The 84536-nt window shown below is 35.3% G+C and carries 74 protein-coding genes, 1 tRNA gene and 1 pseudogene; 41 read left to right on the top strand and 35 right to left on the bottom strand.

Going from position 1 to position 84536, the window contains the following annotated elements; genetic code table 11:
- The first annotated feature begins 143 nt into the window (after positions 1 to 143).
- The 12 genes and pseudogenes from HMPREF2660_RS10915 to HMPREF2660_RS09420 all read left to right on the top strand — a co-directional run bounded on the left by HMPREF2660_RS10915 (position 144) and on the right by HMPREF2660_RS09420 (position 10824).
- Positions 144 to 869 (top strand): annotated as a pseudogene (locus HMPREF2660_RS10915) (CbrC family protein).
- 84 nt (positions 870 to 953) lie between these two features.
- Positions 954 to 1556 carry a hypothetical protein gene (locus tag HMPREF2660_RS09465; RefSeq protein WP_070486917.1) on the top strand — a complete coding sequence of 201 codons (603 nt, stop codon included), beginning with the start codon at positions 954 to 956 and terminating at the stop codon, positions 1554 to 1556.
- A 5-nt stretch (positions 1557 to 1561) separates the two neighbouring features.
- The gene (locus HMPREF2660_RS09460) at positions 1562 to 1789 is read left to right on the top strand and encodes a hypothetical protein (protein WP_013597437.1); all 228 of its coding nucleotides are present in this window, start codon (positions 1562 to 1564) and stop codon (positions 1787 to 1789) included.
- A 29-nt stretch (positions 1790 to 1818) separates the two neighbouring features.
- Complete coding sequence (locus HMPREF2660_RS09455) at positions 1819 to 2289, top strand: T9SS type A sorting domain-containing protein (RefSeq protein ID WP_013597436.1); 471 nt, start codon at positions 1819 to 1821, stop codon at positions 2287 to 2289.
- Between the two features lie 371 nt (positions 2290 to 2660).
- Positions 2661 to 4148, top strand: a complete 1488-nt coding sequence (locus HMPREF2660_RS09450; protein WP_070486915.1) for an ankyrin repeat domain-containing protein — start codon at positions 2661 to 2663, stop codon at positions 4146 to 4148.
- A gap of 3 nt (positions 4149 to 4151) precedes the next feature.
- Positions 4152 to 4643 (top strand): DUF2271 domain-containing protein, encoded by a 492-nt coding sequence (locus HMPREF2660_RS09445; RefSeq protein WP_070486913.1) that lies wholly within the window; start codon positions 4152 to 4154, stop codon positions 4641 to 4643.
- 6 nt (positions 4644 to 4649) lie between these two features.
- Complete coding sequence (locus tag HMPREF2660_RS09440) at positions 4650 to 6848, top strand: PepSY domain-containing protein (protein ID WP_070486911.1); 2199 nt, start codon at positions 4650 to 4652, stop codon at positions 6846 to 6848.
- Positions 6839 to 7837: an FAD:protein FMN transferase gene (locus tag HMPREF2660_RS09435; RefSeq protein WP_083299116.1), complete on the top strand. Its 999-nt coding sequence runs from the start codon at positions 6839 to 6841 to the stop codon at positions 7835 to 7837. Before HMPREF2660_RS09440 ends, HMPREF2660_RS09435 begins: the two co-directional genes overlap by 10 nt.
- A 217-nt stretch (positions 7838 to 8054) precedes the next feature.
- On the top strand, positions 8055 to 8225 hold the full coding sequence (locus tag HMPREF2660_RS10810; RefSeq protein WP_255356447.1) for a DUF1648 domain-containing protein: 171 nt from the start codon (positions 8055 to 8057) through the stop codon (positions 8223 to 8225).
- 439 nt (positions 8226 to 8664) lie between these two features.
- The gene (locus HMPREF2660_RS09430) at positions 8665 to 8982 is read left to right on the top strand and encodes a DUF3817 domain-containing protein (RefSeq protein WP_013597429.1); all 318 of its coding nucleotides are present in this window, start codon (positions 8665 to 8667) and stop codon (positions 8980 to 8982) included.
- A 112-nt stretch (positions 8983 to 9094) separates the two neighbouring features.
- On the top strand, positions 9095 to 9814 hold the full coding sequence (locus tag HMPREF2660_RS09425) for a hypothetical protein (protein ID WP_070486907.1): 720 nt from the start codon (positions 9095 to 9097) through the stop codon (positions 9812 to 9814).
- 95 nt (positions 9815 to 9909) lie between these two features.
- On the top strand, positions 9910 to 10824 hold the full coding sequence (locus tag HMPREF2660_RS09420) for a helix-turn-helix transcriptional regulator (protein ID WP_070486905.1): 915 nt from the start codon (positions 9910 to 9912) through the stop codon (positions 10822 to 10824).
- A gap of 34 nt (positions 10825 to 10858) precedes the next feature.
- Here HMPREF2660_RS09420 and HMPREF2660_RS09415 read toward each other — a convergent pair whose 3' ends face one another.
- On the bottom strand, positions 10859 to 12949 hold the full coding sequence (locus tag HMPREF2660_RS09415; RefSeq protein WP_070486903.1) for a type IA DNA topoisomerase: 2091 nt from the start codon (positions 12947 to 12949) through the stop codon (positions 10859 to 10861).
- Between the two features lie 321 nt (positions 12950 to 13270).
- Between HMPREF2660_RS09415 and HMPREF2660_RS09410 the strand changes: the two genes are divergently transcribed.
- From HMPREF2660_RS09410 to HMPREF2660_RS11005, 4 genes are all read left to right on the top strand, one after another.
- A complete protein-coding gene (locus tag HMPREF2660_RS09410; RefSeq protein ID WP_013597425.1) occupies positions 13271 to 14089 on the top strand; it encodes a MotA/TolQ/ExbB proton channel family protein in 819 nt (272 codons plus the stop codon).
- A gap of 90 nt (positions 14090 to 14179) precedes the next feature.
- Positions 14180 to 14779 carry an ExbD/TolR family protein gene (locus HMPREF2660_RS09405; RefSeq protein WP_013597424.1) on the top strand — a complete coding sequence of 200 codons (600 nt, stop codon included), beginning with the start codon at positions 14180 to 14182 and terminating at the stop codon, positions 14777 to 14779.
- 18 nt (positions 14780 to 14797) lie between these two features.
- Positions 14798 to 15337, top strand: a complete 540-nt coding sequence (locus tag HMPREF2660_RS09400) for an ExbD/TolR family protein (protein ID WP_013597423.1) — start codon at positions 14798 to 14800, stop codon at positions 15335 to 15337.
- A gap of 35 nt (positions 15338 to 15372) precedes the next feature.
- Positions 15373 to 16332 (top strand): hypothetical protein, encoded by a 960-nt coding sequence (locus HMPREF2660_RS11005; RefSeq protein ID WP_013597422.1) that lies wholly within the window; start codon positions 15373 to 15375, stop codon positions 16330 to 16332.
- 85 nt (positions 16333 to 16417) lie between these two features.
- On the opposite strand, the gene HMPREF2660_RS09390 is transcribed toward HMPREF2660_RS11005, so the two are convergent.
- Positions 16418 to 17491 carry a M20 family metallo-hydrolase gene (locus tag HMPREF2660_RS09390; protein ID WP_070486901.1) on the bottom strand — a complete coding sequence of 358 codons (1074 nt, stop codon included), beginning with the start codon at positions 17489 to 17491 and terminating at the stop codon, positions 16418 to 16420.
- Positions 17485 to 18252: an acetylglutamate kinase gene (argB, locus tag HMPREF2660_RS09385; RefSeq protein ID WP_070486900.1), complete on the bottom strand. Its 768-nt coding sequence runs from the start codon at positions 18250 to 18252 to the stop codon at positions 17485 to 17487. The genes HMPREF2660_RS09390 and argB overlap by 7 nt, the downstream gene beginning before the upstream one ends.
- A 232-nt stretch (positions 18253 to 18484) precedes the next feature.
- Between argB and HMPREF2660_RS09380 the strand changes: the two genes are divergently transcribed.
- The 7 genes from HMPREF2660_RS09380 (at position 18485) to carB (ending at position 27361) form a co-directional block, all read left to right on the top strand.
- A complete protein-coding gene (locus HMPREF2660_RS09380) occupies positions 18485 to 19069 on the top strand; it encodes a GNAT family N-acetyltransferase (protein WP_013597419.1) in 585 nt (194 codons plus the stop codon).
- Between the two features lie 70 nt (positions 19070 to 19139).
- Positions 19140 to 19601 (top strand): arginine repressor, encoded by a 462-nt coding sequence (locus tag HMPREF2660_RS09375; protein ID WP_013597418.1) that lies wholly within the window; start codon positions 19140 to 19142, stop codon positions 19599 to 19601.
- A complete protein-coding gene (argG, locus tag HMPREF2660_RS09370) occupies positions 19598 to 20779 on the top strand; it encodes an argininosuccinate synthase (protein WP_013597417.1) in 1182 nt (393 codons plus the stop codon). The genes HMPREF2660_RS09375 and argG overlap by 4 nt, the downstream gene beginning before the upstream one ends.
- 84 nt (positions 20780 to 20863) lie before the next feature.
- Positions 20864 to 21850 carry an N-acetyl-gamma-glutamyl-phosphate reductase gene (gene argC, locus HMPREF2660_RS09365; RefSeq protein ID WP_070486898.1) on the top strand — a complete coding sequence of 329 codons (987 nt, stop codon included), beginning with the start codon at positions 20864 to 20866 and terminating at the stop codon, positions 21848 to 21850.
- A gap of 60 nt (positions 21851 to 21910) precedes the next feature.
- Complete coding sequence (locus HMPREF2660_RS09360) at positions 21911 to 23047, top strand: aspartate aminotransferase family protein (RefSeq protein WP_013597415.1); 1137 nt, start codon at positions 21911 to 21913, stop codon at positions 23045 to 23047.
- Entirely contained in the window at positions 23040 to 24131 is a 1092-nt protein-coding gene (gene carA, locus HMPREF2660_RS09355; protein WP_070486896.1) for a glutamine-hydrolyzing carbamoyl-phosphate synthase small subunit, read from the top strand. Before HMPREF2660_RS09360 ends, carA begins: the two co-directional genes overlap by 8 nt.
- A 2-nt stretch (positions 24132 to 24133) precedes the next feature.
- Positions 24134 to 27361 carry a carbamoyl-phosphate synthase (glutamine-hydrolyzing) large subunit gene (carB, locus tag HMPREF2660_RS09350; protein ID WP_070486894.1) on the top strand — a complete coding sequence of 1076 codons (3228 nt, stop codon included), beginning with the start codon at positions 24134 to 24136 and terminating at the stop codon, positions 27359 to 27361.
- Between the two features lie 80 nt (positions 27362 to 27441).
- On the opposite strand, the gene HMPREF2660_RS09345 is transcribed toward carB, so the two are convergent.
- The gene (locus HMPREF2660_RS09345) at positions 27442 to 28119 is read right to left on the bottom strand and encodes an ankyrin repeat domain-containing protein (protein ID WP_070486949.1); all 678 of its coding nucleotides are present in this window, start codon (positions 28117 to 28119) and stop codon (positions 27442 to 27444) included.
- 295 nt (positions 28120 to 28414) lie between these two features.
- On the opposite strand from HMPREF2660_RS09345, the gene HMPREF2660_RS09340 reads away from it, so the two are divergent.
- Positions 28415 to 28738, top strand: coding sequence for a hypothetical protein (locus HMPREF2660_RS09340; protein WP_070486892.1), 324 nt, complete (start codon positions 28415 to 28417; stop codon positions 28736 to 28738).
- A gap of 132 nt (positions 28739 to 28870) precedes the next feature.
- Here the strand turns inward: HMPREF2660_RS09340 and HMPREF2660_RS09335 are convergent, their stop codons facing one another.
- The 4 genes from HMPREF2660_RS09335 to HMPREF2660_RS09320 form a co-directional block, all read right to left on the bottom strand.
- Positions 28871 to 29596: a hypothetical protein gene (locus tag HMPREF2660_RS09335; protein WP_013597410.1), complete on the bottom strand. Its 726-nt coding sequence runs from the start codon at positions 29594 to 29596 to the stop codon at positions 28871 to 28873.
- A gap of 23 nt (positions 29597 to 29619) precedes the next feature.
- Complete coding sequence (locus tag HMPREF2660_RS09330; protein ID WP_013597409.1) at positions 29620 to 30342, bottom strand: tRNA threonylcarbamoyladenosine dehydratase; 723 nt, start codon at positions 30340 to 30342, stop codon at positions 29620 to 29622.
- Between the two features lie 4 nt (positions 30343 to 30346).
- Positions 30347 to 31003 (bottom strand): TatD family hydrolase, encoded by a 657-nt coding sequence (locus HMPREF2660_RS09325; protein WP_070486891.1) that lies wholly within the window; start codon positions 31001 to 31003, stop codon positions 30347 to 30349.
- Positions 31004 to 31344: 341 nt separating this feature from the next.
- Positions 31345 to 32388 carry an asparaginase gene (locus tag HMPREF2660_RS09320; RefSeq protein WP_070486889.1) on the bottom strand — a complete coding sequence of 348 codons (1044 nt, stop codon included), beginning with the start codon at positions 32386 to 32388 and terminating at the stop codon, positions 31345 to 31347.
- 127 nt (positions 32389 to 32515) lie between these two features.
- Between HMPREF2660_RS09320 and HMPREF2660_RS09315 the strand changes: the two genes are divergently transcribed.
- From HMPREF2660_RS09315 to HMPREF2660_RS09305, 3 genes are all read left to right on the top strand, one after another.
- On the top strand, positions 32516 to 33349 hold the full coding sequence (locus HMPREF2660_RS09315; RefSeq protein WP_013597406.1) for a hypothetical protein: 834 nt from the start codon (positions 32516 to 32518) through the stop codon (positions 33347 to 33349).
- A gap of 58 nt (positions 33350 to 33407) precedes the next feature.
- Positions 33408 to 33863, top strand: a complete 456-nt coding sequence (gene lysM / locus HMPREF2660_RS09310) for a peptidoglycan-binding protein LysM (RefSeq protein WP_013597405.1) — start codon at positions 33408 to 33410, stop codon at positions 33861 to 33863.
- A 148-nt stretch (positions 33864 to 34011) separates the two neighbouring features.
- A complete protein-coding gene (locus HMPREF2660_RS09305; protein WP_070486888.1) occupies positions 34012 to 34866 on the top strand; it encodes an OmpA/MotB family protein in 855 nt (284 codons plus the stop codon).
- A gap of 350 nt (positions 34867 to 35216) precedes the next feature.
- Here the strand turns inward: HMPREF2660_RS09305 and HMPREF2660_RS09300 are convergent, their stop codons facing one another.
- Both HMPREF2660_RS09300 and HMPREF2660_RS09295 read right to left on the bottom strand, forming a co-directional pair.
- Positions 35217 to 35564, bottom strand: a complete 348-nt coding sequence (locus HMPREF2660_RS09300) for a phage holin family protein (RefSeq protein WP_013597403.1) — start codon at positions 35562 to 35564, stop codon at positions 35217 to 35219.
- 96 nt (positions 35565 to 35660) lie between these two features.
- Positions 35661 to 37196, bottom strand: coding sequence for a glycine--tRNA ligase (locus tag HMPREF2660_RS09295; RefSeq protein WP_070486886.1), 1536 nt, complete (start codon positions 37194 to 37196; stop codon positions 35661 to 35663).
- Positions 37197 to 37581: 385 nt separating this feature from the next.
- On the opposite strand from HMPREF2660_RS09295, the gene HMPREF2660_RS09290 reads away from it, so the two are divergent.
- A complete protein-coding gene (locus HMPREF2660_RS09290) occupies positions 37582 to 38463 on the top strand; it encodes a hypothetical protein (protein WP_255356446.1) in 882 nt (293 codons plus the stop codon).
- A 201-nt stretch (positions 38464 to 38664) separates the two neighbouring features.
- Here HMPREF2660_RS09290 and HMPREF2660_RS09285 read toward each other — a convergent pair whose 3' ends face one another.
- The 6 genes from HMPREF2660_RS09285 to HMPREF2660_RS09260 form a co-directional block, all read right to left on the bottom strand.
- The gene (locus tag HMPREF2660_RS09285; protein WP_141743587.1) at positions 38665 to 39450 is read right to left on the bottom strand and encodes a TraB/GumN family protein; all 786 of its coding nucleotides are present in this window, start codon (positions 39448 to 39450) and stop codon (positions 38665 to 38667) included.
- 652 nt (positions 39451 to 40102) lie between these two features.
- A tRNA-Ser gene (locus HMPREF2660_RS09280) sits at positions 40103 to 40187 on the bottom strand.
- Positions 40188 to 40379: 192 nt separating this feature from the next.
- Entirely contained in the window at positions 40380 to 41786 is a 1407-nt protein-coding gene (locus tag HMPREF2660_RS09275; protein WP_013597341.1) for an efflux transporter outer membrane subunit, read from the bottom strand.
- Between the two features lie 10 nt (positions 41787 to 41796).
- Complete coding sequence (locus HMPREF2660_RS09270) at positions 41797 to 44964, bottom strand: efflux RND transporter permease subunit (RefSeq protein WP_013597340.1); 3168 nt, start codon at positions 44962 to 44964, stop codon at positions 41797 to 41799.
- Positions 44965 to 44975: 11 nt separating this feature from the next.
- Entirely contained in the window at positions 44976 to 46214 is a 1239-nt protein-coding gene (locus HMPREF2660_RS09265; protein WP_013597339.1) for an efflux RND transporter periplasmic adaptor subunit, read from the bottom strand.
- Positions 46215 to 46226: 12 nt separating this feature from the next.
- Positions 46227 to 46700: a hypothetical protein gene (locus HMPREF2660_RS09260; protein ID WP_070486881.1), complete on the bottom strand. Its 474-nt coding sequence runs from the start codon at positions 46698 to 46700 to the stop codon at positions 46227 to 46229.
- A 175-nt stretch (positions 46701 to 46875) separates the two neighbouring features.
- On the opposite strand from HMPREF2660_RS09260, the gene HMPREF2660_RS09255 reads away from it, so the two are divergent.
- Both HMPREF2660_RS09255 and HMPREF2660_RS09250 read left to right on the top strand, forming a co-directional pair.
- Entirely contained in the window at positions 46876 to 47457 is a 582-nt protein-coding gene (locus HMPREF2660_RS09255) for a YceI family protein (protein ID WP_070486880.1), read from the top strand.
- A gap of 12 nt (positions 47458 to 47469) precedes the next feature.
- On the top strand, positions 47470 to 47988 hold the full coding sequence (locus HMPREF2660_RS09250) for a YceI family protein (RefSeq protein WP_013597336.1): 519 nt from the start codon (positions 47470 to 47472) through the stop codon (positions 47986 to 47988).
- A gap of 49 nt (positions 47989 to 48037) precedes the next feature.
- Here the strand turns inward: HMPREF2660_RS09250 and HMPREF2660_RS09245 are convergent, their stop codons facing one another.
- From HMPREF2660_RS09245 to HMPREF2660_RS09235, 3 genes are all read right to left on the bottom strand, one after another.
- Positions 48038 to 49036: an acyl-ACP desaturase gene (locus tag HMPREF2660_RS09245; protein WP_013597335.1), complete on the bottom strand. Its 999-nt coding sequence runs from the start codon at positions 49034 to 49036 to the stop codon at positions 48038 to 48040.
- A gap of 6 nt (positions 49037 to 49042) precedes the next feature.
- Positions 49043 to 49783 (bottom strand): lysophospholipid acyltransferase family protein, encoded by a 741-nt coding sequence (locus HMPREF2660_RS09240; protein ID WP_013597334.1) that lies wholly within the window; start codon positions 49781 to 49783, stop codon positions 49043 to 49045.
- A gap of 90 nt (positions 49784 to 49873) precedes the next feature.
- A complete protein-coding gene (locus HMPREF2660_RS09235) occupies positions 49874 to 50323 on the bottom strand; it encodes an META domain-containing protein (protein WP_070486878.1) in 450 nt (149 codons plus the stop codon).
- A gap of 124 nt (positions 50324 to 50447) precedes the next feature.
- On the opposite strand from HMPREF2660_RS09235, the gene HMPREF2660_RS09230 reads away from it, so the two are divergent.
- Entirely contained in the window at positions 50448 to 51311 is an 864-nt protein-coding gene (locus tag HMPREF2660_RS09230; RefSeq protein WP_013597332.1) for a cupin-like domain-containing protein, read from the top strand.
- Positions 51312 to 51442: 131 nt separating this feature from the next.
- Here HMPREF2660_RS09230 and HMPREF2660_RS09225 read toward each other — a convergent pair whose 3' ends face one another.
- The 4 genes from HMPREF2660_RS09225 to porU all read right to left on the bottom strand — a co-directional run bounded on the left by HMPREF2660_RS09225 (position 51443) and on the right by porU (position 57817).
- Positions 51443 to 52042: a TlpA family protein disulfide reductase gene (locus tag HMPREF2660_RS09225; protein WP_168160807.1), complete on the bottom strand. Its 600-nt coding sequence runs from the start codon at positions 52040 to 52042 to the stop codon at positions 51443 to 51445.
- A 222-nt stretch (positions 52043 to 52264) separates the two neighbouring features.
- Entirely contained in the window at positions 52265 to 52618 is a 354-nt protein-coding gene (locus HMPREF2660_RS09220) for a hypothetical protein (RefSeq protein ID WP_013597330.1), read from the bottom strand.
- 154 nt (positions 52619 to 52772) lie between these two features.
- Positions 52773 to 53939: a type IX secretion system outer membrane channel protein PorV gene (gene porV, locus HMPREF2660_RS09215; protein ID WP_013597329.1), complete on the bottom strand. Its 1167-nt coding sequence runs from the start codon at positions 53937 to 53939 to the stop codon at positions 52773 to 52775.
- A gap of 26 nt (positions 53940 to 53965) precedes the next feature.
- Complete coding sequence (gene porU / locus HMPREF2660_RS09210; protein WP_070486874.1) at positions 53966 to 57817, bottom strand: type IX secretion system sortase PorU; 3852 nt, start codon at positions 57815 to 57817, stop codon at positions 53966 to 53968.
- A gap of 159 nt (positions 57818 to 57976) precedes the next feature.
- On the opposite strand from porU, the gene gldJ reads away from it, so the two are divergent.
- The 7 genes from gldJ to HMPREF2660_RS09175 all read left to right on the top strand — a co-directional run bounded on the left by gldJ (position 57977) and on the right by HMPREF2660_RS09175 (position 66357).
- Positions 57977 to 59611, top strand: coding sequence for a gliding motility lipoprotein GldJ (gene gldJ, locus HMPREF2660_RS09205; protein ID WP_041942205.1), 1635 nt, complete (start codon positions 57977 to 57979; stop codon positions 59609 to 59611).
- Between the two features lie 60 nt (positions 59612 to 59671).
- On the top strand, positions 59672 to 60961 hold the full coding sequence (gene murF / locus HMPREF2660_RS09200; RefSeq protein ID WP_070486873.1) for a UDP-N-acetylmuramoyl-tripeptide--D-alanyl-D-alanine ligase: 1290 nt from the start codon (positions 59672 to 59674) through the stop codon (positions 60959 to 60961).
- Entirely contained in the window at positions 60951 to 61481 is a 531-nt protein-coding gene (locus HMPREF2660_RS09195; protein ID WP_013597325.1) for a hypothetical protein, read from the top strand. The genes murF and HMPREF2660_RS09195 overlap by 11 nt, the downstream gene beginning before the upstream one ends.
- A gap of 343 nt (positions 61482 to 61824) precedes the next feature.
- Positions 61825 to 62982, top strand: a complete 1158-nt coding sequence (locus tag HMPREF2660_RS09190) for a homogentisate 1,2-dioxygenase (protein ID WP_013597324.1) — start codon at positions 61825 to 61827, stop codon at positions 62980 to 62982.
- Positions 62983 to 63045: 63 nt separating this feature from the next.
- A complete protein-coding gene (gene hppD / locus HMPREF2660_RS09185; RefSeq protein ID WP_070486871.1) occupies positions 63046 to 64176 on the top strand; it encodes a 4-hydroxyphenylpyruvate dioxygenase in 1131 nt (376 codons plus the stop codon).
- Positions 64177 to 64282: 106 nt separating this feature from the next.
- Positions 64283 to 65530 carry a fumarylacetoacetase gene (gene fahA / locus HMPREF2660_RS09180; RefSeq protein ID WP_070486869.1) on the top strand — a complete coding sequence of 416 codons (1248 nt, stop codon included), beginning with the start codon at positions 64283 to 64285 and terminating at the stop codon, positions 65528 to 65530.
- A gap of 5 nt (positions 65531 to 65535) precedes the next feature.
- Entirely contained in the window at positions 65536 to 66357 is an 822-nt protein-coding gene (locus HMPREF2660_RS09175; RefSeq protein WP_070486868.1) for a flavin reductase family protein, read from the top strand.
- A gap of 33 nt (positions 66358 to 66390) precedes the next feature.
- Here the strand turns inward: HMPREF2660_RS09175 and HMPREF2660_RS09170 are convergent, their stop codons facing one another.
- The 10 genes from HMPREF2660_RS09170 to HMPREF2660_RS09125 form a co-directional block, all read right to left on the bottom strand.
- Complete coding sequence (locus HMPREF2660_RS09170) at positions 66391 to 67452, bottom strand: acyltransferase family protein (protein WP_070486866.1); 1062 nt, start codon at positions 67450 to 67452, stop codon at positions 66391 to 66393.
- Positions 67445 to 68065, bottom strand: a complete 621-nt coding sequence (locus tag HMPREF2660_RS09165; RefSeq protein WP_013597319.1) for an IMPACT family protein — start codon at positions 68063 to 68065, stop codon at positions 67445 to 67447. The genes HMPREF2660_RS09170 and HMPREF2660_RS09165 overlap by 8 nt, the downstream gene beginning before the upstream one ends.
- Positions 68058 to 69095, bottom strand: coding sequence for a bifunctional diaminohydroxyphosphoribosylaminopyrimidine deaminase/5-amino-6-(5-phosphoribosylamino)uracil reductase RibD (gene ribD / locus HMPREF2660_RS09160; RefSeq protein ID WP_070486865.1), 1038 nt, complete (start codon positions 69093 to 69095; stop codon positions 68058 to 68060). The genes HMPREF2660_RS09165 and ribD overlap by 8 nt, the downstream gene beginning before the upstream one ends.
- A complete protein-coding gene (locus HMPREF2660_RS09155; protein ID WP_070486863.1) occupies positions 69092 to 70975 on the bottom strand; it encodes a DUF349 domain-containing protein in 1884 nt (627 codons plus the stop codon). Before HMPREF2660_RS09155 ends, ribD begins: the two co-directional genes overlap by 4 nt.
- Positions 70976 to 71042: 67 nt before the next feature.
- A complete protein-coding gene (locus HMPREF2660_RS09150; protein WP_070486861.1) occupies positions 71043 to 71771 on the bottom strand; it encodes a shikimate dehydrogenase family protein in 729 nt (242 codons plus the stop codon).
- A 3-nt stretch (positions 71772 to 71774) separates the two neighbouring features.
- Complete coding sequence (locus HMPREF2660_RS09145) at positions 71775 to 72446, bottom strand: VTT domain-containing protein (protein ID WP_013597315.1); 672 nt, start codon at positions 72444 to 72446, stop codon at positions 71775 to 71777.
- Positions 72447 to 72459: 13 nt separating this feature from the next.
- A complete protein-coding gene (gene murA, locus HMPREF2660_RS09140) occupies positions 72460 to 73773 on the bottom strand; it encodes a UDP-N-acetylglucosamine 1-carboxyvinyltransferase (protein WP_070486859.1) in 1314 nt (437 codons plus the stop codon).
- Positions 73774 to 73782: 9 nt separating this feature from the next.
- The gene (locus HMPREF2660_RS09135) at positions 73783 to 74445 is read right to left on the bottom strand and encodes a DUF4290 domain-containing protein (RefSeq protein WP_013597313.1); all 663 of its coding nucleotides are present in this window, start codon (positions 74443 to 74445) and stop codon (positions 73783 to 73785) included.
- Between the two features lie 100 nt (positions 74446 to 74545).
- Positions 74546 to 76222, bottom strand: coding sequence for a PNGase F N-terminal domain-containing protein (locus HMPREF2660_RS09130; protein ID WP_013597312.1), 1677 nt, complete (start codon positions 76220 to 76222; stop codon positions 74546 to 74548).
- A gap of 8 nt (positions 76223 to 76230) precedes the next feature.
- Positions 76231 to 77394: an acyl-CoA dehydrogenase family protein gene (locus HMPREF2660_RS09125; RefSeq protein WP_070486858.1), complete on the bottom strand. Its 1164-nt coding sequence runs from the start codon at positions 77392 to 77394 to the stop codon at positions 76231 to 76233.
- A 139-nt stretch (positions 77395 to 77533) separates the two neighbouring features.
- Between HMPREF2660_RS09125 and HMPREF2660_RS09120 the strand changes: the two genes are divergently transcribed.
- Positions 77534 to 79069, top strand: a complete 1536-nt coding sequence (locus HMPREF2660_RS09120) for an L-piperidine-6-carboxylate dehydrogenase (RefSeq protein ID WP_070486948.1) — start codon at positions 77534 to 77536, stop codon at positions 79067 to 79069.
- A 34-nt stretch (positions 79070 to 79103) separates the two neighbouring features.
- On the top strand, positions 79104 to 80405 hold the full coding sequence (gene lat / locus HMPREF2660_RS09115) for an L-lysine 6-transaminase (RefSeq protein ID WP_070486857.1): 1302 nt from the start codon (positions 79104 to 79106) through the stop codon (positions 80403 to 80405).
- Positions 80406 to 80479: 74 nt separating this feature from the next.
- Here lat and HMPREF2660_RS09110 read toward each other — a convergent pair whose 3' ends face one another.
- Together HMPREF2660_RS09110 and HMPREF2660_RS11175 are read right to left on the bottom strand one after the other, a co-directional pair.
- The gene (locus HMPREF2660_RS09110) at positions 80480 to 82645 is read right to left on the bottom strand and encodes a S46 family peptidase (RefSeq protein WP_013597308.1); all 2166 of its coding nucleotides are present in this window, start codon (positions 82643 to 82645) and stop codon (positions 80480 to 80482) included.
- 304 nt (positions 82646 to 82949) lie between these two features.
- Positions 82950 to 83762 carry a LuxR C-terminal-related transcriptional regulator gene (locus HMPREF2660_RS11175; protein WP_070486856.1) on the bottom strand — a complete coding sequence of 271 codons (813 nt, stop codon included), beginning with the start codon at positions 83760 to 83762 and terminating at the stop codon, positions 82950 to 82952.
- A gap of 48 nt (positions 83763 to 83810) precedes the next feature.
- Between HMPREF2660_RS11175 and HMPREF2660_RS09100 the strand changes: the two genes are divergently transcribed.
- Positions 83811 to 84254, top strand: a complete 444-nt coding sequence (locus HMPREF2660_RS09100; protein ID WP_070486854.1) for a hypothetical protein — start codon at positions 83811 to 83813, stop codon at positions 84252 to 84254.
- Positions 84255 to 84536: the final 282 nt, after the last annotated feature.

The raw sequence follows: 84536 nt of genomic DNA, 5'->3' as shown, positions 1-84536 counted from the left end.
TTTAAAATGTAATTTAGCAAATAGAAATTGCTTTTGCTACGTGTCGTCTAAATGGAAACTTTCCGCTTCGATTTTCCGCCACTTCGCAAAGCCCCGAAACGTTGGTGGCAATATTAACCGAACGAACCGTAAAAACAGAAAAAATGGAATTACCGAAATTTAAGTACAGTCCAAACGCATACGAACTTGACATTTTCGAAAATGTAGAAGGAGTTTGTTCTGTATGTAACGAGAATAGACAAGTTAAATAAACATGCTCATTTTATAGCGTTGAAAAACCCGAATATATTTGTCCTTGGTGCATCGCAGACGGACAAGCATCTGAAAAATATGAAGGGGAATTTAATGATTATGAAGGAATTGAAAATTCAGAGAATATTGAAAAAGAACTTTTATTACAAGCAAGTGAAAGAACGCCAAGCTACACAAGTTGGCAACAAGAAGTTTGGTTGACACATTGTAATGAACCTTGTGCATTTATTGGCTATGCGGACACAAAGACGATTGAACCATTAATGGAAGAATTAAATGACGACATAGAAAATAATGGTTATGACCCTTTGACTTCTCCACATACCACCAATCCAAATCATATGGTCAGAATCAACAATAATTTAGCTTGGAGAAATATTGCCGTTATAGACATTTCTAATAAGAAAGACATTGGTGCAGCAGTTGCCGTATCCAACCCTTACAATTATACAAAAAAATTTTTTTTAGAGCTTGTTAAAGAAGATATAGAAACTGGAAAAGCCATTTATGAAGAAGCAGAAGTAGCAGTAAAAATGGACAATATTATTTATGCCGCTTGGGAAAGAGGAGGGAAAACAGCCTCCCAATTAGAAGACACAAAGGATGAAAAGAAATAAATAGTAAAGGATAATAATGTTATAATAGACAATCTACAGCTAAATGCAAATGAGCTTGGTACTATTTATTTATCTTTTAACTTCTTGATAAAAAAAGCAACAGAGAAAAATAAATATAGATACCATGTAATCCAAAGAGATGCATCTACTGGTGAAATCATGGGAGGAGAAACTTTCGAGATTAAAAAAAAACCGAGAAATCTTTTTAATGCAAATGCAGGAAATGACAGAGAAATTGGTAAAAATGAAGAAGTAACATTGACTGCCCACGACATATTTGAGGCGGCTGAATACAATTGGTACGATGAAAATAGCAATCTAATCTACACCGGAAAAGATTTCACCATTACTCCTGAAATTACCAAAAAATACAAATTGGAAGTAATTACTGAAGATGGTTTCAAAGATTATGGCGAAGTTGAAGTCAAAATTAATCCTTACAAATTAATAAGTTTATCGCCGAACCCTGCAAATTCACAATTACAGATAGATTACGATATTGAAAACAGCACTTCTGCATTTATCATGGTTACAGGGGTTACCAATGGCGTTTCAAATAATTACGTGTTGAACACTAACAGTACGCAAACAATCATTGGTTTAGCTAATTACCAATCTGGACATTATATCGTTACATTGGTTTGCGATGGACAAATCGTAGATTCTAAAAACCTTATTAAAAATTAATAGTTATGAAAAAATTAATATTAATAACTTTTCTAATAGCTGGGCTTTCTACTAAAGCCCAACAAAATGAACTAATCGAAAATACATGGTATCTAGAAAAATTAGTTGTAAATGAAGAGGAGCTTCTTGCACCAAACAATGATGAAGTATCAGAAACTAAGTTTTTATGCCAAGAATGCGAGTCTGAAAACAATGTTGTTTTTTTACTTCTGTTTGTACTGAAGTTCTCTTAAATGGTTCTATCAATGACAATATACTCACCTTGCAATCAGGTTTCGTTGATGGAGAATGTAGTCTTGCTGAAAATATTTATTTTGAAGGATATTATCTTGATAACTTTTTCAAAGTTGGAATTTTGGATGAATTTTATGACTACGAGTATGAAATTAACCCAATAGATAATGGATTACAACTAATTTTAACTAATGTAGATGGTAATAAAGCATATTATAAAAATTATCATTTATCCACACAGGATTTAGATGATCTAAATGATAAATTTTTGACAACAATTCAAGATAATTGGCTATATGTGAAAATTATCAACTCTACATTTAATCCAAAGACAATTTCTATATATGATTTAAAAGGTAGATTAATTCTACGCTCAGAAATCATTAATGAAAAAGTTTTTATTGGTCAAATTCCGAAATCTATTTACATCGTACAAATTGAAGATATAAATGGTAATTTTCACACTAAAAAAAGTAATAAAAAAGTAATAAAAAAGTAATAAAAATACGTCATATAACATTTATTAAAGACGGGCTAATGGCTCGTCTTTTTTCGTTTGGCTAAAACGACATTTTGTATACTAATTTTGATGGTAAGTATAGAGGGTATAAGAAAAAGGTTAATTGTATTAATATAAATATTGAAGAAAAATACGCTGCAGATAATAACGGTAAGAAGCTGAATTATCAATATAAAAATCCCAGTCCAGTTGGACATACCATAAAAACTATACAGAACACGAGGTAATAAAAACATCCTTAAAAGAATAGAAATAAATATCCTAAGTTTTGCTCAATTGACTTTAATTTGTATTTTTGCTTTTATTTAGATTAAGTTAAAATAAAGCGATTCAAAAATATATTCATTCTCATGAGAAAAACATTCTTTACTGTAATATTCCTTTCTGCAATATTTTTTGTTAAAGCGCAAAACAATACTTTACTACAAGCTGATTTTTGGAAGGCAAAACCTACTCTCGAAACTGTAAAGTCAGAAATTTCTAAGGGTAATAGTCCTTCGGAGCAAAACGGTGGTTTTCATGATCCTGTTACGATGGCAATAAACAACAGGATTTCTAATGACGTTATTAAATTTTTAATAGAGCAAGAGGGTAATGATGTTCATAAAAAAACTCATCATTCTCGTTCTTATTTACAATGGGCCGCTGCTGCAGGCAACTTAGAAATAGTGAAACTTTTGATAGATAAAGGATCGGATGTACATTATAAAGATAGTTATGGAACGCCCGTTATTGCTTATGCAGCATCAGCTGGTAATACAAATAGCGCTGTTTATGATTTATTATTTGATCAAGGCGTAAAACCAACAATTTTATCAGAAGAAGGTACCAATCTTATTATGTATGCAATTGCCTACGATAAGGATTTGAAACTAACGGATTACTTTATTTCAAAAGGAGTTTCGTTAACGCATAAAGACAACTATGGAAGAACAGTAGCTGATTATGCGGCTAGATTAGGTAATTTAGAAATTATTGATCAATTGATGAAGCGCGGTATCAAGCTTACTGATCAAGCGTTATTTTTTGCTACTCAAGGATCTAGAAGAGTACAAAATGGTTTGGAGGTTTATCAAGCTTTAGTTGAAAATTATCATTTAAACCCAAAAGCTTTAGACCCAAAAGGGCAAACTATATTACACGCATTGGTGCGTCGACCAAATATGGATATTATTCATTATTTTTTGAATCAAGGCGTAAAACCAACCATTGCAGATAAAGAGAATAATACAGTATTGATGAATGCAGCAGCTGGTGGAAACCTAGAAGTTGTTCAAGTGTTGCTCAATCACAATGTAGATGTTAACCTAAAAAACAACAACAACGAAAGTGCATTAACAAAAGCTGTTGCTTCGGGAAGTTCGGAAGTAGTAGAGCTATTGCTAAAACATGGTGCTGATGTTCATATTTTAGATAAACAAGGCAATAATTTAGCCGCTTATTGGGTACAATCATATAGACCTTCAAGAAATGAATCATCAATCTTAGCATCAGATTTTTATAAAAAACTACAAGTTTTAAAAGCTGCAGGATTAGACTTTTCAAAAACTCAAGCAAACGGACAAACGATACTTCATTTAGCGACTGATAAAAACAATGTTGAATTAATTAAACTTATGGCATCACTTGGAGTTGATATTAATGCTCAAGATTTAGATGGAAATACAGCATTGCACCAAGCGGCGTTAACTGCTAAAGATGATGAGGTTTTAAAAGCTTTGGTTGAATTAGGAATCGACAAAAACCTAACAACTGTATTTGAAGAAACAGCTTACGATTTAGCGTCGCAAAATGAATTTTTATCAAACAATACAATTTCTATTGACTTTTTAAAATAAACTATGAAAAAATCAATTCAACTTTTAGCCTATTCTTTTTTTATGTTGCTTTTTGCTCAACTTACATTTGGGCAAACTACTAAGTATAAAACCATGATACAAATGCAACATTATACTGGTAAAGAAGCTTATATCATTATATCATTAATAGACCCAAAGGGCAATTATGAAAAAACTTTAGGCGTACTTGGTCCTGATAAAGAGTGGTATAACACATTGGTAGAATGGGAAAAGTTTCGTGTAAAGAAAAAAGAAAATCTAAATGCCATTACGGGTGCATCAGTAGCTGGTGGAGCTAGAGCAACTCGTGTAATAGAATTCGATACTGCAAAACTAGACAAAGGATATACATTGCGATTTGAATCAGCAGTAGAGACACAAAAATATCACGTTAAAGATGCTGAAGTTCCTTTAACTACCGCTGCTTTATCAAACAAAGCTGGTGTTAATGGCAAAGGTTATATCAAACAGGTTCGTTTCATTAAAGTTCAATAACATCAAATGACGTTGTCTATTTGGAGGTATGCCCATTTAGCATTAGCTTATCTTTCTGCTGCCTTTTTGCTTATCCTTTCTATTACTGGTGTTATTTTGGCATTCGATGCTGTTCAAGAAAAAACACCTGCGTACCGAGTAGAAAACTTCGATTCTATTACTTTAGCCGAGGTAATACCTACATTAAGAGATAAATACTTCGAAGTATTAACTGTTGAAGTTAATCACAACGATTTTGTGACAATCCAAGCGATGGATGAGCAAGGGCAAACTATTGAAGGATATATTGATCCTACAACAGGTGACTTATTAGGTGAAATAAAACCCAAAAGTGCTTTCATACAATGGGTTACAGCTTTACATCGTTCGCTCTTTTTAAAAGAAACAGGTCGAGCAATTGTAGGTGTTGTATCGTTTTTACTTTTTTTGATCACTATTAGTGGTTTTGTATTGATTTTGAAAAGACAAAAGGGTCTTCGTAACTTTTTTGCTAAAATCAATAAAGATTTCTTTTCGCAATACTTCCACGTAGTTACTGGTCGATGGATGTTAATTCCTGTAATGATTATTGCGCTTACGGGTACATTTATCTTCATGGTTCGGTTAGATTTTATGCAACAACCACCTGAAGAAAAAACGTATGATAATATTGTCGATGAAATTAATTTTAAAGACATTGCAGAGATAGCTTATTTCCAAGAGACTCGTTTAGCCAACGTAGAAAAGATAGAATTTCCATTTATACCAGATGACCCAGAAGAGCCATTTATTATCAATTTAAAAGACAGAGTTGTATCTGTTAATCAAGTAAATGGTGAGATTATGCACGAATCGGTTCTTCCTTATTCTGCAGTCTTCGAGAAGATAAATATCGATTTACATACAGGACGTACCAACAGTATTTGGGCAATCATTTTAGGATTAGCTTCTTTAAACATCCTGTTTTTTATGTATACAGGTTTTGTAATCACATACAAACGTACGCGTGCAACAATTAAAAATAAATGGAAAGTAAAAGATGCAGAAATTGTACTATTAGTAGGCTCTGAAAATGGTTCTACTCTTGGTTTTGCAAGTCAAATACATCAGCAATTATTAGCAGAAGGAAAAAAAACGTATTTAGCTGAAATGAACGCTTATACAGTTTTTCCAGATGCCAAACATTTAGTAGTATTTACTTCTACTTACGGAGTTGGTGATGCTCCTACAAATGCTACAAAGTTTATAGAATTAGTTCAAAAAATTAATCAACCCTCACCTATACAATTCTCGGTTGTAGGTTTCGGATCTAAAGCATACGAAAAATACTGTGCATTTGCAGAAGAAGTTTTTTCGGCATTAGCTCAACAAACATGGGCTACTCCAATTACCCAATTATATACAGTAAATGACCGAATGGCTAATGAATTTGTTTTATGGGCTCATGATTGGTCTAATAAAACCACATTCAATATCTCTACTACTCCTGCCGTTTATAACAATAAAATGCCTAAACTTAAACAATTTAAGGTATTAGAAAAAACAGCTGTTTCAAACTCGAATAGCACATTCAAAATCATATTAAAACCCCTTAAAAGAAGTAAATTCGAATCAGGAGATTTGTTGGCTATTTATCCACAAAATAATCATATAGAAAGGTTATATTCTATCGGGAAAACTGAAAAAAACATTCAGTTACTTGTCAAGTTATATTCTGATGGCTTAGGTTCTAATTATTTTTATAATTTTTCTTCAGGCTCTATTCTGAATGCCCGAATTTTAAAAAACACTTCATTCCATTTTCCGAAATCAGCCACAAAAGTTGTTATGATAGCCAATGGTACTGGTATTGCTCCTTTTCTGGGTATGATAGAAAATAATACTAAACGCATCCCAATACATTTATACGCTGGTTTTAGATTTAATAATGAATTAATCACTAATTATCAAAGTTTTGCAAAACGTCAAATTAGCAAAGAGCAACTTGGAACCATGCAATTTGCTTTTTCTCGCGAAGAGAATAAACAATATGTAATGGATTTAGTAGAAAAAGACAAAGAGTTTTTTGCTGATTTACTTGAAAACAATGGTTTTGTAATGATTTGCGGGTCGTTGCAAATGCAGAAAGATGTAGAGAAAAAACTTGATGAGATAGTAAAATTTTATAATCAACAATCGATCGATTATTATCGATCACAACAACAAATACTTACCGATTGCTACTAAAAAAATCACATATCACACTTCAATACGGTTCGATAATAGTTGGACTATTTTTTATGTTTTTAGCTAATTTTTCTTATAGTCAAGATAAAAAATTGATAGAAAAGTCAGCATTAATCATGGGTTCAACCTTTCATATATCTGTAGTTTCTAAAGATTCTATTCAGGCAAATATTGCCATTGATGAAGCTTTTGAAGAAATGAAACGTATCGAATATCTTATATCTGAATGGATGCCCGAAACACAAATTTCTCATGTTAATCAACAAGCAGGAATTCGTCCTGTAAAAGTTGATGTTGAAGTATTTGAATTAACTCAACGTGCCCTTCAATATTCAAAACTTTCCAATGGTGCTTTTGACATTAGCATTGCAGCTATGGATCGTATTTGGGATTTTTCAGGATTTATGGATAGTTTGCCATCACCTATAGAAATAAAACAATCGGTAAGAAATGTAGATTATCAAAAGATTCTACTAAATCCTCAAGATACTACCATTTTTCTTAAAGACATTGGTATGAAAATAGGATTTGGCTCTATAGGAAAAAGTTATGCTGCGGACAAAGCTAAAGAGGTTTTACAAGCAAAAGGAATAGAAGCAGGAATTGTAAACGCTTCTGGCGATATGGCTATTTGGGGAAAACCAATTGATGAAAAAGAATGGAAAATTGGCATTAAAAACCCATTTAAAAGACATGGTATTGCGAAGGTTTTACGCATAAACAATTCATCTATTGCAACCTCAGGTTCGTATGAAAAATTTGTCGAAATCAATGATACTCGATATGGACATATCATTAATCCTAAAACAGGCATGCCTTCAACAGGATTAACAAGCGTAACGGTTTATGGTCCATCGACTGAATTTGCAAATGCACTGAGTACTTCAATTATGGTAATGGGGAAAAAGAAAGGAAAGAAATTGTTGAAAAAATTCCCACAATACAGAGGTGTTTTTATTACAGATTCTGGTAAAATAATCAAGATATAAATAGAAAGCCATTGAATGTTCCAATGGTTTTTTGTTTTTTTTACTTATATTGCATCAAACCAGACTATCACAAAGCCTTGAAACGTTGTAACCAATACTAAAAAAAACCTAGCCAACAACAATAGAAATAATCAGTGAAAGACTAAATTAAAAACTAGAACTTACAACATTTGACCAGCCGCTTGAAATTCTTGGTCAGACATCAATTCTTTCAATATTGGTTTTGATAATCACGATCTACACAAACTTACCTGATACAATTCCAAAGCATTATAACAGTGCTGGACAAGCAGACGGATTTGGAGTTTGGTTTTTACCCATGACGTTAGGCCTAATTTTTTTTCCGTTGATTTATTTCGTAGTAAAATCATTTAAGGCGACAAAATAATAACAAAGAAAGCGCTAGCTATAACGTCGTATTAGTGTAAAAACAAGTTGAACGGCAAAGTCGGATAAAGTTTATTTATCCTAACAAAAATTTTTTTGTTTTATAATATATTTATTATGGTTTAATTATATAAAAAAAATCATAAAATAAAAATAGAAAAAAGTCTGAGTAAATTCTCGGGCTTTTATGTTTCCTTCACCTCACAATGTTTGTCTAGGCTTCCCTTATAATCTACAGGGTTCAGAAGAGAAGCAAAGTTACGACAAGAAACACTGTCTTGCCATTGTCAATAATAATATACTTGTATTATAAATATATCTGCAAAAAGAATTAGAAGCTAAATCGACAGAAAAATAAGTATTTCTTATAACGTTTACTAATCATTATCATGAATAATTTTGAAAGAAATTGGTATTTTTGACCAACTTTGAAGTTTGTTATGGAATTATTCAATCAGCCCGAAAAACTAAAAAAATGGTTCAAGATTACATGCGTTTGGGAAGCAGTAAGCTGTGCCGTTTTATTTTTAATTGCAATGCCGCTGAAATACCAATACGGAATTATATGGCCAATGCCGTTTGCCGGTACTTTTCATGGATTTTGGTTCTCTGTGTACATTGCCCTGGCATTCGTAGTACGAAAAATTTATAAATGGGATGACGAAAAATTTATTTTCTACCTATTATTTGCTTTCATACCGTTCGCCACTTTTTTAGTTCATAAAGATTTAGCTGAAAAAGAAAGCGAAGAACAATAATCTTTTTTTTAAGGATATTATAACATTCTTTAGCATTCTTTATCAATTTATGGCTTAATCTCTGCAAGAGTGTATAGTGAAAAGTGATTTATTAATAGAAAAAACTAGACGTATGAAAAATGTAGTAAAAATTTTAATGCTCGTAACATTTTCTGTAGTATTCTTTGCTTTTATACCAATCAAAGCAGATGAGCCTAAAGTTGTTATCATCGATATTGTAAATAACTTAGATACCGAAAAGGAAACTTCGGTAGTGGACAAACTCATGGATAAGATTGCAGAGCTCGATAAAAATAATGTGAAAGTTCTGATGTGGAAAGAATTAACCCAAGACAAAACCCAAGATCCTGTTGCTATATTATCGCAAGTTAACCCAGATTATGTGCTCACAGTAAGTTTTAAGAATGCTTCTGCGACGAAGGACAACATAACGGCAGTAGTATCGAAAACCAATTTACAAAAAAAACAATCGATTCTTTTGGCAACAGATATCGCAAAAAGTTTAGAGTCTGAAAATATAGAAAACAAAGGGGTTTTCGAAACCGAATCGAAATATCCACAAGACAATAATGTCCCAGCAGTATTTCTCAGTGTAGAAGTGAAAAATGAACCTTCAGTAGACGATGAGCTAGCCTCTAAATTGATAAACGTTATAGAGACAGTAAATGTAAAAGATTTAGAAGCTATAGAACCCTCTGAAGAAGCAGAAGAAGCACAAGACACGATTGAAAAACCAGAATCAGGTATAGAAGTATCACAAAAAGCACAAGAAATAAAAAATAAAGTTCAGCAAAAACAAACGAGCTTCAAGCAACAAGCAAGCGGAATTTAATTTTAGTTGAATTAGAATTGTTTTAGTTTACCTGCAAATGGGTTGAGGATACCTCAATCCATTTGCTTTTTTTATCTTTGTTAGAAATCAATCCAATGGCAAAACAAGATTACATTGCTCGATATTTTAACATCATCACAAAATTATCTCGTACTCCTTATTGTTCATACGAAGATTTGTACCAACACTTAGAAAAACAATTCGAGATTTATAACCTAAGAAATGAAGATGTCTTGTTCAGTTTTTCTAAAAGAACATTGCAGCGAGATATCCAAGAAATCAGAACAATTTTGGGAATTGATATTTTATATAGTCGAAAAGAAAAAGGCTATTATATTGAGCAGTATGAATTTGCGAGTGATTTATTTCTGCAGACAATCGAACAAATAAACTCTTTTAATGCATTGAACATGACGCACTCTTTGCAAGAGATCGTCCATTTAGAAAAAATGCCACCTCAAAACACCGATTTTCTTTTGCCAATTATTCAAGCTATTCAAAAAAAAAGAAAACTGAAATTTTCTTACCAAAAATTTGGCGAAGAAGTGATAACACAACGCGAAGTTTCTCCTTTGGCCATTAAACAAAGCAGAAATCGTTGGTATTTGATTGCGCAGGAAAAAGATTTACAAAAGGTTTTTGGGTTAGAAAGAATGCTTTCTATCGACCTGTCCGCGCACAGAATCGAAAAGGAAATCGTGTTTAATTATGAAGAAAAATTCAGGCATTGTTTTGGTGTGATTTCTCCGAATACAGAATTACCAAGCCGTGTTATATTACAATTTACCAAACGGCAGGCTGGTTATATAAAGACTTTGCCGCTACATTCATCACAGAAAATAGTGCAAGAAGATGATGAATTTACCACTGTAGAATTAACGATTTATCTTACTCAAGATTTTGTTACAGAAATTATTTCTTATGGGAAACAAGTGAAGGTTTTAGAACCACAAGAACTAATTGAACAAATAAAAAACAAACTGAAAGAAACTTTAGAATTGTACCAGTAATTTTTTTAGCACTTCGTGGCAAGACATATATGGTTTAACTTTGTTTCAGTTGGATGGCAAGATTCTCGTCTAAAAATAGATTGCCATCAACCTTCACATTATCAATAATAAAACCTTTTATCTTGGCAGTTTTGTGTTTAGTAATCAAATCTACTGTCTGTTTGTTGGTTAATTTTTTAGCACACCACTCGAAAGGAAGCACAAATCCGCAGTCCGAAAAATTACGACAACCGTAGGCCGTTTTTCCTTTTACCAAAGTATGTTGCTGGCACTTAGGGCATAGAAGCTCTTCTATTTTTTGCGTTTCTTTTTTTTCTCTTTTCGGTTTTGTTTTTTCTTCTGGTTCTACTCTTATTGGTTTTTTAATGCTAAATTTTACACCATTGGTTACTTCTTTTACCATCTCGATCAGTTCTTCCTTGAACACCTCTAGACTATATTCACCCTTCTCTATTAGACGCAATTTCAATTCCCATTGGCCAGTGAGTTCAGGACTTTTTAGCAAATCATTTTCAATCAAATCAATCAACTGAATGCCGGTTAGGGTAGCAAAAATATTTTTGCGTTTCTTCTCAATATATTTTCTTTTGAAAAGCGTTTCGATAATATTTGCTCGGGTAGATGGACGGCCAATACCGTTTTCTTTCAGTAAGTCGCGCATTTCTTCATCGTCTACTTGTTTGCCCGCCGTTTCCATAGCGCGCAACAAAGTAGCTTCTGTGTACGGTTTGGGCGGTGTGGTTTTACCTTGATGAATAAAAGGCTCGTGAGGTCCTTTTTCACCAACCACGAAATTTGGTATAGTTTTTTCTTCTTCTTTTTCTTCTTGGTTTTTTTTATCCTTCGGATACAAAACACGCCAACCAAAATCGAGAATTTGCTTTCCTGTTGTTCTAAAATTTATATCGCCAATTTTTGCCTCAACCAAAGTATTCGATACAAGGCAATCAGGATAAAACACGCTAATAAATCGACGACAAATCATATCATAAATTTTCTTTTCATCGATTGTGAGATCAGAAGAGAAATTTCCGGTAGGGATAATTGCATGGTGATCGGTAACTTTCGAATTGTCGAAAATATTTTTTGATTTCGCAATTGGTTTTTCTAACAGAGAAGCTGTATAAGTTGCGTACGGTGTTAGCTTTTGTAAAATTCCCTCTATTTTAGGGTGTAAATCCTCTGATAAATAAGTGGTGTCGACGCGTGGATAAGTCACCATTTTTTTTTCATAGAGACTTTGTACATATTTCAAGGTATTTTCGGCAGAATAAGCTAATTTTTTATTGGCTTCTACTTGCAAGGAAGTCAAATCGAATAAACGAGGAGGTTTCTCTTTTCCTTCTTTTGTTTCGAATGCGATGATTTCTAACGGGAATTGCTTCAAATATTCCAAGCCTTTCTCTGCTTTTTCTTTTGTTTTTAGCCGATCGATTGTCGCAATAAACTCTGTTTCTTTATAGAGTGTTTTTAGTTCCCAATACTCTTCAATCACAAACGAATCTATCTCTTTTTGTCTCTCTACAATCATTGCCAAGGTAGGTGTCTGCACTCGTCCTATAGATAGAACTGTCCCAAAAGGAGCATATTTTTTGGTAAAAGCTCGTGTTGCGTTGATGCCTAATAGCCAATCACCAATTGCTCGTGCACTACCTGCAGCATAGAGATTATTATATAGATTGCCATCTTTTAGATTTTCAAAACCTTCTTGTATGGCTTCTTCAGTTAGGGAAGAAATCCATAAACGTTTAAGTGGAGCATTATTTTTGGCTTTTTGCAAAACCCAACGTTGAATCAATTCTCCTTCTTGGCCAGCATCACCACAGTTAATGACTTCGGTAGATTGTTGGACAAGTCGTTCGATGATTCTAAACTGCTTCTCTACACCTTTATTATGGATGAGTTTTATACCGAAAGATGGCGGAATAATCGGGAGATGATTCAGATCCCAACTACGCCAAGTTGGGGTATAATCGTGCGGCTCTTTGAGCGTACATAGATGTCCAAAAGTCCAAGTTACTTGATAGCCATTACCTTCATAGTAGCCGTCTTTGCGTTGATTGGCACCCAAAACTTGGGCAATGTCCTTGGCAACGCTTGGCTTTTCTGCGATGCAAACTTTCATAGGATTGATTGAGGTGTCAAAGGTCGGAAAAAGTTAAATGCTATAAAAATCATTATTTGTAAAAAATAAATAGGATTATCTAAAACTTATTTATATTTGTTAAACGGAAAGTAATAGAAGTGAAGTTTTTTTCATTTGAATTGAATAGATTTAGGTTGCTCTAGTTTTTTGTTTCAGAAAAATGACTATAAAACCTCTTTTTTTAATCGAAATATTAAATTTACATGAACAACCAAAAATTTATATGGTTGATTTGAAAAATTTTCACTTAATTTACACCCACGTTAATAAAAAACATAAATTATTTAAAAGAATTAGTAAATGGAAAAGAATGTAACTGTACCAGCTAAGCAAACAGGAAAAAAGGCAGGTATTAATCCAGTAATCACAATTGTAATTTTGTATGCTATAGCAGCATGTATTTTCTACCTTTGGTTTGGTAATGAAGGAAATTTTGAGGGCGGAGATGTTGAGTATGGGCACCCATTAAATTTCTTAGGAATTATTCGTAAAGGAGGTCACATCATCCCATTCTTGATGACATTCTTCTTTATGGTAATTGTTTTCTCAATCGACCGTGCAATTGTTTTAGGTAAAGCAAATGGTAGTGGAAGTGTAGACAAATTTGTAAACGACATCCGTGCTTTATTAAACAAAAACGAAATCAACAAGGCTATCGAACTTTGTGACAAACAAAAAGGATCTGTAGGAAATGTAGTGAAAGAAGGTTTGACAACTTATAAAGCATTACAGAATGACAATACCATGAACAAAGAACAAAAATTAGTACAATTAAATAAAACTTTAGAAGAGGCTACTGTTTTAGAAATGCCAACATTAGAGAAAAACATGACGGTACTTTCTACGGTTGCATCTATTGGTACATTAATCGCGTTAATGGGAACAGTAATCGGGATGATTAAGGCGTTCTTCGCATTAGGTGAAGGAGGAGGGTCTCCAGATGCTGCACAATTATCTGTTGGTATTGCCGAGGCGTTAATTAATACCGGTATGGGTATTGGAGCTTCAGCTTTCGCAATTATCGCTTATGCTTACTTTACTTCTAAAATTGACGATTTAACATTCAAAATCGACGAAGTAGGAATGAGCATTCAACAATCTTTCTCTGCACACAATTAATCTAGAATAATCCGAAGAGAAACTTAAGAAGTTTATCTCGGTATAAGAATTGAATGATAATACAAAGATTAATTAAACAAACAGAGAAAAATGGCAAGAGTTAAACCGAAAAGACAAAGTCCGAATATGGACTTAACAGCTATGAGTGACATGGCTTGGCTTTTGTTAACTTTCTTTATCTTGACATCCAACTTTCGCGAACCAGAAGTGGTTGAGGTGGTAACACCAAGTTCAGTTTCAACGCTGAAAATGGCCGACGACAATATGATGCGAATCTCTATTACCAAGGAAGGTAAATATCTATTCTCATTAGAAGAAAAAGATAGAATACCAACCTTAGAGAAAATGGGAGAGAAATATGGGGTAAGATTTACAGACGGTGAAAAGAAAGCCTTTAGAGAAACAGCCGAGTTTGGTGCGCCAATGCAAGGGATGCGTCAGTTCTTGAATTTAACTTCAGGAGATCGCGAGAAATATTTGCAAAGCAGCCAAGCCGGAATACCTTTAGATACGATAAACCCTAACAAAGAAATGGTTGATTGGGTTTTCGCTGCTAAGGAAGTGAATGATAAAGTGAACCTTGCAATAAAAGGTGACCAAGAAGCGACTTATCCACAGTTTAAGTTACTCTTGAACGAATTGCAAGAAAAGAATATGAACAAATTCCAGTTGATTACAACTGCAGAATAATAAAGAAATTTAAAGAAAATGGCACAAATACAAGAGTCCTCAGGAAATGAGGGAGGTAAAGTACGCTCGAAGAAACAGTCGACAAAAGTCGATATGGCGCCCTTGGTAGATTTAGGTTTCTTATTGATTACATTCTTTATGTTCGCGACAACGTTTAGTAAACCAAACGTCATGAATTTGAATATGCCACCTAAATTAGATAAACCTTTTGAACAGCAAAATCAAGACGAGATAAAGCTGTCAAACTCATTATCTATCATCATTGGTGGAGATAACAAATTGTATTGGCATCAATCAGAAGTTAAAGATCTTAGTCCAGAAACACTGAATGAAACAGATTATTCGGTAGAAGGAATACGTAAAGTAATCCAGACAGCTACTGCAAGAGCAGAGAATAAGGATATGTTTACCGTGATCATTAAACCGACTGATGATGCAAATTACAAAAACGTTGTAGACGTTTTGGATGAAATGGAAATTACCAAATCTACCAAGTACGGTATGAAAGATGCCGATGCAAAAGAAGTAGAAGTTTACAAGCAAAAAGCTGGTAAATAAAGGTAAGTCGTAGAATGTTTTAAAAAAGAGAGAAAATGTCTAACAATAAAAAATACGAATCATTAAACGAAATTGTTTTCGAGAATAGAAATAAAGAGTATGGTGCATACCAACTCAGAAAAAACGAAGACAATGCCCTACTAAGAGCTTTGCTTCGAGGTAGTGTGGTGATTTTGATTTTGGCAGGAGTTGTATGGTTTGCAAACTCAGATTTACTTTCGAATCAACGAGAAGAAAATGTAGTTGAAGTAAACCTAGAAGATGTAACTATGCCAGAAGTTCCGGAAGAAGAGGAAGAGGTAGTAGAACCAGAACCAGAACCAGAACCAGAACCAGAAATACAGCAAAATCACTACCAAGAAGAAACTGCTCAGGTGAAAATGATTATACCAGAACCAAAAAAAGAAGCCAAGGTAGAAGCAACGATTCCAGACGTTAAAGCGATCGAAAATAAAGATATTTCATACTTTGATCGTGAAGGGAAAGAATCTAAATCACAAACTGGTGGAGGTGAAGTTAATCTAGATCCAGACGCAGGGAAGAATACAAAACAAGTACCTAAAAATGATTCTAAAACTGATGGAGGTGGTGCACCGACAACCGTAACTGCTCGTACAGCAGCAATTATGGCAATTTACCCAGGCTGTGAAAGAGAAGCACGAAAAGGTAAAGAAGCAGCGCAAGCATGTCTCAACAGACGTCTTGCAGCTGATATCGGGGATGAACTACAAGATTTTACATCTATAGCAGAATCAAAAGGAATTAATGTAGCCAATGCTAAATTAAACTTCCAGATTGATACACAAGGTAGAATTGTGAAAATTGAACCAGCAGCTGGTAGTGAAGCAAATTTAGGTCCTGAAGCTAAAAAAGCATTGCAAAGAATTACCGATCGTCAACAACGTAGAGGTAAAACCATCGTTCCGGCGAAAACAGAAGATGGAAGACCAGCAATCCTTAACTTTAGTATTCCGGTAAGATTCCAATTACAATAATATTTTTCATAGAAAATATTAATACAAAAAAACCCGTTTCTTTTGAATCGGGTTTTTTTAATATTTCTGATAGACCAGCTACCAACTAAAAATTAAAATCTTCGAGTAATGCAATGTATCGATCAATTCCATGTTCAATTTCCGAAAGATAAATAAATTCATCCGGTGTATGTGATCGAGCAGAATCTCCTGGTCCAATTTTTACAGTGGTAAAATCCATCATCGACTGATCAGAAAGGGTAGGAGAACCATATGTAGCGCAACCCAAAGATATCCCTTTTTGTACAATAGGGTGTGTAGGGTCTATCTTAGAAGAGTTTAATCGCAGAGATCGTGGAATACATGAAATCGAATCCGAAGAAAATTCTTTTTGTAAACGAGCATTTACTTCCTCATTGCTATACAGTTCGTTCACACGTACATCCATTACAAGTTTGCAAGAATCTGGTACCACATTGTGTTGTTTACCGGCTTCTATTTGGGTAACGGTTAACTTCACGGGTCCCATAAATTCCGATACTTTATCGAAACAAAAGTTTTGTAATCGATTCAAAAGGTCATTGGCTAAATAAATAGCATTAATCCCTTCGTTGCGCGCAGCATGACCTGTCTTACCTTTCACTTCAATATCATAGACAATTAACCCTCTTTCTGCGATTGCCATATCCATTTTGGTTGGCTCTCCAACAATACCCAAATCTATTTTGGGGAGAGAAGGTAACAAACTGCCAACATTCAAATTTCCTGAATTTTCTTCTTCTGCCGTTATTGCCACTATAAGGTTGAACGGAATTTCTTTGTCTAGAAAATAGATAAAAGTAGCCAAAAGACTAACTGCCGAAGCACCAGCATCGTTACTACCCAAGCCCGTTAAACGATCACCTTCTATCTTTGCTTCGAAAGGATTGTAGGTCCAAGATTGACCAGGTTTCACCGTGTCGTGATGCGAGTTCAGTAGAATTGTTTTTTTGGTAGGGTCATAAGGAGAGTGAAAACTATACACATTGTTGTTTATCCGTTCTGCTTTTGCTCCAGACTGTTCTAAAAACTCAACAATTCGATCAGCTGTCTTGTTTTCTTCTCCTGAAAAAGATTCATTTTCGATTAAATCCTTCAAGAGTTCGATTGCTTTATTTTTAAGCTCTTTTCTGTTTAACATAATACAGTTTTTGTTTCGGTATGTATATTAAGTGCATGTACCAGATTAACTTGTTTCACGCCCGCTGCAATTACCTCGAAAGCGTTGTCTAATTTCGGAATCATCCCTTCGAAAATTATTTTATCAGCTTTCAATTGCTGATATTCTTTATTATTAATACTCGAAATGAGCGAGGAATCGTCATTAATGTCTCTTAAAACTCCAACTTTATCAAAACAAAAATTTAGCTCAACCTGATAAAATTTACTTAGCGCAATTGCAACTTGCGATGCAATGGTATCTGCATTGGTATTGTAAAGATTTCCTTTTTTATCGTGTGTTATTGCACAAAGAACAGGCGTAAGGTTTGACTCTATAAAAGATTGCAATCTAGCGGCATCGACACTTTTTTCGTCTAAATCACCAACAAAACCGTAATCGATAGTGTGTACAGGACGTTTTGTGGCGGTAATACAATTGGCATCTGCACCCGAAAGTCCAAGTGCATTGATGTTGAATTTTTGTAATTGCGCAACAATCGATTTGTTGATGTTTCCGGCGTATAAACCTGTAACAACATTTAGAGTTTCTTGATCAGTGATACGTCTACCATCGACCATTTTAGGCTCGATCCCTAATTGTTGTAAAAGTTTAGATGCACCTTTTCCTCCGCCATGTACTAAAATTTTCGGTGATTTTTCTTGTGAAAAAAGATGGAGAAAGTCGGATAATTCTACCTCATTATCGATGATGCCACCACCTATTTTATATATTTTCAGCATGTTGATAAAATTATTGTGTTTTTTTTAAGTTTTATTACGTTTTACAAAAATAAAGTTTTTAAATTTGTACTTCAGTATAACAACTGAATTCTTATCATAAAATGGAAAAATTATTTCCGCTTGCAAAAAGAAGCAAGTTAAATAATCAACAATTTTTTAGGCTCTACAGCCAAGTGTTTTTCCTTTTTCATCGTTTTTTTCAATCTCAATTTCAATCAAAACAATTACAGCAATGGTCGTGAGAATAGCAAATAAAGACGATGTAAAGTACGCAGATGAATTGGTGCTTTGGTATGAAGAGTCGGCCAGACAAAGAAAAACTGGAATTGCCAAGCGAAATCCGGTTTATTTACAGCGTAAAATGGTCAATGGTAATGCCATTATTGCATTTGATGACGATGGATCTTTGGCTGGATTTAGCTATATCGAAACGTATGAAGAAGAGAAGTTTGTTGTTAACTCTGGGTTGATTGTTCGTACCGATCTACGCACATCTGGAATTGGAAAAGAAATAAAAAAGGCAATTTTCGCATTATCCAGAACCAAGTTCCCGAACTCGAAAATTTTTAGCATAACAACATCTTTGGCGGTAATGCGCATGAATACAAAGCTGGGATATAAACCGGTAACGTACTCTGAGTTAACACAATCCGAAGAGTTCTGGAATGGCTGTAAAAGTTGTAAGAATTACCATATATTATTAGAAAACGAAAGAAAAATGTGTATTTGCACCGGTTTAGTGTATGATAATCTCGATGATGAATTTGCTAAGAAACAAAAAGAAGAAAGTCTAAAGAATGATATTGATATTGAATAAATATTCAGTAATCAAAAAAAATTTATCTAAGTTTTGTGAATTTATGATTATGGTTGAATAATTATACAAAATGAGTAATAAAAAATACAGATTTCAATTAATAGAGAAGTTAATCTCTACTGAAGAAATTGCAAGTCAAGAGGAATTGTTAAAAAAACTAATTTCTCAAGACGTACAAGTTACTCAAGCTACATTGTCGAGAGATTTAAAAGAATTAAAAATAATCAAAGTTCCTACCGAAAAAGGTGATTATCGTTATCAATTGCCAGAAGAAGGAGTAACAATGCACAATACGATTTTGCAAAGTGAGGTAAGCTTAGAATTTACTGCAAACCTGGGAGTTCTAAAAACCAAGCCAGGCTATGCTTTAGGCTTGGCATTCGAAATAGACAATCACCAACTTCCATCTTTGTTAGGCACAATTGCAGGTAATGATACAATTTTACTTATTTTGAGAGAAAATATAAGTCGAAAAAAATTTATAGAAGAAATACAAACAATTTTACCAAACATAAAAAACAACATTTCATGAGCAAAAAAGCAGTTTTGGCCTATAGTGGTGGCTTAGATACTTCGTACTGTTTAGTAAATCTTACACAAGAACAAGGAATGGAAATGCATACAGTGATTGTAAACACGGGAGGATTTTCTAAAGAAGAACTAAAAGAAATAGAAAAGCGCGCCTACGAATTGGGTTCTGCAAAACATGTCACTATCGATATTACCGAGAAATATTTTACAGACTGTATTCGGTTTTTAATCTACGGAAATGTCTTGAAAAATAATACATACCCACTTTCTGTGAGTGCAGAAAGAATGTTCCAATCTATTGCTATTGCAGAGTATGCCAAAGAAATAGATGCTGAATATATAGTGCATGGTTCTACCGGAGCTGGGAACGATCAAATTCGGTTCGATCTTGCTTTCGCAGTTATATCCCCACAGTCGAAAATAATTACTCCAATCCGAGACGAGAAGTTATCTCGCCAACAAGAGGTAGATTATTTACAATCAAAAGGAGTTCATTACAGTTGGGAAAAAGCCAAATACTCTATCAATAAAGGTATTTGGGGAACCTCGGTAGGAGGCGTAGAAACCCTTACGTCAGATCAGCCATTACCAGAAGAAGCCTATCCGACTCAATTATCCAAAACAGAACCATCCGTTATAGAGATAGAGTTTGAGAAAGGAATCCCAACGGCTCTCAATGGTGAAAAATTAACAGCAGTAGAATTAATTCAAAAACTCAATGAAATTGGTGGAGAATACGCTATCGGGAGAGACATACATGTTGGTGATACCATATTAGGAATCAAAGGACGAGTTGGTTTCGAAGCACCTGCAGCTCATCTACTCATCAAAGCTCATCATTTACTAGAAAAACACACCCTTACTAGATGGCAATTATTGCACAAAGATACTTTGGCAAACTGGTACGGGACTTTGTTACATGAAGCTCAATATTTGGATCCTGTCATGAGAGATATCGAAGCATTCTTAGAGTCATCGCAAAATCATGTCACTGGTAAGGTAAAAGTACAACTGAATCCGTATCATTTCTCTATGATCGGAATCGAATCACCGTATGACATGATGCAATCAAAAGTAGCAACATACGGAGAAGAAAATGAAGCATGGGATTCGAGAGATGCAAGAGGATTTATTAAAATATTCGGGAATCAATTAAAAATAGTTCATAGCTTCGATTAATTGATTGGTTAAAGTGAGTTCATTCAATTGAACTCACTTTCTTGTAAATAGCTTATCCAACAAAAACACAATAATAAACAACACATGAAAAACAAAATAACCGTAAGCATTGTAGGTGGAGCAGGATACACAGCAGGAGAACTTTTGCGCATCTTATTGCATCACCCGATGGTAGAAATCACTTCGGTATACAGTACGTCGAACGCCGGAAACCCAATCGTCAAAGTGCATGATGATTTGTTGGGCGAAACAGAAATCTATTTTTCAGACACGATAGATCACAATGCCGATGTGGTATTTTTGTGTTTAGGACATGGGAAATCTGCCGAGTTCCTTTCAAAAAATACCTACTCAGATCAAACGGTTATTATCGATCTAAGCAATGATTTCCGACTAGAAAAAGACCATATTTATAAAAACAGAAAGTTTGTATACGGATTACCAGAATACAATAAAACAGATATTCAACAAGCCAAAAATATAGCCAATCCTGGGTGTTTTGCGACGGCGATTCAGTTAGCCTTATTGCCTTTAGCTGCAGAAAAAGAAATAAAGTCCGCTATTCATGTCAATGCGATTACCGGTTCAACCGGTGCAGGACAAAGTCTTTTGCCTTCTACACATTTTAGTTGGCGAAACAACAATGTATCTTTTTATAAAGAATTTTCGCATCAGCACGAGGGGGAAATTTATCAAACTTTAGAACTATTGAATACAAATTTCGAACATAAATTGTATTTCTTACCAATGCGTGGCGATTTTACACGCGGCATTCTAGCAGGTGTTTATCTCGAAACTGATTTGTCCGAAACTGAAGCAGTTGAGCTATATCAAAACTACTATCAAAACCATCCATTTACAATTGTATCTGATGCAGACATCGCTCTGAAACAAGTCGTCAATACCAATAAATGTTTATTAAATATCAAAAAAGAAGGAAAGGTTTTGCTCATCACTTCGGTTATAGATAACTTAACAAAAGGCGCAGCAGGGCAAGCAGTGCAAAATATGAATTTAATTTTTGGGTGGGATGAAACACTTGGTTTACAACTAAAACCAGTAGCTTTCTAGATCATCCTCGATTAATAAAAATAATAAAATATTACGCAACAATAAAATATCAACAAAATAATGAAACTATTCGACGTATACCCCATCATGAATGTTACCCCTGTAAAAGCAAAAGATTGCATTCTTTGGGACGAAAACGGTGAAGAATACTTAGACTTATATGGCGGGCATGCTGTGATTTCTATCGGGCATTCTCATCCATATTACGTAGAAAAATTAACCGAGCAGATCAACAAAATAGGGTTTTATTCTAACTCTGTAAGAATTCCTATTCAGCAAGAATTAGCAGAGAAATTAGGGCGTCTTTCGGGTTACGAAGATTATACGTTATTCTTGGTAAACTCAGGTGCAGAAGCCAATGAAAATGCTGTGAAATTAGCCTCTTTCCATACAGGGAAAGATCGTGTAATTGCTTTTCGTGGGGCTTTTCATGGACGAACTTCTGGTACGGTTGCCCTAACCGATAATCCCAAAATTGTAGCTCCCTATAATGCACATCACAAGGTTTCTTTTGTAGATTATGACCTGAATGAAATACAAAAAATTATCGACGGAGGAGATGTAGCTGCAGTAATATACGAACCTATCCAAGGAGTTGGTGGAATTATTTTACCTACCGACGAGTTTGTGCAAGGTTTACGAAAACTATGTACCGATAATGGAGTAATTCTCATTGCCGATGAAATCCAATGTGGATATGCACGTTCTGGTAAATTTTTCGCTCATCAACATTCAAATATCAAAGCTGATCTCATTACAATGGCCAAAGGAATGGGAAATGGCTTCCCGATAGGAGGAGTTTTGATTTCGCCGGATTTCGAAGCTTCCTATGGTTTGTTAGGAACTACTTTTGGAGGTAATCATCTCGCTTGTGCAGCAGCTGTAGCAGTTTTAGATATTATCGAAAAAGAGAAACTAATAGAGAATGCCAAAGAAATAGGTGAATATATTGGTTTGGAGTTGAACAAATTCCCGAAGATTAAAGAAGTACGTGGCCGAGGATCTATGGTAGGAATCGAGTTCGATTTTCCAATCAACGAGCTCAAAAACAATTTATTGACCAAGCATCATATTTTCGTAGGGTATGCTGGTAACAATGTCATTCGATTATTGCCACCACTGACCATTACCAAAGCGTATGTCGATAAATTTATCAATGCATTACAAACAGAAATAAACATCATCATCAATGGATAAAAAAGTGAAAATTGTTTTCCAAGACGGTTTGGAAATAGAAGGTCAATCATTCGGAGCCTATACGTCTACTGCGGGTGAAATAGTATTCAATACAGCAATGGTAGGATACAATGAGAGTTTAACAGATCCTTCGTACAAGGGGCAAATCATGGTGATGACTTTTCCGATAGTTGGCAACTATGGCGTCCCGGATGATAAAGAAATGATCGATGAAATCGAAGCATGGTTAGAATCCAATACTATTCAGGTTTCGGGATTAGTTGTTTCTTATTATTCGGACGATTATTCGCATTGGAATGCGATTCAAAAATTAGGAGATTGGTTAAAAGCACACAACATTCCAGGGGTGTATGGTGTAGATACGCGTGCAATTACCAAAAAATTAAGAGAAGAAGGCTCTACATTAGCCAAAATTGTAGCCGATACAGAAATCGATTTTTACGATCCCAATACCGATAATTTAGTAGATCAGGTATCGATTAAAGAAGTCAAACGATACAATGAAGGAGCAGAATACAAAGTTGTTTTGGTTGATTGTGGAGTGAAAAATAATATCATTCGCAGCCTGGTTCATCGTGGAGTAGAAGTCATTCGCGTACCTTGGGATTACGATTACACTATTTTAGAGTATGATGGATTATTTATTTCGAACGGTCCAGGAGATCCAAAAATGTGTACACCAACGATAGAAAACATCAAAAAATCTTTGCAAGAAGAACAGCCAATTTTTGGGATTTGTTTAGGAAATCAATTGGTTAGTTTAGCTGCTGGAGCTTCAACATACAAGTTGAAATATGGGCACCGCTCACACAATCAGCCAGTACAGTTAGTGGGAACAACAAAATGTTTTATTACTTCTCAGAATCATGGTTTTGCAGTAGATGACACTCAATTGCCAACAGGTTTCAAAACTTTCTTTACCAACCTAAACGATGGAACATGCGAAGGAATCCGACACGAATCAAAACCAATATTCACAGTACAGTTTCATCCAGAAGCTATGGGCGGACCTGTAGATACAGAATATCTATTTGATGAATTTATTGAGGAAATAAAAAAGTATAAAAACGCAAAATCAGAATAATAATGATCAACGATATAAAAAAAGTTTTAGTTTTAGGATCAGGAGCCTTGAAAATTGGCGAAGCAGGCGAGTTCGATTATTCAGGTTCACAAGCCCTTAAAGCCCTCAAAGAAGAAGGAATCAAAACCATCCTAATCAACCCAAATATAGCCACTGTTCAAACTTCAGAAGGAATTGCAGATGAGATTTATTTTCTTCCTATAACTCCTTACTTTGTAGAAAAAGTAATAGCAAAAGAGAGACCAGACGGAATTTTAGTCGCTTTCGGAGGACAAACTGCACTCAACTGTGCTGTTGAGCTCAATAAAAATAAAATATTCGATCGGTACAATGTTCGCGTCTTAGGAACTCCAATTTCTGTAATCGAATCGACAGAAGATCGAGATATTTTTATCGAAAAATTAGACCAAATCGGTGTGCTTACTGCACGGTCAGAAGCTGTAGAAACAGTAGAAGATGCAATGGCTGCTGGAAAAAAAATAGGTTTCCCGCTAATTATTCGTGCCGCATATGCATTGGGAGGTTTAGGTTCTGGCTTTGCTAATAACGAAGAAGAATTATACGAATTGGTAGAAAAAGCCTTTACATATTCTAACCAAGTTTTGGTCGAAGAATCGCTCAAAGGTTGGAAGGAAATAGAATATGAAGTCGTTCGTGATGCTGCCGATAATTGTATTACGGTATGTAATATGGAGAATTTCGATCCGATTGGTGTACATACCGGTGAATCTATTGTTGTGGCTCCTTCGCAGACTTTGACCAGTTCAGAGTATCACAAATTAAGAGAAATCGCTATACGGACTATTCGTCATTTGGGAGTTGTGGGAGAATGTAACATACAATATGCATTTGATCCAGTTTCAGAAGAATATCGTGTAATCGAAGTAAATGCTCGTTTATCAAGATCTTCTGCATTGGCTTCAAAAGCCACGGGTTACCCTTTGGCCTTTGTCGCTGCAAAGTTAGCTTTAGGTTATACCCTAGACGAACTGAAAAACAGTGTAACCAAAACAACTTCTGCAATGTTCGAGCCTGCTTTGGATTATTGCGTGGTGAAATTACCTCGTTGGGATTTGTCGAAATTCTACGGCGTAAGAAGAAACATAGGTTCTGCCATGAAGTCGGTTGGAGAGGTGATGGCAATCGGGCGATCTTTTGAAGAAGCAATTCAAAAAGGAATACGAATGCTCGATATCGGGCATCGCGGATTTGTAGCAAATTCGTTCTCAATTCCAGAAGGTGAATCATTGGATACTTGGCTTGCCGAGCCAAACGATGAACGATTATATGCAATAACAGAAGCTTTCAAGGCGGGTTATTCAATAGAAAAAATCCACGATTTAACGAAAATCGATCTGTGGTTTTTACAACGATTAGAGAGAATCTTTAGAACAGCGGAAAAAATTGAAGCCCTAGAGCGATTCGAACAATTAGATAAAGAACTTTTACACACTGCCAAAAAGCAAGGATTTTCTGATCAGCAAATAGGTGTATTGATCAAAGGAGATCGTATGGCTCATAGGAATGAGCTGACTGTTCGCGAACTGAGAAAAAATTACGGAATCCTACCTGTTGTAAAACAAATCGATACCTTGGCTGCCGAATTCCCTGCACAAACCAATTATTTATATATCACCTACCACGGTACAGAAAATGATTTAAATCCAGAAACCGAAAAATCTGTTTGTATTTTAGGTTCGGGTGTTTACAGAATAGGCTCTTCGGTAGAGTTTGATTGGTGTGGAGTAAACGCAGCACAAACAGCATCAAAAAACGGATATAAAACAGTCATTATCAACTACAACCCAGAAACGGTTTCTACCGATTATGACACGTCTGATCGCTTGTACTTTGAAGAATTAACCTTCGAGCGTGTGATGGATATACTAGAATTCGAGAATCCATTTGGCACAATCATTTCTACAGGAGGGCAAATTCCGAATAATCTAGCAATGAAATTGTACGACCAAAATAAAAATATTCTAGGTACCTCGCCTTTGCGTATAGATGATGCGGAAAACCGACACAAATTCTCGGAAATTCTAGACGAATTAGGAATTGATCAACCACGATGGAAAGAGTTATCCTCACTAGAAGCGGTTCATTCTTTTGTAGACGAAGTTGGTTTCCCGGTACTAATTCGCCCATCATACGTACTTTCGGGTGCTGCGATGAATATAGTTTCTAACTCGCACGAACTAGATGCTTTCCTAAAACTAGCCAAAGAAGTATCACCCGATTATCCAGTTGTAGTATCGGAATTTGTGCAAGGAGCAAAAGAAATCGAATTGGATGCCGTTTGCCAAAACGGAGAAATTGTAGATTATGCCGTATCAGAACACGTAGAGTTTGCAGGTGTGCACTCTGGTGATGCCACAATGTATTATCCGCCACAAAAAGTCTACATCGAGACTATTCGCCAGATGAGAAAAGTCGCAGCAAAAATTGCAAAACGTTTCGAAATTTCTGGACCGATGAATATTCAATTTCTATCGCAGAACAACACTGTTCGTGTAATCGAAACCAATATTCGTGCATCGCGCTCATTTCCGTTCGTATCAAAAGTTTCTGGACATAATTTGATCGAGAAAGCAACCAAAATCTTGTTAGGAATAGAAGTAGAAAAGGGTAAATCAGAAGTTGTTTACGATTTGGATTATGTAGGAGTTAAAGCCTCGCAATTTTCATTTACTCGTCTACAAGGTGCAGATCCTGTTTTGTCGGTTGATATGTCGTCTACCGGAGAAGTTGGTTGTATTGGCGATTCAGCAGAAGAAGCCTTACTAAAATCGATGTTATCGGTAGGATACAAAATACCAGAAAAAACAGTATTGATTTCTGGAGGTCCGATCGAATCGAAGGTAGCATTATTAGGGCCAGCAAAAGAATTAATTGCCAATGGATATAAAATCTATGCAACCGAAGGAACACACAAATTTTTCACAGATAACGATGTTTATTCGACAATGGTGTATTGGCCTTCGGATGAAAAAGAGCCTAATGTAATAACGTATATGCACGATCATAAATTCGATATGGTAATCAATATTCCAAAAAACTTAACCAAAGCAGAGTTGGATAACGATTATCAGATACGGAGAACAGCCGTAGATTTTAACATTCCGTTGATTACCAATGCACGATTAGCATCGGCTTTTATACATGCTTTCACTACTTTGTCGATCGATGATCTGAAAATCAAGACATGGAGAGAATACCAGAATAAATAAGCTCGAAAAAGGATATTTATTATCATCAAAAAAATCCACTCAAATAGAGTGGATTTTTTTGGATTGTAAAGACTTTACAATTATTTTAATAAATTGACAATCGCTTTGAAGTTTCTTTGTTCTGCGTGCTCAAGCGCAGTGGTTCCGTCCTTGTCTGGTATATTTTTATCGGCTCCAGCTTTTAGTAAAATTTTAATAATTTCTTGATAATTTTTACTTCCGTCTGATAAGATAACCGTTTCCATAAGCGCTGTCCATCCTAAACGGTTTATATGATTGATGGGGAAGTTTGGTGTGTTAGCTAAAAGGCGAACAGTAGCAACATGACCTTTTTCGCAAGCCGGTATAAGTGCAGTTCCGTTATAACGATTATAGACAGAGAAATCTGCACCATGTGATAGATATAGTTTCACGAATTCGGTCATGCCTTCCGCACCCGCAAAAAGAAAAGGAGAATCTGCATTGTTATTTTGCGTATTGACATTGGCACCGGCTTCTACCAATAGCTTTGCAATCACTAGGTTTTGGTTATACGTTGCATAATGTAGTGGCGTATTGCCATCCGTGTCTTGTTTGTTTACATTTCTTTTGTTCTCTATCCAAGAGGTAACTTGCTCAACATTGTTACTTTTTGTTGCTTCTAGAATATCCATTTGGGCGATGCTTTTGGGGTTAAGGTTGTTTGGGTTTTGTGGATCAGAAAAACATCCCATAACCATAAAAAAGATAAGAAATTTTATTGATACAGCTGTTTTCATAAATTTTTGCATCATTTGTTTTCAGAAAAAAACAATATAATCATAATATCTAGTATTGTAATGTGTTTTAACGTAGGTTTATGATTAATTTGAATTTTTTCTGATTTCTAAGGATTGATACCGTAACTGAGCTTCAGCTATAAGATAGAAAGAATCTGTGTGGCAAGAATAAACATTCGATGATATAACACTCAATCGACGATTTTTATTATTATTGATAATATCAATATAATTTATGCAATTACCTTAGAAAATTGTTTTATCTTGATCGAGTCAAATTATAAAATATAATGCTATGAAATTGGTATCCCTACTCATTATAACATTCATCTTTTCAGGTTTTATTTCTTGTAATAAAAAAATCCAAAAGAACGAAGAGAATAAAAATTTATTTATAAATAGTTGTATTACCACTGCAAAAAAAGAAACCGGAGGAATGTTTAAAGAAGAAGATATCAATGCGTATTGTGATTGTGCTGCAAATAAAGCATTAGGGGAATTTACAGTAGAAGAGATGTTACAGCTAAATAACGCAGAAGAAGGGGTAGATGTACAAAAACGTTTGATGGAAGTAATTCAACCCTGTGTAGAAGAATTGTCGAAAAAAGCACAGCATTAAAAAAAACTTTTTAGGTATAAAAAAACTAGTAAATGTTTATTTCTATACTAGTGGAACTAGCGAAAAAGTGTAGCAATTGGTAAGAGTATAGAAATTGAAATGACCTAAAAAAGCTCGATGTTTCGAGCTTTTTTAGTTAGTTTTCTCTAAAATTTCTTCTATATAAATTCTAACTTCTTCTTGTCCGTTCGAATCAAGTTTCGATTTGAAATCTTCTAACTGTTCTAATACTTTCTGACGATCTAATTTCTGTAGTAATGCATGACTGCTTGCCAAAAAGATACTAATACTATCTAATCCACGCTCTCGGAGATATTTTTCGTTGGATGTTTTTATTTGTTCATATATTTGACAAAGAAGATTGAATTTTTCGAAGGCTGCTTCATTTTGGTCTTTTGCTTCTAATGCTAATAAATAGTGGAAAATTAATTGTACCGAAGGTATATTTCTTTCCGTACCATATTGTGTATATTTTTCTAGCGCTTTTGCAAAAAGCATTTCACTTTTTTCGTATTGCTCATTAAGCGTTGCTGCAATCACAGCATTGAACCAATCGTCCGAATTATTACTGTTTTCTGCTAATTGACTAAACGCTTCGTCGGCTTCTGCCCACTTGCTTTGGGCATAATGACATAGCGCAATTAGTTTTTTTGCATCATATACATCTTTCTCTGTGGTGGCAGTTTTTTCTAATTCTTCTGCAATTTTCCGACTCAACACATATTGTTGATTATCGAATAAATCAATTGCTGTGTTTAGTATACTATTGGTCGCTCTTTTTTCAAAAGCCTTGTTATACGCTTCGAAATGTTCTCTTAGTCGATCTTCGTATGTTTTGTAGTTGTAGTTAATTTTCATGTTTGCAAAATAAACAAAATTTGTTAATCTTTTTGATCTAATAAATAGCGAATGACAGTTTCGGCTGCATACAAACCAAAAAGTGCTGGCATCCAGCTGTTTGTACCATAGTAAGATTTCTTGAAATTTGTTCCGTCGGTTAAAGCTACACTATTTTCGTCCGGAACTTCTGTAGAAAAAACAGCTTTTACTCCTTTAGAAACACCCATCTTCTTTAGGCGTCGACGTATTGTTTTGGCTAATGGACAAACATCTGTTTTACTTATGTCTTTTACAACTACTTTGCTTGCCAACATTTTCCCGCCGGCTCCCATATTGCTAATAACTTTTACTTTTTTGCTTTTAGCAGATTTGATGAGATTCAACTTTGGGGTAATACTATCGATGCAGTCCATAACATAATCAAACTCGGTTGTGACTATTTCTGTTGCTCGTTCTGGTGTAAGGAATTCTTGGTGTTTGGTAAGTTTCAGTTCGGGATTGATGTCGAGAAGACGTTGTGCTAGAACCTCTATCTTGGGTTGGTTTATCGTAGAGTGTAATGCAGGTAATTGACGGTTAATGTTGGTAATATCTATAACATCACCATCTACTATTGTGAGATTTCCTACTCCTGCACGTGTTATGAATTCTGCTGCAAAGGATCCTACACCACCCAAACCAACAATCAAAACATGAGCGTTTTTCAGTCGCTCTATTCCTTCGGTTTTAAATAATAATTCTGCTCTTTCTTGCCAAATAGCCATTTTGTTAATGAAATTTATGCCCAAAAAATCGTTCTACATTGCGTTCGACTGCGATCTTTAATTCGTCTAAACTACAGGCTTTTAATTCTGCAGCTTTCTGATATATCTCTTCGATCGAGAACCATGTATCATCCGTTTCGAGAAAAATTCTTTCCATCGAAAGGTTTGCAAAGATAGTTTGTAGGTTTGGGTTTTTCATTAGATTGACACCAAAACTTACTTCGTGCCCTTCTGTATGAATTTGTTTTAATAATAAAGCGTTTTTTCTAAATCCATGAAAAAGAAATTGTTGCTCTATCTTTTCTTGTTTATGAATATTGAGTATCTCTTGATAAGCCTTTACACAATGTATTATGATGGGTTTTTGATGAGAGGTATTAAGATGTAATTGCTCGATAAAAACTTTCTTTTGCAACTCAAAATCTACCTCAGAATATTTATCTAATCCACACTCGCCTAAAGCCAAACAGTTTTCTTTACTCAGCTTATAATCTAGCAGTTTTAGTTCAGTTTTATACGTTTCTTCTTTGATATGCCAAGGATGCAAGCCGCACGTGAAAAAGGGTGTACTGATGTTATCAGAAGGGTAGGTGTTGAGAATTTCTATAACCTGGTTTGTGGAGTGATAATGATGGGTGTGGATATTGAAGAATCTAGACATTGTAAGCAAGTTTTTTGGCCAATAGGGTTTGATGTTGTTGTTTTCTGAATCGAAGAATGGCTAGTAATTTACATCTTTATTTTAATAGAAATAGAACAGATAAACTCTTCAGAAAGAAATAGTTCAATTGAATATTGCCCCACAAAAAGTAGCGGCCTTAATGATGTATAATACGGTTTCACTTACCTTATTATTTATCTAGAAAAAATCTGTCTGTAGATGAGGTTTCTATCCTTACCGATGCGATGAACAATTTAGCTATATGGATAAGTACGATTTTTATTATAACAGTTTTTTAGTGATAAAAATATGATAAATTACAAAACTAGATGAGTGACAAATTAATGTAAAAGATGACGATTATTAGTAAGTTCTCCCTTTAAGTTTTTTTCATACTCTATCTTGAAATCTTGATAGGATAAATTCTGTCCTAGTAAATAAATTACTTTCGTGATTGCGGCTTCCATCGTCAGATCATAGCTACTGATAACACCCATTTTTCTTAGCGGTAAACTGGTTGCATACCTTCCTATTTCGACCATCCCACCCGCACATTGTGTATTGATAATGAGGTGGACTTTTTCTTCTACTTTTTCCTTCAATATATCGATAAACCACTCTTCGGTAAAAATATTTCCGGTTCCATATCCTTCTATAATAAAAGCTTTAACATTAGGAGTTTGAAAAATATTTTTTACAAAATCTTTAGTTATTCCTGGGAATATTTTCAAAACTCCGACCGATGGATTCAATTGTTTATTCACCATAAAAGGACCATTAATTGGATAGTGAAATAAAAGATTTTTCTTTACATCAAGGTGCACTCCGCTGATTCCTAATGAAGGGAAATTGGGCGAATCAAACGCATCGAAGTTTTCTGCATTTACTTTGGTTGCCCGGTTTGCTCTGAAAAGTTTATACTCGAAGTAGATGCAAACCTCCTGTATAATTGGCTCATTATCTTGCATCAAACTCGCTAATAGTACAGTAGTAATTAAGTTTTCTTTGGCATCCGTTCTTAGCTCTCCAATGGGTAATTGAGAGCCTGTGAAAATAATTGGCTTATCTAGATTTTCGATCATGAAGCTTAGCGCAGATGCCGTATACGCCATTGTATCTGTTCCGTGTAGAATAACAAAACCATCGTATAAATCGTATTTTTCTTCTAAAATTTCACCTATCCTAATCCAAATTTCGGGTTTCATATCGGCCGAATCTATTGGATTTTCAAAACTATAATAATTTATATCACAATCAATTAAAGAAAGTTCTGGGAGTTTTTTGATTAGATTGTCAAAGTCAAATGGGATAAGCGATTGCGAATCGTAATCCATTGCCATACCAATTGTCCCACCTGTATAAATGATTAGAATTTTAGGAATCATATCGTTAGAAAATGTTATATCAATGCCCAAAATTATTGATTTTTTCTTAATTTAAAACCTCAAAACCCGAAAGATAATTCGTTGTAATAGAGAGAATCGTTTATCTTCGTATAAAAATCTTTTAGCAATGAAACTTAATATCTTTTATATACTTTTTTGTATTTCTCTTTCACCGCTTTTTGCTCAGGAAGGTAAATTGTTTGATGTAGAATACGATGTGAAAGGACAAACCGTAAATACACTTGCTTTTACAATGGCAAAATGCAGTCAGATATCGATCCATAATGCATGGGTAAATTGGGTGAAAGCGAGGAATGGAAAATTGACATTGCTAAATAAAAACGAAGCAAATGAAGTACGTTTTAAAAACTCGCCAGAAAACTATAAAACAACACTAAATTTGGTTGATGAAGGTACTGATTCACTCACCATAATCACAACCTTAGTCGATGAGAAAGGTATGTTTGTGAATGCTTCGTCGGTGGATTATCCAGAAATCTATGAGCGCCTAAAAGATCTATCATTCGAGATGCGAAAGGGGTGTTATCGGCATGAGTTGACACAAGCCAATGAGTACATGATTCGGTTGAGTAATCAGAATCTAGATTTGCATAAGCAAAAAGGAAAGGTAATGAAAAGTTTACTAAAAAATCAGAACGAATTACTGAAACTAGAAACGCAAAAAAATAGTGTTACAGAAAAGTTGTCGACCATAGAAAGCGATTTGATGCAAGCATCCGATGATAAAAAAATTGATAAATTGATGCGACAAAAACAAAAAGTAGAAAGTAACTTCTATGGTTTGGATAGTAAAATAGGAAGGCTGAATGAATCGATTAAAGAAGGAAATATACAGCTAGAGCAAATTGAACAAACTCTGTCGGGTGTAACAGAAGTTTACCAATCACAAAGTAATTTAATTGAAAATTTACGTAGGAAATTAAATGAAATATATCGATAATGGCAAAATATTTGTTATATTAGTTGTAGTATTAATAACCTAATTAATTAAATAAACTATGGGATTATTTTCATTTATTAAAAATGCCGGTGATAAATTATTCGGAGGCAACGAAACACCTGAACAAAAAGCACAGAAGATAAAAGAACATGTAAACAAATATGGCTTTGATTTGAGTGGAGTTACTTTTACAGTGGAAGGCGAAAAAGTAGTAGTTTCGGGAGAAGCAAAAAATCTAGATGAAAAACAGAAGATTTTGGCTACTGCAGGCAATGTGGAAGGAGTAGAGGGAGTTGAGGATCATTTAACTTTGCGAGAAGCGTTGAAAATCGAAATTCCAGATTTGTCTAAAACCTTATACACTGTAAAAAAAGGCGACACTTTATCTAAGATTGCAAAAGAGGTTTATGGCGATATGATGAAATACCCTAAAATTTTCGAAGCAAATAAGCCAATGCTAAAAGATCCAGACAAGATTTATCCTGGTCAAGTATTGTACATTCCACAAGATTAGTAGAAACTAGGATATTAAGAACTTTCAATTCATGTTTTTGGATTGAAAGTTTTTTTAGAATTATGAATTATAAAAGAAAATAGATACTAAAAAACACTTATTTTCGTTAAAAAATATAATAGAAACAGTATATCATAAAAATAGAAATATGAAATTATCAATTTTTCCTGTAGCTGCTTTAGCATTTACGATGTTGGTAGGTTGTGTTAGTCAGAAACAATATGATGAACTACAAGCTAGATACAACACTGCATATGCAGAAGGACAAGCTGCACAAAATGAGTTGTCTGCTGCAAGAGCTAGAATCGAAGGATTAGAAAGTATGATTGAGGCAGAAAGACGAAATTTAAAATCATTAGAAACTGCTTTCCAAACATGTCAATCATCACTAAACAATTGTTTAGATGGTAAAAAAGGTGATGCGGTGAATATTTCTAAACTTTTGGATGAAATTGCAGCATCAAATAAATATATACAGCATTTAGTGAATACAAAATCAAAATCAGATTCATTAAATATGGTGCTAACCAACAACTTAACACGTTCTTTATCTCGTGAAGAAATGCGTGATATCGATGTTCAAGTATTGAAAGGTGTAGTGTATATATCGTTAGCTGATAATATGTTATATAAATCAGGAAGCTACGAAATTTCTCCAGCAGCAGGAGAAACCCTGAGTAAAATTGCAAAAATCATCAAAGATTACCGTGATTATGATGTGTTAATTGAGGGGAATACAGATAATGTACCGATTAATCGTCCGAATATTCGCAATAACTGGGATCTTTCTGCCCTTCGTGCATCTTCTGTTGTGCAAGCATTACAAAATCAGTACGGAGTTGATCCTAAACGTTTAACCGCTGGTGGGCGTGGAGAGTATAATCCTGTAACTACTAATGCTACCGAAGAAGGTAGATCTAAAAACCGCCGTACACAGATTATCATTACTCCAAAATTAGATGAGTTTATGAATTTAATCGGGCAAGCACCAGGTAAGAAATAAATAAAAATTTCAGATATAAAAAGGCTGCAGAATGCAGCCTTTTTTGTAAAATAAACTTTGCTCGATTTATAGAGTTTTACTACTCATTTTCATCATTAGTAATTCTTGCATTGTTATTGATAAAATTATTTATAGAATTGATGAAAATTACTAAATGAAATTCCCAATGCCTATATTTTAGTAAATATCTCGATCATTGTTCCTGGGAAAGTTCTTGTTAAATGAAAGAAAACAACAAAAAGAATCTAAGCGAGAAGATCTGAGATAATTCAAAAAAAAAGGAGAATTGTATTATGATTCTCCTTTTTTTGTTATTGTTTGGTAAATAAATAAAATTTCCTCTACTATTATTAATTATCGTTACCCAATAATCCGCCAAATACAGATTGTACTATTCCTAAAACAACTCCGTACAAAAGAGCATACCAGAAACCATCTACCGTAAAATAATCACCCATCATTTTCTCTGCTAACAAAATGATTAGTGCAGTTATAACGAATGAAAACAACCCGAGGGTGAGGATGGTGATTGGAAAACTGATAATGCGTAAAACAGGTTTGATAAACGCGTTTAAAAAACCTAAAACTAGAGCTAATAAAATAGCTGCTCCGAAATTTTTAATATGCACCCCTGGTAAAATGTTGGCAAGAACAAATACAACTAAGGCAGAAATAAAAAAGTTAATAATAAAACCCATAATTTTTTTTATTAATACTATATGCAAATACTTTACCAAAAAAGAAAAAAACCGATTTATGTAAATCGGTTTTTTCAGATAGGACTATATTGGTGTTTATTGCTTATCAAAAAGATTTTTGATGTTTACTTCCGCATCAATAATAGCTGGTAAATCACTAATTGCTACTCTTTTTTGCTCCATCGTATCGCGGTGACGTAAAGTAACTGTATTGTCTTTTAAAGAGTCATGATCTACCGTTATACAGAATGGTGTTCCGATTGCATCCATTCGGCGATAACGCTTACCAATAGAGTCTTTCTCTTCATACATCACGTTAAAATCATAACGCAATTTACGAACAATTTCTTCTGCTAATTCTGGTAAACCATCTTTTTTAACCAATGGTAAAATTGCTGCTTTTATCGGTGCAATAGCTGCAGGTAATGCTAAAACAACTCGTTGTGTTCCGTCTGCTAATTCTTCTTCTCTCAAAGAATTAGAGAAAACTGCTAAAAATAATCGATCTAAACCTACTGAGGTCTCAACAACATAAGGTACGTATGACTCGTTGGTTTCGTTATCGAAATATTGTAGTTTTTTACCAGAAAACTTCTCGTGTGCTTTCAGATCAAAATCGGTACGCGAGTGAATTCCTTCTAGTTCTTTGAAACCGAATGGGAAACGGAATTCTATATCGGTTGCTGCATTTGCATAATGCGCTAATTTTTCATGGTCATGAAAACGATAATTATCATCACCTAAACCTAAAGATTTATGCCACTTCAAGCGGGTTTCTTTCCATTTTTCGTACCAGTCTAATTCTGTTCCAGGTTTCACGAAAAACTGCATTTCCATTTGCTCAAATTCTCTTTGTCTAAAAATAAATTGTCTTGCAACAATCTCATTTCTAAAGGCTTTCCCAATCTGAGCGATACCGAAAGGTAATTTCATTCTACCTGTTTTTTGTACATTGAGATAATTAAGGAAAATACCTTGAGCGGTTTCTGGGCGTAGGTATAAGTCCATTGCTTGCTCAGCTGTTGCGCCTAATTTTGTACCAAACATCAGGTTGAATTGTCGCACTTCTGTCCAGTTTTTAGAGCCTGTTACTGGGTCTGAAATTTCCAATTCTTCGATCAATGCTTTTACGTCTTCCAAGTCGTTTTTATCTAACGATTTACCCATTCTCTCAAGAATGGTGTTGATTTGTTTTTGATACTCTACTACACGCGGATTGGTAGCTAAGAATTGTTCTTTATCGAAAGCATCACCAAAACGTTTTTCTGCTTTTGCGATTTCTTTTTCTATTTTAGTTTCGATTTTCGCACAGTGTTCTTCGATCAAAACGTCTGCACGGTATCGCTTTTTAGAGTCTTTATTATCGATTAATGGATCGTTGAATGCATCAACGTGTCCGGAAGCTTTCCAAGTTGTGGGGTGCATAAAAATGGCAGAATCTATCCCGACAATGTTTTCATGTAATTGCACCATTGATTTCCACCAATATTGTTTCAAATTATTTTTTAATTCTACCCCATTTTGTGCATAATCATACACGGCAGACAAACCATCATAAATTTCGCTCGATTGAAAAATAAAACCGTATTCTTTCGCATGCGAAATTACTTTCTTGAAAATATCTTCTGACATAGTATTTTACATTCTAAGTTTTAAAGTGCAATTTTAATGAATTTTACGGAGTTTTTATAGTTTTTTGAAGTGCTTTTATAGAATATGGTTGTTTTTTGATGAAAAGTAGAATGAATTGCGGTAAAATTCTGTTAGTATAAAAAACAGAATTGGATTTAATTTTTTTTAAAAATATTCTGAGAGACGATGTTTGTGAAAGCTGGACATATTAATAAAATTATATTTTTGTGTGGATATTTTCTATATTTTTACCCAAAATTTATCGATGATTCTTATGTGTTTTCGATGAGTTGTGATCTACTATTGTATGAAGAAATTTTTTTATTTATCGTTTTTATTTTTGCTGTTTTTTTCTTGTGTCTCGCAGAGGCAACAAAAACAAGCGGTGCAGGAGAATATTCTTACCTTGCGAGATAGTTATTGCAAGGCACCGCATCATTATAATTTTGCACAAGAAGTTCCCTCGTATAATTCAGACTCTATTCTACAAACAAGGCAGCATCTACGGGAGAATTTTACTGATCAAAGTATTTTGATACTGAATGCACTCGGTACGTTGGATGAGGTGGAGAAAATCATTGAACTGAAAAAAAATCCTACCACAGATTCTAAAATAGAAATGTTGCGGTTGAAAAATATTATCAATAGTAAAATTACGATTTCTTTGACCGAAATAGATGCCGTTGCTGCTGAATTTGATTGCGAAGGTGAACGCGTGGCACAAATGGCTAATTTTGTTGATAATCTCAATGAAAATAAAAACAATAGATTGGTTATTTATTCTATAGTTGCAGGTGCAGCTGCATCGATTGCTAGTAGTATTATTAGCGACGATAGTTGGAGTAATGCTGTGGATATTTCGGGTGGGGTTTTAGGTGCAGGACTTGGTTTTGCGACCCTTAATCCGAAAGGAAAGAAAGTAGAGTTTATTCATGCAAGAAATTTATTGCGTGATGTGTGGCAAGAAAAATTACAGTCGAAAAATTTTCCACCATTTGTTTGGTATATGTTTACAGAAAAAAGTTTCTCTAATAGTGCAGAAGGTTTGTCGATTATCCAAAACATAAAAAAAAGATGGTTGCAATTTAATTTTCAGAATGATATAGAAAAGGCAAATCATTCGGTGATTTTTAACGATGGAGGAATTTACCGTGCCGATGATTTGCACAATCGTACATCGATGCTCAATCAGATGCAATCGGCGACAAGAACAATTAATCAAAGCATTAATTATCTTTTGTTGGATTTGGATCGATTTATATTATAATAGATGACTCTAATTTAGGTTTTTATGATTACAGAAAGTTAGTGAAAAAGAAGAAATCTGGGTTGCTTTATATTGTGCTTATAAAGAAATTACGATAAACAAATCTCTGCTTTTTGTGCGGGAGTAGGTTTTGTAGCAGTAACTTTCTATATTTCCTTCAACCTTGTTATTTTACCAAACGTTTTTGGTAGCAGTTTCGTTTCATTCTTTGTAATAGTTTTTTACTTTGATATTTTTTTCTTCCAATAAATCAAGTAAAGCATATTTATGGTCATTGCCAACTAGAACTATAATTTGTTTTCCTTTAAATTCGTTTGAGTATTTGGCAATATTTTCAGCCATTATTTTATTTCTTCTGTCCCAAAATTCTTTGCGAAGTTCAGCAAACTCTAACCATTCTTTCAATTCGTCTGTTCTTTTTATTATTGAAATCATCAATTCGAAGTTTATCTTGTTTTTAAGAGAAAGAAATTTTGTTGCAAGGTTGGAATTGCTCTCTTGTAAAGAATTAAATTTTAACTCTGAGTAGGTTTTCAAGGTTTGTAACAATATTTCAAAGTCAATTCTGCAACTTTCAGAAAATTTAACTTCTTTGTAAATGTTCAGCATTTCGCTAAACATTTTGTTCTCTTTTTCGTGATATTTTTCTTTTCTATAAAACTCGTTTCTTCCGTTTACATCAAAAGAACGAATTAGAGTTCCATTGAGTTGTTGGTAGTGATAGCTTGCGATATTTTCATTTGTTGTTAGAAAATCTTCTATCGGATATTTTTCAGTGTTGAAATTAAAGTCTTTTGTAAAATGTTTTTTTTCAAGTTCAATCAAAATCAAGTCTGGCTTTATTTTGTTGAAAATAATGGTTAAGCTGTCAGGGGTCATATAATGATTTTCTTCGTGAAAAGTCCCAATTAACCAAATTTCATTTTTAGCATAAGATATTGTAGAAATAAGTAAAATGAGAATTAAAAATAAGTTTTTATTTATCAATTATCATTTATCAATTATCATTTATCATTTATCATTTATCATTTATCATTTCTTTTATTAAAATCTGAAACATCATAATAATATAGAGAAATCACCACAATGCCTAAGGCAATATAACTAATCGTAGCTTTATTTGGATAATCTATAACACATAAATATTGAAAAAAGCTGATTTCTTCAACAAAAAACTAGATGTTTTAAGTAAACAAATGAAAGAAGCTTATCCATTTATTGATATTAAAAAAATTAATTCGATAAACATTATAACAGCCATTTCTACCAAGAAATAAACAAATTTAATCGAGGTTTATTAAAATCATTCGATAGTAAAATGGATTTACAAAAAATGGTACGAAGCATTGACAAGACAAATAAATTCTGGATTAGATGAAATTCCAGACAAATACAAAGGGTTTGTTTTTAGAGGAACATCATTAGAAAAAAATAGAAATATATATTAATGCTTTTAAAAATAGAAAAATGAATATATAGTGTTTAGTTTATAATGGTAATCAAAAGGGGGACCTTACACAACCTTTTGATTTTTCTGAACTTGGATACATTATGCAAAGAAAAACTCGGACTAAAATTAGGAAAAAGTCCCTAATTTAGTCCGAGTATTTTTTTATTCACTGACATTCAGTGTAGATTGCGGAGAGAGAGGGATTCGAACCCCCGGAGGTGTGACCCTCAACGGTTTTCAAGACCGCCGCATTCGACCGCTCTGCCATCTCTCCAATGTCCATTCCTTTACAGGATTGGAGTGCAAATATAGAATGAATTTTATAAAAAACAAACTTTTGTTTTCGTATTTCGTGAATTAAATAAAATTACTTTTTAACACCTCTCATAATCAGTGTCTTACAATAAAAAAATCCACTTTCTACAAGAGAAAGTGGATTGATAACTAGAAAGTCTAATACTATCCTTTATTGTACGCCGCCTCCTAGAGCTCGGTATAATTCTACCAACGACTGCAGTTTCGCTAATTTGATATTCACCAAGCCAAGGTCGGCATTGAGTGCAGAGTCTCGTGCGGTAATTACCTCTAAGTAATTGGCCATCCCGTAATTTAATAACTCTTCTGAGTTGCTTACGGCAGATTTTAGCACAGTAGACTCTTGTTGTTTCAAGTCGATTTTTTTAGACGCAGCATCGTACTGATACATCGCATCGGAAACTTCTTTGCTCGCTAATAAAATGGCTTGTTTATATTTCAATAATGCTTGTTCTTGCTGTACAAGGGCAACTTCTTTCTGTGTCTTTATCTGGCGACGATTGAGGATTGGTTGCGTTAATCCTGCTAAGACATTCGCAAAAAGAGACTGATGGTCGAATAGTTTATCCAGCTCAATGCCTTGTACTCCGCCCGAAGCATCAATCGTTAGGCGAGGGTAGAAGTTGGCCTCTGCTGCATTCACCAAATGAAAAGCATTGGCTAAACCAAATTCAGCCGCTTTCACATCGGGTCTGTTTTCTAATATCTGAGCCGGAACACCGATTGCTAATGTTGTGTTGATTACTTGGCTATCTAAGGAAGAACGATTGATTTCTGTAGACGACTCTCCTAAAATGTAGCTGATGTAATTTTCTTGTAATCTGATTTGACGGTTGATGTCGAGCAAAAGGGATTCTGCACTCAATAATTGAGCTTCGGTCTGATTGACTGCAACTTCTGTAACTTGTCCAGCATCTTTCAATGCTTTGGTTGTTTCTAAACTTTGTGTCCTATTGACAATGGCTTCTTGGGCAATTTTCTTTTGCTCATCCAAAGCAAGCAATTGATAATAAGCGTTAGCAATCATTGATATAATACTTGTTTTCACTGCCTGATGAGCGGCCAAGGTTTGTAGAAACGTAGCTTCTGTCGCCCGCTGATTGCTTTTTATCCTTCCCCAAATATCCAATTCCCACGACATTGCACCCGAAAGTTCGTATTGTCTTTGGGTTTGTTTTCCGGTAAATCTTCCCATGGAACTGTTGGCAGAAGATTCGGTAAGCGTAAACTTCGGCCCGACCGAAAAAGTAGGGAAATACTGTGCTCGACCTTGTTTCATATATGCTTCGGCAATACGGATGTTTTGCATTGCATTGCGTATATCGAGATTGTTGCTCAATCCTTTATCGATTAAACTTTGCAATGATGCATCTGTGAAAACCTCTTTCCAAGAAACTTTGGCTATTGTTGTACTATCTTTTACCAATTCATCGGTACGGTAATAGGCTTCGGTAGTAATTTCTTGTGGTCGATTGTATTCTTTGGCCACAAAACAAGATTGTAGCGAAAAGATTCCTACCAAAACAAAGCCAACTGTTAGTATTCTATATTTTTTCATTGTATTCGTTTTAGAGTTTGGTATGAAGGTTTTGAGTATCGTTAGTGCTATTTTGATCAAATTTGATCGGAACTATTTTTTCTTGGATAGATTGGAAAATCACAAACAATACTGGAATAACAAATACTCCTAAAATCGTTCCGATCAATAAGCCAAAGGCTGCTCCTGTCCCGATTGATCGGTTACCAATAGCTCCTACGCCAGAAGAAATTACTAGAGGAGTTAAACCTAAAATAAATGCAAACGATGTCATCAAAATCGGACGTAGACGAGATTTTGCTCCCTCCATTGCGGCTTGCCAAATACTCATCCCATATCTTCTACGTTGAGCGGCAAATTCTACAATGAGAATCGCGTTTTTCGCCAATAGACCGACAAGCATAACTAAGGCAATCTGGAAGTAGATATTGTTTTCTAATCCAGCTAAAAACTGGCTTAAATAAGCACCCATCACACCTACCGGTAAAGATAACAATACGGCGAATGGTAGGATATAACTCTCGTACTGAGCACTTAAAATAAAGTAAACAAAAACCACACACAGCATAAAAATTAAGATGGTCTGTCCGCCCGAATTAATTTCTTCTCGGGTAAGCCCTGTAAAGTCTATACCGTAATTGGTAGAAAGGTTTTGTGTTGCGACTTCTTGTACCGCACGAATAGCGTCACCACTCGAGAAACCTGGGGCAGGTGCTCCCGAAATATTGGCAGATGTAAAGAGGTTGTATCGGTTGATCGATTGTGGTCCATATACTCGGGATAGATTTAGAAATTGTGAGATAGGAGCCATTTCGCCAGAACCTGTACGAACAAAGATTTTGTTCAGACTTTGTGCGTCTGCTCTGTCTTCGGGCAAGGCTTGTACCATAACTCGGTATTGTTTTCCGTACCTAATGAAATCTGCCGCATATATTCCACCAATATATCCTTGCATTGCAGAGAGTAAGTTGTTTACACTTACGCCAGATTGTTTGGCTCTTTCTACATTAACATCCATTCTATATTGAGGGAAGTTTGTGTTGAGGGAAGTTTGTGCGTACATAATTTCTGGACGTTGCATTAGTGCAAAAATATAGTCTTGTGCAACTTGATCAAATTCATTAAGATTTCCGCCCGAGCGGTCAAGTAACTTCAATTCGAAACCAGAAGAAATTCCAAAACCTGGAATTGAAGGTGGCTGGAAGAAAATAGCTTTAACATCTGGGAATTGAGCACCGGTTATAAACAATTGTTTGATAATATTGTCTATGTTTGTTTCTTGTGTTTTTCTATCCTTGAAATCGTCTAATTTTATAAGTGCGATTCCGTAGTTAGATCCTTGTCCAGAAATAAGACTAAAACCAGAAACCATTGTGATGGTATTGATCCCTTTTATTTCTTTTGCTTTTTCTCTGAATTGTCTTTGCAACTCATATACTCGGTCGGCTGATGCACCTGCAGGCAACTCGAAGTTACCCATGATAAATCCACGATCTTCATTCGGTACGAATCCTGTTGGCATATATTTATTGGTGATAAAAATTATTGCCAAAGAAGCTAGTAGAATAAGGAAGGTTACCCATTTGTGTTTGAATAAAAATTTAAATGAATTGGTATAACGCCTAGTCATTTTATCAAACCCTTCGTTGAATTTTTGAAAACCTTTTCTTATTATAGATTTTTTCGTCTTTTCGTCTTCTTCATTATGTGGTTTTAGGAATAGCGCACACATAGCCGGACTCAGTGTAAGTGCATTCACCGCAGAAATAATAATGGCTACAATAAGCGTAACCCCAAACTGTTGATAAAAAACTCCTGTTGGTCCTGTGATAAATGTAACCGGAACAAATACCGCTGCCATCACCAAAGTAATCGAGATAATTGCTCCTGTAATTTCGCTCATAGCACTTTCTGTTGCTGGGCGGGCTTCCATATGGGTTTCCTCCATTTTGGCATGCACGGCCTCGACGACTACAATTGCATCATCCACCACAATCCCGATTGCGAGAACTAATGCAAAGAGGGTGAGGAGGTTGAGTGAGTATCCGAAAAGATTAAGAAAAAAGAAAGTCCCAATAATCGAAACCGGAACGGCAATTAGTGGAATTAATGTCGATCGCCAATCTTGTAAGAAAATGTAAACAACAATAAACACGAGTATAAAAGCTTCTATAAGGGTGCTTACTACTTTATTTATCGAAGCTTCTAGGAATTCATTCGTATCGAAATTAATGAAGTAATGAACTCCTGGTGGAAGGTTTTGTTGAATTTTCTCGAGTTCGATTTTGATATCATTAATAATTTTTTGAGCATTAGAGCCCGGTGTTTGATAAATCGCCATAGCCACGTTTGGTTTACCGTTGGTTTCTGATACACCACCGTAATCTAACGAGCCTAACTCTATTTTTGCAATATCTTTTAGTCTTAATACGCTGCCGTTAGGAAGTGTTTTGATAACAATATTTTCGTATTGTTCTTCTTGGTTTAGCTTCCCTTTGTACGTTATTATGTATTGGAAAGACTTTCCATCGTTTTGACCCAATTGTCCAGCAGCAGCCTCTAGTGATTGTTCGTTTATTGCAGCAATAACGTCTGATGGTACCAATTGGTAGTTGGCTAGTTTATTGGGGTCTAGCCATATACGCATTGAGTAAACTTTCGATCCAAAAGCTGTTGCATCACCTACACCATTAATTCTTTTTATTTCAGGAATTACATTGATGTTCATATAATTCTGAATATAAATCTGATCATAATCAGGATTATCAGAATAGAAGGATAAGAACATTAGTGCAGAAGTCTGTTGCTTTTGGGTGGTTACACCCGATCGAGTAACCTCTGCAGGTAATAGAGGAGTTGCTCGGGCAACACGGTTCTGTACGTTAACAGTGGCAATATCTGGGTCGACTCCAGCTTTGAATACAACATTAATTTGCGCTGTACCCGAGTTAGAAGAAGTAGAGGTAATGTAATCCATATCTTCTACACCGTTGATCTGCTCTTCTAATGGGATAATTACACTTTCCATTACTGTTTGTGCATTTGCCCCTGTATAAGAAGCATTTACCTGAACAGTGGGGGGTGCAATATCTGGATATTGAGTAACCGGGAGTACAGTTAATCCTAATATCCCAAGTATTACGATGATAATCGATATCACCGTAGAAAATACTGGTCTATCTATAAATGTTTTTAGCATATTTTTTTTGGTTAGAATACTTTTTTAATAGAATTTACAATCGTGTCAAAGTTTGTAGGAATAGGTTTGATTGCTGTTTTGTCTTTGATTTTGTCAACTCCTTGTGCAACAATTTTATCTCCTTTTTTTACACCCTCTTTTACAATAATCATGTTATTCGTACGATTTTCAACTTTTATAATCGATTGTCTTGCGGTATCTTTTTCTACTTTATAAACATACACATTGCCTTGTCTCTCAAAAGTAGATGATTCTGGTACAACAATCGCGTCAACATATGTTTTCGGGATGCGAATGCGTCCACTATTTCCGTTGCTCAAGAGTTTGTCTGCATTATTAAAAGTTACACGAAATTGTATCGAGCCAGTTGAGGGGTCGATTTGTCCAGTAACAGCTTGTATTTTGCCTTTTTCTGGGTAAACTTCGTTATTCGCTAAAACTAATTCTACCGGTGGCATATTGTTTAGTTTTTCCTGAAGTGTTTTACCGTTAGTTTTTATAATAAAATCTAAGTACTCTGCTTCATTCATAGAGAAATAAGCATATACTTTACTTGTATTTGAAATGTTTGTTAAAGGAGTGGGATCTGCCGGACCGACTAAACTTCCTTCTCTAAAGTTTATAGAGCCAACTACTCCGCTGATAGGGCTTCGTACAATAGAATAGTTTATATTAGCATTTACCTCATTGAGACTTGCTTGGGCTTGAGCTTGACCGGCTTGAGCCTGTGATAGAGCAGCTTGTGCTTGGTTTTTAGCAGCTTGTGCTTGAGCTAAATTTGCTTTGGCAGTTTCCAATTGTACATTCGAAATAATGTTTTTCTCGACCAAAGGAATTAATTTATTCACCTCTACCTGAGCAACTTGTACACGAGCCTCTGCTGCTTTTACATTGGCTTGTGCAGATTGTATATTAGCAGAAGCAGCATTCACCCCAGAGCGGGCAGCATCTGCAGTTTGACTGAGTGCATTGGTTTCTAGCTTGAATAAAGCTTGGCCTGCAGAAACATACTGTCCCTCGTCAATGTAAACATGGGTTATATAACCTTGTATTTTCGCTCGTACAGCATTGTTGTTTATTCCCTCGATAGTGGCTGGAAACTCCGAATAGGATTCAACTACTCGTTGTGAAACATCCACAACAGGTAATGGGCTAGGACCCTGAGGTTGCATCGAGCTCTGATCACTCTTTTTGCATGAGAAAATCATCGATGCACTAATACCCATTAGAATAAAATATCTTTTTTTCATAGAGTTATATTATTAGATTTTGTATTTATTTAATTGTTCAATTGTATCATTTATTAAGTTTTGTTGCAATTCCATATATTTTTTTATGATTAGATAGACCTCTTCATAGTTGGATTTGCAAATGCCTTTCTGGATTCTATATAGTTGTACTTTATCAAAAGAAATCATTGTTTTCTCTAGTTGGTCTAAAACTTCTTGTAAACGGTTGGTAAAATGATAAGGATTCGGTCTGAAGTATCTTTTTCTCTTGTCTTCTTTGTATACAAAGTCTACTTTGTCTATCTCTATCAAGTATTTCAGGCTACAAGAAATAGAGCTTTTGCTCGCTTTGAATTTGTCTACTAACTCCTCAAATGTTATCCCTTTCTGCCCAACTTCAACCAGCATATAAGTGAAAATTTTCGCTGTAAGAGGAGGATAGCCATTATTATGTTCGAAAAAATTTTCGATATCGCAAATAAGTTGATCTGTATCTATTGTAGACATTATAAATTTTTGCACAAAGTTAGATTTTAGTTCGGTTACAACCAAACCAACTTTTTATTAATAAAGTGTTAAATTGTGTTAAATGTTGCAAGTTATTGATTGTCTTGCTGTATGTCAAGTGGTGTACAGTTTTATGGTACTAAATTTGATTGTAATAACTAAAAAAAAGTAGAAAATGAAAAGTTTAATAGTAGGATTGTTTTTTACATTTGGTTCTCTATTGTTTGGGCAAAATATAACTTTAGACAAAAGTCATGCGCGTTTACAATTTTTTGTTACTCATATGACTATCTCAACTGTAGATGGAAAATTTAATGAATTTGATGTGGTGTTGAATAATTTTGATCAGAATGATATCACGAAATCTACCATTACGGTAGTGGCACAAACCAATTCAATTGATACAGGAATCGAAGCAAGAGATAACCACCTAAAAAGTGCTGATTTTTTTGATGTTGCTCAATATAAAACAATCGAATTTAAATCTACTTCATTAGAGAAAATTATAGGAAATACCTATAAATTAAACGGAAATCTCACGATGAGCGGTGTAACAAAGCCAATTACTCTTACTTTGGTATACAATGGTAACAGCATCAATTCTGCAAATAATATCAAATCTTATGGGTTTACCATAAAAGGGACGATTAATCGATCTTCTTATGAGATAGGAAAAAAATTTCCAGAAAGTGTTATAGGAAATGATATAAAAATACTATCTAACTTAGAGTTTACACAAAATAAAAAAAAGAAATAAAAAAAAATCATCATGACAAAAAAATGGATAATAGATACAGCGCACTCAGAAATTTTTTTCAAGGTAAGACATATGGTTATTTCTACAGTTACAGGGACATTTAATGATTTTCATGCAGAAGCTATTGTAGAAGGAAATTCGTTTGAGACTGCAGAATTTAATGCAGCTATAGAGGTAAATTCTATTTCGACAAAAGTCGAAGCACGAGATCAACATCTAAAATCGGAAGAGTTTTTCTATACAGAAAAATTTCCTCAAATATTCTTCGAAAGTAAAGAAGGAATCCGAAACGGTGAACTTACAGGTACAATAGAAATTAGAGGTGTAAAACAACCCATACATTTGAATGCAGATATCAGTGAGATCATTGTAGATAATTACGGAAACAAAAAAGTAGGTATAGAGTTATCAGGCGTTATTAATAGAAAAACTTTCGGCCTGAACTGGAATAGCCTAACCGAAGCAGGAGGAGTTGTTGTCTCTGACGAAGTTAAAGTCATTGCAAACCTACAATTAACTGAAGAGAAATAAAATAATGTTATAAAAAAACCTCTGTCCCTAAACAGAGGTTTTCTTTTATTTATCTATGAGCCGGGATCAACCATTTGAATTGTGGACCGTTATCTGGGATATTAATCCTCTCTGAAATTTTTCGCATCCTCTCAGGAAACTTCATAATGAAATCTCTTGCTTTTTCTGCATCTTCGGTAAGATTGGTTATTTTATCTATTTTCCAAGCTTTGATCAGTTTCTCCATAATATCTACATAATCAAAAGCGGTATAAACACCAATTCTCTGAGCAGCATCCGAAAATGGCTCGAAAAGTTTCCCAATGTTATCACCAGATTCTCTTAAAAAGTGAGCAGGCATTACAATCTTTAAGCGGAACATGTATTGCACGGCCAACATCATTTCACTAGGATCAACCTCAAAAATTCTACGCACAAACTCCGTATACGCCAAGTGATGGCGCATCTCATCACCGGCAATTATTTTGCACATACGCGCAATGTTTTTTGCACCATAGTTTTTGGCGATTCTCGACACATTGTTGTGAGAAATGTAGGTGGCTAATTCTTGGAAACTGGTGTAAACAAAATTTTTATAAGGATCATGAGAAGTCCCAATATCAAATCCATCATTGATAAGGTAATGCGTAGAAATTTCCACCTCGCGCATATTGATTCTGCCCGATAGATAAAGGTATTTGTTGAGCAAGTCACCATGTCGATTTTCTTCACCAGTCCAATGACGAATCCATTTTGCCCAACCGTAGTCTATATAACTGCCGTCTTCATTTACTACACCATCGAGTTGCATCAACCACGATTCGTATGTAGGTAGAGCTTCTTCTGTGATTGTATCGCCAATTAAAGTAATCCAAAAATCATCAGGTAAATCTTTAGCCAATTCGCGCAACTCTGTTATTTCTTCAAAAAAATTATGGCTCTGAGAGTCAGGAAGAAAATCAGAAGGTTGCCAAATTTTCTCAACAGGTATCAGAAACTGATCCATATATCGATCAATATCTTTCTCTATAAATTGCATGACCTCTTTTCGTATATTGTGAATTGACATAAGAAATTATTTTTTTGGGTTTTCAACACTAGAAGTTATTATATTTTCTACCTGATAAAGAAGTTGATCAAAATCTTTTTTGGCTACTGCAATAGGTTCGTGGCATTGCAATTGGATTTTTACACCCAAATTCATCGGAAATTTTTTTTGTTGCATTTTCCAAGAATTGTTTATCGTGATCGGAACAATATAGGCGTTGTCAGCATATTTGCACAGTACCTTCAAACCACTTTCTTTAAAAGCTTTTGGAACTCCATCCCTGCTGCGTGTTCCTTCTGGGAAAATAACAGCAGAATAATTATTTTGTTTTATGTAAGTAGCTAATTTTTTTATTTGTAGGATAGATGATTTACCATCTTTTCGGTCGATCAAAACCGAACCGCCTTTCTGTAAATTATACGAAACACTTGGGATTCCTTTTCCTAATTCTTTCTTGCTGATAAATTTAGGATGAAATTCAGACAAATACCACTCTATAGGAGAAATATCGAACATACTTTGATGGTTCGACACAAAAATAAGGGGTACATTTTTAGGGATTGATTCTTTACCACTAAAACGGTAAGAAGTTCCTAAAATTTTGGTGCAAAGCATCAATGTCCAATTCATAGCTTTTACCGATTTGTGGTGAGCCGAGTAGCCCCCTAAATTATACGATAAAAACTGAATAAGGTGGAATAACAATAATGTTGATCCGAAGGATAGATAAAATAAAATACTTAACGGAATAGCAAATAGAATTTTCAAATTAAAATGATTTTACACAAAAGTAGTTTTTTAATGCTAAGCATAATAAAAAAACCAAAAATATTTTCTATTTATCTCCCGTAAATGAAATTATCTAGACTTTTTTAGGCGCATTACCTCTTTTTTATCAGCGTTGTAAAGTATAAGGGTTTCGTTCTTTATGCTATAAGTTTTCACATTGTCTAAGGCAGATGTAAAAGCATTTTCGTCAACACCTTCGCAAAACATACGTGTCATACCCACACCAGTGAATTCTAAACCATTTTGTGAAGTCGAAAATCCTCCAAACATATTATTGCAACCAGAATTTCCGGTAAATTTTTTGGTTATTGGCTCAAATGTTAAGGACGGAGTTTTGGCAGGGAACGATTTTTTTAGGTCAACTTTCGGAAGTTCAGACAAAGTCCAAGTACCAAATAATGATAAATTTGTAGTAGAACTAGCTTCGTTTTGTGTGCTAGGAGCTGTGGTGGTACAAGAACTAAGACCAAACAATCCGCTCAAAAAGCTTGCATAAAATAAGTTTTTTATCTTCATCATTCTAGATTTTTTGCTTTGTATAATTTCAAAATATAAGCCAAACTATTCATCCTATCAAAATTAGGAGCATTTTGTATCAAGATTTTCTTACATTTAAACTTTCTAAACACACGAAAATAGTATCATGATTTTAGAGAAAGTAGCACAAGTAGAAAGCATCGATAAGAAAAACTTTATCAAACACTACCTGAAAAAGCAACAGCCCTTACTAATCAAAGGTTATGCAAAACAATGGGAAGCTTTCCCGCTATGGAATTTCGATTATATTCGCAATAAAACGAAAGGGCAAGAAGTGCCAATTTATGATAATCGTCCAGCAGACGCTAATCAAAGTTCGGATACACCAGCAACCTATCAGAAAATGGAGGATTATTTGGATGAAATTACAACCCGAGATTCTGATAAACGTATTTTCTTCTACATCATCACCGATCGTTTGCCTGCTTTACTCAATAATTTTACCTACCCAGATTTGGGGATAAAATTTTTCAAGCGTTTACCAACTTTATTTTTTGGAGGGAATCAGGCCCGTGTTTTGATGCATTATGATGTAGATATGAGCGATTTTGTTCATATTCATTTCGAGGGTAGAAAACGCATATTGTTATTCGATCAATCGCAATCCAGAAATTTATATAAAGTACCCTTATCGGTTCATACGATAGAATCTATTGATTTTGATCACCCGGATTACGAAAAATACCCAGCGCTGAAAAAAGCCAAAGGGTTCGAGGTAGAGATGGAACATGGCGATTTGTTGTTTATCCCGAAAGGTTGGTGGCATTATAATCGATATCTAGAAGCTGGTTTCTCGATGTCGCTTCGGGCAATGCCAAGTCCTGTTCGGTTTTTAAATTTTCTGGACATGATGTATCATGTTTTTGTGATGCGCTATACCGATAAAATTTGTCGAAAAATTGGCAAAGAAAAATGGATTTCCTACAAACAAAAACAAGCCTATAAACAATCTAATCGAGATTTGGATTAATTAAACTATTTCGTAATTTTTGTTCTGTATTTCATCCTATCGTAAAAATATTATCATTTCTTTTTTTCAGAAAATAAAAAACCACAACGATTGTATGTTGTGGCTTTCATGCGTTTTTTTGTTTGAGAATTCTAATGCATTGCTTTTAGTTCGTATAAAAAATTCACAATATCATCACCAGAATAATCGGCCATCCCGAGGGTAGTGTGTGCAATATTTCCTTTTTTATCGAGGATAATGGTTGTGGGCAAAGAACCTCGGAAAAAATCGCTCGGAATTCCAGAGTTCGGATACATTACCGGAAGACTAAGTTTTTTACGCTCCATAAATTTTGCAACTTTGTCTTGTTTACGAATACCTTCTACTTCTACAGTGATAAACTCGATTTCTGGATCCTCTTTTATTTTATCGTATAGTACTTGTAAAGAAGGCATCTCTGCGATACACGGCGGACACCAAGTTGCCCAAAAGTTGATGAAGACAACTTTACCTTTCAGAGCTTCCATATCCACTTTGTTGCCTTTATCGTCGATCATCTCGAAAACATAATTGGCTTCGGGAAGCTCAATACCTTGTTCGTTGTTTTCTGGGGTACTTTCTATTTTTTCTAATTTTGGCTGAAAAAGTCCAATTTTCATAAAACCTTGTTGTACAAAGGCTTTTGCTTCGGGAACGAAAAGAAGAACCAAAGCGATCGTTGCCATAATAATGACAGAATAATTTTTTTTCATGATACTGATGAGTTTTTTGAGTTTTGTTTCCATTGTAAATGACGGATTCAATTAAAACTTTAAGATTTTTATATTGAGAGATTCAATTTTTTACAGCAATAGAAGCATTACAATGATGAAGATTCTATCCAGAAATTGATTATAATTTTTTTTGATTTAGGTAAAATATAAATATTTGGTAGGAATAATTTTTATCATCCTACTCAATAAATTATACCGCTATTAAGAAAGAAATTCTGTACTAATTTTTAGTTGATTATAGAGAATATAAAGAGGATGTTTTTCGGTAAGAGGGCCTTTGTATTGGGCGGGGAATTTGTTTTTGGTAAGAGAGAAAAACTGTTTATTGGCTGCCAAAAACAATCCATCGTCTAGTTGTTTTTTTGTTTGATTTCTTTGTTTATTCTCTATTTCTATGATAGAAGTAGGACATTGGTTTGTAGAAGTTTGGCTCTGTGTTTTAGCCGGATTAGAGCTAACGAGTTCACCGGTTGAGATATGCAAAATTTGGGTGATAGAAAATTTGGTGCTACATGGCATAAGTAGCACTAAAAAAACTCCGAAAAGAAAAGTCAATCTTTTTATCACAGCACAATAATATAAAAAACTATTGTAAAAATCGCTATAGTGATATTTTTTTTAAGTTTCATTTAACATGTGATGTGTTTGCTAATCCTATAAAAAAAAGCAGTTCATCGAACTGCTTTTTTTAGTGTATAATTTCTACGATTTAGTAATCGTATGCATTTTGTGTCTCACCTCCAAAATTCCAAGAGATTCCAAAACGCAAGGTATTCTCAAGGGCATTGTTGGTATTCGAGGTTGGGATTAGGTACGAAGCATCAAAACCAAACGAGTTGTATTTTAGTCCTAAACCTAGCGTTAGGTGCTGACGATCTCCTTTCCATTGGCTTTCGTGGAAATAACCTGCACGAACAAAAAGTGCCTCATTGTAAGAGTATTCTGCTCCGATTGCGTACGTAATCTCTTGCAATTCTTCTTTTCCTCCGTTGGGTGCATCACCAAAAGAACTGAACATTCCGGCTAAAACTCCTTTGTTAGGACGGGTTACTCCCACTGGATGTCCATCTACGATAGAGTCGTATTGTGGGGTTGGAACCAATAATTTTGCAAATTCGGTAGAAACAGAAAGTTTATTGTATTCGTCGAATTTGAAATCGTACCCAACACCTAAACGTAAATTTGTCGGTAGGTAAGAAGCGTTGTCTTCGTTATTCGAGTAATCTAATTTTGGTCCGATGTTCGAGATTTGGAAACCTCCTCGTAGTTTACCGTCGAAGTTATTGGTGCTCATGGTTTCTGATTCGTAGAAACCGGCAATATCTACGGCAAAGCTGTTGGCCGGTTGTACAGTTCCGTCGCTAACGTTGTTGAATAAATCCGAGCGGATGAAACGACCGGTTACGGCCATCGAGTAATTGTCACTCATGCGTAAACCGTAGGCAAGGTCGAATGAGAATTCATTGGGTTTGGCAATTCCTTTTGGTACGATATCGTTCCCTATCAACTCATTCATTTCTATATCACCCATCTTGAAGTAGTACAAACTTGCCGAAAGGGTGGAGCGTTCGTCTTGTCCTAGAAAGGTAAAGAAAGTTGCGTTTAATAAAAAGACATCGTCTGTAAACGAGCTCATGTATGGAGTGTAGGTAAAAGCCACTCCCGAATAGTCTTTACTGAAAGCGTATTTCGCGGCATTCCAATATTGAGAATGATTATCTGCCGATGTTGCTACCCCTTGATCTCCTAAACCACCCGCACGTGCATCGGGAGAGATACGCAAGAATGGTGCTCCTGTAAAGATCGGATTGTTCACATCTTGTGCATATGTTAACCCTGCTAAAACAATCATTAAACTTGCTGTAAATTTTTTCATTCTATAAAATTTGTTCCTCTATGTTATTACTTTAAAATCACTAATTTTTCTATTGCCTGTGCGCTTCCTTTGCAAGTTTCAGCATTTACACCACGCACATTGACTTTGTAAATATAAACACCTTTTCCTATTTTATCACCAAAATCATCTAATCCGTCCCAAGGAATCGCATATTTATTGGTTCGATAGCCTTCTCTAAACGGCGTAGAACTTACATATTGTTTGATGCTTTTTACTAATTTTCCAGATACTGTAAATATTTGTACCAAGACTTCTAATTCGCTATCACAATTGTGCTCGAAATGGAAATAAGTGTTGTTGGTGAACGGATTAGGCCAATTGAGTAGCTTGTCGATGTGCAATTGACTATTTCCGTTTTCCATAACTACAAAGTCTAACGAGGCTGTATTCGAATTATTGTTGATATCCCAAAATTTTAACGTTATTGAATGTTGTCCCAACTCTAAATTTTTCAACTGATACATCACTTGTCCTTTTTGGTAATCTTTGAAATTTTTATTGATACAAGGATTGTTATCTCCGCCATCGTAATATTCATTAAGTACGAATGAGTTTTGGATATTTCCGTCGAGGGTTGCTACAATATCGTGTCCGATAGAAGCCCCTGAAGAACTTATGCCCATGTTGTCTGTAAGGCATCCGACCAAAATAGGATCGCGATCGGTGATTCCGCCATCCGCAAAGTTGAGGTTGTTCATATACAATTTTCCTTGTGGAATTTCCTTATCGTTCATGTTGTTTTCATTCAGCCCTCCGACATTTACTTTGGTAACGGTAACGGCATCGGTCTGGTTGTTATCTGCATATAAAACCAATTTACGTTCGCCAACTTCGTAGTTGATATCTTTCGGTAAATAGTATTCTAATTTGAATATTCCATTCTCTACTTTTCCTTTTCCTCGGTAAATTGTGTTGAATTCTTCTTTGTACATTTCGTCGGGGAAAGCCCTTAGGTAATTTTTTTCAACTTCTTTTTCGTACAGGATATTGGTAATCGTACCATTGAAGTTATTCATCAGTTGATAATTGGTGCTGTTTCTTATTTCTCCCTCGATAGTGATAAAATCCAATGCTTTTATTTGGTGATCTTTATCAAGATTAATTTTTTCGCCGTTCGCCATCATCTTTGTAATAACAATGTCGTGTTTTGGTCTTGCTAAGGCAATCATCGGATCGCCGATTATGGTTACTTCTTTGTGGTCTGCATGTGATCCTTTTTTTCTCTTTGTTAGGCGCAAAGCTTCTCCTACCGAAATATTTTGTTCTTTTTCTTCGTTGAATAATTTCTTGAGTAGGATACCGTTTATCTCTTGTCCGTAGTAAACACCAATAGGACGATTGGTCGTGATCATTACCAGCGCACCGCCCGATGTGCTATTGATCATTTGTTCGCCGGCAGAGTCAATTTGTGGTAAATCCCAAATGGTGAAATCACAGGTCACTGTAGAAACAATTGGTAGGCGAGAGTAGGCAGCATTAAAATTGTTGAGTCCTGTAAGATCTTCACTTGTTAGAATGCGTTCTTGTGCCCAACTTGTCGGTCCGCCATGCCCAAAATAAGCGATGAAATTTGCACCCAATTCAAAACCGTTTGTGATGCCTTCAGTAACTTTTGGATAACGTATTCCGGCAGCAGTTTGTTCTTGTTCAGATCCAGATAAATAGAGTTTGCGTAAAGCATAATAGTGGTTATTGGCGAATTGTAGTACTTTATCATATTGCTGATCGATAGTTGGGTTGTTAATATCAGGATTATTATAGTTATTCGGATCATCGACAACCGTAATTACTTTTAGTCGCCAATCGCCATACGATGGACCTTTCCCTGGGATAGGAGAGTAGTACGAAATTGTTTTGTTAACTATATTTCTAGCTTCGGCCAAGGTGCGAGCGGGTGCACGCCCAATTGAAATGGTCAATGCATCACTTGCATAGGTTAAGTTTGGTAGAATATCATTTTGTCCTTCTGCAATCAATTTTAGATCATCCGTTAGCATGGTGTAGAAATCATCTGTTGCAAAGGTATTGTCAAGATTGGCTGAGGATAAACTAAGAAACGTAGGGATGTAATCTTTGTTATTCACAATCCTATCTTTTGGATCGTATGTTGCGTTCCCGAATAGGAAAGCATATTGTAAATTTGGATTGTTGTGATCGCGTAAAAATTTCAGAAAATTTCGAATTCCGAAAGCGTCTTTCGAACCAGAAGAAAACTCATTGTAAATTTGTTTTGTCGTTGCTACAGCAACTTTTATATCGTCATTTTGTTCTCTAAATTGCGCCCAACGCATGGCTTCTGATAAAAATTCTTCGGGTGTGATGATCACGGCACTTACACCCGAAATGGCATGCAAGTTCTGATTTGCCACTTTCTCTACAAATTTGATGTCTGTGAAAACATGCTCGTTTCTGAAAGCGATAAACTCATTGTAAAAACCTTCCGTTGGTTTTCTAAATTTTCCATCCGTAACTTCGATGGCATTGGTAAGATCCGACACATTCCAAATAGTTGCCTCACCCGAAAAAGAAAAACTATTCACCTCACCTAATTGGTCTAGAAATCGAAAAGAAAATTGCTCGTTTCCGTATGCTAAAGCTGCTTTGTAAGCCACCGAAATTTTATCTAAAAAAACTTCTTCATTTGTATTATTACCTATAATATTAACAGCTAATGAGCTCGGAACAGAATTGAGTTTTAGCGAAACTTCATTTCTACTGAACTCTGATTGTGAAAAAGCACCAAAACTTTTAGTTACATCAGCAGCCGAAATTGTAAACTTAGAATTTTTTACATTTTTCCCAACAAGGGAAGCTTTTAGATGAGCAGTTTCACCACCAATAGGTTGATGCAGCTGCAAGATAAAGGTTTGGTTTGGATTTTGACGAAACGGATGACTTACCCATTGTTTCCCCATTTGGTTGATGTTGAGTGAATCTCGCTCGAAAAAACGGTAATCATCGAAACTCGTAAATGTCTTGGTAGGCGTTTCATCGATCGTACTCGTGCTTATTCTTTTGCCATTTTTCCCACCAAAAGTTATATAATAATAGGCGTATTCATCGAACAGATGTAGGCGATGAGAAAGGTTTTCTAGGGTTTGATTTTCGCTTCTATGCAAGTTGTTTGGGCCTTGAGCATAGAACAATATATAATCATTACTATCAAAATTTCCGTCTTCTTCCCCGATGACGCGAATAGCGTTTTCTTGTAAATCATCGTAAATAAAAGTTCCTGTATTGGCGGGTAATTGCGCACCTCCGTTTCCGTAAATTTTCAGCGTTCGCAAATCATAGCCCGAAGTCGGAATGCCACTAGCCTTGAAGAAATCGGTTGTTAGCTTGTATACTCCCGTTTTAGAGACTTTTATCTTGTACCAATCACCCGATTGCAAGACACTGGTGTTGGTTGCAGTTTTTCTATGCGCTTTTGGTTGGATGACTGATGACTTAGAAAGGGTGAAACTTTCTATCTTATAATATTTATTGTTTTCTTGTATAAAAGGATATAATTGAAATGTGTGAATAAAAGTTTGATCTTTTTGGATATGATTTTGAACATAGTCGATATAGGTCGGGAAATGAGGGACAAGTTGTTGCTCATCAAACGAAATTTCTTTTTTTCGGATATCCGAAATTGTATAACGAAACTGACTCGGATTTTCTTCTTCCAAAATAAAATAAGGTAGATTGTTCCCGCTAAGCTTATAATGCTTTTCATCTTCAAAAAATAACACCGAAGTTTTGGTTGCATTGGTAAGTTCGATTTCTTTTTTGCCTTTCCAATTCAAATGAAAGGTTTGTGCTCTAGAAAAAATGGCCCAAGAAAAAACTAACAACAGTAAAATAATCTTTCTCATTCTTCAAAAACGTATTTTTCCCAAATATATTTGCATTCCATAAAATAAAAAACAAAACCTTGCGTTAAACTATTACAATCTGAAATTGTTTATTTCAATTGAATTGATTTTATTTGCATAATAATTTTATAACTCAGAACCGATAAGTATTCTATGAAAATGAATAAAGGTAGAATTTTTACATTATTACTTACCGCTGCTTCAATGACTATTTTTGTAAGTTGTGGGAGTGGTAGCGGTGGAAAGAAAAAAGGAGGAGGAACCAAAAACTTCACGAGTACGAGTGGCTTCAAGCAAAACGATCAGCGAGGTTGGTTTTTCAACGGTAATAAAACCAAACCAAACGTGAAACCATGGCAAAATATGGTTTTCATCGAAGGAGGAACATTTACCATGGGCTTGGTAAAAGATGATGTAATGCACGATTGGAATAATACACCGCGTCGTATGCAAGTAAGTTCTTTTTTTATCGGTGAAACCGAAGTAACCAACTACGAATACCGAGAATATCTTACTTGGCTAAAAGTGGTTTTCCCGACAGAAGATCCTGCCTATAGAGATATTTATGAAGGTGCTTTGCCAGATCCTGCTGTTTTTAGCAATAAATTGTCAACCGATAACTTCTCGACAGAAAATTATTTATTCTCACCAGAGTTTAGTTATTATCCAGTGGTAGGAATTACCTGGTTGCAAGCCAATAATTATTGTGATTGGTTGACGGATAGAGCAAACGAAAAAGCGTTGATGGATAAAGGAATTTTGAGCAAAGATTTCTACCAAAACGAAGACTATAATGTGAAATCGAAAACCTTTAGTGCAGAACAGTATAAGAACAACAATACCAACGTACAAGAGGCAATTGATACCACAAAATTAGAAAAGCAAACCCGTATAAAATCTTCGAATACGAGAATTCTAAATGCCAATCGTGCAACTCGTTCATTAGAAATACAACCTTTCCGTTTACCAACAGAATCAGAGTGGGAATACGCAGCACTTGCTTTACCCGAAAATAGAGAATACAACGAATACAAAGGAAAACAAGTTGCTCAAAATGATTTGCGTGGGACCAAAGGAAAAACAAGAGGTCAATACCTAGACAATTTCAAAGTTGGACGTGGAGATTATAGCGGTATCGGAGGATACGGGAACGACGGTTCGGCAATTACCAATGATGTACGTAAATACCAATCGAATGACTTTGGATTATTCGGAATGTATGGTAACGTAGCAGAATGGACAGCCGATGTATATCGTCCGATAATAGATGATGAAGCAAATGACTTCAACTATTTCCGTGGGAATGTGTTCAAAACCACAATCGATGATCAAAATGGTGGTTTTGCGAAGTATGGTGAAGACGACATCGAATACGATACATTGAACAACGGAAAACTTGTTTATCGAGGATTGCCAGGAAGCTACAAAAAAGAAATCGAATACGATTACACCAATTACAGAGACGGAGATGCTATGTCTTCATTAGACACACGTGTAACAACCGAAACTGTTGCTAAAACAAGCGATATGTATAACGCACCGAAACGACAATTTACCGTGGATGAGAAAGGACGTGTAATTCTAGAGAAAGATACTAAAACACGTACAACCAACATCAGTGATGAGGTACGTGTCGTAAAAGGTGGTTCTTGGAAAGACCCAATCTATTGGCTAGATCCAGGACAAAGACGATACTTGCATCAAGCAGAAGCAACAAGCTGGATAGGATTCCGCTTAGCGCAAGATTACAAAGGAAACTTTGAGTCGAAAAGAACAAAAAGAGGATCGAAATAATACGATAAAATAATTTTGAAAAACTCGGGACTTTTCCCGAGTTTTTTTATTTTTGATGATATGAAAACAGAACTATTGCTCAAACATTTTCTTCGCCATCGTTTGGTTACAACCGATACTCGAAAAATCACTCAAAACGCAATCTTCTTTGCATTGAAAGGAGAAAAATTCAATGGTAATCTTTTTGCAAAAGAAGCATTGGATAAAGGAGCAAGTATAGTGGTGGTAGATGAACCACAAAATCTACAAGATGATCGCATAATTTTAGTGAAAAATGGTTTAGAAAGTTTACAAGCACTTGCTAGAGCTTACCGTAGCACCCTTAGAATTCCTGTTATTGGACTGACCGGTAGTAATGGTAAAACAACTTCTAAAGAACTGATTGCTGCTGTATTGCAAGAGAAATTTCAGGTGCATTATACTCAAGGCAACCTTAACAATCATATCGGTGTGCCATTAACCTTACTTTCTATACCAGAAAATGCCCAAATTGCCGTAATCGAAATGGGGGCAAACCATCTAAAAGAAATTGAACTTTTGTCTTCAATCGCACAGCCTGATTTAGGATATGTTACAAATTTTGGGCATGCACATCTCGAAGGTTTTGGAGGGTTCGAAGGTGTGGTAAAAGGAAAATCAGAATTATATAATTTTTTATACGTGCACCATAAGACGGTCCTAATCAATGCTGACGACCCATTACAACTACAACAAGCAAAAGCAGTTGAAAGCCAAATATCCTTTTCTAAAAACGAATCGACACAAGCAACCTATTGTATAGAGTTGAAGGAAAATGTAAATAACAAGATTCAAGTAGTTGTAGAAGATGTTGTTATAAGATCTAATTTAACAGGTAACTATAATTGGTCTAATGTAGCAGCTGCCATAAGTTTCGGTAAACATTTTGGGCTTTCGCTGAAAGAAATTAAAAACGGAATAGAAAATTATTACCCAGCTAATCATCGATCTCAGTTGATACAAAAAGATAAATACACTCTTCTGATGGACGCTTACAATGCGAATCCGAGTAGTATGGAAGCTTCATTGAACAACTTCTCTACCTTCGATGGTAGCAAGACCGTTATATTAGGAGACATGTTCGAGTTGGGAGAATCGAGTAAAGTAAATCATCAAAAAATAGCCCAACTAACCAAAGACTTGAGTTTTGAAAAGATTTATTTGGTAGGAAATAATTTTTCGAAAATAGAAGGTGATTTTTCAGATATTCAGTTCTTCGAAGATAGAGATAGTCTAGTAAACTATCTAAAAAAACATCCAATAGAAACCAAAAATATATTGATAAAAGGTTCGCACGGTATGCGATTAGATCTCTTAGAAAATGAATTATAAAGCACTAAAAATAAGTTTACTTTGTATTCTGCAACTAGGACTATTTTCTTTCTACCAGAGTTCGTATATCAATTGGCAAGAAAATCAGTTTTTGACTTTCGAAAACTTTAAAGCCAAAGCGCCGAAAGGAGACAAAACTGCAGCTTCAATCTACACCGAAATTAGTTGGGTAAAGAAACAAACCAGACAAGAATTACCGGTTTATACGGTTATCAATCGGATGGATGAAAATCGGTCGTGGATAAACAGAAAAGATGAAAATTTACTCAATCAGAAACAGTTGCAATTTGATATTTCTGAGTTTTATACCCGAAAAATTCGTCAAGAAATTCAACTATTGATGCAAAAAAAAGTAAGAGATGAGGCTGCCTATAAAGAAGTTTTTACGCGTCATTCGATCCAATTGCAACGGGTACAGAAAAAATATTTAAATCTTTTGAGTGACCAACCCTATTTGTGGAAAATTATAAACAAAGAATACCAAGATTCTCTAATCCTCTACAAAGACTTTTCTCATTAAAACAATCAATATCTAAAAAAAAAGAATATTTATTACTCTTTTTTTCTTTTTGATAGGATTATCTTTGATAAAGAAAGATGTTTTACAAATTCATTTGAAAATCATTCCATACAACAAATAATTTATAGAGAAATATTCTTTTCGAATAAAATAATAGCTTATATTTGAGTAATTTCAAAAACAGCTATGGAAGTTTTTTTAGTAACTATTTTTGGAATGTCGAAACTGCAAGCAGCATTATTATCAAAGATAGTGTTTGCTCAATATTCTTTCTGATATATTTTACTATCAGAAAACCCATTTTGGGGATAAAAAAATCAAAAGAAATCACAAAAAATAGAGTATGCCTTTTTATCAAACCTTAGGAAAAATACCTTCTAAGCGACATACGATATTCAGAAAAGAAGATGGTAGTTTATATGCCGAAGAATTGGTGTCTACTCACGGATTTTCGAGTACGTATTCTAATGTTTATCACTGCTATCCACCAACTTTGGTAAAGGAGATTGCAGAGCCTTTTTCGGTAGAACCCGAAATTGCACGGGAAAAACATTTGAAACACACCTCGCTTAAAGGGTTTAAAATTCAGCCACAAAAAGATTATTTAGCCTCAAGAGTTCCCGTTCTGGTGAACAATGATTTGCATATTTCTTTAGCGGCACCACAAACCTCGATGACCGATTATTTCTACAAAAACTCTCAAGCAGACGAAGTGATTTTTATTCATGAAGGTTCAGGAGTTCTCAAAACCGGTTATGGACAAATCGAATTCGAATATGGCGATTACCTGGTCATACCACGTGGGATTATCTATCAATTGCATTTCGATGACGAGCAAAATCGTTTGTTGATAATCGAATCATTCAGCCCAATTGAAACACCGCGTCGTTACCGAAATCATTTTGGACAATTGATGGAGCACTCACCATTCTGCGAGCGTGATATAAAAACACCAAAAAATCTAGAAACGCATGATGAGCATGGAGACTTCAAAATCATGATCAAGAAAGAAGGATTAATTTATCCTTATATATATGGTACACACCCGTTTGATTTTGTTGGATGGGATGGATATCATTTTCCATGGGCGTTTTCCATTCATAATTTCGAGCCGATAACAGGTAGAATTCATCAGCCACCTCCAGTGCATCAAACTTTTGAAGGAGCAGGTTTTGTAATCTGTAGTTTCGTGCCACGTTTATACGATTATCATCCAGAGTCTATTCCTGCACCGTACAACCATAGCAATGTGGATTCTGATGAGATTTTATATTATGTAGATGGAGATTTTATGAGTAGAAAATCGGTAGAAAGAGGTCAAATCACTTTACATCCTGCAGGTATCCCTCATGGTCCACACCCAGGAACGGTCGAGAAATCTATTGGTGCAAAAGAAACCAAAGAGTTGGCAGTAATGATTGATCCTTTTCGACCACTGAAATTGACCAAAGCAGCTTTGGAAATAGAAGATGAAGACTATTACAAATCTTGGTTATATTAAAAAGATTCAATCATAATTAATCTTATATTAAAGAAAAGAAAGAACAATAAACATACAAAAAAAATGAGTACACAAACCTTTGCAGAAAAGATTGCACAAGCACAAAATTTTTTACCGATCAACGGTACCGATTATATTGAGTTTTATGTAGGAAATGCCAAACAAGCAGCCCATTATTACAAAACTGCTTTTGGTTTCCAGTCTGTGGCATATGCAGGACCAGAAACTGGCGTACGCGATAGAGCGTCTTATGTATTGCAACAAGGCAAAATCCGCTTAGTACTTACTTCGGGTCTAAAGTCGGACTCACCTATTTGCGAACACGCCAAGAAACATGGAGACGGTGTGAAAATTTTGGCACTGTGGGTAGATGACGCCTACGATGCTTACGAACAAACCATCAAGCGTGGTGCAAAAAGCTACCTGGAACCAACCACTCTGACCGATGAATTTGGGGAAGTAAAAATGTCCGGAATTTATACCTATGGTGAAACAGTACATATGTTCATCGAAAGAAAAAATTATACAGGACCTTTTATGCCAGGATACGAAAAATGGGAGCCAGATTATCAACCAACCGAAACAGGACTATTGTACGTGGATCACTGCGTAGGAAATGTGGGTTGGAATCGTATGTTGCCAGTAGTAAAATGGTACGAAGATGTGATGGGATTTGTTAATGTACTTTCGTTTGATGACAAGCAAATCAATACAGAATACTCTGCATTGATGAGTAAAGTAATGTCGAACGGAAATGGATATTCGAAATTCCCGATTAATGAACCAGCAGAAGGACTGAAAAAATCGCAAGTAGAAGAGTATTTAGATTTCTATGAAGACGAAGGAGTGCAACACATAGCTGTAGCAACCAAAGACATTATCCATACAGTAACCGAACTGAAAAAACGTGGTGTAGAATTTTTAGCAGCACCACCAGAAGCATACTACGATATGATTCCAGAGCGTGTAGGTGAGATAGAAGAAGATATCAAAAAACTACAAGATTTAGGGATTTTAGTAGACTGTGATGAGGAAGGATATTTGTTACAAATTTTCACTAAACCCGTAGAAGATCGTCCAACCTTGTTCTTCGAAATTATCGAGCGTCACGGTGCACAAAGTTTCGGAGCAGGGAACTTCAAAGCATTGTTTGAAGCATTAGAAAAAGAACAAGCAAGAAGAGGAAACTTATAAATAAGAAACATTTTATAAAAGTTTTTGTTGATACTTTATAAAAAAGTATCAACAAAAACTTTTCTTAGTATCATTCGCTTTCTATTATTAATAAATAAAAAAACAAATGAAATCTTTTATATCATATCCCAAAGATTCAGACTTTAGCATTCATAATATTCCTTTTGGTGTAGCACTTATCCAGGACGAATACGTAGCTGTATGCACAAGAATTGGCGACAAAGTAGTCGATTTATCCTATCTCTATAATGAAGATTACTTCGGTGATTTTGACCAATTAGAATACAACGTTTTCGAGTCGGTTGTTTTAAACGAATTTATAGAACTAGGCAAACCAACTACGAATGCAATACGTTTACGAATTCAAGATTTACTGTTAGAAGGATCTGATTTGGCAAATGACGAAAAAACAATCGAAGAAGCCATATATGATATTGATGAAGTAGAAATGCTATTACCGGTACATGTCCCAAATTATACAGACTTTTATAGCAGTATAGAACATGCCACAAATGTTGGTAAAATGTTTCGCGATCCTGATAATGCTCTACTTCCGAACTGGAAACATCTGCCGGTAGGATACCACGGACGCGCCTCTTCTATAGTTGTTTCTGGTACGCCGATTCATCGTCCGAAAGGTCAAATGAAACCTGCCGATCAAGATCAACCAGTTTTTGGTCCGTGTAAGCAATTGGATTTTGAGTTGGAAATGGCTTTTATTGTCAACAAAATGACCGATTTGGGTGAAAGTGTAACTGTAGAAGATGCCGAGGATGCAATTTTCGGAATGGTTATTTTCAATGATTGGTCGGCAAGAGATATTCAATCGTGGGAGTACGTACCATTAGGACCATTTTTGGGTAAAAACTTTGGCTCATCAATTTCACCATGGGTAGTAACCCTAGAGGCTTTAGAGCAATTCCGTACGAGTTCCCCGAAACAAGACCCCGAAGTGTTGGATTATTTGAAGTTTGAAGGTGAACGTAATTTCGACATCCAATTAGAAGTAGCTTTGAAACCCGAAAATGGAGAAGAAAATGTAATATGTCAGAGCAATTTCAAATACATGTATTGGAATATGGCTCAGCAATTAGCACACCATACCGTAAACGGATGTAATTTAGAAGTAGGTGATATGTATGCCAGCGGAACAATTTCTGGTAAAGATCCTCATTCTTTTGGTTCGATGTTAGAGCTAACATGGCGTGGACAAAATCCACTAAAATTATCCAACGGTGAAGAACGAAAATTCATACAAGATAACGATACTATAATTATGCGTGCATTTGCAGAAAAAGAAGATGTGCGGGTAGGATTTGGAGAAGTTTCAGGAACAATTCTACCAGCAAAATAAAAGACATGAAAACAGTTAATCCGACAGAACTAACTTCTCCTGCATTACAGAAAATCATGCAAACGGCTGTAGCACCAAGGCCTATTGCGTTTGTATCATCGATCAATAAGAAAGGGGATGTTAATCTTGCGCCGTTCAGTTTTTTCAATATGTTTAGTACCGTCCCGCCAATTCTTGTATTTTCACCATCGAGAAGGGTACGTGATAATACCACAAAGCATACACTAGAGAATGTTCTCGAGGTACCAGAAGTAGTAATCGGGATTGCAAATTATGCAATGGTTCAACAAGTTTCTTTAAGTTCGACAGAATACGAAGAAGGTGTAAATGAGTTTGTGAAAGCTGGTTTCACTATGAAAGATGCCGATGTTGTTCGACCGAAATTAATTGCAGAATCACCAGTAAACTTCGAGTGTAAGGTGCAAGAAGTTGTTTCGTTGGGCAAAGAAGGTGGTGCAGGAAATTTAGTTATTTGCGAAGTGAAAAAAATTCATATACGTGAAGAATTCATCAATGAGCAAGGTGATTTGGACCAAAAGAAATTAGATTTAATCGCACGTTTGGGAGGTAATTGGTATTCTCGTAGTAATGAGGATAGCCTTTTCGAGGTTCCTAAACCTTTGGTAACGAAAGGTATTGGGTTTGATTTGCTACCAAATGAAATAAAATATAGTTCTGTTTTTACAGGGAATGATCTTGGCATGTTGGCCAATACAGAAAAACTAATCGGCGAAAATTTCTCAGATGATGAAGATGTTCATCGTAAAGCTCAACAACTTTTGTTGCAATCTAAAATAGAAGAAGCTTGGGAAATCTTGCTAAAATAATACAACAAAAAAGCCTCTAAAAAGAGGCTTTTTTTATTGATTTTGTTGACTATAATTACGGTATTTGTTTTTTATCCACCGATTGATAGGCTTCTCGAAATACTCAAATGTTAATATGCTTAAGCCTAACGAAACTATAAGATAAAGACCAATCTTCACAAAATCATTCAGCTCTGGAAACCAAAGATTTCCATATTTTATGATTATCATGTGCAACATATAAAAACTAAAACTAATTTCTCCTAGATAGATAAGCATTCTGTGTTGTAATATTCTGGACAAAATACCTTTTTCTACCGAAAAAAATACAATTATTAATGACATTGGTAACCAATAATAAATACCGTACCGAAACATTCTTGGAACAAACTCATGCAAAGAAAAGAAAATTATCAGCACAAAAAATGCGGAAATTTCTAAAAGGCTACCTTGACGGAAACTGATGTTTTTTAGTAGATAATTGAAACGTCGATATTGATTATACAAAATAATTCCAATAAAAAAATCGATTGTTCGTACCAATGGATGAATATAAAATATGCCTTTCTCGTAATCGAGATCAATATGCGGTTCGATGAAAATGATTATTGGTATCGCAAGTAAAGGAAGAAATCGACTGATCGGAAACCGATGCAATAGACTAACTAGAAAAGGAAATGCTAGATAAAAGAAAAACTCGGTAGAAATACTCCAAGAAGGATTGTTGATAGAAAAATAAAACTCCTGGATTGGAATATAAGATTGTAACAAGAAAAAATTGAAGAAAGCGACAAGAGGATCCCATAAATTTTGATGAAAAACAAACGGAAGCATCAAGAAAAAGGTAAGAAAATGCAATGGGTATATTCTTGCAAATCGATTGATATAGAAGTTCTTTATACTAAATTCGTGTGGTTTATTGATTTTGTTTTGATAGTTGAGTGCCAAAACAAAACCACTCAAAATAAAGAAAAAACCGACGCCTAAATAACCTTCAAAAAATACAAAATTTTTTAGCCAATTGTACCAATGTAATTCTGTAGATACAAAAGTTAGATGGCTGAGAAAAACAGCAAATGCAAAGAAAAAACGCAATGATGTGAGGGAGTTAATCATCCAAAACCTTTAATTTCAATTGATACATTTCTTTGAACTGACTTTCGAACTTTTCAAGTAGGCTATTTCTAACTTCGACAACAAACCTACAATTTGCCATAAATTCTTTGTTTACAATTTCACCGTTTACACGTTCTATATTTCGCTCTACAATCCCTTGCTGATCGTAATTAAATATCAATTCAACTTTTTTCGTCAGATAGCGTGTAACAATTTTGGCCTCTTCCAATGCAATTTGTGCACCGTATTTGTATGCTTTTACCAGACCTGGCACGCCCAATTTTGTCCCCCCAAAATAACGGACAGATACCACCAACACATTGGTTAACTCGAACGAAAGAATTTGGTTGTATATAGGCAATCCTGCCGAACCACTCGGCTCACCGTCATCATTTGCTCGATAATCTTCCTTGTTTATACCCAATATATATGCATAGCAATGATGGGTAGCATCGGGCCATTTTTCTCGCAGATAATTTAGTTTTTCTCGTACTTCTTCTTCGTTTTTTACCCGAAAAGCATAGTTGATAAACTTACTTCCCATCTCTTTGAAAATTACCTCTTCTGCATCATGAGCAATCGTTAAATAAGTATCATCTGTATTGTCAATCATTGCGATAGATTCGTAAAAAGTCGTTGTATATTATTTGTGTTTTACTTGGTTTTTTATGAAGGTGAGGAGCAAAAATTCCGTCTTCCCAAACGGTCGAACTACTAAAAACTCGGGCTTCATCCCAAAGGTTTTGCTCGATAAAAGTTTGCAGCGTTCGACTTCCACCTTCGATGATTATCGATTGAATGTTTTTTTGATATAAAATTCTTAGGATTTCTTCTAGGTTATTTTCTTTTGATTGTAACTGAATATATTCAATTAATTCATTTTTTCCTCCTTTCACTTTATTAAAAATAATTGTGGGTAGGGTTTGATCAAAAAGATAATGTGTCGTAGGCGTAGATAAGTCATAATCAATTAATACTCGGATAGGGTTTCTGCCTTGTACCAAGCGACTGTTGAGCTGCGGGTTATCTACAATGGCCGTATTCTTCCCAACCATAATGGCTTGTTCTTGTGTTCGCCACCAATGCACCAATTGTTTAGAAAAACGGTTGCTTATCCATTGTTGTGTATGGTTTTTCGGGGCGAAATATCCATTGGCTGTTTGGGCCCACTTTAGGATAACATACGGTCGTTTTTTCTGGTGAAATGTAAAGAAACGACGATTCAATTCTAAACATTCTTTTTCTAATATGCCAACTGATACTTCTATGCCATGGGTACGCATTCGATTGATTCCTTCGCCATTAACCAAAGCAAAAGGATCTAGACAACCTACTACAACACGAGGAATTTTGTGTTCGATAATTAGATCACTGCAAGGTGGTGTTTTGCCAAAATGTGCACAGGGTTCTAGTGTAACATAAAGGGTAGAAGAGGGCAATAATTCTTTTTTTTCTACCGAGTGTATAGCATTTACTTCCGCATGTGGTCCTCCATAAAAAGAGGTAAATCCTTCACCGATAATATTCTGATTATGGACAATCACCGAACCAACAAACGGATTGGGGTATGTATTTCCCAATCCGTTTGCAGCAAGTTTTAAACAACGATTCATATAGAATTCATCAGTTCTATCTTGTGTCATACTTGGTTATCTTCCGAGTTATCGGGTTCTTTTTCGTTATTTTCCTCCGAGTTATACTGGTATAGTTTTCTCAATTTTTGATTTAAATCATTCCGCTTGTTTTTCTTTTCTTCCAATTCTTTGTAAACATTTTTTAGTAAAGGACTGTTTTGGTCGGTACCCGAAAAGAAAGAAATATTGTTGTCTAACTGGATGATTTCTTTATCCAAATCGTCTATTTCTTTTTTGGTGTGGATAATTTCATTGTCGATCAAATGAGCGTTTTTACCAGTTTTGGCTTTGTTAAATATTGCTTGTAATCGGAAATCTTGCATTTCTTCATCGGAGATAGCGAGTTTTTTAACTTTTTTATCGATTTCTTCCCGAAACTGATTGGCTATATTTATATTTTTCATTGGGACTTTCCCTATCGAATTGAAAGATTTTTCCAACTCGAAAATCCAGGTTAAATCTTTTTCTTTATCTCCCGAAGTTGTATAGTTTTTTACTGTTTCTATAAGTTGTTTTTTCTCGGATAGATTTTGCTCAAGTTTTTCATTCTCAGCTTCATTGCGTTTCTTATAACGATCGAATAATTGATTACAATATTTTTTAAACTCTTTCCAAACCCGATCCGAGTGTTTGCGGGGTACATGCCCTACTTTTTTCCAATCTTCTTGTATTTGTTTGATAACTTTTACCGATTTGTTCCAATCTGTACTTTCTGCATGTTCTTTGGCAATCTCAATCAAGGCAATTTTTTGTTGCAAATTATCTTCTTGATTAGATTTTAGGTTTTTATAAAAAGTGTTTTTTAGGTGATTGAAGTTTCTTGTTGATTGTTTGAACTCGTCCCATATTTCATTGTTGTGCGGCTTCGGTACACGTCCAGTTTTAAGAAATTCCTCTCGTAAATCATTTACCTTTCGGATAGCTTTTTGCCAATCACCGTGTTTATTATCTCTACTGTTTTGGGTGATTTCGTTAATCGATTGAACAATTGCACGTTTTTTGGCTAAATTATCTTCTTGTTCTTTTTTCAATAATTCGTTGAGTTCTGCTTTACGATTATGTATTTTGTTGGTCAATTCTTTGAACTGATTCCATGTAACTTCTCTAAATTCTTCGGCAACTGGGACTGCTTCTTCTTTCCATAAACGGTGAAGATACTGTAACTCATTGAGTGCTTTTTGTACGTTTTCTTCGCTCACTAATTCTTCAGCACGCTTGATGATCGATTGTCGAACTTCTAGATTATGACTCATGTCCAACTCTCGAAGTTCTTTGTTCATATCTAGATATTTATAGAAATTATCCAAATGAAAAAAATAGTTTCTATATACATTATTAGCTTGTGCTGCCGGAACTCTTCCTGCATTATGCCAACGGGTTTTTAGGTCACGAAAGATTCTGAAAAGATTCTGATTATTTTCTTGAGGATCCTGATACAAAGCTTTCAACTCTTCGATAATTTCGAGTCTTTTTTCTAAGTTTTCTTTTTCGGTTCTTTCTGTTTCTTTATAGAAAAAGCTTAATTGTTTTTTATAATCTTCGTAAATTACATAAAATTCCTTTTTTAGAGGACTATCATACCGGAAATGGATTTCATCTCCACCTTCGTTCACAAATTGTTCTCTTTTCTCTGCCGCATCTAGTGCCATTTTGTTTTTTGCAGCCTCACGAATCAAAGAAAAATGCTCTTTAAGTTCTTGTGCAGGATGGTTTTTTAACAAAATGCGTGCTTCGTTGAGGAGAATTTCTAAATCGAATTTTTCATAATCTTTTAGTGGAATCACATTTTGATTTTGTTCTTCTTGAATCGCTTCTGATTTGTACGACTCATTTGTGTTATTAGGTGATTTTCCATCTGCGTTTTGCAGGTTGTCCATATCCGTTATCATAACAAAAAATAATTTAGTTGTGTTAACAAATCTAGAGAAAAAAAAGTGAAATATCAAGGATTATCGTTTACAATCCTACCCAAATCTCCCAAGATTTTTCTGCTTGCAAGTGCAACATTTCTAAACCATTCTTTGTTTTCGCACCTTTTTTCTTCCCCAACTGTAAAAAAATTGTTTCCTCTGGATTATAAATCAAATCATACAAATAATGGATGTCTGTTAAGAACTGATACGGAAGTTTTGGTGTTGCATTTATTTGTGGATAAGTGCCAACAGGTGTACAATTGATTATGATTTGATGGGACGCTAAAATATCTTCATCCAGAGCGTCGTAGTGCAGTAATTTTTTATCATTCCGAGAAACTATTGTATAGGGTATCCCAAGCTTGTTCACCACAAAAACCACTGCTTTACTTGCACCTCCGTTACCCAAAATCAATGCTTTTTGATGATGCTTACTCAACATCGGAACAAATGATTTTTCGAAACCATAAACATCTGTATTATAGCCGATTTTTTTTCCGTTGTCTATTTTTACGGTATTCACGGCACCAACTTCTTTTGCTTCTGGGGAGAGCTCGTCTAAATAAGGAATTATTGCTTGTTTGTAGGGAATTGTAATGTTAAAACCTAATAAATTTTTGTTCCTAAAAAGAGTTTCAATTTCGTTAATATTCTTCAGGTCGAATAGTTCGTAGGAGTAGTTGCCAAGATTCAACTGTTCGAACTTCTCTGTAAAATACTTCACAGAAAAGGAGTACGAGATGTTTTTTCCTATCAAACCTAATGTGTACATTCTTTATGGCTTGTTTTTTTGGAGTTTTGCTTTAATGATTCGAATAAGCATCGGAGTGTTTGCTGCAATGATAATCCCGAATATAAAAAGCTCTAAGTGCTCTTTTACTAACGTAAATTGACCTAAAAAATAACCCAGCATAGAGATAACTCCTACCCATAGAATTGCGCCTAAAAAACTATACGTGATAAAGGTTTTGTAGGGTAGGCGAGTGGTGCCACAAATAAAGGGAATTATGGTGCGTACTACCGGCATAAAACGGGCTATGATAATTGCTTTTTTCCCGTTTTCGTTGAAAAATACGGTAGCTTTTTCTAAATGTCTTGGTTTGATGAAGAATTTGTTCGGATTGGTCATTAGCCACTCACCAAATCGATGCCCTATATAATAATTGAGGTTGTCACCCAAAATAGCAGCAAGCATCAGCAGCGGTATGATATATTCAATGTGTAGGTGATTCTGATCGTCGCTTGCTGCAATCATGCCAATCGCAAAAATCAAGGCATCACCAGGTAAAAATGGCATGATAAAAGACATGATTATCAGTCCAGTTTCTGCAAAAATTATCAAAAATAATGCAGCATAAATCCAATATCCGTATTGGTTTATGAACTCCATAATAACTTTGTCGGGCCGTTTGACAAAGGTGGTAAAAAATTCGATTATGCTCAACATCGATTAGCGTAGCTTAGATTCTAGTAATATCGGCTCCAAGCGCACGTAAACGAGTGTCGATGTCTTCGTAGCCTCGATCGATTTGTTCTATGTTGTGAATTGTACTCGTCCCTTTAGCAGAAAGAGCCGCTATGAGCAACGCAATTCCAGCTCTAATATCGGGCGATGTAAGATCGGCAGCTTTCAATGGAATTTCTTGGTCGAGGCCTATAACGGTTGCACGATGTGGATCACATAAAATAATTTGTGCACCCATGTCGATTAGCTTGTCGACAAAAAATAAACGAGATTCGAACATTTTTTGATGAATCAGAACGCTACCTTTTGCTTGGGTTGCAACGACTAGTATAATCGATAAAAGATCGGGTGTGAAGCCTGGCCAAGGAGCATCAGAGATGGTAAGGATAGAACCATCGATAAAACGCTCTATTTTATATTTTTCTTGACGAGGGATAAAAATGTCATCATCCTTTTTTTCGAGTTTGATACCTAGTTTCCTAAAAACATTTGGGATAATGCCTAGGTTTTCCCATGATACATTTTTGATGGTAATCTCGGATTGTGTCATGGCTGCTAGTCCTATCCAAGAACCTATTTCGATCATATCAGGAAGAACTTTGTGTTCGGTTCCTGAGAGTTTTTCTACACCTTCGATGGTAAGAAGATTTGATCCGATTCCCGAAATTTGGGCTCCCATACGATTCAGCATTTTACATAACTGTTGAATGTAAGGTTCGCAAGCAGCATTGTAAATTGTCGTAGTACCTTTACTCAAAACTGCAGCCATGATGAGGTTTGCAGTTCCGGTAACAGACGCTTCTTCGAGTAGGATATAACTTCCCTGTAAACCAACTTTTGGGTCAACTTCTACACCATAAAAAGATTCTTCTGTATTGAATCTGTATTTTGCGCCTAGCTCAAAAAATCCTTGAAAATGTGTATCCAAACGTCTTCTTCCGATTTTGTCTCCTCCAGGTTTTGGCATATATGCCTCGCCAAAACGAGCCAAAAGAGGTCCCATTAGCATGATAGATCCGCGTAAGGCTGCGCCATCTTTTCTGAATTCGTTACTTTTTAGATAATCTAATTTGAGTTGATTGGCTTGGAATGTATAATCACCTTTACCGTTTTTTTGTACTTTAACTCCTAAATCTACTAAAATTTCAATGAGACGATTAACATCTTTTATGTCGGGAATATTCGTTACATGAACTTTCTCTTCAGTTAATAAAACAGCACAAAGTATCTGTAAAACTTCATTTTTTGCTCCTTGTGGAGTAATTTCTCCCTTAAGTTGTTTACCTCCTTTTATTTTGAAAATTGCCATTTTGTTGATTTACTTGTTTTTAGTATTACTGCGATTATTGATTTGGTGTTTGTTCTGATTTTTGTAATTCTTATGATTGTTGTGATTATTGTGGTTCTGATTTTTGTTCAGGTTTTGTAATAATCGATCAGAGGGAATCAGAGTTTCGTTAGAGTTTCTTAAGTCAAATTGTTGGTTCGATAGTTCATACAAATGATTGAAAATAACTGCATCATCCACAGTGTCTTTGTTCCATAATAAATAACTCTTTTTCATGTGGTTGGCAATGGCAAAAATCAACCCTTCTTTCTTGTCTCCATCTTCCCAAGTGAGTGCAACTTCGATCATTTTGCGAATATTGTTCCCGTAATATCGGTATTTATTAATCCCTTTTGGATATGGTATAATGTTGGGTTTGCTGTTGATTGTATCTTTGGCAGACGGAATGGGGTAAGGGGATTTTACGTCGAGCTGAAATTCTGACATGATAAAAAGTTGATCCCATAACTTATGTTGAAAATCAGGAACATCGCGTAGATGTGGGTTCAATTCACCCATAACCTCAATGATGATTTGTGCAAAACCATTGCGCTCTTCTTCGTCGGCAATCGTCATACAATGATTCACCATTTCTTGGATGTGTCGTCCATATTCTGGTATAATTAATTGAGTACGCGTTGTATTGTATTCCATAATTTTCCTCTACGTTATCGTTATTTTTACTTACAAAATTACAATTTAAATTTGGTTCTTTCGGATATAAGTGTGTTTTATGAAAATATTAATTTTCTACTTATTCTCCTAACAAGATTCCCGATACCGACCAAAAACTAAAACTATTGCCTTCTTTTTCTCCTTGCGGAATAATAATTTGTAATTGATGTTTACCTGCTTTTAGGTTTCCTAGTTGTATATAATAAGGTGGTGTTACAGTTCCTGGGCACCAATTAGAACGACTATAGTCGGATGATGATAAACCGTTTTCAAAATTTCCAGATGCAGGATTCATCATTCTATAACTCCCGCAATCGGTGCGCCATGGTGCGAGCTGAAAAACTTTTTTGTCGTTCAAATAAACTGTATTTTCCTTTGCCAAGAACTCATCGCCGTTTTCCCAACCACCATGTCCGGTAGTGATCAATCGTAGATAAGCATTGTTCCAATCTTCTTTCAGATCAAATCTCACCACTAATCCTTTTTCATCCGAAAAAAGACTTCCGTAATTTTGACCTGCCATTTCCATTACATTCAGTGTATTAAAGAGCGGTAGACTTTTTTGGGTAGGAAAAACGCTTTTGCCACCCCGATGAATTGTAGCTTCTGCAGAAACTATATGACCACCCTGATCATAATTCCCGATAAAAATCCCTATATAAACTTCTTTGTTAGAAAGGAGATTTTTTAGGTCGGATATTTCTTGACGATATTCTGCAGCATTCAACCAATGATGATCTTTTATCTCGATATGATTAAATTCTCTAATACCAAATGGCGTAAAAAAACGCATCAATTCTACTAAAGGTTCATAATTTCCTATCCGAATCATGCCCTGATATTTTTGTTTGTTTTTGTCGGTTATAAAAGGTAAAACCTCAATGCCGTTTTGTAAAGCTTCTAAAAAGTTTGGTTTTTTTTCTATGGGAATCAGAAAAACAGAACCCGTTCTATCATACGCATCACCGTTAGAAAATTGTGTAAGCTGCAAAAAAATTTGATCATCTTCTTGGAGTGTAGGAAATTTTATTTTTTTTACGACCACCGTTCCATTGGCGAAAATTGACGTTGAATCGGGTGAAAATTGATTCTTTGCACCAAAATGAATTTGTTGATGATCGAAAATAGGAATATGAACAAAACGGCTTTTCCATACCAAATTCCTATAATCGAGCATAGGTACAAAGACTTTCTCGAAATCGAAATCCGTAAAATGATGGATTTCTATGTTTTTTACTTCTTCGATTTTATTTACACGAATAGAAAAGTTATTGTTACGTTCGTATTCCATCACCAAGCCAAGCGGCAATCCAACTGTGTTAGGTGCCGCCTGAATCGGTAAATTATCTACATACCAAAGGTCTATCTTGTTCGAGTTGATGTGTACTTCGGCATGTTTACATTTAATTCCTAAAATTCGTTTACTTCTTTTCGTTTTCTTGTACGTAAGATTTCCATTACCAATACTATTTTTAGTCGCAATTACCGAGTCGTTAGAAAAGAAGGTAATCGGATAAAGAATGCTGTCGTATTTTTGGTAAGAGATAATTTCGTACGGGTATTTCTTTTGTGTCGAAAAAGCATTTTTCGCACCGATAATACTTTCTTGTTCATTTGCCCAAACCACCGTCGGGTTTTCTTCGTCGACTTTTACATCGTTAGAGAATTTTTCATACGTGATTTTATACGCAGTTTGTGCCGAAACAATACAGCTTATTAGAAATAATAAAATAAACGAAATAAGAGGTTTGTTCATAGATTTTTTTAGAATGCATTGATTCCTGTAATATCGTTTCCGGTAATTAATAAATGAACATCGTGGGTTCCTTCGTAGGTGATAACCGATTCTAGGTTCGCCGCATGACGCATCATAGGGTAATCGCCTACAATGCCCATTGCACCAAGAATTTGTCTCGACTCTCGAGCAATATCAAGGGCGATTTTCACGCTGTTTCTTTTGGCCATAGAAATTTGTGCTGGCGTTGCTTTGTCTTCATTCTTTAAGGTTCCTAATCTCCATACCATTAATTGTGCTTTGGTAATCTCAGTAATGAATTCGGCTAATTTTTTCTGTTGTAATTGGTAAGAGGCAATTGGTTTTCCGAATTGGGTCCTTTCCAATGAATATTGTAAGGCAACTTCGTAACAATCGATCGCTGCGCCAATTGCTCCCCAAGAAATACCGTATCTGGCAGAATTTAGACAAGACAATGGTCCACGTAAACTGTTGACTCCTGGTAGGATGTTTTCTGCCGGAATTTTTACATTTTCAAAAACCAGCTCACCAGTTCTCGAAGCACGTAAAGACCATTTTTGCATCGTCTCTGGGGTAGAAAAACCTTCCATGTCTCGCTCAACTATCACACCCGATATTTTTCCTTCTTCGTTTCTTGCCCATACCACAGCAATATCACAAATAGGAGCATTGGTAATCCACATTTTTGCACCATTCAAAATATAATGGTCGCCTTCTTTTTTTAGTTTTGTTTCCATCCCGGCTGGGTTAGAGCCGTGGTTTGGTTCCGTTAAGCCAAAGCATCCTATCATTTCTCCCGATGCTAATTTTGGTAAGTATTTTCTTTTTTGTTCCTCAGACCCATAGGTGAAAATAGGATACATTACTAAAGAAGATTGTACCGATGCAGCCGAACGAACAGCAGAATCTCCTGCTTCTAATTCTTGCATGATCAAACCATACGAAATTTGATCTAATCCTGCACCGCCATACTCTTCCGGAATGTAAGGGCCTAAAGCACCAATTGCACCTAATTTTTTCATCAAATTAGGGATTTCTGTATGATTTTGAGCGTGTTCATCGATCACGGGTTTTATTTCTTCATTTACAAATTTGCGTACCGAATCACGAATTAATAAATGTTCTTCTGTTAACAATTCATCAATGTTGAAATAGTCTGTCGTAGAATTCATATTTTCATTTTTTTGTGTGCCTAAAACTAAAACTTATTTATGATTTTCTGAAATTGAGAAGGAAAATATTCATCAAATTCATAAGTATTTGTGAAAATTTTTACTTATTTTGGGACAATTAAACGACAAAAATAGAGAGATGAGTTTATTAAACGAATTGAAAAACTTAGGTTTAGAAACTGAAAACTTAGGAGGTTCTACAGGTCAACAGTGGTTGGCAAATGGCGAATTTATTTCTTCTTTTTCTCCAGTAGATGGAAAAGAAATCGGAAAAGTAAAAACTACAACACGAGAAGATTATAATCACGTAATCGAGAAAGCCCAAGAAGCTTTCAAAACTTGGCGATTGGTTCCTGCACCCAAAAGAGGTGAAATTGTGCGATTGTTAGGAGAAAAATTACGGGAACTAAAACCAGAATTAGGGAAATTGGTTTCTTATGAGATGGGTAAATCTTATCAAGAAGGAATGGGTGAGGTACAAGAAATGATTGATATTTGTGACTTTGCCGTAGGATTATCTCGTCAATTATACGGTTCTACTATTCACTCAGAAAGACCAGGACATCGTATGTACGATCAATATCATCCATACGGTATTTTAGGTGTAATTACAGCTTTTAACTTTCCTGTAGCCGTATGGGCTTGGAATACATGTATCGCATTGGTTTGTGGTGATGTAGTGGTTTGGAAAGCAAGTGAAAAAACACCTTTATGTGCCGTTGCATGTCAGAAAATTTTAGCCGATATTCTACAAGATCAAGGGTATGGAGAAGGGATTTCTTCTATAGTAACAGGTAATCGAGAAGTAGGGGAATGGCTAGCAAAAGATGAAAGAATTCCTTTGATTTCAGCAACAGGCTCTACACGTATGGGGAGAGAAGTTGCTGTTACAGTTGCTCAACGTTTAGGAAAAACCCTGTTAGAACTTGGTGGAAATAATGCCATTATCGTAACACCGAATGCCGATATAAAAATGACTGTCATCGGTGCGGTTTTTGGCGCAGTCGGAACGGCAGGTCAACGATGTACTTCTACAAGAAGATTAATCGTACATGAAAGCATTTACGATCAAGTAAAAAAAGCCATGGTAGATGCCTACCAGCAATTGAAAATTGGCAATCCTTTGGATACCGCAAATCACGTAGGTCCATTGATCGATCAAGATGCTGTGAAAATGTATCTTTCGGCCTTGGATAAAATTAAACAAGAAGGAGGTGAATTAGTTGTCGAAGGAAAAGTACTAGAGGGAGAAGGATACGAGAGTGGATGTTATGTACAACCAGTTATTGCAGAAGTAGAAAATCATTATGAAATTGTCCAACAAGAAACATTTGCACCTATTTTATATTTAATTAAATATTCAGGTGAGGTGCAAAATGCAATTGATATTCAGAATGATGTTAAGCAAGGCCTTTCATCAGCCATCATGACCAATAACTTGAGAGAAGCAGAGTTATTCTTAAGCGCTAGCGGATCAGATTGCGGGATTGCCAATGTAAACATCGGGACCTCTGGTGCAGAAATCGGAGGTGCTTTTGGTGGTGAAAAAGAAACAGGTGGCGGAAGAGAATCCGGTTCTGATGCATGGAAATTCTATATGCGTCGCCAAACAAACACCATTAATTATACAACCGAATTACCTTTAGCACAAGGAATAAAATTCGATTTGAAATAATCAAAATACATCAATAAAAACACACAAAAAAATAATGAAAACACTTAATCTAACTAAAACCGTTCACCAACGTTTGGGCGAGCATATCTTAGCCGATGGTTATAATATAGTGATGGATATCGAGAAATCTCACGGTTCTTATTTGGTTGATAAAAACGGAAAAAAATATCTCGATTTCTTTAGTATGTTTGCCTCTTCGCCTATCGGGTATAACCATCCACACTTGGTGAAAAACGAAGCTTTTTTAGGTAGAATGGCAGTGAATAAACTAGCCGTTTCGGATATTTATACCGAAGAGTTTGCAGACTTTGTCGATACTTTTGCACGCGTTGCAATGCCAAAAGAATTGCAGTATAGTTTTTTTATTTCGGGAGGAACACTGGCTGTAGAGAATGCTCTAAAAGCTGCATTCGATTGGCGAACTCGACTCAATTTTACTAAAGGAATCGAGGAAGAAGCCGATCAAGTGATTCATTTCAAACAAGCATTTCACGGGCGTTCGGGCTACACTCTTTCGTTGACCAATACCAATGATCCACGGAAGTACGAATATTTCCCAAAATTTAATTGGCCAAGAATAGAAAATCCGAAAATGTTTTTTCCCGTAACGGATGAAAATACACAACAAACAATAGAGGCAGAGAAAAAGGCAGTTGCTCAGATACACGAAGCTTTGAGAAATAATCCGAACCGTGTAGCATGTATAATCATCGAAACTATTCAGGGTGAAGGTGGTGATAATTATTTCCGTCCAGAATTCTTGCAAAAATTACGAGCAATTTGTGACGAGAATGAAATTCTTTTGATTTTTGATGAAGTACAAACCGGAATCGGAATGACAGGAAAAATGTGGGCTTATCAACATTACGAAATCATTCCGGACATTATTTCATTCGGTAAAAAAGCACAAGTTTGCGGAATTTTAGCCAACAAAGAAAAGCTAGATCAAATACCGAACAACGTATTCAAAGAGTCGAGCCGAATTAATTCTACTTTTGGTGGGAACTTTATTGATATGATTCGATTCAAATTAATTCTCGAAGTTATAGAAAAAGAAAATTTGGTTGAGAATGCACGTGTTCAAGGAGAATATTTTTTGCAAAAATTACATGAACTTCAGTCGCAAAATCCGACCATAAAAAATGTTAGAGGAAAAGGATTATTCATCGCTTTTGATTTAGAAAATGGACAATTACGCGATGAGTTTATTCGTCATTGTTTCGATAATCAATTAATTGTTTTACCATGTGGCGAGAAATCGGTGCGTTTTCGTCCACATTTAAATGTTACTCAAGAACAAATCCACCAAGCGGTTGAGATTATGAAAGCCTTGTAAAAAGGCTAAAGTGCAAGATAAAAAAAGGTCTTCCGAAAACTCGGAAGACCTTTTTTTGAATAGAATAATCTAGATTATTCTACGATAGTCAATTCATCTATAATGTTGGTAGCACCAGCATATTTGTCAACAACCCATAGAACATAACGGATATCTACCGAGATTGTACGTTGTAATTTCGGATCGAAGATAACATCGCCCGCCATTGCTTCGATGTTTCCATCGAATGCAATTCCGATCAATTCTCCATTCCCATTCAAGACCGGTGAACCAGAATTTCCTCCGGTAATATCGTTATTCGATAAGAAGTTTATCGGCATATAGCCAGCTTTGTCAGCGTAACGACCAAAATCTTTTTCTTTTGCAAGATCTAATAAGCGTTGTGGATTTTCGAATTCCTCATCACCAACTTTATGTTTGGCAACCAATCCATCCATGGTTGTGTAATAGTTAGCCGGTGCATCTGGCTGACGATTTGGATTGGTACTTCTAGGTAATGGTTGAATAGAACCATAGGTTAGACGCAAAGTGCTATTGGCATCTGGATAAAGAATATGTGCAATTTTCGATTCGCGTAAACCTTCTACTAACAGACGGAAATTCTTTTCGTAAGCATCGTTCAATGCTTTTTGTTGATCTGTTTGTTGGTTATACTTTTCTATCAAAGAAGAAGAAAGTTTGAACAACTCATCGTTTTGCAATAAAGCAACATCTGGACTATTCAGAAAATTTTCGACTTGTTTTTTATCGGCAAAAAAACTTTTGCCAAAAGCATCGTTTACCCATTGCGTAAAGTTGTTGTTATTGTTTGCAGCCAAAGTGCTTACGTACGGCGCTATCCCAGCTTGTTTTGCTTTGGTAGCATATAAATTAAGCTGAGCTACTAATACGTCTTTCTCAAGCGGTAAGTACATCTTATCGTAAGTTGCATCTAATAACGCCTGGATTTGTGGGCGCATCTCCTTTCTTTTAGCTTCATTGGCTTCTGCATAGTTTGCCAATGCATTCCCGATTCTATAAGGTGCCATGGCAAAAGCACTACTTCTCAACATTCCCATCAAGTAGTTATCGTGCATCGCTTGCAAATTGGTGGCTGCATAATAGGTATTTAGGTTTTTAATAACCTCACCGTATTTTGCTTGGTTGTGTTTTTTATTTGCCCATTTATTGAATTTCTTTTCTGTTTTGGTTTTTGTTTCTACCGTTCCGTGTAATTTCAAAGCTTCGATCATTCCTTGACGGTTTTTCCAGTAATTGGCAACTCCGGCATATTTAGAAGCATAGTTGATTTTTACTTCTTGGTTCTGATCCATGTGTTTTTTCATCTGATCCATTCCAACTTTAGAAGCTTCTACCCAAGCAGGATAAGCAAAGTTGATGTTCTGCGCTACACCTTGAGCGGGCATCCAACGATTGGTACGACCTGGATATCCTAAAATCATAGCGAAATCTCCCTTCTCGAATCCTTTTAATGAAATAGGCAAGTGGTGTTTTGGTTTCATTGGTATATTTTCTTTCGAGTAGGGTGCAGGATTTCCATTGGCATCTGTATATACACGGAAAATAGCGAAATCTCCTGTGTGGCGTGGCCATTCCCAGTTATCGGTATCTCCACCGTATTTACCAATCGCGTTGGGAGGAGTTCCCACTAAACGAACATCTTCGTAGTCTTGATACACAAAGTAGTAATACTCATTTCCTTGGAAAAATGAACGAACAGAAACAATGTATTTTCCTCCTTCGTTATTCTCTTGTTCGATTTTTGCAATCTCTTGATTGATGATTTTCTGACGATCGATTTCCGACATTTTATCATTTACTTTGCTCAGTATTCTTTTCGTTACATCATCCATACGAACAAAGAAACGTACTTTTAGGTTGTCTGGTTTCAGCTCTTCGCTTTTGTTTTTTGCCCAAAATCCGTTGGTCAAATAATCATGCTCTGGAGTAGATAATTGTGCAATATTTCCATAACCACAATGGTGATTGGTGAGAACCAAACCTTGGTTAGAAATAATTTCTGCCGTACATCCACCGCCAAACTGAACAATCGCATCTTTCAAGCTATTGTTATTGACACTGTAAATTTCTTCGGGCGTTAATTGCAACCCCATTTTTTGCATATCACGACCATTCAGACGCTCGATATGCATCAAAAACCACATACCTTCATCGGCTTTTACTTTGGTAAACGGAAAAACCAAAAGTGCCATGAGGGTGGTAAATAAAAATTTTTTCATTTTTTTATTAATTTTAATTTACTTTATTTGGGCTAAAATAAACTATTCTGTAGAAAACTTCCTTTTTTTTGGTAGGAAATTGATTCAAATAATAAAAATCTCTATCTTTTAGATACTCTTTTATGAAAGAAACTAATTTATTTGTTTTAAAATTGTACTAAAATGAAAAATTAAAGTTTTTAGTTTAGAATACTCATAGAGTTTAAAGACAATACCTAAATCTGTTTCCAATATGAAACTTTAAAGCAGTAAGTTTTAAATTTACATTCCTGAAGATGAAATTGTTTCATAGAAAAACCTGTGCCTATTTGCCTACTAAATCAAACGCAAGAGCAAATCGCAACAATTCGGCAAAGGATTTTACCTCTAATTTTCGGATGATGTTTTTTCGGTGGGTTGCAACAGTTTCTTTTGAAATAAAGAGCTGATCTGCAATTTCGATGGATGATTTTCCGATGCTAAGCAAAGTTAAAATTTCTTTTTCGCGTTTGGTCAGTAAGGCAAATTTCTTGTAGTTACGTGTGATATATTCATTTTCATCTAACACCCGTTTTACCTTTTCCATCAGGGCTCCAACACCATCAATCGGTGTGGAAAGCATAATCAATCGTTGCTGATCTGCATCATTCTTTTCTAATAATTTACATACTGTATAAAACCATCTGTGTTTATCGGCCTTATAAAGTTTTACCCGCTGAAAAAAATTGAGTTGCGTAGCATGATCTCCTTCATTACAGTAACGGAAAAGTTTTGGGTAAATATCTTCCAGATCTTCCTGCACAAAAAACTCTTCATAATATTGGGCTCTCAGTGCATTGAGCTCTTCCAGCTCCACGCCCAAATGGTGACAGCCCCAGGTATTCATGTAAACGATTTGCTGCGGAACGCCCTCACTTAAGCTGTGAACCACAATTGAAGCCGGGATAACTTCTGAAATATCAGCTACATCAAAAGAATCCTTTGACAGATTCCGTTCAATCTGAAAAAGTTTCTTTTCTATGTTTAAAAAGGCTTCCATATCGGTATGTTTCTGATTTTCAGGGTAGTTTTTCTTCAAATTTACAGAAAAAAATGAAAGGAATTGATAAAAAATACCCTTTGGTGGGTATTGTTTCATGTAAACACCACAAATAACTTTGATTTATCAATGATAATCTATAAAAGCATGAACACTATTACCAAAACAATAGCAGGCATTTTCGGGATGATGATGTTGCTAACCGTACAAAACGTAAACGCACAAACCTATTACGGTTATGTAAGTGCAAAAGAGAAATCTGAAAATGTAGCTTCGGATAAAGTAAACCGATTGATTGTTTCGAACGTATTCGAAATAAAATTTTGCCGAAGTAGTCAAGTGTCTTTTTACAGTATAGATACTGGTGGCGGTACCACATCGGCAATACAAAATGCTTTTAAAGCAGAGTACGATTACGGCTATAAATTACGTGGTTATTACATAAACCAGCACTATGCCGATGTGCAATTCTTTAAAACGTACGACGAAGCCGAACGTAGCCGCAAAAGCGTAATTGCAAAATACAAAAACGATGCCTACAACCCTGTATATCATCAGGTAGTAGGTATTTCGTTAGAATGTTTTAAATAAAAACGAATCAACTTCCATGGAGTTTAAAACTCCGTGGAAGTTTTAAAACAAATTACAAACATTAAAATTTTAAGATAATGAAAAGATTACTACTTATATTATGCGTTCTCGGTTTTGCAAACCTAAGCCAAGCACAAACACCTACTAAACAGCAAACTGTTAATGAACTGAATAATCAGAAATGGAAGGTTGAATACAGGAATTATTATGATAGTTATACTCGCGGAGTTACAAGAGGACATTATCAAACTATGTAAGTTCCCCGTTTTTCCAACAGTTCAA

Origin of the sequence: Weeksella sp. HMSC059D05, from assembly GCF_001809725.1 — a bacterium.
GTDB lineage: Bacteria > Bacteroidota > Bacteroidia > Flavobacteriales > Weeksellaceae > Weeksella > Weeksella virosa.
This window is presented reverse-complemented; position numbering and strand designations above follow the sequence as displayed.

Coding starts and splice junctions, on each gene's coding strand:
- HMPREF2660_RS09460 (WP_013597437.1), top strand. CDS start 1,562: ATGAAAAAATTAATATTAATAACTTTTCTAATAGCTGGGCTTTCTACT.
- HMPREF2660_RS09450 (WP_070486915.1), top strand. CDS start 2,661: ATGAGAAAAACATTCTTTACTGTAATATTCCTTTCTGCAATATTTTTT.
- HMPREF2660_RS09445 (WP_070486913.1), top strand. CDS start 4,152: ATGAAAAAATCAATTCAACTTTTAGCCTATTCTTTTTTTATGTTGCTT.
- HMPREF2660_RS09440 (WP_070486911.1), top strand. CDS start 4,650: ATGACGTTGTCTATTTGGAGGTATGCCCATTTAGCATTAGCTTATCTT.
- HMPREF2660_RS09430 (WP_013597429.1), top strand. CDS start 8,665: ATGGAATTATTCAATCAGCCCGAAAAACTAAAAAAATGGTTCAAGATT.
- HMPREF2660_RS09425 (WP_070486907.1), top strand. CDS start 9,095: ATGAAAAATGTAGTAAAAATTTTAATGCTCGTAACATTTTCTGTAGTA.
- HMPREF2660_RS09420 (WP_070486905.1), top strand. CDS start 9,910: ATGGCAAAACAAGATTACATTGCTCGATATTTTAACATCATCACAAAA.
- HMPREF2660_RS09415 (WP_070486903.1), bottom strand. CDS start 12,949: ATGAAAGTTTGCATCGCAGAAAAGCCAAGCGTTGCCAAGGACATTGCC.
- HMPREF2660_RS09410 (WP_013597425.1), top strand. CDS start 13,271: ATGGAAAAGAATGTAACTGTACCAGCTAAGCAAACAGGAAAAAAGGCA.
- HMPREF2660_RS09405 (WP_013597424.1), top strand. CDS start 14,180: ATGGCAAGAGTTAAACCGAAAAGACAAAGTCCGAATATGGACTTAACA.
- HMPREF2660_RS09400 (WP_013597423.1), top strand. CDS start 14,798: ATGGCACAAATACAAGAGTCCTCAGGAAATGAGGGAGGTAAAGTACGC.
- HMPREF2660_RS11005 (WP_013597422.1), top strand. CDS start 15,373: ATGTCTAACAATAAAAAATACGAATCATTAAACGAAATTGTTTTCGAG.
- HMPREF2660_RS09390 (WP_070486901.1), bottom strand. CDS start 17,491: ATGTTAAACAGAAAAGAGCTTAAAAATAAAGCAATCGAACTCTTGAAG.
- argB (WP_070486900.1), bottom strand. CDS start 18,252: ATGCTGAAAATATATAAAATAGGTGGTGGCATCATCGATAATGAGGTA.
- HMPREF2660_RS09380 (WP_013597419.1), top strand. CDS start 18,485: ATGGTCGTGAGAATAGCAAATAAAGACGATGTAAAGTACGCAGATGAA.
- HMPREF2660_RS09375 (WP_013597418.1), top strand. CDS start 19,140: ATGAGTAATAAAAAATACAGATTTCAATTAATAGAGAAGTTAATCTCT.
- argG (WP_013597417.1), top strand. CDS start 19,598: ATGAGCAAAAAAGCAGTTTTGGCCTATAGTGGTGGCTTAGATACTTCG.
- argC (WP_070486898.1), top strand. CDS start 20,864: ATGAAAAACAAAATAACCGTAAGCATTGTAGGTGGAGCAGGATACACA.
- HMPREF2660_RS09360 (WP_013597415.1), top strand. CDS start 21,911: ATGAAACTATTCGACGTATACCCCATCATGAATGTTACCCCTGTAAAA.
- carA (WP_070486896.1), top strand. CDS start 23,040: ATGGATAAAAAAGTGAAAATTGTTTTCCAAGACGGTTTGGAAATAGAA.
- carB (WP_070486894.1), top strand. CDS start 24,134: ATGATCAACGATATAAAAAAAGTTTTAGTTTTAGGATCAGGAGCCTTG.
- HMPREF2660_RS09345 (WP_070486949.1), bottom strand. CDS start 28,119: ATGAAAACAGCTGTATCAATAAAATTTCTTATCTTTTTTATGGTTATG.
- HMPREF2660_RS09340 (WP_070486892.1), top strand. CDS start 28,415: ATGAAATTGGTATCCCTACTCATTATAACATTCATCTTTTCAGGTTTT.
- HMPREF2660_RS09335 (WP_013597410.1), bottom strand. CDS start 29,596: ATGAAAATTAACTACAACTACAAAACATACGAAGATCGACTAAGAGAA.
- HMPREF2660_RS09330 (WP_013597409.1), bottom strand. CDS start 30,342: ATGGCTATTTGGCAAGAAAGAGCAGAATTATTATTTAAAACCGAAGGA.
- HMPREF2660_RS09325 (WP_070486891.1), bottom strand. CDS start 31,003: ATGTCTAGATTCTTCAATATCCACACCCATCATTATCACTCCACAAAC.
- HMPREF2660_RS09320 (WP_070486889.1), bottom strand. CDS start 32,388: ATGATTCCTAAAATTCTAATCATTTATACAGGTGGGACAATTGGTATG.
- HMPREF2660_RS09315 (WP_013597406.1), top strand. CDS start 32,516: ATGAAACTTAATATCTTTTATATACTTTTTTGTATTTCTCTTTCACCG.
- lysM (WP_013597405.1), top strand. CDS start 33,408: ATGGGATTATTTTCATTTATTAAAAATGCCGGTGATAAATTATTCGGA.
- HMPREF2660_RS09305 (WP_070486888.1), top strand. CDS start 34,012: ATGAAATTATCAATTTTTCCTGTAGCTGCTTTAGCATTTACGATGTTG.
- HMPREF2660_RS09300 (WP_013597403.1), bottom strand. CDS start 35,564: ATGGGTTTTATTATTAACTTTTTTATTTCTGCCTTAGTTGTATTTGTT.
- HMPREF2660_RS09295 (WP_070486886.1), bottom strand. CDS start 37,196: ATGTCAGAAGATATTTTCAAGAAAGTAATTTCGCATGCGAAAGAATAC.
- HMPREF2660_RS09275 (WP_013597341.1), bottom strand. CDS start 41,786: ATGAAAAAATATAGAATACTAACAGTTGGCTTTGTTTTGGTAGGAATC.
- HMPREF2660_RS09270 (WP_013597340.1), bottom strand. CDS start 44,964: ATGCTAAAAACATTTATAGATAGACCAGTATTTTCTACGGTGATATCG.
- HMPREF2660_RS09265 (WP_013597339.1), bottom strand. CDS start 46,214: ATGAAAAAAAGATATTTTATTCTAATGGGTATTAGTGCATCGATGATT.
- HMPREF2660_RS09260 (WP_070486881.1), bottom strand. CDS start 46,700: ATGTCTACAATAGATACAGATCAACTTATTTGCGATATCGAAAATTTT.
- HMPREF2660_RS09255 (WP_070486880.1), top strand. CDS start 46,876: ATGAAAAGTTTAATAGTAGGATTGTTTTTTACATTTGGTTCTCTATTG.
- HMPREF2660_RS09250 (WP_013597336.1), top strand. CDS start 47,470: ATGACAAAAAAATGGATAATAGATACAGCGCACTCAGAAATTTTTTTC.
- HMPREF2660_RS09245 (WP_013597335.1), bottom strand. CDS start 49,036: ATGTCAATTCACAATATACGAAAAGAGGTCATGCAATTTATAGAGAAA.
- HMPREF2660_RS09235 (WP_070486878.1), bottom strand. CDS start 50,323: ATGATGAAGATAAAAAACTTATTTTATGCAAGCTTTTTGAGCGGATTG.
- HMPREF2660_RS09230 (WP_013597332.1), top strand. CDS start 50,448: ATGATTTTAGAGAAAGTAGCACAAGTAGAAAGCATCGATAAGAAAAAC.
- HMPREF2660_RS09225 (WP_168160807.1), bottom strand. CDS start 52,042: ATGAAAAAAAATTATTCTGTCATTATTATGGCAACGATCGCTTTGGTT.
- porV (WP_013597329.1), bottom strand. CDS start 53,939: ATGAAAAAATTTACAGCAAGTTTAATGATTGTTTTAGCAGGGTTAACA.
- porU (WP_070486874.1), bottom strand. CDS start 57,817: ATGAGAAAGATTATTTTACTGTTGTTAGTTTTTTCTTGGGCCATTTTT.
- gldJ (WP_041942205.1), top strand. CDS start 57,977: ATGAATAAAGGTAGAATTTTTACATTATTACTTACCGCTGCTTCAATG.
- murF (WP_070486873.1), top strand. CDS start 59,672: ATGAAAACAGAACTATTGCTCAAACATTTTCTTCGCCATCGTTTGGTT.
- HMPREF2660_RS09195 (WP_013597325.1), top strand. CDS start 60,951: ATGAATTATAAAGCACTAAAAATAAGTTTACTTTGTATTCTGCAACTA.
- HMPREF2660_RS09190 (WP_013597324.1), top strand. CDS start 61,825: ATGCCTTTTTATCAAACCTTAGGAAAAATACCTTCTAAGCGACATACG.
- hppD (WP_070486871.1), top strand. CDS start 63,046: ATGAGTACACAAACCTTTGCAGAAAAGATTGCACAAGCACAAAATTTT.
- fahA (WP_070486869.1), top strand. CDS start 64,283: ATGAAATCTTTTATATCATATCCCAAAGATTCAGACTTTAGCATTCAT.
- HMPREF2660_RS09175 (WP_070486868.1), top strand. CDS start 65,536: ATGAAAACAGTTAATCCGACAGAACTAACTTCTCCTGCATTACAGAAA.
- HMPREF2660_RS09170 (WP_070486866.1), bottom strand. CDS start 67,452: ATGATTAACTCCCTCACATCATTGCGTTTTTTCTTTGCATTTGCTGTT.
- HMPREF2660_RS09165 (WP_013597319.1), bottom strand. CDS start 68,065: ATGATTGACAATACAGATGATACTTATTTAACGATTGCTCATGATGCA.
- ribD (WP_070486865.1), bottom strand. CDS start 69,095: ATGACACAAGATAGAACTGATGAATTCTATATGAATCGTTGTTTAAAA.
- HMPREF2660_RS09155 (WP_070486863.1), bottom strand. CDS start 70,975: ATGATAACGGATATGGACAACCTGCAAAACGCAGATGGAAAATCACCT.
- HMPREF2660_RS09150 (WP_070486861.1), bottom strand. CDS start 71,771: ATGTACACATTAGGTTTGATAGGAAAAAACATCTCGTACTCCTTTTCT.
- HMPREF2660_RS09145 (WP_013597315.1), bottom strand. CDS start 72,446: ATGTTGAGCATAATCGAATTTTTTACCACCTTTGTCAAACGGCCCGAC.
- murA (WP_070486859.1), bottom strand. CDS start 73,773: ATGGCAATTTTCAAAATAAAAGGAGGTAAACAACTTAAGGGAGAAATT.
- HMPREF2660_RS09135 (WP_013597313.1), bottom strand. CDS start 74,445: ATGGAATACAATACAACGCGTACTCAATTAATTATACCAGAATATGGA.
- HMPREF2660_RS09130 (WP_013597312.1), bottom strand. CDS start 76,222: ATGAACAAACCTCTTATTTCGTTTATTTTATTATTTCTAATAAGCTGT.
- HMPREF2660_RS09125 (WP_070486858.1), bottom strand. CDS start 77,394: ATGAATTCTACGACAGACTATTTCAACATTGATGAATTGTTAACAGAA.
- HMPREF2660_RS09120 (WP_070486948.1), top strand. CDS start 77,534: ATGAGTTTATTAAACGAATTGAAAAACTTAGGTTTAGAAACTGAAAAC.
- lat (WP_070486857.1), top strand. CDS start 79,104: ATGAAAACACTTAATCTAACTAAAACCGTTCACCAACGTTTGGGCGAG.
- HMPREF2660_RS09110 (WP_013597308.1), bottom strand. CDS start 82,645: ATGAAAAAATTTTTATTTACCACCCTCATGGCACTTTTGGTTTTTCCG.
- HMPREF2660_RS11175 (WP_070486856.1), bottom strand. CDS start 83,762: ATGAAACAATACCCACCAAAGGGTATTTTTTATCAATTCCTTTCATTT.
- HMPREF2660_RS09100 (WP_070486854.1), top strand. CDS start 83,811: ATGAACACTATTACCAAAACAATAGCAGGCATTTTCGGGATGATGATG.